The 115,343-nt window shown below is 42.8% G+C and carries 104 protein-coding genes and 1 tRNA gene (2 of these 105 cut by a window edge); 57 read left to right on the forward strand and 48 right to left on the reverse strand.

Going from position 1 to position 115,343, the window contains the following annotated elements:
• From HYN49_RS11185 to HYN49_RS11200, 4 genes are all read left to right on the forward strand, one after another.
• Positions 1-510: the 3' portion of a translocation/assembly module TamB domain-containing protein gene (locus HYN49_RS11185; RefSeq protein WP_245892167.1), read on the forward strand. Its footprint begins 4,668 nt before the window's first position; the window shows 510 of its 5,178 coding nt (coding positions 4,669-5,178); its start codon lies beyond the left edge, outside the window; it ends in the stop codon at positions 508-510.
• 182 nt (positions 511-692) lie between these two features.
• On the forward strand, positions 693-1,679 hold the full coding sequence (gene pfkA, locus HYN49_RS11190; RefSeq protein ID WP_108904196.1) for a 6-phosphofructokinase: 987 nt from the start codon (positions 693-695) through the stop codon (positions 1,677-1,679).
• An 82-nt stretch (positions 1,680-1,761) separates the two neighbouring features.
• Positions 1,762-2,766 carry a type I glyceraldehyde-3-phosphate dehydrogenase gene (gene gap / locus HYN49_RS11195; protein ID WP_108904197.1) on the forward strand — a complete coding sequence of 335 codons (1,005 nt, stop codon included), beginning with the start codon at positions 1,762-1,764 and terminating at the stop codon, positions 2,764-2,766.
• 186 nt (positions 2,767-2,952) lie between these two features.
• Positions 2,953-3,804: a BadF/BadG/BcrA/BcrD ATPase family protein gene (locus tag HYN49_RS11200; protein WP_108904198.1), complete on the forward strand. Its 852-nt coding sequence runs from the start codon at positions 2,953-2,955 to the stop codon at positions 3,802-3,804.
• Positions 3,805-3,870: 66 nt separating this feature from the next.
• Here HYN49_RS11200 and HYN49_RS11205 read toward each other — a convergent pair whose 3' ends face one another.
• Positions 3,871-4,251: a Rid family detoxifying hydrolase gene (locus tag HYN49_RS11205; protein WP_108904199.1), complete on the reverse strand. Its 381-nt coding sequence runs from the start codon at positions 4,249-4,251 to the stop codon at positions 3,871-3,873.
• Positions 4,252-4,393: 142 nt separating this feature from the next.
• Complete coding sequence (locus HYN49_RS11210; protein WP_394336396.1) at positions 4,394-7,057, reverse strand: putative LPS assembly protein LptD; 2,664 nt, start codon at positions 7,055-7,057, stop codon at positions 4,394-4,396.
• Positions 7,058-7,190: 133 nt separating this feature from the next.
• On the opposite strand from HYN49_RS11210, the gene HYN49_RS11215 reads away from it, so the two are divergent.
• From HYN49_RS11215 to HYN49_RS11260, 10 genes are all read left to right on the forward strand, one after another.
• Positions 7,191-8,366, forward strand: coding sequence for an N-acetylmuramoyl-L-alanine amidase family protein (locus HYN49_RS11215; RefSeq protein ID WP_108904201.1), 1,176 nt, complete (start codon positions 7,191-7,193; stop codon positions 8,364-8,366).
• A 40-nt stretch (positions 8,367-8,406) separates the two neighbouring features.
• Positions 8,407-9,372, forward strand: coding sequence for an MlaD family protein (locus HYN49_RS11220; protein ID WP_108904202.1), 966 nt, complete (start codon positions 8,407-8,409; stop codon positions 9,370-9,372).
• A 5-nt stretch (positions 9,373-9,377) separates the two neighbouring features.
• Entirely contained in the window at positions 9,378-10,712 is a 1,335-nt protein-coding gene (locus HYN49_RS11225) for a (Fe-S)-binding protein (protein ID WP_108904203.1), read from the forward strand.
• A gap of 89 nt (positions 10,713-10,801) precedes the next feature.
• Positions 10,802-11,245 (forward strand): LNS2 domain-containing protein, encoded by a 444-nt coding sequence (locus HYN49_RS11230; RefSeq protein ID WP_108904204.1) that lies wholly within the window; start codon positions 10,802-10,804, stop codon positions 11,243-11,245.
• Between the two features lie 95 nt (positions 11,246-11,340).
• Complete coding sequence (locus HYN49_RS11235; protein WP_108904205.1) at positions 11,341-12,132, forward strand: (Fe-S)-binding protein; 792 nt, start codon at positions 11,341-11,343, stop codon at positions 12,130-12,132.
• Positions 12,133-12,154: 22 nt separating this feature from the next.
• On the forward strand, positions 12,155-12,637 hold the full coding sequence (locus HYN49_RS11240; protein ID WP_108904206.1) for an ABC transporter ATPase: 483 nt from the start codon (positions 12,155-12,157) through the stop codon (positions 12,635-12,637).
• Between the two features lie 10 nt (positions 12,638-12,647).
• Entirely contained in the window at positions 12,648-15,665 is a 3,018-nt protein-coding gene (locus tag HYN49_RS11245) for a glycoside hydrolase family 3 N-terminal domain-containing protein (protein WP_108905043.1), read from the forward strand.
• Between the two features lie 126 nt (positions 15,666-15,791).
• Positions 15,792-16,934, forward strand: a complete 1,143-nt coding sequence (locus HYN49_RS11250; RefSeq protein ID WP_108904207.1) for a hypothetical protein — start codon at positions 15,792-15,794, stop codon at positions 16,932-16,934.
• A gap of 67 nt (positions 16,935-17,001) precedes the next feature.
• Positions 17,002-18,138: an N-acetyl-alpha-D-glucosaminyl L-malate synthase BshA gene (bshA, locus tag HYN49_RS11255; RefSeq protein ID WP_108904208.1), complete on the forward strand. Its 1,137-nt coding sequence runs from the start codon at positions 17,002-17,004 to the stop codon at positions 18,136-18,138.
• Complete coding sequence (locus HYN49_RS11260; RefSeq protein ID WP_108904209.1) at positions 18,135-18,560, forward strand: protease complex subunit PrcB family protein; 426 nt, start codon at positions 18,135-18,137, stop codon at positions 18,558-18,560. The genes bshA and HYN49_RS11260 overlap by 4 nt, the downstream gene beginning before the upstream one ends.
• A gap of 52 nt (positions 18,561-18,612) precedes the next feature.
• Here HYN49_RS11260 and HYN49_RS11265 read toward each other — a convergent pair whose 3' ends face one another.
• From HYN49_RS11265 to HYN49_RS11275, 3 genes are all read right to left on the reverse strand, one after another.
• Positions 18,613-19,104, reverse strand: coding sequence for a porin family protein (locus HYN49_RS11265; protein ID WP_108904210.1), 492 nt, complete (start codon positions 19,102-19,104; stop codon positions 18,613-18,615).
• Positions 19,105-19,277: 173 nt separating this feature from the next.
• Positions 19,278-20,081 carry a hypothetical protein gene (locus HYN49_RS11270; protein ID WP_108904211.1) on the reverse strand — a complete coding sequence of 268 codons (804 nt, stop codon included), beginning with the start codon at positions 20,079-20,081 and terminating at the stop codon, positions 19,278-19,280.
• 40 nt (positions 20,082-20,121) lie between these two features.
• On the reverse strand, positions 20,122-20,949 hold the full coding sequence (locus HYN49_RS11275; protein ID WP_108904212.1) for a UDP-2,3-diacylglucosamine diphosphatase: 828 nt from the start codon (positions 20,947-20,949) through the stop codon (positions 20,122-20,124).
• Between the two features lie 197 nt (positions 20,950-21,146).
• Between HYN49_RS11275 and aroC the strand changes: the two genes are divergently transcribed.
• Together aroC and HYN49_RS11285 are read left to right on the forward strand one after the other, a co-directional pair.
• Positions 21,147-22,205: a chorismate synthase gene (gene aroC, locus HYN49_RS11280; protein ID WP_108904213.1), complete on the forward strand. Its 1,059-nt coding sequence runs from the start codon at positions 21,147-21,149 to the stop codon at positions 22,203-22,205.
• A gap of 105 nt (positions 22,206-22,310) precedes the next feature.
• On the forward strand, positions 22,311-23,891 hold the full coding sequence (locus HYN49_RS11285; RefSeq protein ID WP_108904214.1) for a dicarboxylate/amino acid:cation symporter: 1,581 nt from the start codon (positions 22,311-22,313) through the stop codon (positions 23,889-23,891).
• A gap of 93 nt (positions 23,892-23,984) precedes the next feature.
• Here HYN49_RS11285 and HYN49_RS11290 read toward each other — a convergent pair whose 3' ends face one another.
• Both HYN49_RS11290 and HYN49_RS11295 read right to left on the reverse strand, forming a co-directional pair.
• Positions 23,985-24,395, reverse strand: a complete 411-nt coding sequence (locus HYN49_RS11290; RefSeq protein WP_108904215.1) for a thiol-disulfide oxidoreductase DCC family protein — start codon at positions 24,393-24,395, stop codon at positions 23,985-23,987.
• 6 nt (positions 24,396-24,401) lie between these two features.
• A complete protein-coding gene (locus tag HYN49_RS11295; RefSeq protein ID WP_108904216.1) occupies positions 24,402-26,570 on the reverse strand; it encodes an endonuclease MutS2 in 2,169 nt (722 codons plus the stop codon).
• 110 nt (positions 26,571-26,680) lie between these two features.
• On the opposite strand from HYN49_RS11295, the gene ung reads away from it, so the two are divergent.
• The gene (gene ung, locus HYN49_RS11300) at positions 26,681-27,346 is read left to right on the forward strand and encodes a uracil-DNA glycosylase (protein ID WP_108904217.1); all 666 of its coding nucleotides are present in this window, start codon (positions 26,681-26,683) and stop codon (positions 27,344-27,346) included.
• A 70-nt stretch (positions 27,347-27,416) separates the two neighbouring features.
• Here the strand turns inward: ung and HYN49_RS11305 are convergent, their stop codons facing one another.
• The 5 genes from HYN49_RS11305 to HYN49_RS11325 form a co-directional block, all read right to left on the reverse strand.
• Positions 27,417-28,343 (reverse strand): transglutaminase domain-containing protein, encoded by a 927-nt coding sequence (locus HYN49_RS11305; RefSeq protein ID WP_108904218.1) that lies wholly within the window; start codon positions 28,341-28,343, stop codon positions 27,417-27,419.
• Between the two features lie 15 nt (positions 28,344-28,358).
• Positions 28,359-29,210, reverse strand: coding sequence for a substrate-binding domain-containing protein (locus HYN49_RS11310; protein ID WP_108904219.1), 852 nt, complete (start codon positions 29,208-29,210; stop codon positions 28,359-28,361).
• Positions 29,211-29,455: 245 nt separating this feature from the next.
• Positions 29,456-30,328, reverse strand: coding sequence for a nucleoside phosphorylase (locus tag HYN49_RS11315; RefSeq protein ID WP_108904220.1), 873 nt, complete (start codon positions 30,326-30,328; stop codon positions 29,456-29,458).
• A gap of 69 nt (positions 30,329-30,397) precedes the next feature.
• Complete coding sequence (locus HYN49_RS11320; RefSeq protein WP_108904221.1) at positions 30,398-30,727, reverse strand: translation initiation factor; 330 nt, start codon at positions 30,725-30,727, stop codon at positions 30,398-30,400.
• Between the two features lie 81 nt (positions 30,728-30,808).
• The gene (locus tag HYN49_RS11325) at positions 30,809-31,762 is read right to left on the reverse strand and encodes an isopenicillin N synthase family dioxygenase (RefSeq protein ID WP_108904222.1); all 954 of its coding nucleotides are present in this window, start codon (positions 31,760-31,762) and stop codon (positions 30,809-30,811) included.
• A 165-nt stretch (positions 31,763-31,927) separates the two neighbouring features.
• On the opposite strand from HYN49_RS11325, the gene HYN49_RS11330 reads away from it, so the two are divergent.
• Together HYN49_RS11330 and HYN49_RS11335 are read left to right on the forward strand one after the other, a co-directional pair.
• Positions 31,928-32,677 (forward strand): hypothetical protein, encoded by a 750-nt coding sequence (locus tag HYN49_RS11330; protein ID WP_108904223.1) that lies wholly within the window; start codon positions 31,928-31,930, stop codon positions 32,675-32,677.
• 135 nt (positions 32,678-32,812) lie between these two features.
• Positions 32,813-34,789 carry an alpha-ketoacid dehydrogenase subunit alpha/beta gene (locus HYN49_RS11335; protein WP_108904224.1) on the forward strand — a complete coding sequence of 659 codons (1,977 nt, stop codon included), beginning with the start codon at positions 32,813-32,815 and terminating at the stop codon, positions 34,787-34,789.
• Positions 34,790-34,797: 8 nt separating this feature from the next.
• Here the strand turns inward: HYN49_RS11335 and HYN49_RS11340 are convergent, their stop codons facing one another.
• Positions 34,798-35,262 (reverse strand): hypothetical protein, encoded by a 465-nt coding sequence (locus HYN49_RS11340; RefSeq protein ID WP_108904225.1) that lies wholly within the window; start codon positions 35,260-35,262, stop codon positions 34,798-34,800.
• Positions 35,263-35,348: 86 nt separating this feature from the next.
• Between HYN49_RS11340 and HYN49_RS11345 the strand changes: the two genes are divergently transcribed.
• Positions 35,349-36,317, forward strand: a complete 969-nt coding sequence (locus HYN49_RS11345; RefSeq protein ID WP_108904226.1) for an endo alpha-1,4 polygalactosaminidase — start codon at positions 35,349-35,351, stop codon at positions 36,315-36,317.
• Here HYN49_RS11345 and HYN49_RS11350 read toward each other — a convergent pair.
• The 17 genes from HYN49_RS11350 to HYN49_RS11425 form a co-directional block, all read right to left on the reverse strand.
• Positions 36,314-36,619: a hypothetical protein gene (locus HYN49_RS11350; protein ID WP_181368949.1), complete on the reverse strand. Its 306-nt coding sequence runs from the start codon at positions 36,617-36,619 to the stop codon at positions 36,314-36,316. The two genes, HYN49_RS11345 and HYN49_RS11350, sit on opposite strands and share 4 nt — an antisense overlap.
• The gene (locus HYN49_RS11355; protein WP_108904228.1) at positions 36,579-36,782 is read right to left on the reverse strand and encodes a hypothetical protein; all 204 of its coding nucleotides are present in this window, start codon (positions 36,780-36,782) and stop codon (positions 36,579-36,581) included. Before HYN49_RS11355 ends, HYN49_RS11350 begins: the two co-directional genes overlap by 41 nt.
• Before the next feature lie 158 nt (positions 36,783-36,940).
• Positions 36,941-37,180 (reverse strand): hypothetical protein, encoded by a 240-nt coding sequence (locus HYN49_RS11360; RefSeq protein ID WP_108904229.1) that lies wholly within the window; start codon positions 37,178-37,180, stop codon positions 36,941-36,943.
• 146 nt (positions 37,181-37,326) lie between these two features.
• A complete protein-coding gene (locus tag HYN49_RS15170) occupies positions 37,327-37,479 on the reverse strand; it encodes a hypothetical protein (protein WP_181368950.1) in 153 nt (50 codons plus the stop codon).
• Between the two features lie 178 nt (positions 37,480-37,657).
• Positions 37,658-38,407 carry a maleate cis-trans isomerase family protein gene (locus HYN49_RS11365; protein WP_108904230.1) on the reverse strand — a complete coding sequence of 250 codons (750 nt, stop codon included), beginning with the start codon at positions 38,405-38,407 and terminating at the stop codon, positions 37,658-37,660.
• A gap of 90 nt (positions 38,408-38,497) precedes the next feature.
• A complete protein-coding gene (locus tag HYN49_RS11370) occupies positions 38,498-39,409 on the reverse strand; it encodes a fumarylacetoacetate hydrolase family protein (RefSeq protein WP_108904231.1) in 912 nt (303 codons plus the stop codon).
• Positions 39,406-39,609 (reverse strand): hypothetical protein, encoded by a 204-nt coding sequence (locus tag HYN49_RS11375; RefSeq protein ID WP_108904232.1) that lies wholly within the window; start codon positions 39,607-39,609, stop codon positions 39,406-39,408. Before HYN49_RS11375 ends, HYN49_RS11370 begins: the two co-directional genes overlap by 4 nt.
• Position 39,610: 1 nt before the next feature.
• The gene (locus HYN49_RS11380) at positions 39,611-40,723 is read right to left on the reverse strand and encodes a cupin domain-containing protein (protein ID WP_108904233.1); all 1,113 of its coding nucleotides are present in this window, start codon (positions 40,721-40,723) and stop codon (positions 39,611-39,613) included.
• 37 nt (positions 40,724-40,760) lie between these two features.
• Positions 40,761-41,741 carry a carbon-nitrogen hydrolase family protein gene (locus tag HYN49_RS11385; RefSeq protein WP_219928747.1) on the reverse strand — a complete coding sequence of 327 codons (981 nt, stop codon included), beginning with the start codon at positions 41,739-41,741 and terminating at the stop codon, positions 40,761-40,763.
• Between the two features lie 73 nt (positions 41,742-41,814).
• On the reverse strand, positions 41,815-42,237 hold the full coding sequence (locus tag HYN49_RS11390; RefSeq protein WP_108904235.1) for an acyl-CoA thioesterase: 423 nt from the start codon (positions 42,235-42,237) through the stop codon (positions 41,815-41,817).
• A gap of 11 nt (positions 42,238-42,248) precedes the next feature.
• On the reverse strand, positions 42,249-43,832 hold the full coding sequence (locus HYN49_RS11395) for an FMN-binding glutamate synthase family protein (protein WP_108904236.1): 1,584 nt from the start codon (positions 43,830-43,832) through the stop codon (positions 42,249-42,251).
• A gap of 9 nt (positions 43,833-43,841) precedes the next feature.
• The gene (locus HYN49_RS11400) at positions 43,842-45,455 is read right to left on the reverse strand and encodes an AMP-binding protein (RefSeq protein WP_108904237.1); all 1,614 of its coding nucleotides are present in this window, start codon (positions 45,453-45,455) and stop codon (positions 43,842-43,844) included.
• 15 nt (positions 45,456-45,470) lie between these two features.
• Positions 45,471-47,771 carry an oxidoreductase gene (locus tag HYN49_RS11405; RefSeq protein ID WP_108904238.1) on the reverse strand — a complete coding sequence of 767 codons (2,301 nt, stop codon included), beginning with the start codon at positions 47,769-47,771 and terminating at the stop codon, positions 45,471-45,473.
• Position 47,772: 1 nt separating this feature from the next.
• A complete protein-coding gene (locus HYN49_RS11410; RefSeq protein ID WP_108904239.1) occupies positions 47,773-48,378 on the reverse strand; it encodes a flavin reductase family protein in 606 nt (201 codons plus the stop codon).
• A 114-nt stretch (positions 48,379-48,492) separates the two neighbouring features.
• On the reverse strand, positions 48,493-49,089 hold the full coding sequence (locus HYN49_RS11415; RefSeq protein ID WP_108904240.1) for a hypothetical protein: 597 nt from the start codon (positions 49,087-49,089) through the stop codon (positions 48,493-48,495).
• Positions 49,090-49,196: 107 nt separating this feature from the next.
• Positions 49,197-49,673 (reverse strand): DinB family protein, encoded by a 477-nt coding sequence (locus tag HYN49_RS11420; RefSeq protein ID WP_108904241.1) that lies wholly within the window; start codon positions 49,671-49,673, stop codon positions 49,197-49,199.
• Positions 49,674-49,682: 9 nt separating this feature from the next.
• Positions 49,683-53,246: an FG-GAP-like repeat-containing protein gene (locus HYN49_RS11425; protein WP_108904242.1), complete on the reverse strand. Its 3,564-nt coding sequence runs from the start codon at positions 53,244-53,246 to the stop codon at positions 49,683-49,685.
• A gap of 538 nt (positions 53,247-53,784) precedes the next feature.
• Here HYN49_RS11425 and acs point away from each other — a divergent pair.
• Positions 53,785-55,692: an acetate--CoA ligase gene (acs, locus tag HYN49_RS11435; RefSeq protein ID WP_108904244.1), complete on the forward strand. Its 1,908-nt coding sequence runs from the start codon at positions 53,785-53,787 to the stop codon at positions 55,690-55,692.
• Between the two features lie 26 nt (positions 55,693-55,718).
• Positions 55,719-56,990 (forward strand): hypothetical protein, encoded by a 1,272-nt coding sequence (locus tag HYN49_RS11440; protein ID WP_108904245.1) that lies wholly within the window; start codon positions 55,719-55,721, stop codon positions 56,988-56,990.
• 60 nt (positions 56,991-57,050) lie between these two features.
• On the opposite strand, the gene HYN49_RS11445 is transcribed toward HYN49_RS11440, so the two are convergent.
• On the reverse strand, positions 57,051-57,956 hold the full coding sequence (locus HYN49_RS11445) for an SIMPL domain-containing protein (protein ID WP_108904246.1): 906 nt from the start codon (positions 57,954-57,956) through the stop codon (positions 57,051-57,053).
• 153 nt (positions 57,957-58,109) lie between these two features.
• Between HYN49_RS11445 and HYN49_RS11450 the strand changes: the two genes are divergently transcribed.
• From HYN49_RS11450 to HYN49_RS11490, 9 genes are read left to right on the forward strand one after another with little or no spacing between them, the layout of a single operon-like run.
• The gene (locus HYN49_RS11450) at positions 58,110-59,027 is read left to right on the forward strand and encodes a hypothetical protein (protein WP_108904247.1); all 918 of its coding nucleotides are present in this window, start codon (positions 58,110-58,112) and stop codon (positions 59,025-59,027) included.
• Between the two features lies 1 nt (position 59,028).
• Positions 59,029-59,574, forward strand: coding sequence for a hypothetical protein (locus HYN49_RS11455; RefSeq protein ID WP_108904248.1), 546 nt, complete (start codon positions 59,029-59,031; stop codon positions 59,572-59,574).
• A 33-nt stretch (positions 59,575-59,607) separates the two neighbouring features.
• Positions 59,608-60,741 (forward strand): NAD(P)/FAD-dependent oxidoreductase, encoded by a 1,134-nt coding sequence (locus HYN49_RS11460; RefSeq protein WP_108904249.1) that lies wholly within the window; start codon positions 59,608-59,610, stop codon positions 60,739-60,741.
• Positions 60,732-61,439: a methyltransferase domain-containing protein gene (locus tag HYN49_RS11465; protein ID WP_108904250.1), complete on the forward strand. Its 708-nt coding sequence runs from the start codon at positions 60,732-60,734 to the stop codon at positions 61,437-61,439. The genes HYN49_RS11460 and HYN49_RS11465 overlap by 10 nt, the downstream gene beginning before the upstream one ends.
• Positions 61,436-62,488: a type III polyketide synthase gene (locus tag HYN49_RS11470; RefSeq protein WP_108905044.1), complete on the forward strand. Its 1,053-nt coding sequence runs from the start codon at positions 61,436-61,438 to the stop codon at positions 62,486-62,488. Before HYN49_RS11465 ends, HYN49_RS11470 begins: the two co-directional genes overlap by 4 nt.
• A 2-nt stretch (positions 62,489-62,490) precedes the next feature.
• Entirely contained in the window at positions 62,491-62,928 is a 438-nt protein-coding gene (locus HYN49_RS11475; protein ID WP_108905045.1) for a 3-hydroxyacyl-ACP dehydratase FabZ family protein, read from the forward strand.
• Complete coding sequence (locus HYN49_RS11480) at positions 62,925-64,199, forward strand: beta-ketoacyl-[acyl-carrier-protein] synthase family protein (protein WP_108904251.1); 1,275 nt, start codon at positions 62,925-62,927, stop codon at positions 64,197-64,199. Before HYN49_RS11475 ends, HYN49_RS11480 begins: the two co-directional genes overlap by 4 nt.
• A 7-nt stretch (positions 64,200-64,206) precedes the next feature.
• Complete coding sequence (locus HYN49_RS11485) at positions 64,207-64,449, forward strand: acyl carrier protein (RefSeq protein ID WP_108904252.1); 243 nt, start codon at positions 64,207-64,209, stop codon at positions 64,447-64,449.
• On the forward strand, positions 64,433-64,978 hold the full coding sequence (locus HYN49_RS11490; protein WP_245892169.1) for a 4'-phosphopantetheinyl transferase family protein: 546 nt from the start codon (positions 64,433-64,435) through the stop codon (positions 64,976-64,978). The genes HYN49_RS11485 and HYN49_RS11490 overlap by 17 nt, the downstream gene beginning before the upstream one ends.
• Before the next feature lie 154 nt (positions 64,979-65,132).
• Here the strand turns inward: HYN49_RS11490 and HYN49_RS11495 are convergent, their stop codons facing one another.
• Together HYN49_RS11495 and HYN49_RS11500 are read right to left on the reverse strand one after the other, a co-directional pair.
• Complete coding sequence (locus tag HYN49_RS11495) at positions 65,133-65,732, reverse strand: 3'-5' exonuclease (RefSeq protein WP_108904253.1); 600 nt, start codon at positions 65,730-65,732, stop codon at positions 65,133-65,135.
• Between the two features lie 2 nt (positions 65,733-65,734).
• Positions 65,735-67,651, reverse strand: coding sequence for a DUF294 nucleotidyltransferase-like domain-containing protein (locus HYN49_RS11500; RefSeq protein ID WP_108904254.1), 1,917 nt, complete (start codon positions 67,649-67,651; stop codon positions 65,735-65,737).
• Positions 67,652-67,996: 345 nt separating this feature from the next.
• Between HYN49_RS11500 and HYN49_RS11505 the strand changes: the two genes are divergently transcribed.
• Positions 67,997-69,628 carry an NADP-dependent glyceraldehyde-3-phosphate dehydrogenase gene (locus HYN49_RS11505; RefSeq protein WP_108904255.1) on the forward strand — a complete coding sequence of 544 codons (1,632 nt, stop codon included), beginning with the start codon at positions 67,997-67,999 and terminating at the stop codon, positions 69,626-69,628.
• Positions 69,629-69,764: 136 nt separating this feature from the next.
• Here the strand turns inward: HYN49_RS11505 and HYN49_RS11510 are convergent, their stop codons facing one another.
• From HYN49_RS11510 to HYN49_RS11530, 5 genes are all read right to left on the reverse strand, one after another.
• A complete protein-coding gene (locus tag HYN49_RS11510; RefSeq protein ID WP_146185096.1) occupies positions 69,765-70,154 on the reverse strand; it encodes a hypothetical protein in 390 nt (129 codons plus the stop codon).
• Between the two features lie 38 nt (positions 70,155-70,192).
• Positions 70,193-71,596 (reverse strand): sensor histidine kinase, encoded by a 1,404-nt coding sequence (locus HYN49_RS11515; RefSeq protein ID WP_108904257.1) that lies wholly within the window; start codon positions 71,594-71,596, stop codon positions 70,193-70,195.
• A gap of 12 nt (positions 71,597-71,608) precedes the next feature.
• Positions 71,609-72,040, reverse strand: coding sequence for a response regulator (locus HYN49_RS11520; RefSeq protein WP_108905047.1), 432 nt, complete (start codon positions 72,038-72,040; stop codon positions 71,609-71,611).
• A gap of 53 nt (positions 72,041-72,093) precedes the next feature.
• Entirely contained in the window at positions 72,094-72,648 is a 555-nt protein-coding gene (locus HYN49_RS11525; protein ID WP_108371742.1) for a helix-turn-helix domain-containing protein, read from the reverse strand.
• A gap of 296 nt (positions 72,649-72,944) precedes the next feature.
• On the reverse strand, positions 72,945-74,201 hold the full coding sequence (locus HYN49_RS11530; protein ID WP_108904258.1) for an NAD(P)/FAD-dependent oxidoreductase: 1,257 nt from the start codon (positions 74,199-74,201) through the stop codon (positions 72,945-72,947).
• Positions 74,202-74,427: 226 nt separating this feature from the next.
• On the opposite strand from HYN49_RS11530, the gene HYN49_RS11535 reads away from it, so the two are divergent.
• Positions 74,428-78,831 (forward strand): T9SS sorting signal type C domain-containing protein, encoded by a 4,404-nt coding sequence (locus HYN49_RS11535; RefSeq protein WP_108904259.1) that lies wholly within the window; start codon positions 74,428-74,430, stop codon positions 78,829-78,831.
• Between the two features lie 189 nt (positions 78,832-79,020).
• Here the strand turns inward: HYN49_RS11535 and HYN49_RS11540 are convergent, their stop codons facing one another.
• Positions 79,021-80,559 carry a DEAD/DEAH box helicase gene (locus HYN49_RS11540; RefSeq protein WP_108904260.1) on the reverse strand — a complete coding sequence of 513 codons (1,539 nt, stop codon included), beginning with the start codon at positions 80,557-80,559 and terminating at the stop codon, positions 79,021-79,023.
• A gap of 258 nt (positions 80,560-80,817) precedes the next feature.
• Here HYN49_RS11540 and nfi point away from each other — a divergent pair, with 258 nt between their 5' ends.
• Complete coding sequence (nfi, locus tag HYN49_RS11550; protein WP_245892170.1) at positions 80,818-81,543, forward strand: deoxyribonuclease V; 726 nt, start codon at positions 80,818-80,820, stop codon at positions 81,541-81,543.
• 42 nt (positions 81,544-81,585) lie between these two features.
• Here the strand turns inward: nfi and HYN49_RS11555 are convergent, their stop codons facing one another.
• Complete coding sequence (locus HYN49_RS11555) at positions 81,586-82,110, reverse strand: DUF6155 family protein (protein ID WP_108904262.1); 525 nt, start codon at positions 82,108-82,110, stop codon at positions 81,586-81,588.
• A gap of 99 nt (positions 82,111-82,209) precedes the next feature.
• Here HYN49_RS11555 and HYN49_RS11560 point away from each other — a divergent pair, with 99 nt between their 5' ends.
• The 3 genes from HYN49_RS11560 to HYN49_RS11570 all read left to right on the forward strand — a co-directional run bounded on the left by HYN49_RS11560 (position 82,210) and on the right by HYN49_RS11570 (position 86,044).
• The gene (locus HYN49_RS11560) at positions 82,210-82,485 is read left to right on the forward strand and encodes a DUF3817 domain-containing protein (RefSeq protein ID WP_108904263.1); all 276 of its coding nucleotides are present in this window, start codon (positions 82,210-82,212) and stop codon (positions 82,483-82,485) included.
• A gap of 3 nt (positions 82,486-82,488) precedes the next feature.
• On the forward strand, positions 82,489-83,742 hold the full coding sequence (locus HYN49_RS11565) for a mechanosensitive ion channel family protein (RefSeq protein ID WP_108905049.1): 1,254 nt from the start codon (positions 82,489-82,491) through the stop codon (positions 83,740-83,742).
• 133 nt (positions 83,743-83,875) lie between these two features.
• The gene (locus HYN49_RS11570; protein WP_181368951.1) at positions 83,876-86,044 is read left to right on the forward strand and encodes a M12 family metallo-peptidase; all 2,169 of its coding nucleotides are present in this window, start codon (positions 83,876-83,878) and stop codon (positions 86,042-86,044) included.
• A gap of 61 nt (positions 86,045-86,105) precedes the next feature.
• On the opposite strand, the gene HYN49_RS15175 is transcribed toward HYN49_RS11570, so the two are convergent.
• Entirely contained in the window at positions 86,106-86,273 is a 168-nt protein-coding gene (locus HYN49_RS15175) for a hypothetical protein (protein WP_181368952.1), read from the reverse strand.
• Positions 86,274-86,558: 285 nt separating this feature from the next.
• Between HYN49_RS15175 and fumC the strand changes: the two genes are divergently transcribed.
• On the forward strand, positions 86,559-87,956 hold the full coding sequence (gene fumC, locus HYN49_RS11575; protein ID WP_108905050.1) for a class II fumarate hydratase: 1,398 nt from the start codon (positions 86,559-86,561) through the stop codon (positions 87,954-87,956).
• A 99-nt stretch (positions 87,957-88,055) separates the two neighbouring features.
• Here the strand turns inward: fumC and HYN49_RS11580 are convergent, their stop codons facing one another.
• Together HYN49_RS11580 and corA are read right to left on the reverse strand one after the other, a co-directional pair.
• A complete protein-coding gene (locus HYN49_RS11580; RefSeq protein ID WP_108904265.1) occupies positions 88,056-88,550 on the reverse strand; it encodes a hypothetical protein in 495 nt (164 codons plus the stop codon).
• A gap of 70 nt (positions 88,551-88,620) precedes the next feature.
• The gene (gene corA / locus HYN49_RS11585) at positions 88,621-89,703 is read right to left on the reverse strand and encodes a magnesium/cobalt transporter CorA (protein ID WP_108905051.1); all 1,083 of its coding nucleotides are present in this window, start codon (positions 89,701-89,703) and stop codon (positions 88,621-88,623) included.
• 69 nt (positions 89,704-89,772) lie between these two features.
• Between corA and hutI the strand changes: the two genes are divergently transcribed.
• The gene (hutI, locus tag HYN49_RS11590) at positions 89,773-91,011 is read left to right on the forward strand and encodes an imidazolonepropionase (protein WP_108905052.1); all 1,239 of its coding nucleotides are present in this window, start codon (positions 89,773-89,775) and stop codon (positions 91,009-91,011) included.
• 52 nt (positions 91,012-91,063) lie between these two features.
• On the opposite strand, the gene HYN49_RS11595 is transcribed toward hutI, so the two are convergent.
• The gene (locus HYN49_RS11595) at positions 91,064-91,954 is read right to left on the reverse strand and encodes a hypothetical protein (RefSeq protein ID WP_108904266.1); all 891 of its coding nucleotides are present in this window, start codon (positions 91,952-91,954) and stop codon (positions 91,064-91,066) included.
• A 132-nt stretch (positions 91,955-92,086) separates the two neighbouring features.
• Between HYN49_RS11595 and HYN49_RS11600 the strand changes: the two genes are divergently transcribed.
• A complete protein-coding gene (locus HYN49_RS11600) occupies positions 92,087-93,130 on the forward strand; it encodes a formimidoylglutamase (protein WP_108904267.1) in 1,044 nt (347 codons plus the stop codon).
• Here HYN49_RS11600 and HYN49_RS11605 read toward each other — a convergent pair whose 3' ends face one another.
• Positions 93,131-94,861 (reverse strand): DUF885 domain-containing protein, encoded by a 1,731-nt coding sequence (locus HYN49_RS11605; RefSeq protein WP_108904268.1) that lies wholly within the window; start codon positions 94,859-94,861, stop codon positions 93,131-93,133. It abuts the gene before it with no gap.
• 144 nt (positions 94,862-95,005) lie between these two features.
• Between HYN49_RS11605 and porX the strand changes: the two genes are divergently transcribed.
• The 5 genes from porX (at position 95,006) to HYN49_RS11630 (ending at position 98,904) form a co-directional block, all read left to right on the forward strand.
• The gene (gene porX, locus HYN49_RS11610) at positions 95,006-96,556 is read left to right on the forward strand and encodes a T9SS response regulator signal transducer PorX (protein WP_108904269.1); all 1,551 of its coding nucleotides are present in this window, start codon (positions 95,006-95,008) and stop codon (positions 96,554-96,556) included.
• 17 nt (positions 96,557-96,573) lie between these two features.
• Entirely contained in the window at positions 96,574-96,981 is a 408-nt protein-coding gene (gene tsaE / locus HYN49_RS11615) for a tRNA (adenosine(37)-N6)-threonylcarbamoyltransferase complex ATPase subunit type 1 TsaE (RefSeq protein ID WP_108904270.1), read from the forward strand.
• A gap of 185 nt (positions 96,982-97,166) precedes the next feature.
• Positions 97,167-98,360 (forward strand): alanine dehydrogenase, encoded by a 1,194-nt coding sequence (locus tag HYN49_RS11620; RefSeq protein WP_108904271.1) that lies wholly within the window; start codon positions 97,167-97,169, stop codon positions 98,358-98,360.
• A gap of 36 nt (positions 98,361-98,396) precedes the next feature.
• Positions 98,397-98,771 (forward strand): DUF4258 domain-containing protein, encoded by a 375-nt coding sequence (locus HYN49_RS11625; RefSeq protein ID WP_108904272.1) that lies wholly within the window; start codon positions 98,397-98,399, stop codon positions 98,769-98,771.
• 58 nt (positions 98,772-98,829) lie between these two features.
• A tRNA-Val gene (locus HYN49_RS11630) sits at positions 98,830-98,904 on the forward strand.
• 195 nt (positions 98,905-99,099) lie between these two features.
• On the opposite strand, the gene HYN49_RS11635 is transcribed toward HYN49_RS11630, so the two are convergent.
• A complete protein-coding gene (locus HYN49_RS11635; RefSeq protein ID WP_108904273.1) occupies positions 99,100-99,546 on the reverse strand; it encodes a response regulator in 447 nt (148 codons plus the stop codon).
• Positions 99,547-99,853: 307 nt separating this feature from the next.
• Between HYN49_RS11635 and HYN49_RS11640 the strand changes: the two genes are divergently transcribed.
• From HYN49_RS11640 to lpxD, 4 genes are all read left to right on the forward strand, one after another.
• The gene (locus HYN49_RS11640) at positions 99,854-100,570 is read left to right on the forward strand and encodes an energy transducer TonB (RefSeq protein WP_108904274.1); all 717 of its coding nucleotides are present in this window, start codon (positions 99,854-99,856) and stop codon (positions 100,568-100,570) included.
• A gap of 12 nt (positions 100,571-100,582) precedes the next feature.
• Complete coding sequence (locus HYN49_RS11645; RefSeq protein WP_108904275.1) at positions 100,583-101,422, forward strand: endonuclease/exonuclease/phosphatase family protein; 840 nt, start codon at positions 100,583-100,585, stop codon at positions 101,420-101,422.
• Positions 101,422-101,970: a DUF1697 domain-containing protein gene (locus HYN49_RS11650; RefSeq protein WP_108904276.1), complete on the forward strand. Its 549-nt coding sequence runs from the start codon at positions 101,422-101,424 to the stop codon at positions 101,968-101,970. The genes HYN49_RS11645 and HYN49_RS11650 overlap by 1 nt, the downstream gene beginning before the upstream one ends.
• Before the next feature lie 105 nt (positions 101,971-102,075).
• Positions 102,076-103,074: a UDP-3-O-(3-hydroxymyristoyl)glucosamine N-acyltransferase gene (gene lpxD / locus HYN49_RS11655; protein ID WP_108904277.1), complete on the forward strand. Its 999-nt coding sequence runs from the start codon at positions 102,076-102,078 to the stop codon at positions 103,072-103,074.
• 133 nt (positions 103,075-103,207) lie between these two features.
• On the opposite strand, the gene HYN49_RS11660 is transcribed toward lpxD, so the two are convergent.
• Both HYN49_RS11660 and HYN49_RS11665 read right to left on the reverse strand, forming a co-directional pair.
• Positions 103,208-104,482 carry an inorganic phosphate transporter gene (locus HYN49_RS11660; RefSeq protein ID WP_108904278.1) on the reverse strand — a complete coding sequence of 425 codons (1,275 nt, stop codon included), beginning with the start codon at positions 104,480-104,482 and terminating at the stop codon, positions 103,208-103,210.
• A gap of 19 nt (positions 104,483-104,501) precedes the next feature.
• The gene (locus HYN49_RS11665) at positions 104,502-105,146 is read right to left on the reverse strand and encodes a DUF47 domain-containing protein (protein ID WP_108904279.1); all 645 of its coding nucleotides are present in this window, start codon (positions 105,144-105,146) and stop codon (positions 104,502-104,504) included.
• A gap of 173 nt (positions 105,147-105,319) precedes the next feature.
• Here HYN49_RS11665 and HYN49_RS11670 point away from each other — a divergent pair, with 173 nt between their 5' ends.
• The 8 genes from HYN49_RS11670 to HYN49_RS11705 all read left to right on the forward strand — a co-directional run.
• Positions 105,320-106,948: an acyl-CoA carboxylase subunit beta gene (locus tag HYN49_RS11670; protein WP_108904280.1), complete on the forward strand. Its 1,629-nt coding sequence runs from the start codon at positions 105,320-105,322 to the stop codon at positions 106,946-106,948.
• Between the two features lie 6 nt (positions 106,949-106,954).
• On the forward strand, positions 106,955-108,580 hold the full coding sequence (locus HYN49_RS11675; RefSeq protein ID WP_108904281.1) for a M1 family metallopeptidase: 1,626 nt from the start codon (positions 106,955-106,957) through the stop codon (positions 108,578-108,580).
• A 76-nt stretch (positions 108,581-108,656) separates the two neighbouring features.
• Positions 108,657-109,055: a glyoxalase gene (locus tag HYN49_RS11680; protein WP_108904282.1), complete on the forward strand. Its 399-nt coding sequence runs from the start codon at positions 108,657-108,659 to the stop codon at positions 109,053-109,055.
• Positions 109,056-109,256: 201 nt separating this feature from the next.
• Positions 109,257-109,970 (forward strand): esterase family protein, encoded by a 714-nt coding sequence (locus HYN49_RS11685; RefSeq protein WP_108904283.1) that lies wholly within the window; start codon positions 109,257-109,259, stop codon positions 109,968-109,970.
• 18 nt (positions 109,971-109,988) lie between these two features.
• Positions 109,989-110,939 (forward strand): ATP-grasp domain-containing protein, encoded by a 951-nt coding sequence (locus tag HYN49_RS11690; protein ID WP_108904284.1) that lies wholly within the window; start codon positions 109,989-109,991, stop codon positions 110,937-110,939.
• Positions 110,940-111,020: 81 nt separating this feature from the next.
• Entirely contained in the window at positions 111,021-112,133 is a 1,113-nt protein-coding gene (locus tag HYN49_RS11695; RefSeq protein WP_108904285.1) for a carboxylate-amine ligase, read from the forward strand.
• 49 nt (positions 112,134-112,182) lie between these two features.
• On the forward strand, positions 112,183-113,013 hold the full coding sequence (locus HYN49_RS11700) for a type 1 glutamine amidotransferase (protein ID WP_108904286.1): 831 nt from the start codon (positions 112,183-112,185) through the stop codon (positions 113,011-113,013).
• 134 nt (positions 113,014-113,147) lie between these two features.
• Positions 113,148-115,343 carry the 5' portion of a CUB domain-containing protein gene (locus HYN49_RS11705; RefSeq protein ID WP_108904287.1) on the forward strand. It continues 1,110 nt past the right edge of the window, so 2,196 of the gene's 3,306 nt are visible here — the first part of the coding sequence; it begins with the start codon at positions 113,148-113,150; the stop codon falls past the right edge of the window.

Below are 115,343 nucleotides of genomic sequence, written 5' to 3' on the forward strand. Positions count from 1 at the left end.
ATTTTCCAGAACGCTGATGATAAGGTCAATGTGGACCTGCTTGTGGTTTCCCCGGACAGGACCCCGACTATGGAAACTACAGGACAGGTAGGTTTTAAAGTCTCTACCAAAGTAAACGACAGGGTTTCCGTAAACGGACAGGTGGGCGTTCCGGTGGGCGGTGTCAATGAATCCACAATCATAGGCAATGTTGAAGTACAATACCGGATTAATGAAGACGGGACGGCAAACCTGAGATTTTTCAACCGTGAAAATGACATTAATTATATAGGAGAAGGAATCGGTTATACTCAGGGTGTCGGTATCACTTATGAAGTTGATTTTGATACATTCCAGCAATTGGTCAACAAGATATTCAAGGCGAAGAAAATCGAAACCCCGAAAAAAAATTCAGAGGAAATACCTGATTCTGAAGTGCTTCCTTCGTACATCCACATCAATGATAAAAAGAAGCACGATGAGCCCGCTCCAAAAGCCAATACAGAAGGCGTTCCGCCAAAAGAAGATTAAGGCCTGATTTTTACGCTTTTGCCAAAATTCTCTTTTTTTGGCGAATTATTTTCTCATTTACATCCGAAAAATAAAAACTTATTAACGAAAACGTTTGAAATCCGTACTTTTATTAAATTAATAAAAACACGGGTTTTGAAGTTCCGTAACTTTGCTACATTAGCATTATAATAATGTAAAAAATGTCAAAAGAGATAAAAAAGATAGGTGTGCTAACATCGGGAGGCGACGCTCCAGGAATGAATGCAGCCATACGTTCTGTTGTCAGGACATGCGCTTATCATCATATCGAATGTGTCGGGATTTACCGCGGTTACCAGGGAATGATCGAGGGTGACTTCAAAGAAATGGGCCCCCGCAGTGTAAATAATATTGTAAATAAAGGCGGAACAATCCTTAAATCTGCCCGTTCCAAAGAATTCATGACCCCTGAAGGCCGTAAAAAAGCGTATGATAACCTTGTGGCTGCCGGCGTGAATGCTTTGGTCATTATCGGTGGTGACGGCAGTTTTACCGGTGCGGAAGTTTTCAACGAAGAATACGGTTTCCCTGTAATGGGAATTCCGGGTACGATTGACAATGATATTTTTGGCACCAGCCATACCTTGGGTTACGACACCGCTTTAAATACCGTTGTGGAAGTAATCGATAAAATCCGTGATACGGCGAGTTCACATAACAGGCTTTTCTTCGTAGAAGTCATGGGACGAGATGCCGGACATATTGCTTTAAACGCCGGCATTGGCGCGGGGGCGGAAGAAATCCTGATTCCCGAAGAAGATCTAGGCTTGGACCGTTTACTGGAATCGCTTAAGAAAAGTAAGGCTTCCGGAAAATCTTCAAGTATTGTCGTCATTGCCGAGGGGGATAAAATCGGAAAAAATGTATTCGAATTAAAGGATTATGTCGAAGAAAACCTGCCTGAATATGACGTGCGTGTTTCGGTTTTAGGACATATGCAGCGCGGTGGTGCACCAACATGTTATGACCGCGTACTGGCAAGCCGTCTTGGTGTAAAAGCCGTAGAATCGATATTGGAAGGAAAATCCAATTTTATGGTAGGCGTATTGCAGGATAAGATTGCGTTAACACCTTTGGAACAAGCCATTAAAGGGAAAAGTGAGATTGATAGGGAACTGCTTCGCGTTTCCGATATCATGTCAACATAAAAAAGTTTGAAGCGCAAGGTTCAAAGTTAAGTGAGCGACCCAGGACCTGAAGCTTTTAAACCATTAACTAAATTTAAAAAAAATGTCAAAAGTAAAATTAGGAATTAACGGTTTTGGTCGCATCGGAAGGATTGTTTTCAGGGAAACTTTTAACCGTGATAATGTAGAAGTTGTCGCCATCAATGATTTGCTCGATGTGGATCACCTGGCTTATTTATTGAAATACGATTCTGTCCACGGTCGTTTCAACGGGAAAGTGGAAGTGAATGATGGAAAATTATATGTTAACGACAGGCACATCCGTGTGACTGCCGAAAAAGACCCGTCCGTTTTGAAATGGGACGAAGTAGGAGTAGATGTTGTTGCTGAATCCACCGGAATATTCACCACCATCGAAACGGCTCAGGCACACATTCGGGGAGGCGCTAAAAAAGTGGTTATTTCCGCACCATCAGCGGATGCCCCGATGTTTGTTATGGGTGTCAACCACACTGAAGCCAAAGCGACCGATACCGTAGTGTCCAACGCATCCTGTACCACCAATTGCCTTGCCCCTTTGGCAAAAGTGATCCATGACAATTTCGGGATTGTTGAAGGTTTGATGACAACTGTTCATGCTACTACGTCTACCCAAATGGTGGCCGACGGACCTTCTAAAAAAGACTGGAGAGGCGGGCGCGCAGCAAGCGTGAACATCATCCCGTCATCAACAGGTGCTGCAAAAGCGGTAGGAAAAGTGATTCCGTCATTAAACGGAAAACTGACAGGAATGTCATTCCGCGTGCCTACTATCGATGTTTCTGTTGTCGATTTGACTGTAAAACTCGAAAAAGAAACGACTTACGAACAAATCATGTCCGTTTTGAAAAACGCCTCTGAAACCGATTACAAAGGCATCATCGGTTATACTGAAGATGACGTCGTATCTCAGGATTTTGTCTCTGATACACGCACGTCCATCATCGATGCCAAAGCCGGAATCGGATTGAATTCAACGTTTTTCAAAATCGTGTCCTGGTATGACAACGAGTACGGCTATTCAAGTAAACTGATTGACCTGTCTGTACACGTTGCAGGCTTAAAATAATGGATATATTTACGACTCCCGTTAATTCATTTTTGGCGGGAGTTATTTTTTTAGGAGCTATTCCCGCTTTCGCCTTTATCTTGCCTACGCAAGCTCCGGCAAGGATATCGGTTCTATCGGGGCTAGGGCAGAGGACTAACCAACTCCGTTCCTTCAAAAACAAAACAAACTAATGCCAACCTGCATATGAAATTATTAGTAGACAGTGGATCCACAAAAGCCGACTGGATTTCGATTGACGAGTCAGGAAAAGTGCTGTTCACCACACAAACCCTCGGACTCAACCCCGAAGTATTGTCAAAGGAGGAAGTCATCACCAGGCTTGAGGACAAATTCGACATTTCGCATAACCGCAGCAATGTCTCGCACCTGTATTTTTACGGCGCAGGCTGTGGTACGGACCGTATGAAGAATTTCCTCGCCGAAGTATTTCGTGAGTATTTCCCAAATGCCGTGGTTTCGGTCCATGAAGATACTTACGCAGCGGTCTATGCGACCACTCCAAAAAACGAAAAAGCGGTAGTTTGCATCCTCGGGACAGGATCAAACTGCAGTTATTTTGATGGTGTCGTCCTGCACCAGAAAGTACAGTCTTTGGGTTATATCGCGATGGACGATTGCTCCGGGAACCGTTTCGGACGTCATCTGTTGCGCGGCTATTATTTCAACAAAATGCCGGATGACCTTGCCGCCGAATTCAGTACAGAATATGACGTGGAACCGGACACCGTAAAACATCATTTGTATAAAGAACCCAATCCGAATGCTTACCTGGCCACGTTTGCAAAGTTCCTGATTAAGCATAAGGATACTGAATTCTGCCAGAAATTCATTTTTGAGGAAATGGAAAAATTCGTCGAGAACTATATCCTTCAATATGAAGAAGCGCGCAAATATCCAATCCACTTTATTGGGTCAATTGCATTTTACCTTAAGGATGAACTGGAGCAGGTTTTAAACAAGCACGGACTTAAGATTGGGAATGTGCTGCGCCGCCCGATTGATGGCCTGATACAATACCATGCACTCAACAAATAATAAAAACCCGATGCGAAAACATCGGGTTTTTATTTACAAAGCCAAAAAGCCTTAAATCTATTCTTATCATCTCGACGCAATCATCGAGATCTCCACGTTCACCCCTTTCGGTAATCCGGCTACCTGAACTGTTTCGCGTGCCGGAGCGGTATCTTCATTTAAATAACTGCCGTACACTTTATTGATATTGGCAAAATCAGCCATATCCATGATAAAAATGGTAGTTTTTACCACATTTTCAAAAGTCATATCGTTTGCTGCAAGCACCGCTTTGAGGTTTTCCATGACTTGTTTTGTCTCGGTTTCGATATTATCCAGAACGAGTTCCATCGTTACCGGATTCAGTGCGATCTGCCCTGAAGTAAAAAGCAGATTCCCAATGGCAACCGCCTGATTGTATGGCCCTATAGGAGCAGGGGCCTGGTCTGTAATGATGATGTTTTTCATGGTATATTGATATTTTTGAATTGATAATTTTGACCGTTGCGCTTTATGACCGCTACGCTTTAAGACCGCTGCGCTTTAGGATTAAAAGACTTATGCCCATATCTTATAATCTTATAATCTTACAGTCTTAAAATCCTAAAATCTACCTGATGATCCTATCCGGTGCCTTTCTTTTCTCCCATTTCAGATCGCTTAGCAATCCGGATTTCACGCCGATGAAGAATCCCCAGGAAGTGTAATCCCCGATAGGAATCCAGCTGAAATCCATCCGCCAGCTCAACAAATCCCTTTCAAAACGCAATTGGGTGTATGTAATGCCTTTTTGTACAAAATCATACCCTGTGGAAATTCCGACTTTCCATTTCGGTGCCAAATCGATATTTCCTGAAACCATCAATGAATTCCCGACAATGTCATTCTGCTTTGATGTATTGTTATAGGTAATGGAGTATGCAAAATTCAGGTCCCACGGAAGCTCCGTATGATAAAATGCTGCGGGAGCATCCTTATCCTGTGTTTCATCTTCATCAAACTGACTCTGTCGCCTGTCGCTTAAATCGGTACTTCGCCCAAATAAATCATCGTCACGGCCTCCATTCCGTTCGCCCTGATCATTTGTATTTCCTGTGGTCTTTTCGCCACCTTTGCTGTCAATCCTGTAGCCTATGCTCATAAAGGCATTCGTGAGCCGGAATATACTTCCCCCATTGTCAATATTGAATTTATTGATGACCTTACCAGCATTATCAATTGCATAAGGATTCAGCGTGGCTCCGAAATTGACATTCATTTTTTCCTTAAACAGATTCGTCCCTCCTGATACACGCAATGGCGACCATTTCAGGGAATCGGCTGAAATGTCATACGACGTCTGGAAATTCAGGCTGTTCAGCAACACGATTTTCTTAAGTTCTGTTTTGGTGGTGTCGCGGTCAACTACTTTTGCCTCGAGGGTATTGTTCAGGGAAAAGTTTAAGAGATTGGAATAATTCAATCCTGGTGCGCCATAGATCCCTTTTTCAAATCGGGTATACTGCTTACGGATGGTGCCTGACGGGTCAGTATCATAATAATCATAATAACGCTGAAAACTCGGCGTATACGAATAACTGATTGTAGGTTTTACAACATGCCTGATGGCCCGGATTTTTGATTTTTCACCAAATTCAAATGTTCCGTAAACCGTAGTTCCGATACCGGTTGAGAAGTTGTAGGTACGGTAGGCATCAAAACCGTTTTCGTCCTTCGTTTCGATTCGGTTCGTTTCTTTATCGAAATATTTGTTGATGGTTTTCAGGTACCAGACTTCATTATAGTTTACCGATATCGGTACGCTGAAATATTTTGCAATCTTAAAATTGGTACTGATAGGGATGCTGTGCTTCATACCGTTCATCGCATTCTTAAACATTTCCGGCTTGAAGAATAACGAGTCTACGGTATTAAAACGATTTTCAGCAATCACGCTATATTGCAGGTTGATGTTTTTAATGACGCCCTTTTTTACCCCGTCTTTTGGAGCAAAAGGGAAAATCCTGTCCACACTTCCGGTAAACGTTGGCAAAGTCATGCTGATTTGTTTCGAGCCCGTATTCTGCGTATGTGTAGCGGCAAGCGCAATATTGACCAATGGCAGAGTATTGAAAGTCTTTGAATAAGAGACCGTCGAACTCAGCGTATTGTTAAGCCTGGCACCGATATTGCTTTGGTTAAGCGAATTCGTAAAATAAGTACTCGAACCCAAATTCACCGATGCGGCAAATTTGGAATTCGGGTTGGATTTAGAATCCTGCCTGTGGCTCCACTGGATATTGTATTCCCGCCTGTTGCCGTAATTGGGCAATCCTCGCTCCCCAATGATGATCCTTTCAAACCTCAGGTTCACATTTCCGCTGTATTGGTAGCGCTTGGCATAGGATGATTCGAAACGCATCGCATAACTGGCATTGGTATAATAATCTCCAAGAAAAGTCAGGTCATAATTGTCGCTTAAAGCAAAATAATAACCGCCATTTTGTAAGGAATATCCCTGCTGGCTGGTTTCGGTAAATGTGGGGATAATCACGCCGGACTGCGCTTTTTCAGACATCGGGAAAAAGGCAAATGGCAACGCAATAGGGGTGGGCACATCAGCAATCCAGAGGTTTGACAATCCGACGACGATTTTTTTCTTGGGCACGAACTTAGCGCGCTGGGTAAGGATAAAATATTCAGGATTGTCGATATCTTCAGCCGTAGTAAACTTGGTTTTATACAAGAAATAAACCGAATCGTTTTCTTTTTTTGCAATCTGCGACTTGATGTTGAAATCCATCTGCTTTGAGCGCGAATTCCAGATCAGCGCTTTCTTGGTATCGGTATTGATCCGGATGGAGTCGGGCTCAATCACATTGCTGCCCTGCTTGAAGACAGGCCGTTGCACCAAAGCGCCGGTGGAATCCTTGATGCGCCCGGCATAAATTTCGTTCTTTTCGTAATTGAACTGAATGATCCCGGCTTTAAGCTCAATGTCTTCATAAAACAATTCGGCTTCATTATATAAAGTACCGATTTTAGTTTTCATGTTCATCCGCTCATAATCCTTCGCTTTGCGCTTCACGATATTGGAAAGGAACGGTTTCTTTACGGAATCCTGGGCTTTCACCGGCAATTTTACGGCCTGTGGTGCGTTAGGATTTAGAGTGTCAGGAGGTTGCAGCACAGGGGTCTCCGTTTTAGCCTTCGGTTGCGCCTGGGCATACGTTTTAGCAGTTGCCAATGTTAAGAAAGTTGCTGATAAAACGATATGAAATAAGTTTGTCCGCAAATGTTTAAATACTATTTTTGTAAAAATCAGGCTTACTTTTTCCGGTGTCAAACTTACAGTAATTTTTTGCAAAAATAGTCAGTTTTAAAAATTATAAGCTAACGTTTCACTAAAATTAACTTTTAACCAAAATATGAATTTTTCCCATAAAATTAAACCTTTTTTACTGATCATAATGTGTTTTACGGCCTTTGGCGTTTCTGCACAGAAAGCGGCCAAATTTAAGGTGACGCTCGACGCGGGACACGGGGGAAAGGATTTCGGTGCCGTTTATAACGGGCATGTAGAAAAAAATATCGCATTGGCCGTGGTGCTGAAAGTGGGCAAAATCCTCGAAGGCATGTCTTCGATCGAAGTCAACTACACCCGGAAAAGCGATGTTTTCATTGAATTGGTGGAAAGGGCCAATATAGCAAACCGTGCGGATGCCAATGTTTTCGTATCCATACATTGCAACGCCAACGCCAATAAAGAGGCTTACGGAACCGAAACCCACGTGATGGGTATGTCCAAAAACGCTTCAGCGCTTGCTGTCGCAAAAAGGGAAAACGAGGTAATTGTGATGGAGAAGGATTATAAGGAAACGTATAAAGGCTTTGACCCGAATTCCCCTGAATCGATTTTCGGAACCACGCTAATGGTGGAAGAAAACCAGGACAACAGCATCGCTTTGGCCAGTAAGGTCCAGCACCGTTTTACCGATGACCTCAAAAAGAAAAACCGTGGCGTAAAACAGGCCCCATATATGGTACTTCACAAAGCGTATATGCCAAGGGTTTTGATTGAGATGGGATTTATTTCAAATCCGAAAGAAGGCGCAGAGCTCGACTCGGAAGAAGGGCAGATGGAAATTGCGCAGTCTATTGCCAACGCCATTGTGAGCTACAAGAAAGATTATTTCGGAAGTGGCGAAAACGAAAATGAGATCAAGCCTTCGCAACGCATCCCGGATTCAGAAAAGACACCCAGACAGGAGGATAAACCTGTACAGAATACTACTGTGGTTGCTCCCGTGGAAAAAGAGGAAAATAAACCGGCTTCAAACGGAGAAGTGGTATTTAAGGTACAGATTTCAGCGAGTGGCAAAAAACTGGACCTCACACCTTCAAATTTCAAAGGGCTTAAGAATATTTCGGTTACAACTGACAACGGGACACTGTATAAATATATGTACGGAGAGACCTCAAGTTATGATACAGCAAAAGAAAACCTGGCAGAAGCCAAAGCGAAAGGTTTTGAATCGGCATATCTGGTTGCTTTCCGGGATGGCAAAAAAATTACAATCCAGGATGCTTTAAATAAAAGGTGATTCCAATTATTTGTGCTATTTTTGTTAAAAAAAATAAACTTTGAGAATTTCAAGAGAGATTAAAACCGCCATATTAGTTATTGCCTCAATATTATTGTTCATTTGGGGATATTATTTTTTAAAAGGAAGGGATTTATTTACTGACTATAAACTGGTTTATGTGCAGTACGATAATATCGAAGGGTTAACACTTTCTGCTCCTGTAACCATAAACGGCTTTGTTGTCGGGAAAGTAAATGCTTTCGATATCGACAAGAAAACCGGAAAACTTACGGTGGAGCTCCAGCTTAAATCCGATTTCCCGATTGCAAAATCCAGCGTTGCAGAATTGTATTCTCCAAGCCCTTTCCTGGGTGGCAAGCAAATAGCAATACTCCCGAACCTGCAGGACAATGCACTTATCGATGACGGTGATTTCCTTCGCGCAGGTAATAAAGCAGGCCTTACCGATCAATTGGCAGACCAAATCAAACCGATAAAGGAAAAAGTTGAGAAGCTCCTCGACAGTACAGATAAGCTGATGCAGAACCTCAATCAGGTCCTGGATGAAAAAACCAAGGCAAACCTTAAAAGCAGTATTGCCAACCTGAATGAAACCCTGGCAGAGTTTAAAGGCGCTTCCGCAAAAGTGAATGACATGCTTTCGGAAAACAAGCAGAAATTAGAAAATACAATAACAAACTTCGAAAAGACTTCTTCGAATTTTTCAAAAATTTCCGACACCATTGCCAAAGCAGATATCGGTAAAACCATCCGCAAGATGGAAACGGCGATGGCTTCTGTCGACAAGATTATGGGCGACCTGAATTCCGGTAAGGGCTCAATGGGTAAATTGCTGAAGGATGAAACACTCTACAATAATTTCACAAAAACTTCCAAGGAACTCGAACTGTTGTTACAGGACCTGAGGCTGAACCCGACGCGTTATATCAATGTTTCGCTTTTTGGAAAAAAGAACAAACCGTATAAAGCACCTACAGAGGACCCCGCTGCTGCTAAACAATAACGCCTATGCAATATCTTGACAATATATTATTTGCTGTTATACTGGGACTTGGAGCCGGTTATTTTACACTAAACGTTAAGAAACTAATCCGTAACATCAAGCTCGGACGCGACATTGACCGGTCTGATAATCCGCAGCTGCGTTGGAAAAACATGGCGATGATTGCACTCGGTCAATCCAAAATGGTGCGCCGACCGGTAGCCGGTTTCCTTCATATTATTGTCTACGCCGGATTTGTAATTATCAATATAGAAGTACTTGAAATCATCATTGACGGACTTCTGGGGACGCATCGCATATTTTCTTTCCTGGGCGTATTCTACAATATCCTGATCGGGTCATTTGAAGTGCTGGCTCTGCTGGTGCTTGTTGCTGTGATAGTGTTTTTAATCAGAAGGAATATTGTAAAACTGAAACGCTTTATCCATTCCGATTTGAAAGGCTGGCCTAAAAGCGACGCGAATTACATCCTTTATTTTGAAGTAGTATTAATGAGCCTGTTCCTGATTATGAACGCGGCAGACTACCACCTGCAGCATATCAATGGAGGTTTTATGGATTTCCATGAAGCAGGTTCGTTTCCGGTAAGCCAATATATTTCAACCATTTTTGACGGCGTTTCGAACAATTTCGTTTATATCATAGAAAGAGGTGCCTGGTGGTTGCACATCACAGGGATCCTGATTTTCCTGAATTATCTTTATTTTTCAAAACACCTGCATATTTTACTGGCTTTCCCGAATACTTATTATGCAGATTTGAATCCAAAAGGAAAATTCGACAACCTGGAATCGGTTACCAACGAAGTAAAGCTGATGCTCGACCCGAATGCAGATCCTTTTGCTGCACCTGCTCCTGATGCAAGCGTTGTTCCGGCAAAATTCGGAGCCAGTGATGTCCAGGATTTAAATTGGGTACAACTATTGAATGCGTATACCTGCACCGAATGCGGAAGGTGTACTTCTTCCTGTCCGGCCAATATTACAGGCAAAAAACTTTCCCCGCGAAAAATCATGATGGATACGCGGGACAGGCTGGAGGAAGTCGGTAAAAATATCGATGCGAATAAAGGCGTATTCGTTGATGATGGCAAAATGCTACTGAACGACTACATCACCCCTGAAGAGCTTTGGGCATGTACATCATGCAATGCGTGCGTCGAGGAATGCCCGGTCAATATCAGCCCGCTTTCCATAATCATGGATATGAGGAGGTATCTTGTGATGGAGCAAAGTGCGGCACCGATGTCATTGAACGCCATGATGACTAATGTCGAGAATAACGGAGCACCTTGGCAATACAGCCAGCAGGACAGGCTAAATTGGAAAAACGAAAATTAATATCAAGAACAAATAAAAATTCTCTTATAGGTGAGGTTAAGGGTGTTTTTAATCAAATTTTTTAAAATTAAATTAGAAACAAGACGAAAATGAAAGCAGAAGAAATCGAACAAAATCTACAGGAGACGACTGAAAACGGGCATAAAATAAGCCCGATATTACCGGAAGGAATAAAAAATTACCTTATTGATATTGATGGAACGGTTTGTGATGATATCCCGAATGAAGAGCCGGAAAGGATGCTTACCGCTGAACTGTACCCGGACGCATTAGTGACTCTGAATAAATGGTACGATGAGGGGCATGTGATTTTCTTCTTCACTTCAAGGACTGAAGCGCACAGGGAATATACCGAAATCTGGCTTAAAAAGCATGGTTTTAAATACCACGGAATCGTATTCGGGAAACCACGTGGCGGAAATTACCACTGGATTGACAACCATTTGGTGAAAGCCACACGTTATCGTGGAAAATTCACCGACCTGATTGAAAAGGAAGTGACGATCCAGGTTTTCGATGATGGAAAACATTAAGAAGGCCTTAGTGTCTGAGTTTTTTTGGGCGCTTAAAAATATAAAATGGTTAGTGGGTATTCCGATACTCAGCAAATCAGTAACTTAAAAAGATTATGTCAGAAAGTTTAATCGTACCGACAATGGCAGAAATGCTCGCCCGTGGTGAACAGCCTGAAGTGTTGTTCTGGGTGGGTTGTGCCGGAAGTTTTGATGACAGGGCAAAGAAAATTACGAAGGCATTTGTAAAATTGCTAAATAAATCAGGGGTTTCTTTTGCCGTATTGGGAACAGAAGAAAGCTGCACCGGCGATCCGGCGAAAAGGGCAGGGAATGAATTCCTGTTCCAGATGCAGGCCATGATGAATATTGAGGTGCTGAACGCTTACGAAGCAAAGAAAATCGTGACTGCCTGTCCGCATTGTTTTAATACACTGAAAAATGAATATCCGGAATTGGGTGGGCATTATGAAGTGATCCACCATACACAGTTCCTGAAATCATTGTTGGATGAAGGCAGATTGTCTGTTGAAGGCGGACAGTTTAAAGGCAAACGCATCACTTTCCATGATCCATGCTATCTCGGGCGGGCCAATAATATTTATGAAGCGCCGCGTGACCTGATCACAAAACTTGATGCCGAATTGGTCGAAATGAAACGTTCGCGTTCCAACGGCTTATGTTGCGGTGCCGGTGGTGCACAGATGTTCAAAGATGCCGAGCCCGGAAACAAGGAAGTGAACGTGGAACGCACAGAAGATGCATTGGAAACCGCTCCGCAGATTATAGCCGCGGGTTGTCCTTTCTGCAATACCATGTTGACTGACGGTGTAAAGAATAAAGAAAAAGAAAGCGAGGTCAAAGTCATGGACATCGCCGAACTGATTGCCAATGCGCAGGATTTGTAATTCATAATTAATAATTCCCAACATGTACGTTCCTTTTGAAAATTTACCGGATGAATCCCGAATCTGGATTTACCAGTCCAACCGCAAATTCACCGATGAAGAAGTGGCTGAAATGGAAGTCTCACTTAAAGACTTTATCGAAAACTGGAGCGCACATGGCCACGGACTTGAAGCTTCTTATGAAATAAAGTACAATCGCTTTATTGTGATTGCTGTAAACCAGGAAAATCAGGGCGCTACGGGTTGCTCGATTGATGCTTCCGTGCAGTTCATACAATCGCTTGAAAAAAAGTATGAAGTGGATTTGCTCGATAAAATGAACGTCACTTTTAAACTTGGCCAGCATTTTGCCCATAAATCACTTATCGATTTCAAGAAGATGGCCAAAGAGAAAGCCGTTTCAGGAAATACGATCGTATTCAATAATCTGGTTAATAATATTGCGGAATATAAGGATTCCTGGGAAGTTCCTGCAGATGAAAGCTGGCATAGCCGCTTTTTTTAAAATTTCAAAAATGCACCATTCTTTTTTACGGATTTTCATTTTCTTTTCGCTGGCTATTGGAGTGTGCAATTGTGCGTCGAAAAAGGAGGTGAATGCCAAGCCTGTTGTCAATACTATAGATACGATTCACGAATTTAAGCAAAATGAAATCGGTAAGTCAACCGTCAGCCGGAAGGAGAAATTTCCATTCCTGAAAGACTCTGATGGGGAAAGTAAATGGGTTGACAGTATCTATGGAAAAATGACTCTCGACGAAAAACTGGGCCAGCTTTTTATGATTTCGGCTTATTCCAATAAGGATTCTGTGCATTTCAATATGATTGACAGGATGATCCGCAACTACAAAATCGGCGGATTGATTTTCTTCCAGGGCGGTCCGGGAAGACAGGCCAGGCTGACGAACCGCTTTCAGTCAAAATCCAAAATCCCGTTATTTATAGCCATTGATGCCGAATGGGGTGTAAGCATGCGTCTTGATTCTACGTACCGGTTTCCATGGAATATGACACTCGGAGCGATTAAAGACAAGGAATTGATCCGTAAAGTCGGCACCCAAATGGGTAAGGAAAGCAAGCGTTTGGGCATCAATTTCAACTTTGCACCGGTACTCGACATCAATACGAATCCAAAGAACCCGATCATCGGCTTTCGTTCGTTTGGTGAGGATAAAGTCAATGTCACTTCCTCTGCCATCGCGTTAATGAAAGGTGTTCAGGGCGAAAATGTATTTTCTACCGGGAAGCATTTCCCAGGTCATGGCGACACCGAAACAGATTCGCATTATTCGCTGCCTTTGGTGAATTTTACAAAAGAAAGATTGGAGCAGGTCGAACTTTATCCATACAGGCAAATGTTTGACGAAGGGTTGGTTTCAGTGATGGTGGCACATCTCAATGTGCCGAGTTTAGAGCCGCGCGACAGTTATCCATCATCCATTTCATATAATGTCGTAACCGGTTTATTGCAGAAAGAAATGGGTTTCGACGGATTGATTTTTACCGATGCATTGAACATGAAAGCCGCATCAAATTACAGAAAGCCCGGAGAGATTGATCTTGAAGCGTTTTTAGCCGGAAACGATATGCTGCTTTGCGCGGAAGATGTTCCGACAGCCATGGAGAAATTATGTGTAGCTTATCAGGATTCCCTTTTTTCGGAGGAAAGACTGGCCTATTCGGTTAAAAAAATCCTTAAATTCAAATACAAGGCGGGATTAAACCATTACAAACCGATTAACACTGCCAACATTTCAGCGGACATCAATCCATCGGAAAATACGGCATTGCAATATCAATTGTATGAAAATGCGATAACCGTGTTAAAAAATAAAGAAACGCTGCTTCCGATAAAAAGCATTGAAAAAACACGCATCGCGTACGTGAAATTGGGTGACGACAATAACACGTCATTCGTTTCTACCTTAAAAAAATATACGGAAGTAACCGAAATTGCGGATGCCAATATTGATTCGCTGAACGTGAAGCTTAAGAATTTCGACTTGGTCATCGTCGGTTTCCACAAATCGGACAAGGCCTGGAAAAATCATGCTTTTTCAGAGACCGAAATCCAATGGGTAAACCAATTGGCGTTGCAAAACAAAGTCATACTTGATGTTTTTACCAAACCATACTCCCTTTCGGCAATTCCTGATTTCTCTGAAATTGAAGGGCTTATCGTTTCTTACCAAAACTCGGATATTGCGCAGGAAGTTTCTGCCGAACTGATTTTTGGGGCTATCGATGCCAAGGGAAAACTGCCCGTTTCAATCAGCAATGATTTTAAGGTCAATTTTGGATTACCCACTGAAAAACTGGACCGACTTGGATTCACTGCGCCGGAAAACGTCGGGATGAACCCTAAAATACTCGCAAAAATAGACAGTATTGCACAAAAAGCAATCGATGGCAAAATGACTCCAGGAGCTCAGGTGCTGGTCGCACGGAAAGGCAAAGTGATCTATCAGAAATCCTTTGGATATCACAGTTATGACAACGTCAGGAAAGTGCAGAATTCAGATGTTTATGACCTGGCTTCACTTACGAAGATCCTTGCCACTTTGCCCAATGTCATGCAGGCTTATGACAAAGGGAAAGTGACGCTGGATACGAAATTGGGAGTAATGCTTCCGGTTTTTGCAAATACCGATAAAAAAGATATTGCGTTTAAGGAATTGCTTTCGCATTATGCGCGTTTTGAAGCGTGGATCCCGTTTTATAAGTCGACATTGGATTCCAATAAAATCCCGATGGAGAAATACTACAGGAAAGTCCCTGACGAGGTATTCTCAAAACAAGTTGCCGACAGCCTTTACATCCTGAAAGATTATAATGACACGATCATGAAAGCCATTGCGAATAGCAGGCTGCTTCCTAAAAAGGAATACAAATACAGTGATTTTACATTCCTTATCCTGAAAGAATATTTGGAAAAAATTAATCATAAAACGCTTGATGTGCAGGCGTACGAGAATTTCTACAGGTTTTTAGGCGCTAATAATACATTGTTCAATCCTTTGCAGAAATTCGTAAAAACGGACATTCCCCCTACGGAAGTTGATAAATATTTCCGCCATCAGGTACTGCAGGGCTATGTACATGATATGGCTGCTGCGATGGAAGGTGGTGTGGCAGGCCATGCCGGACTTTTTTCAAATGCGATGGATGTGGCAAAAATAATGCAGATGTATTTGCAAAAAGGGCATTATGGCGGACATACTTACTTCAGCGAAAAGACGTTCAATGAATTCAATACCTGCTACTTTTGTGCCGAAGGAAACCGTCGCGCTTTAGGTTTTGATAAGCAACAATTGCCCGGAACACAAGGCCCGACTTGTGGCTGCGTATCTGCTTCAAGTTTTGGGCACACAGGATTTACAGGAACTTATGCATGGGCAGATCCTGAAACCGAGATTGTCTACATTTTCCTCTCAAACCGAACTTACCCTGATGCCTCAGCGCCTAATGCGCTTTCTAAAAATAATATAAGGGAAGACATTCAGAAAGTGATACAGGAGGCCATCATAAAATAAACCGTATTTACCAGCATAATTGAAAACCAATCTCAACGATTGGTTTTTTTGTTTATTAAAATAACTATTTGTGATTTTATTTTATAATTTTGTTCGTATTTAGAGAATTAATTTAATCTTTATAAAATGAAAAAAATAAAATCTGTAGTATGGCTTGCATTCATTTGTGTGCCAGCATTGGGACAAGTTGGGATTAATACGACAAATCCTAAAGCCACATTAGACGTTCAGGTTGAAAATCCGGCTTCTCCTACAAATGAAGACGGTTTCCTGATCCCTAAGGTTTCAAATTTCGCGGTGTCATCACCAGTATCTAAAGGCCTGATGGTTTATCTTGAGGATACTGAGAACAACAACACACAGCCTGACGGCTTTTACTTTTGGACGGGCTCGAAATGGGATTCCTTTTCAGGATGGAAGCTCGATGGCAATACCGGAACAACAGCACCTACTGTGCCTATAGGCGTTTCCGCGGATAAACATTTCATCGGAACTACTGATGCGGTAGATTTTGCTTTTGCAACAAATGGCCTGGAAAGAATGCGGATCAGCAGTTCCGGAAATATTGGTATAGGAAAAAACAATCCGACCAAAAGATTGGATATAGATGCCAATAATGATTTTATCCGTATTGAAAAGCTGGCTTCCAAAAATACCAGTTTAAAGACTTACTATGCAGTTGTCGACGCTGGTACGGGTGAAATCGGAATGTCGCAAGTTGAGAATGTTGCAGGGCAAATCATGCGCATAGGAATAGACGACGGCATTACCTACAGTTCAACAGAAAAAGCATTGCGATTTAAAGACAACAATGACGCTACAGAAATGGGTTCCGTAAACTTCATCAATTCCATCACAGGCAGCAGTTTTACTGAAGGAGGATCCGCCTCAACTGACAAAGACCTGATTAACCTTCCTGCCGGAACGTATCGTGTGACACTTAAAGTGAACTACATTTCGGATGCGGGATCTATTTTGCAGATAGGGACCTCAAACAGCCTGTCATTTAAAATAATCTTAAACAATGCAGAGTATTCCAAGCATTATACCTCATTCATTACTACAGGTATTTTGGGCATTGGATTGCTGTCGGGTGGCAGTGTCAATGAATTCGTCATCACTGATTACATCCAATTGTCCTCGGCATCATCATTATATTTTGCCACAAAGAGGGAAGCCGGTACGCAAAATTATTCGATTTATGAAAAGGAAACCATCAGTGGCACAAATTCTTACCGTTCGATAATTATGGTGGAGCGGCTCAGATAGTTTTTTAACGCAAAACTTCCGAAGGCAACCGGCTTTTTTCTTACATTCGTTACACTAAAACCAAAAAATGAAAATTGCTATTGTCTGTTACCCAACATTTGGCGGAAGTGGCGTTGTTGCTACAGAACTTGGCCTTGAGCTTGCCCGTCGGGGGCATGAAATCCACTTTATCACCTATCGTCAGCCTGTGCGCCTGGCATTGCTGAACTCGAACATCCATTACCACGAAGTCAACGTTCCGGAATATCCATTATTCCATTATCAGCCCTATGAGCTGGCGCTTTCGAGCAAACTCGTCGATATGGTAAAACTGTATAACATTGAATTATTGCACGTGCATTATGCTATTCCACATGCCTATGCAGGCTACATGGCCAAGCAAATGCTTAAAAGCGAAGGCATCAAAATCCCGATGGTCACTACGTTGCATGGTACGGACATCACGTTGGTCGGGAACCATCCGTTTTACAAGCCGGCGGTGACTTTCAGCATCAATAAATCAGATATCGTGACTTCGGTTTCACAAAGCCTGAAGGACGATACGTATAATTTATTCAATATAAAAAAGGAAATTCACGTGATTCCGAATTTCATCGAGCTTGATAAAAACCTTGACGATTCGAGCATTCCCTGTCATAGGTCTGTTATGGCAAAGCCTGAAGAACGCATCATCACGCACATCAGCAATTTCAGGAAAGTAAAAAGGATTCCGGATGTAATCCATATTTTTTACAAAATCCAGCAAAAAATTCCCGCCAGGCTCATGATGGTAGGAGATGGTCCGGAAAAAATAAAAGCAGAACAGCTGTGCGCCAAACTCGGTATCAGTGATAGGGTGATTTTTTTCGGCAACAGCAACGAAATTGATCGGATCCTGAGCTATACCGATTTGTTCCTGCTGCCATCCGAGACCGAAAGTTTCGGGCTTGCCGCATTGGAAGCGATGGCTTGGAGCGTACCAGTAATTTCGAGTAATTCGGGTGGATTGCCCGAAGTAAATTTCGATGGAATTTCAGGGTTTTTAAGCGATGTAGGCGATACGGATGCCATGGCTGAAAATGCTATCAAAATATTATCGGATGACGCTGCGTTATCATCGTTTAAAAAGAATGCGCTTGAGGTGGCAAAGCAATTCGATATCAAGAATATCCTTCCGTTGTATGAAGCGCTTTACCATCAGGCATTATCTAAAATTACATTATGAAAAAAATTGGATTACTTTTGATGGCCTTGGTGCTTTTTTCGTGCAAAACGACTAAAACTAGCGGAACGTCGCCATTATATGAAGTGCTTGCGGAAAGGAGTACGGGTGGTGCACAGATTAAGTTTTATGAAATCATTTCAGAGCCGAATGAATTCAAAATGATTAAAAATGATCCGGCATTAAAGAAAAAAATAAAACCGACAGATATCGATACGTCAAATTTTGTGATTCTAAGTGCAGGGGAGAAAAATACAGGCGGCTACAGTATCGGTATCGAGAAGATTGAAGAAACGGCAAACAACATCATCGTTACGATCAAGGAAGAAGGACCGAAGCCGGGTGAAATGGTGACAGAATCACTGACGACGCCATTTACAATCATAAAAATAAATTCAAAAAAGGAAATCATTTTCAACGATTAAATAAAACCATTAAATAAAAAATCCCGCCTGTTGAGCGGGATTTTTCTGTTATTTAGAACCTGTATCTCAGGCCAAGTGCAATATCCGGACCGAAATCATCATCCCTGAATTCGTCACCAAAATATAATTCTGGTCGGATGTCAAGGGAAATCTGCAAAGGAATATCAAAATTGTACTCAATTCCAATGTCTCCGGCAGCCAGAAGGAACGTTCCGCTGTCGTCGTATCCCGGAGGCGCTTTGTCAATGCTGTAGCTTCCGATACCTCCACCAACTCCTGCAAACCAATAAAATCCGGCATCGATATTCCAAAACCACTGGTAAACACCTACAAGTTTGTAAGCATCATAGTTTTTGTTATCACGCCATCCTAAATCCAGCTCCAGGCGGTTGTTCCCTGAAAAACGATGCTGATAAGAAAGTTCCCCACCAAAACCGTCATTGTCTCCCAAACGCAATCCCAGGGCATTTTTTGAAACCTCCTGAGCTTCAGCGCTGAATGCCAAACCGAGTAGCATTACAGCAGATAAAATCAATTTTTTCATCATAATTGTTTTTAAAGGTTAGTTTTTTGAATTACTGATATTTATAGTATCAATTAATTTATTCCAAAAGTAGACCTTAACTGCCTTACGTTTGTTATGAAATTTCCTCTTAAATTTTATAAATAAAAAAGGCTGCCTAAATTGACAGCCTTAATGGAATCGATATTTTATCCTTAATTTGTCGTATTCTGCATTACGTGATAATCATCCAATACTTCTGTCTGGCTTTGGCTTCCTGAAGATGGGAAAGGGAATTGGATATTGAGCAGGGACAAATCCACCAGGTGATAACTGATATTGGTATTTGCATGCACCATCCCGATGCCTTCTGCATAATATTGTGTAGAAGTCACCACATCCTGTGCTTCAAGTAAAGTAAACGGAAATCCTTGATAAGTTCCCGTTACAGCAACATTTAAAATCGTCTTTACAGGTTTTAAATTGTTATAAACGGTATTGTCCGGAGCGGTGTAAGTGGCTTCTTCCGCTTGTGCAATAGACTTCAAGGTATAGTTTATGGTCAACGGGAATCCCTGCAGCGTCTGCTGTAAGGTTCCTGAAACCGAACTCAATTGCTGGTTTTCGGTGGCGTTTTTATCAAAAACAACGAAATCCGTCAGTTCTAAATCAATAGGCAATGCATTGGCAACATTTAGGCCTGCACCACCTGTGAGCAACAGTTTACCATTCACTTCGCGCACGCTGTTCCCCCTTAAAGTATTCGAGAAAAAGCCAGTAGGGATGGACTCGGTTTTGAACTTTTTATAAGTATTGGTATTAATCACGGTGTCATTGGCTATATACAACGAATCCCTACCAATTGAATTATCGCTTCCTGTGACATTATAAACCCAGTAATTCCCGATGGTCACAGGCATAAAATTAGTTTCCACGGCCGGCCCGGAAGAATCATCACTATTGGAGCATGAGACGAGGAAGCCAAATGCCACGGCGATCAATAACAACTTGTTTTTCATAAAATTGAGTTTAGTTTGCCGCTAATGTAAGCAAAACATCCTAATCTCTCAAAAAAATTGAATACTGTGCCAATTCTTTGCCAAGTTTATCCTCAAATTCAAAATAATCCACCTCTTTCAATAATGGATCATCATTATAGTTGTATAACTTCCAACGCTTTTTATTGTATTCCAAAGCCGTCAGGTTTTCAATCCAGTCACCGGAATTCAGGTAGATCGTTTCGCCTCTTTTATCCGATTTCCGCAAAATCTTCGGCTCGTGGATGTGCCCGCAGATTACGAAATCATAGCCGTTTTCCAAAGCAATATCTGTAGCGGTTTCTTCAAAATCAGAAATGAATTTCACCGCTTTTTTTACACTGGCCTTAATCTTTTTGGAAAATGAATAGGGCTCTTTTCCCATGCGCTTTAAGCACCAGTTCACAAACCGGTTTATCAATATAAGGTAATCATATCCGATCCCGCCCAGTTTTGCAATCCATTTTGCATGATTTACCGAAGCGTCGAAAACATCGCCGTGAAAAATCCATGCTTGCTGCCCATCCAGATCCAAAACCAGCTTGTCTGCAATCGAAAAGTTCCCGATGTGCGCCTCGCTGAATTTACGCAGCATCTCATCATGGTTACCTGTTAAATAATATACCTTGGTACCTTTCGTGGCAAAATCAAGGATTTTCTTGACTACCTTTAAATGCGACTTTGGAAAATACGATTTCCGGAATTGCCAGATATCGACAATGTCGCCATTCAGGATAAGCGTTTTCGGCTTGATTGTGGAAAGATAACGATGCAGTTCCTTCGCGTGGCAGCCGTAAGTGCCCAGATGCACATCTGAAATCACTACCAGTTCAACAGCTCTCTTTTTCATAAATTGAAGTTTTACAAATGAAAGGAGGTAATGTAAACTGAAGGTCAGGAGAATATTATCAATTGGATAACATGATGGATTGTCAGATTACCGGATTTTCAGAAATTTTTGCTGAATATTTAATGGCAATTATCCGATAATCTGAAGATCTGAAAATCTAACAATCTAAATTATCTATATTTGTAAAAAACCAAACCATGGCCGGAAATTCTTACGGTACAATTTTCAAAATAACCACATTTGGCGAGTCACACGGCGAAGCCCTAGGCGGGATCATCGATGGCTGCCCTCCGGGCATTATACTCGATTTCGATACCATAAAACTAGACATGCAACGTCGTAAACCCGGCCAGTCCAATATAGTTACACAACGTCATGAAGAAGATGAAGTGCAATTCCTGTCCGGTATTTTTGAAGGCAAGACCACGGGCACACCTATCGGTTTTATCATCCCAAACACCAACCAGAAATCCGACGATTATTCCCATATTAAGGACGCATACCGCCCGAGCCACGCCGATTATGTTTACGAAAAAAAATATGGTATCCGTGATTACCGCGGCGGCGGACGCAGTTCGGCGCGCGAAACGGCAAGCAGGGTAGTGGCAGGCGCAGTTGCAAAACAGGTCATTGCTGATATAAAGATCAACGCTTTCGTGTCATCTGTAGGGGATATTTTCATCGACAAACCCTACCAGGTATTGGATTTTTCCAAAACTGAATCCAATCCTGTACGTTGCCCGGATGGAGCTACGGCTGCCAAAATGGAAGAATACATCCGCCAGATCCGCAAAGAAGGCAATACCGTGGGCGGCACCATAACCTGTGTATTGCAAAATGTGCCCGTCGGACTTGGAGAACCCGTATTCGACAAACTTCACGCTGAACTCGGTAAAGCCATGCTCTCCATCAATGCCGTACACGGTTTCGAATACGGCAGCGGTTTCTGCGGTGCCAGGATGAAAGGCAGTGACCATAACGATTTATTCAACGCTGATGGCACGACCAAATCAAACCTGTCCGGCGGCATCCAGGGCGGCATTTCAAACGGCATGGATATTTATTTCCGTGTAGCGTTTAAGCCTGTAGCGACCATTATGCAAACGCAGCAAACCATCGATAAAGATGGAAATATAATAGAAATGCAGGGCAAAGGCCGCCATGATCCTTGTGTCGTGCCGCGCGCCGTGCCGATTGTCGAGGCGATGGCAGCGATCGTCCTGGCCGATTTTTATCTGATGAATAAAATGTATTAGGAGCTATTCCGGCTGTACGCTGTATCTTTTATTTTTTAAAGAAAAAAATAAAAGGATGCCGCTTCCATCCGGGCTAGTTCTTGTCAAAATAACGAAACAAGACTTATGGAACATCCCGAAAACAAGAAATCAAAGCTGACCCGCAACATTTTCATCGCGCTTGTCGTCGGTATCGCGCTGGGATTTGCGTTAAACAAGTATTACGTCTCCGACGAAAACGGCAAGATTGAATTTTATTCCAAAAAAACGGAGACCATCAATAATGAGATTAAAACCTATCTTCCTGATTCATCGGCTGTAGATTATAAAAAAGCTGCCGCTTCATTAAAAAAATATGAAAAGCTTAATGCAGATTTACTTGCGGAAATTAACAAAAGCAATGAAAAGTTCGGCGACAGCTATTTACTGATTCAGGCAACAAAGGACTCTATTTCAAAATTTGGGAATCTGCTTAAAATACCTAAGAAAGATACACTTACAGCTGTTTTTACAAATTTGAAAAGCCAGAAAGATTTCGCGTCGGAAAAGCTCACAGACCTTACAAAAGCACGTGATAAGAAACTCGAGTGGTTCGCGCTGATCGCCGATATTTTCCTGAGATTAATCAAGATGATCGTCGCACCGCTGGTGTTTACGACATTAGTTGTAGGTATTGCCAAACTCGGCGATATTAAAACTGTAGGCCGCGTAGGAGGGAAGACGATGCTGTGGTTCGTATCGGCTTCATTGATGAGCTTAATATTAGGAATGATCCTGGTAAACATCTTCAAGCCCGGCGAAGCCATGCACCTTGCACTGCCGCTGGACAACCAGGTTACCGGGATTGACAAAGCCGCATTATCGGTAAAAGATTTCGTCACGCACGTCTTCCCGAAAAGTTTCATCGAATCGATGGCCAATAATGAAATCCTGCAGATTGTCGTGTTTTCGATTTTCTTCGGGGTGGCTGCCGCCGCATTGGGAGAAAAAAGCGAGCGGATCATCAAGGCATTGGATTCGATATCACATATTATATTAAAGATTACCGGTTTCATCATGAATTTCGCACCTTATGCTGTTTTCGGCGCGATGACGGTGGTGATCGGGAAGCAGGGCATCGGGATTTTGACCACTTATGCCATTTTCATCAGTGAATTCTATTTCGGGTTATTGGTGCTTTGGGGGATCCTGATTTTAGCCGGTTCCGTTTTTATCAGGAAAAGGGTTTTGGTTTTGGTAAAAAGGATTAAAGACCCGATTTTGCTGGCGTTCAGTACCAGCAGCTCGGAAGCGGCATTCCCGAAAACCATGCTGGAACTCGAACGTTTTGGCTGCAGCCCGAAAATCACAAGTTTCGTGTTGCCGCTAGGTTATTCGTTCAATCTTGACGGCAGTATGATGTACATGACTTTTGCTTCGATTTTCATTGCGCAATCCTATGGCATTCACCTGCCTTTGGAAACACAAATCTCGATGCTTCTTGTGCTGATGCTTACCAGCAAAGGCATTGCGGGTGTACCAAGAGCTTCTTTGGTGGTGATTGCCGGAACGTTGGCCAGTTTCAATATTCCGGAAGTCGGGATTGCCTTGTTGCTCGGCATTGACCCGATCCTTGATATGGGGCGCAGTGCCACGAATGTTGTGGGGAACAGCATCGCGACGGCTGTTGTCAGCAAAATGGAGGGAGAACTTTCGGATAGTCAGTAAATGCGACAGGGATAGCAGCGGCATCCTTTTCCTGAATCCTGAAAGGTTCAGGAAAAGATAGAGCGGATAGCCCGGCCGTTCGCCCAAATAAAATTAAAGAAATTTCGCTCTCAATTCTTCAGTCGGAATCATACACGCATCTTTTTTGCCAAACCATTTGTAACGGTTCTTGGCGATATAATCATAAACGATATTACGCAGTGTACCAGGGATGATTTTAAAAATGGTACCTAAATGGAACAGTCCGCCGAATTCCTTAACGATTTCAATGGCAGCTGATGACTTGTAATAATAGGCTTTCCCGGGTTCGTATAACACGACGCTGTCGATATGCTTTGTGTCAATCCCGATGTGTGCCAGGATTTCCTTCCCCAGATCTGATTGTAGCGCCACAAACCGGAAAATATCCCTCTTATCATGCCTGATGACATATTGCACCATGCTGTCGCAGAGGTTGCAGATGCCGTCGAAGAGGATGATTTTTTTTTCTTCAGGTAGATTCATGGGATACTATTTCTTCGCTTCGACAAATTCCAATGATTCCAGGCTTACCGTTGAAGTAAATAGCCCATAATTTACCACCGCTTTATTCTTCTCAATCTTATCGATGGACCCGACGGAGCGCCCGTCGAGCATGCGGACGCGGTCTCCGACTTTGAGTACCGGTTTGGGTTTTTCAACAACCTGCGCCGCCTTGATTTTTTTTTCTTTCTTTTCCTTGCGGATTTCCTCGACTTTGACTTCGACTTCTTTTATGATCTGTTTTTGCTGGACTTCTTTGGCTTTTTGCTCTTTTACAGTAGCTTTTTTTCGTTTGGAACTTTCAATTTCAATTAATTTCAGAAATTCTCCTATAATGGCTTTCTTATCTTTGTTGTTCACGTACTTATCGGCCATTTCATCCACCTTTTGCCCCATATAAATCAGCTTTTGGTTGCTGTCATACAATTCCTGGTAGCTTTCGAGTTTTTGCTGGATGCGGCTATTGATATGCTGCATTTTCTGGCTTTCCTCCCGCGCTCTGGTTTCTTCTTCTTTAAGTGTATTCGAGGTTTTTTCCAGTTTTGAACGTTCCTTTTGCAAGGTAGCAATGGTTTTATCGAAGCGTACTTTGCCAACTTCAATTTTCTTCTTCGCACGGTTGATCAGCCCGAAAGGGATGCCGTTTTTCTGCGCCACTTCAAATGTAAACGAACTTCCTGCCTGGCCCAAAACCAGTTTGTACATCGGTTCCAGGGACTTTTCATCAAAGAGCATGTTCGCATTCATGGCATAAGGCAGCTCGTTTGCCAATATCTTCAGGTTCGAATAATGTGTCGTAATGATACCAAACGCCTCCCGATGGTAAAATTCTTCAAGGAAAATTTCTGCCAATGCACCGCCCAGTTCAGGATCGGATCCCGTCCCGAATTCATCGATCAGGAACAATGTTTTCTTATTGCACTTTTTTAGGAAATAATTCATGTTCTTGAGCCTGTAACTATAAGTACTCAGATGATTTTCAATCGATTGGTTGTCGCCGATATCAGTCAAAATCCGGTCAAACAAGAAGGTTTCGCTCCGCTCATGTACCGGTATCAGCATTCCGGATTGCAGCATCAGTTGCAGTAGCCCCACGGTTTTTAAAGAAATGGTCTTTCCCCCGGCATTGGGTCCTGAGATGACAATAATGCGTTTGTCCTGCTTCAGTTCAATGGTCTGCGGGAACGTTGGTTCGTTTTTTTGTTTATTCGTAAGATATAAAATCGGATGGTAAGCATCGCGGAAGTACAAACGCTTTTCATCAGTAATTTGAGGCAAAATACCATTGATCCGTACAGCATATTTCGCTTTGGCAGCAATCACATCAATGTCGCCCAGGAAATCCTGGTATTGTATGATCAAGGGCAAATGGATACGGATTTCATTGCTCAGTTGCTTTAAAATGCGCATGATTTCCTCTTTTTCTTCGTATTCGAGGTTGCTGAGCTCACGCGAATATTTCAAGGTGGCTTCGGGTTCGATGTAAGCGATGCTTCCGGTTTTGGAACTGCCCAGGATGGAACCTTTGACTTTCCTGCGGTACATCGCCAAAACTGCCAACACACGCCTGTTCTGTACAAAACTTTCCTTGATATCATCCAGATATCCCAAGCCGGAATATTGTGTGAGTGCGATGCCGAAACTTTGGTTGACTTTTCCGCGAACGGTATTCATTTCACGACGGATATTTTGCAATTCAGGGGACGCATTGTCTTTGATTTCACCATATTTGTCTACAATGGTATCAATCTTACTGACGATTTCCTTTGTCAGTTCAATCCCGGCTGCCTTGATATTTAAATTGGGATAATAATCGTCAAACTTCCTGAAGTATTGCAGCAAAATGTTCACAGTTTCAGACAATGATGCAATCTTGCGGAAACTTCCGGCCTCGAGCACACTATTTTCAATAGCGAGGAATTTTATTTCATGGCCCACCGCATCGAATCCATGGTTGGGAATGGCATTATTGTTTTGGAAAGAAGAAACATATTCTGATGCCTGCAACAAAGCTTCCATCAGTGTTTCCTTATCTTTAAAAGGGGTGATACCAAGCGCTTTCTCCTTACCGATATCGGTATTGCACATCGCGGAAATGGTTTCGAGTATGGTGGTGAACTGCAAATCCTGCAGCGTTTTTTCTGTAATAGAGATCATGTATTCAAAGCGAATTTTGTATTGCAAATTTACTCAAATATTATGCCATTTTATAAACCAGGCAGTAAGGTTTTACATGTGGGAATCGTTATTTTTGTATAAAAAAGCGCATGAATATTAAAATTGAACCTTCGTGGAAAGCAGTATTGTCGGCAGAATTCGACAAGCCTTATTTTAAAGCGTTAACTGACTTCGTAAGTGCAGAATATAAGGCAAACACCTGTTATCCTCCCGGACCCGAAATATTCAATGCGTTTAACAATTGTGCATTTAATGAAGTTAAAGTAGTGATTATCGGGCAGGATCCGTACCACGGCCCGAAACAGGCGAACGGTTTGTGTTTTTCTGTTCATGACGGGATTCCGTTTCCGCCTTCACTGATCAATATTTTTCGCGAAATTAATACTGATTTGGGTTTGCCTATTCCACCATCGGGCAATCTTGAGCGTTGGGCGAAACAAGGCGTACTGCTTTTAAATGCTACCCTGACCGTCAGAATGGGAGAAGCTGCCAGCCATCAGGGACATGGATGGGAAACGTTTACTGATGCAGTGATCCAGGAACTTTCTGACAGGAAGGAGCATGTGGTTTTTTTGCTTTGGGGCGGTTTCGCTAAAAAGAAAGGGGCTAAAATCGACAGGAGCAAACACTATGTCTTGGAATCCGGGCATCCATCGCCATTAAGCGCCAATAAAGGACATTGGTTTGGGAACAGGCACTTCAGCAAAACAAATTTATTTTTGGAATCAAAACAACTTCCTGAAATTAAGTGGTAAATAGTGAATTTCAAATTAAGAATTACGGGATGCGCATCATCATTCGTAATTTGTTATTCCTAATTCATAATTAATACAGCGTCAGCGCTCCAAGTATTTCCTCCGACATGAACGGCCCACCCGGATAGGTAGCCGTATAATCAAGGTTTAGCCAGATCTGCCCGTGTTCATCGATGTGATAATGAACGGTTTTACCCTTGCTTTCTTCCTTAAACAGCACTTCTTTGATTATGTAATTAATGGCTTCAAAGTCTTTTTGCGTGCCAATCAGCATTTCCGGATACAAATGCGCATCGGTACTGATAATCCTCGGCACACCACCGATGGCGCGGATGCAGGCTGCCATCAAAATCGAATGGTCGTCACAATCCCCTGAAAAATGCTGTACGGTTTCACTGGCCCGCGCGATGTATTCCCTGCCGCGCGGATCATTTACATAGTTCCACCGCTTTTTAATTTCCTTAAATACGGCGAAGCACTGCACGGTGGTGCGGTATTCCTTATATTTATTGATGTTGCGGAAATGCTTTGTAGTAGCCATCAATGCAAAATTACGCACATCGGGATTGTCATAATCGATCGCGTCCAGGATTTTGGATTTGTTGGGGAACGGCAACAGCTTGGCAATGATAATGTCCTGCGGGTTGGGATCTTCGGACATATTATAAAGCATGGCGTTATAATCTTCTGCAACCGACCAAAAACCAAAATTCCCAAAAATGCTGTTGAACAATAAAAAAAACAAATAAGCAGCAATACAGATGATGATCACCCTGCGCAACAGCCGTAACAGTAATTGCAGTAAAACGACTATGGCAATAAAAAGCAGGATGCGGTCAATTTCAAACGGCCATTCCGGATCGACAAGGTTTTGATGAATGATTATAAAAACCGGAATTGCAATCAGGATGTTCAATATAAAAATGATTATATCGTCCCAGGGCTTTTTGACCCGGAGCTTCTGGATAATCGCTTTAATATTGGAAAGTTTCCACATTTGGATTTGTTGCTGTTACAGGGCTTTGACTATTTCAGCAAAAGTACTTTTTTTCTCGATAAGAGACAGGCGCAACAGTTGATTTTGGACTTTGTTTAACATATCTTCAGTTGGATTTTTTTGCGACCATTCCGTAAGCGAAAGCCAGGAAATAATGTCTTCTTCCTTTTGATTAAAATCATTTGCCAAACGGATTTCAATATGTTTTATCGCTTTGAATAAACGTGTTTTAGCATTTATTATTTCAAGTATTTTTTTTATAGAACCTGATTCTCTTTCAAGCACTTCATTACGAACTGCAATTACAAAACAGGGCCATGGCGTGGGGCAGTCGGCAATGCGGCGGAAGAGGCCTTTATCAACCAGGGGTTTTGTCATGAAACGCTCCCACATGAAATAATCGGCAGTACCGTTAGTGAGTGAATCTACTGCGCCATCAATGGTATTCACGATTTCAAACTGCAATTTTTGAGTGTTCCAGTTTTGGTTTTCGGCATTCACATAAGCCATTAATTGCGAACCGGAACCCACTCTGGAAATGGCCGCCTTTGTATTTTCAAGGTCAGATAATTGCTGATAATCAGAATTTGATGCAACATGAATCCCCCAGATTAATGGCGTTTCAACATAAACCTGCACAATTTTGGAGGGATTGCCAGCTACGATATCCTTAACAATACCTTCAGTGAGGATGACGGCGATGTCGGTTTCGCCGTGGCGAAGCATCTGGCACATTTTTCCGGTGCCTTCAGGAACGTTTGTCCATTGCAGATCAATATTGGCAGCTTCAAATTCTTTATTTTCAAGGCAAAGTTGCCACGGTAAATTGAAATGTTCCGGTACACCGGCTATTTTTATGGTAGTCATGATTTTATTTTTAAAGGAGAAATGATGATGTTGAATCTCTGGGCTTAAAAATTACTGTTTTCATTCTAATGCGCTCGGCTGTTAACGTCGGAGCGCAAATAACTTTCGCCATGAGACGATAGTACTTCAAGTTCGGTAATGGTTTCTTTCATGGTTTGTGCGCCTAGCCCCGATTGTAGAGGAAATCCTTTGCGGAGTTTACGAAGCAAAGATTGCATCGGAAAGCGGGAAATAGCTCCTGAAAATTATTTTGCTAAAGCGATTTTATCCAATGTATAGGCAATAAGTTCATCGACGGCTTTATACGGATCGTCACTGAAAGTCCCCGAAGCGCGGTTTGCGATAATGGCGTTGAGTGATAAAGCATTGTGGCCGAGCAGCGCTGAAAGCCCGTAAATCGCGGCAGTCTCCATTTCCAGATTGGTAATTCGGTTTTCATTGAAATTGAAATTGTCCATTTTGGAATTGAGTTCGTTGTCCTGGATGTCAAGGCGTAAAATCCTCCCTTGCGGTCCGTAAAATCCTCCTGCGGTGGCTGTGATTCCTTTATGCATGCGGTCGCTTTCAATCATTTTTTCGAGTTTTTCGGAACACGGAATGACATATGGGCGGCCTTTTTTGATGTCCCAATTCGTGTGCAGCATGAATGCATCTTCGAGTGCGGGATTTGAAACCTTGTCAATTAAGTAGGAGCGGAGCATGTTGTCGAGTCCGAGGCCGTATTTGGACATTACAAAACTGTCGACAGGAATGTCGGCCTGCAATGATCCGGAAGTGCCGATGCGGATGATATTTAATGACGTAAGTGATTCTTTAGGTTTGCGGGTTTCAAGGTCGATATTGACTAACGCGTCGAGTTCATTCAGGACGATATCGATATTATCGGGCCCGATTCCGGTGGACATTACGGTAATTCTTTTCCCTTTGAAAAGTCCGGTCTGGGTCTTGAATTCACGTTTTTGCTGCGAAAATTCGATATGGCTGAAAAACTGCGTGATTTTTTCGACACGGTTTTGATCGCCTACAAAAATGATGTCGTTGGCAATCTGTTCCGGCTTCAGGTTTAAGTGATAGACACTGCCGTCCGGATTAAGTATAAGTTCTGAAGATTTTATCATTTTGTTGAAAGTTGAAAGTCGAAAGTCAAAAGACTCATAGCTTCCCATTAATTATTAATTATCAATTGATTACCCGCCGACACGTTTTACCTTAAAGCCTTTCATTTTTAGGACATCCATAATCTTATCGCGGTAATCGCCCTGTATAATAATGGCATTGTCTTTAAATGTGCCACCGACGCTGAGTTTGGTCTTAAGTTCTTTTGCAAGAATTTTAAAATCTTCTTCAGAACCGGAGTAGCCTTCTATGATCGTCGTTGGTTTTCCCTTTCGCTTTTCATATTTGCAAATCATGGGTTCCTGCTGGATGTGAAGTTCGTGTGGAAGCTCCGGAAGTTTTTCTTCAGGTAGCGGCTCGTGGTCCGGGAATAATTTTTTAAGTTGTTCGTGTAAATCCATTCTTTTTAATACTAAAAAAAACAAATCCCAAATTCCATATGTATTCTGGAATTTGGAATTTGTATTTTGGAATTTGATTTTTTACTTTTTGATTAATCCCAAATCAACAAGTCGCTCATACAGGAATTCGCCTGCAGTGATATCATCGTATAATTTCGGGTGGTCTGCGTCGATGGTTTTGTCCAGTACATCGAGTTTCATCTCACTGATCGGATGCATGAAAAACGGAATAGAGAAGCGTGACGTTCCCCACAATTCCCTTGGCGGATTTACCACCTGGTGTATGGTCGACTTCAACCTGTTATTGGTATGGCGTGAAAGCATGTCGCCTACGTTGATGACCAGTTCGTCCGGTTCGGCAATCGCATCGATCCATTCCCCATCGTGGTTTTGCACCTGAAGGCCTTTGCCCTGTGCACCCATCAGGAGTGTAATCAGGTTGATATCGCCATGTGCTGCGGCACGTACGGCACCATCTGCAGGTTCATCAGTAATGGGTGGATAGTGGATTGGGCGCAGGATGCTGTTGCCGTTCTTGATGTAATTGTCGAAGTAGAACTCGTCAAGGCCGAGGTATAATGCCAGAGCGCGAAGTACATAAATACCTGTTTTTTCAAGCATCTGGTATGCTTCTTTGCCTACTTCGTTAAACTTGGGAAGCTCCGCCACTTCCACATTTTCCGGATATTCCTGGGCATATTTGGAATCTTTATCTACATATTGTCCGAAATGCCAGAATTCCTTTAAATCTCCTGCAGAACGGCCTTTAGCATGCTCTTTTCCAAAAGAGACATAACCTCTCTGGCCGCCGATTCCGGGAATTTCATATTTTTCTTTGGTTTCTACAGGCAGGCTGAAAAAATTACGGACTTCGCCATACAATTCGCTTACCAGTTTGTCATCTAAAAAATGACCTTTAAGTGCTACGAAGCCAATATCTTCGTAGGCTTTTCCGATTTCATTTACAAATTTTTGTTTGCGTTCCGGGTCGCCCGAAAGGAAATCACGCAAGTCCACACTAGGGATGTTTTGCATAAAGAAAAAATGTTTGTTAATAACTTTGTAAACCCTGAAGCCTTACAAACACAAATGTAAAGAATATTTCATAAAAAATATTTTAATTTTTATTAACAATCCGCAATCTCAATATTTCTTTCCATCAAAAAAATTAGATTTGTAAGTATCCAAAAACATTATGATATGAAGAACATTATCCTGGTCTCAATTTTCCTTTTGAGTTGTTTCATAGTTACGGCACAAGATTCAAAAATCCCGAAAGGAAATATTACATTAATTACCGGACAAAATATGGAATTCACAGATTTGAAATTTATCGATGACAAGGTGAAATTCACTAATCTGGACACCAAAAGTGACTTTGAATATTTCTTAACTGCGGTGAAAACCATTATCGATGAAAATGGCGTAATTATTTATCAAAAAGCACAAGCTAAAGAGGAACCGAAATTCACACCGCAAATTTCGGTTGCACCAGAGCATACCCCATCGCCACCGTTGGTCGAGGCGTTACAATTTAAGAACATCGAAAACATCCGGAAAAATGGCAAAAAGCTTACACCTGAAGAAATCAGGACACTTTTGGCACAAAACGCCTATGCATTAGATGCGTATAATCGAGGAAAGAAAACGGCATGGTGGGGCAATTTTACTCTTGGTTTCGGAATCGGGATGTTTGTAGGCGGTGCCATCATTAACCTCAGTAGTTCAGATGAAGTCGATCAGGACGGGAATGTCAAAGCCAAGGGATCGCCTGCACCACTCGTTATTGGGATTGCTTCCGCATTGATTTCAATCCCATTGAAAGTCAGTGGCAGGAAAAATGTAAAAGAGGCCATCTCTGCTTACAGTGAAAACCGCACTTACGCTTTCAAACCGGAGTGGCGTGTAGTGGCAGGCATGTCGCAGGCCGGTATTGCACTCCGGTTTTAAACATGATTAAAAATTCAAAAGCAGGTATTTTATTGTCGGATCCCTGCATTTGCTTCTGATTATAATTTATAACAAACAATCGTAAAGCTGTTATTTTTTTCTACTTTTGGGGCATCAAAAAAATGACTTTTCAAAATGAATTTCGACAGAAAAAGCCTCACCGACGATACGTTAATCGATCTTTATAAAAGAATCCTCAAGCCCCGCCTAATTGAAGAAAAAATGCTGATCCTGATCCGTCAGGGGAAAGTATCGAAATGGTTTTCCGGAATCGGGCAGGAAGCGATCGCCTGCGGCATAACGGCAGTGCTGGATAAAGACGAATACATCCTGCCGATGCACAGGAATCTTGGTGTTTTTACAGGACGCGATATTCCGTTGCACCGATTGTTTTCCCAATGGCAAGGCAAGGCGAATGGCTTTACGAAAGGCCGCGACCGTAGTTTTCATTTCGGTACGCAGGAGTTTAATATCGTTGGGATGATTTCGCATTTGGGTCCGCAGTTGGGTGTGGCCGATGGTATTGCTTTGGCCAATAAATTAAAGAAAAACGGCAAGATTACCGCAGTATTCACCGGGGAAGGTGCTACAAGTGAAGGTGATTTCCATGAAGCACTGAACATCGCATCAGTTTGGGAATTGCCGGTAATGTTTGTGATTGAGAATAACGGCTACGGACTTTCAACACCTACGAACGAGCAGTATCGTTGTGAAAACCTGGCTGACAAAGGCATAGGTTACGGAATGGAAAGCCATATTATTGATGGTAATAACATCCTCGAGGTTTATAATAAATTATCCGAACTGAAAGCGGAAATGGTTGCGAATCCGAAACCGGTTTTACTCGAATTCAAGACGTTCAGGATGCGCGGGCATGAAGAGGCAAGTGGCACGAAATATGTCCCTCAGGAACTGATGGATATGTGGGCTATTAAAGATCCGGTCGACAATTACAAAAAATTCCTTACTGATTCAGGAGTCCTTTCTGCTGAAAAAGACGAAGAAATCAGAGCAGCCATTAAAGCTGAAATTGATGAAAACTGGACGTTGGTACAGCAGGAGCCTGAGATTATCGCTTCATACGAAGAAGAGTTAAATGATGTTTACAAACCTTTTCAATATGAAGAAGTTACGCCTTCTGATAAAATTGAAAATATTCGTTTGATTGATGCCATTTCCCAAGGTTTAAAGCAATCGATGGAGCGCCATCCAAATTCCGTAATCATGGGGCAGGATATTGCAGAATATGGCGGTGCATTCAAGATTACGGACGGATTTGTGTCCCAGTTCGGGAAAGAGCGCGTGATCAATACACCGATCTGCGAAAGCGCAGTCGTTTCGGCAGGGATGGGATTGTCGATCAATGGTTACAAGGCGATTGTGGAAATGCAATTCGCTGATTTCGTATCAACAGGCTTTAATCCAATTGTAAATCTTTTGGCAAAATCACACTACCGCTGGCTTGAGAATGCCGATGTAGTCGTTCGTATGCCTTGTGGCGGCGGAACTCAGGCTGGGCCATTCCATTCTCAGACCAATGAAGCATGGTTTACAAAAACACCTGGATTAAAAGTCGTTTATCCAGCGTTTCCCTATGATGCAAAAGGATTGTTGAATACGGCCATCAACGATCCAAACCCGGTGATGTTTTTTGAGCACAAGCAATTGTACAGAAGCGTTTACCAGGATGTTCCTTCGGATTATTACACTTTGCCTTTTGGGAAAGCGGCATTGCTGAATGAGGGAAAAGACGTAACCATCATTTCGTTCGGGGCCGGAGTGCACTGGGCTTTGGAAACATTGAAAAATAATCCTGAAATTTCTGCCGACCTGCTCGACTTAAGGACATTACAGCCATTGGATACCGAAGCGATATTTGCCTCAGCGAAGAAAACAGGAAAAGTCATCCTCCTCCAGGAAGATTCCATGTTTGGTGGTGTTGCCAGCGATATTTCGGCGATGATTATGGAAAACTGTTTTGAATACCTTGACGGTCCGGTAAAACGCGTGTCCAGCCTTGACAGCCCGATTCCGTTTACAAAGGCTTTGGAAGATCAATATCTTTCGAAAGGAAGATTTGAAGCGTCGTTAAAGGAATTACTGGCTTATTAAATCGAAAATTATTCCTTTTCGCTATACTGCGTCAGCATTTCATCTGAAAAGAAAAGTGCCAGCAAAGCTTTGTTTTTAGCATCTTCAGGATTTTGAGCCGCTTCAACGAAACGGTTTTTGTATGCCTCAAGCTGCTTTTCTGTCAATAACCTCCGGAAATAGAATTCCTGCTTTACCGTGACATCGATAAGCGTTGCCAACTTTACAGGAGAACGGTCTTCGGCATAAGCTTTATAAGCTACGGCGATATCAATATATTGCGAATTGAATAATTTATCCATAATGCCTGCCTGTGTGTCATTAAAATCCAGGAAATCAGTAACCCAGTTTTTTGTCTGGCGGTAAACAAGCTGTCCATTCGGGTTGTCCACGATAAACTGGATCATGGTAATCCGGTCTACGATATCATTCGGGTTTTGTGCCTTGCCGGCGAGAGGAAGCGCCAGCAATATAAGAAGTATCAATTTTTTCATTTTGTAGATTTATTTTTGGCTAATGTAATAAAAATGTATCATTATGTGTTTATTTTAGCATGGCCACCATTTTGTAAATAACTAAAATGAAAAAAATACTTTTCTTCGCCGCAATCCTTTTGATTTCCTGTGACGATTCACACACAGATTCTGTTCCCGAATATGATTACAAACAGGAAATGCGGGACTTCGTTATCGGCATCAGCCAATATGCGAAAGCGGAAAACCCCAATTTTGCCATTATTCCCCAAAACGGTATCGAACTTGTCACTGAAGACGGCGAAGCGACGGGAAATCCTGCAGCGGCTTATTTAAATGCGATTGATGGCAACGGCCAGGAAGATTTTCTTTATGGTTATGATGCCGATAATATCGAAACGCCTTCGGCTGCAACAATTTACTTTAAATCGTATCTTGACGTTTCGAAAGCTGCGGGAAATACCGTTTTAGCGATCGATTATTGCTCGACACCATCTAAAATGGGGAATTCCTATACAAAGAATAATACGAATGGTTACATCTCATTTGCTGCCATTGAAAGGAATTTAAATGTAATTCCCGGCTATCCGGTATTCCATGAAAATGCGGCTGATGTGGGGCAGTTGTCACAAGCGAAAAATTTTCTGTATTTAATCAACGCTGAAAACTTTAATTCAAAAGGGGATTTCATCAATGCTGTGAAGGCTACAAATTATGATGCTGTGATCATGGATCTGTATTTCAATGATGGTACAGCTTTCACCGCAGCTGAAATTCAGCAATTAAAGGAAAAGGCGAATGGCGGGAAACGAATCGTAATCTGCTACATGTCGATCGGAGAAGCGGAAGACTACCGTTATTACTGGCAAAATAGCTGGCTTTCAGATAAACCGGATTGGCTTACAGCAGAAAACCCGGACTGGCCGGGTAATTATAAAGTAAAATATTGGAATGCGGATTGGCAGCAGATCATTTATGGGAATGATAATTCTTATTTAAAAAAGATCCTAGATGCCAGTTTTGATGGTGTTTACCTTGATATTATTGATGCTTTCGAATATTTTGAAAGCCGTTAAATACCGATATTTCCGTCATATTTACCTGAATTGGAAACTTCATCATCCGTTTCAGAAGCATCTTCATCAGTATCATCATATTTGTGGAAATCATCGGAATCATCAAATTCCTGCTGACTTTTACGCGATGCATCATCCTGATTTAATCCGGGATCATCAATTTGCCGTTCAATATCCTTATCAAAGAGATATCCTTCACAATCGATATCGTCCCAGTTTTTGAAAGTGTTGTATGTCGATTCCATAATAGTAGAATTAAATTTATTCGTCACGCCTGAAAGGTGCCTTATCAGGTATTTCATTGGGATCTGTATCGGGATCCTCATCATCCGTCTGTGATTTCATATGCCCTTTGCTTTTGAAATCAGTATTTACTTTAGAATCCAGATCGTCATTGCCTTTGTGATTTTGCAATTGAGGATCTTTTTCGGGATTCGCGTTGTGGTACTTAAAATCCTTTTCCATAGCTTATTTATTTTAAAAATATCCGAGCAGGTAATACACAATGATGAAAACAATAATCATCCCGAAACAGCCGCCACCTAATTTCTTGGCGCTGTAACCTGCTATTAATCCTTTGAAAAGTCCGTTCATAATGTTTTGGTTTTAGGTTATTGATTTTTTTATTCCTCGTGCTTGTCTACATTTTCATTTTTATCCCGAAAATCCATTTCTGCACTATTTCCGGGTTCGAAATTCGCATCATTGGTCAGCTCTTCATTATCGCGATATTCATGGTCACGCGTGGCATTCCGGACGTTGTCAGGATTTTTTTGATTTGAATGGGCATAATTTTTCTGTCCGTCGTGGTTAGGCCTGTGGTTGCCTTTTCCGTAATTGTTGTTGTTATTTAAAGATGGCATGATATTGAAATTTTAAGTTTACCTAAAATTACATTTCATCTGTAATGAATTGTTACGCAGTTTTTTATAAATGTTACAGGATTTTACGAAACAAAAAAGCCTGCCCATAAAATGAGCAGGCTCCTGTATTTTGAACATCAGGTCGGTTACCTCCCTGACAATTCGTAATACATATCGTTAGGATCGTAATCGAAATCGTAATCTTCGGCATCATCATCAGAATCGATTGAATTCATCAGGATAATGTTATTCACGTGGTCATCTTCGTGATTGTCAATTGAGGTGTAAATTGCTTCCATGGTTTCAAGATTTAGTTGGTTTATCTGGAATACAAAGTTCACTAAATCGTTGTAACTAACGTTTACAGGGTTTTAAGAAAAGATTATGTTTAAACAAACTGTGCAGGAAATTCAAATAAAAAATTCCAAATCCCGACGTGAAAACCGTTGGAATTTGGAATTTTAAGGAATTGAAATTTTAGTAGTTTCCACTCAATAACCTGCCGCCAATAGGGGCTACAGCATCAATGCCCAATTTCTTCATCATTTCGTAAGTAGTGCACACCGCCGCAGAGGTAACCGGAATTCCCGTTGCCTGTTCAATAAGGTCAATGGCTTCCAGAGATGGCATCTGCACGCATGCTGAAGCAACGATGACATCAACACCTTCAATATTCAGCCTTTTGTAAATCTCCAGTAAATTCATTGGATCCTGGGCTGCAACCTCCAGATTATCCGGAATTTCAAGCGCGATCGAATCCACGACTTCAAACCCCTGGTGCTCGATGTAATCTACGACCATATCCGTCAACGGACGCATATAGGGCGTTATGATCGACACTTTCTTAGCACCTAAAGCTTTTAAACCGTTGATTAAAGCGCCGGCACTCGTCACAATCGGGGTAGGGAAATCGTTCGCCACCGTTTCCTGATGCAGGTTCACTTCAGAAACGCAATGGTAACCGCGCCCCATGCTCATAATCGCCACAAGGCAGGCATATCCCATGACATCAACATGCGCGTCAGACAGTTCCTGAGCGCATTTCAGACTCATCGCATCCATTGCCTCGAGTTCTTCCTTGGTGACTTTTTTCATCCGCATCCGACTCGAATGAAAAGTAAAGCGTTCCGGTAATATCGTTTCACGCGCCCTGAAAATCGCCGGGATTTCAGTCTCCATCGTCACATTCGATGACGGTACGATTTGTCCTATTCTGTATTTTTTCATTTGATTTTATATTTGGGCGCGCCCCTGCGGGTCGGGCTCTACGCGCTACACGGTAGCTTGCTTCGATCCCTCGCGCGGTCCACTGTCCATTTAAAGTTTGACCTCCTTAATCGTGTTTGAAATCGTCCCGATCCCTTCCACCGTAGCTTCGACCACATCACCATCCCACATCCATTCCTGCGGATTTCTTCCTGCGCCTACACCGGCCGGAGTTCCCGTAGCGATAATGTCTCCAGGCTCCAATGTAAACACCGTACTCAAATCGGCAATGAGGTCATTGATATTGAAAAGCATGAATTTCGTATTCGAACTTTGCTTTTCAATACCATTCAATGTCAACGACAGATTCAGGTTGTGCGGATCTTCAATTTCATCCTTGGTTACTAAAACCGGGCCCATCGGTGCAAAAGTATCCTGCCCTTTGGAAACGATCCATTGCCCGGCACGACGGCAGTCACGCGCACTGATATCGTTGATCACCGTATATCCGAATACATAATCCATCGCTTCGGATTTCGGTACGTATTTTCCTTTCTTTCCGATAATTACGGCCAATTCCACTTCCCAATCCAATTGCTGTGTCAATTTGGTATTGTGCAGGATTTCTGTATTTGTAGCCGTTACGGAAGTAGGTGGTTTTGAAAAAATAACCGGCTGTTGCGGCAATTCGTTTGACGTATCTAGTGTTCTTGCGCTTTCCGCAACATGTTCCGTATAATTTAACCCAATCCCGATGATGTTTTTTCTCGGCTTCGGAATTGGAGCAAGCAACGTCACTTTTGATAAAGGCAGCGAGCAGGCGGCAATCACATTTTCATTGGCGTTGTCCAGCGTGTGTTGCAGCTTGGAAACCATCTCCGTGCCTGCGTCTATCAGTTCAAGCATAGTGGCGGGAAATGTTTCGTTAGACTTAAATCCGAGTGTTTCCACATCGACAACAGTATCATTGATTTGTATTCCGAGTTTTTGCCCCTCGTTATGAAGGTAGGTCAGTAGTTTCATGCAGCGTTTTTGTTTTTTTTATAATTGTCGTAAATAAGTTTGCCAAAGGCCAACAGCAATAATCCGCTCCAGAAGATGATATTCGCATAACCGATAATCTTTGCGAGCCGGTCTTCTTTCTGTATCAGGTAAAATCCCATCACAATAAAAATGATTGCCAATCCGAAAGCCTTAATCAGGTTGAATAAAGTTTTATCCATATTAGTCGTTTAAGAGTTGATGGCCATCATTTTCCTGATAAGCTTTTTCCTGATACAATCCGAGTTTTTCAATTACAGGCAAATCATGAAATGAAAACAGGCACGCATCTTCGGTTTCAGAAGCATTCACATGCTCATGATACACCCATGAAGGCACGCAGAAAATATCGCGTTCCTTCCAGTCATACCTTTTACCGCCAATGATGGAATATCCTTTACCTTTGGCGCATTGGTATACAAAAGAACCCGTGTGTTTGTGGGCTTTGGTATGCTCGCCAGCACGCAACAATTGCATTGAAGCGCCCATGGTCTGCATCACATGGCCACCGTTAAGCGGATTGGTGTAATGCATCAGGATGCCATCAAAAGGGCTGCCGTCATTCACTTTAGCGGCTTCAAGCAGGGCAGGGTAGACCTGCTTCCATGAATATTTGAATAGCGGGGAATACGGCTTATCCCAAACCTTATCGGCAGGAATAAATCCCGGAGCGTTATAAGACAAAGGCGATTGGTTTACCGGGAAATCCAAAGGTTGCTTGCCGTCAAAAACAGCGTAATCATTGGCTTCCAAAGCATTTACCAGCGGAATATCCAGACCATCCTGCCAAACACAGGTCTTTCCATCAGCGGCTACACCGTGTTCGTGCCAGGTAGAATTGGGCGTGATGACAAAATCATTGACTTCAAATGTAATTTTGTTTCCGTCAACGACCGTATAACCGCCTTCGCCTTCCATGATGAAACGCAATGCTGAGGCTTTGTGGCGGTGCGCCGAAGTGCTTTCGCCGGGGCGTGTCACCTGGATTCCTGTATACAACCAACCGACAGCCGCGGAAACGTCACGGCGTTTATCATTAACCAAATAAACTACACGTCTTCCCGCTTGCTCTGGCGTAACCAATTCTGAAGATTTGAGTACGAGTTCGCGCAAGTCGTCATATTTCCAAAGCATCGGGACCGAGGAAGGACGCGGTTCCCATGGCTCGATGTCATTGGCTACGGTCCAGAGTGCGCCTGCACCGAGGTTCTTAAGTTCGTCATAATACGCTTCAAGCTCGGGTGTGTCCCGTACCCGCGCGCGGCCTATGACGTCATCGTTGTGTTTTTCTTCCATTTATTTCAGTCTAAAGTTGAAAGCTTAAAGTCGAAAGTTATCTTCCGAAAAAATCTTCGTTGTTGTCTATAAAAGTAATATTTTTTCTCGGCGTCACATTAACGCGCAAATCGAAAATATCAAAGCGGTTGTAATGGCCTAGTATATCGTGCATTTGCTTTGGCTGAATACATTTTGCCAAATCAATTTCTGCGTAAACGATACCTTCTTCATCAATCAGCGGTTCCCCGATAACGGCACCGTTTGGACCGATGAATCCTGAGAACGCGGAGTTTTTACGTGTCAATAATTCCTCAGCATCCGGAACGTCGGCTTTCATCGCATCCATAATTTCCTGTGAAATCGTGGAGCAGGAAACAATCGTAAATAATTTCCCTTCAAATGAATGGGCCGCGGCACGGATTTTAATCGCTTCGGCCATATTATAATCCGGCGGTGCTACCGGCAATGAAATGTAATTGGCAATGTGAATCAGCTCGCCTTGTGACAAAAGTGTGAAACGCGCTAAAGTATTGGTGTTTTCGCCACAGGCCAATGTCCCGATCGGGCCGATTTCAGTCTTATATACTTTTAAGGACGAACCGTCGCCGGATGTCCACGTCAGTTTTTCGGCCCAGGTGGGAACCAGTTTCCGGTGTTTCCCGATTAAGTTCCCGTTGCTGTCGATAATGAGGTTGGTATTGTAAATTTCGCCATAACTGTCGCCGCGCTCATTCATTCCGATAACGATCTGAATGTTGTATTCCCTGGCGGCATTGAAAATCCTTGTCATTTCAGGACCATCAGCGGCAACGGAATTGCGGTATAGTTTTTCATACCAGGCACTGCCGTGTACAGGTGTCATGATCCAGTTCCAATAGGGATAACCGGCCACAAACACTTCAGGGAAAGCAATCAGTTTTGCACCATTGGCAGCAGCTTCACTAATCAATGAGATGGCTTTGTCTATCGTTTTCTCTACGTTTAAGAAAACAGGAGATGTTTGTACCGTTGCGGCTTTAAATTTTGGGAAATCCATTATAATGAGGAATTATGAATTATGAATCATGAATCATGAATTTCGGGCGTAATCCATAATTCGCAATTTGAAATTAGTGTTGAATAAAATTAAAGATTTTAGCTTTGGTTTCTTCTGAAAAAGTTTCGGCTTTAATGTTGTTGCTTTCTTTGTTTAAACCCACATTTACCAACGTTACTTCGCCTTCAAGGCAGGTTTTTCCGCCTTCATCCTCGAATTTAAAACCGCATTGTATCGAAGCGCCGCCGAGATTGACGACCCAAAGCGACTTGGTCAAAACATCCCCAATGCGTGCCGGTTTTTTAAATTGTACTTTCAGGCCCACCGTCGGGATGCCTTTTCCATGTTCGTGCATTGCTGAAAATGGCCTGTGAAGTGCTTCTTCAAACCAATCTTCAACCAAATCATTCAGCATTTCCAGAAATCTTGGATAAAAAACGATTCCGGCATAATCGACGTGTTTAAAGCGTATGGTTTCTTTTTTGGTAAATTTCATGGTAAAGTATTTTAAAAACTTTGTGGGCTTGCCTTTTTCCAGGCATAAAATAATTTGTCCGGCACGGTTTCGGATTGCAATAATGAGCCCTTTTTTGGTTCCGGAAACAACTCGGCGAAGGTCTGGATGTTAATTTTATCAATCCGCATGCTTACCAGGTCACGTCCTACATCGTCGGGGTGCTCAATTCCGGCAGAGGCCATCAGTTCCATAGCCGCTTTGACGGTTTCATGCTGGTATCTTGCCACGCGGATGCTTTTTTGCTCAGGGACCAAACCTTTTGTCAGTGCCGGATCCTGCGTGGCTACGCCGGTAGGGCAGGTGTTAGCATGGCATTCCAATGCCTGGATGCAACCGAGTGCAAACATCATCCCGCGTGCCGAGTTGCACAAGTCGGCTCCCATCGAAAGTGCCCTGATAATGTCAAAGCCGCTGACCACTTTTCCGCTGGCTATGATTTTTATCTCATGTTTAAGATCAAACCCGACGAGGCAATCGTATACAAAGGCCAATGCGTCCCGCAAAGGCATGCCTACGTGGTCCGAATATTCAATCGGGGCAGCGCCTGTACCGCCTTCACCGCCATCGACTGTGATGAAATCAAAATAGGTTTTAGTTTCGACCATGGCTTTACAAATGGAAATGAATTCAGATTTATTTCCGATACACAATTTCATCCCGATCGGTTTCCCACCGGAAGCTTCCCTGAGGACTTTAATAAAATCCATGAGTTCCAAAGGCGTTTTAAAAGCGGAATGTTTTGGAGGTGAGATAATATCGCCACCTTTTTTGACGAGGCGTATCGCTGCAATTTCGTCGGTGACTTTTTCCTTAGGAAGAATGCCCCCGTGACCGGGCTTGGCACCTTGTGAGAACTTAATCTCAATCATTTTGACATGCTCATATTGTGCGCGTTCGGTGAAATGTTCCCGGGAGAAATTCCCGTATTCGTCACGGCAACTGAAATAGCCCGTGCCGATATTCCAAACGACATCACCGCCTTCCTGAAGATGGTAAGGTGACAGTCCGCCTTCTCCGGTATTGTGGTAAAAACCACCTTGCCTGGCGCCGGAATTCAAGGCCAGGATGGCGTTTTTGCTCAAAGAGCCATAACTCATCGCGCTGATATTGAACAGGCTTGCCATATAAGGCTTACTGCACTGTGAAGAGCCGATACGCACTTTTGGATTTTGGTCTATATTGGAAAAAGCAATGGCCTTGATGCTGTGGTTGATCCATTGGTAGCCTTCATCATACACGTTGAGTTGGGTCCCGAAAGGATGCGAATCCGTTTCTTTTTTGCTTCGTTGGTACACCAGGCTGCGCTGCAAACGCGTAAACGGCCGCCCTTCAGTATCTGTTTCAACGAAATACTGCCGCAGTTCGGGTCCGATAGATTCGAGCAGGTACCGCAAGCGTCCAACCAATGGAAAATTCCTCCTGATGGTTCTTTTGGACTGGAACATATCGAAAACGCCCAACGCAATTAATGGGAGAATGATGAACAGGCCGAAAGCAAATTTCCAGTTGACATAAATTAAAATGCCGGAAAGTGCAAGGACGGTAATGCTGGTAATTACGAATACTCTTCTCATGCCATTCAGTTATCTAGCGGTGGTTTTCAATTTGAACCGCTGGATTTTTCCGGTTTCGGTTTTTGGTAAAGCGTCGACAAAATGGATTTCACGCGGATATTTATATGGTGCGGCAGCTTTCTTAAACCATTCCTGAATTTCTTTCACCTTATCATCATTGGCATCAGCCTGACTTTTCAGGACAATATAAGCGCAAACCAGCATGCCGCGTTCTTCATTTGGTAAACCGACAACAGCACATTCTGCAATATCATCATGGCATAAGAGCACACTTTCGACTTCTATGGCAGCGATGTTGTAGCCTGATGAGATGATCATATCATCGCCACGCGCCACAAACCAGAAGTAGCCGTCCTCATCCTGACGGAAAATGTCACCCGTAATATTCCATTTGTTTTCGACGTATTCCTGCTGCTTATCGGGCGAATTCAAATATTTGCATCCGGTAATGCCGCGTACGGCCAATCTTCCGGGTTCATTGACGGGCATTTCGTTTCCTTTGCCGTCAATGATTTTAGCTTCGTAACCACGAACAGGAAGCCCTGTTGCGCCTTTCCGCATGTTCTCCTCATTTGAGGAAATGAAAATATGCAGGATTTCGGTTGAACCGATGCCATCGATAATTTTAAGCCCGGTCGCGTCATACCAATCTTCCCAGACCTTCAATGGCAAGGTTTCCCCGGCTGAAACACATTTTCGGAGCGATGCAATATTATAATCTTTAACCAGTGTCGTAATCACTCGCCAGGCCGTAGGTGCTGTAAAACAAATACTGACTTTATGATCCGAAATGGCTTTCAGCAACAATTCAGGTGTCGGTTTTTCAATCAAAAATGTTGAGGCACCGAAATAAAACGGGAATAATACCAATCCACCCAAACCGAAAGTAAAGCCTAAAGGCGGGCTTCCGGTGAAGATGTCTTCCGGTTTTGGCTGTAATGAATATTTTGGGAAAGCTTCACAAATCAGTAAGATATCGCGGTGGAAATGCGAGGTCATTTTCGGCTTTCCTGTTGTTCCGGAAGTAAACCCGATCAATGCCAAAGAATCCGCCATGGTATGGTAATTCTGGAACGTTTTAGGCTTGTTGTGCATCAGCGTTTCCAGTTTTGACATGTGGGTTTCGGAACCGTCAAACGTGATCATTTGTTTGAGGAACGATGATTTGACCAAAGCCATTTCCTCTTCCAGTCGGTAATCACAGAAAGCATGCGAAATCTCTGCGCTGTCAATCATTACTGTCAATTCTTTTTCGCGAAGCAGTGGCATCGTGGCGACGACAATGCCGCCTGCTTTTAAGACAGCAAACCAAACCGCAACAAACATCGGATTGTTTGCAGCACGGATCAGTACGCGATTGCCTGAAACAAAACCAAGTTCGTCGGTCAGTACATGCGCAATCTGATTCGATTTATCATATAAATCCTGATAGGTCCAGGTGGTTTCAAAAGTGCGGATGGCAACGGTATTTCCACGGCCTTCCCTGATGTGGTCGTCAAGTAATTTGTCTACACAATTTAAGCTTCCATTAAATTGAAAGTCCGGATGACCCAGAATAATATCCGGGCGAAGTGATTCATCCGGTAAATGTTCATGTGCAAAATTATCCTGATAGTGCTTCATTTTTAATTGTTAGTTTCAATTTTTAATTCTCTTATGGCTTTCCGGTTTCAGGGCTTTTCTCATACCTTCCTTTTCTTTCCTTTCCGAAGCATGCAAAGGATAAAGGTGGGAAGTTCCAGCGATGTATTGCTTCGGGATGTCATCCGGGCGGAAATTTTCATAAGCTTGTGCATGGCGTACGAAATTAGGATCCAGCAACAATGGCCTTCCCAAAGCCACCAAATCGGCACGGCCGTTTAACAATATCGTATTGATCTGGTCGATGTCCTGGATGAATCCGGTGGTGATCGTTGGGATATGAACCGTATTGCGGACCGTATCTGAAAATGGTGTCTGCCACATACGTCCTACCTGCGGCTTTTGGTCGCTGACCGTATTTCCTGTGGAAACATTGATGACATCGGCGCCGGCTTCCTTAAATGCCATACTGATGGAAATAATCTCTTCGATAGTAATCCCGTTGCCTGCCCAATCTGAAGCAGAAATACGCACTGACATTGGTTTGTCTTCATTAAACGCCTTCCGCATGGAATGAAATACCTGCAAAGGAAAGCGCAGCCTGTTTTCAAGGCTTCCGCCAAAGTGGTCTTTCCGTGTATTTGTCAACGGGGAAAGGAATGATGCCAACAGGAATCCATGGTGTGCCTGTAATTCAATCATATCAAAACCGGCTTTGTCAGCGTTGATGGCGGCGCGGGTGAATTCTGAAATCACAATTTCCATATCTGAGGCATCGATTTCCTTCGGAACAGCCATATGTTCAGCAAAAGCGATTGGTGAAGCAGATATTAATTCCCAGCCATTTTCCAACGGAATATTATTCCCTATTGAAGGAACATTGACACTGCCTTTGCGTCCTGAATGTCCAATCTGCATACCAATCTTAGTACTGCTGTTATCGTGAACAAAATCAGTAACTTTCTTCCATGCAACCATTTGTTCTTCAGACCATATGCCTGTGCAACCTGGAGTAATACGTCCGGTTGTTGAAACGGCGGTCATTTCGGTCAGGATTAATCCGATGCCACCAATCGCACGTGCGCCATAATGCACGAGATGCCAATCGGAAACCAAACCGTCTTTTGCGCTGTATTGCCCCATTGGCGACATCACAATGCGGTTCGAAAGCTCCATATTGCGCAATTGGAAAGGGGTAAAGGCAGCAGGGATATTGTCGTTTTCCTTATTGGAATGAAAGCCTTGTAGGACTTTTTTCGTAAAGGAATTATCGCGTATGGCCAGGTTCTCGAACGTGACTTTCTTTGCGCGTGTCATCACGCCAAAAGCAAACTGCATGAAATCGTGTTTCATGTGGCGGTCCATGTTTTCGAACCAATCCAGCGATACGTTTGCGGCGTGCTGGATCATCTCCACACGGTTGCGGCGCAGCTGCTCATATCTGGCGAAGGCCTGTTGCTTATCGGTGCCAAATTCAACAATAGCATCCGAAAGCGAAATGGCACATTCCATCGCCAGTTTTGTTCCGGAACCGATGGAATAATGCGCTGTGGCCTTAGCATCACCTAATAGCACAATATTATCTTTGGACCAATGCTTATTGGTGACTGCAGGAAATTGCCGCCAGAAAGATTTATTCGAAATCAATCCGTGGCCTTGTAATTCTTCCTTGAAAATTTCAGAGATTTTGCTGATGGTAGAGGCTTCATCAAACGTATCGAAGCCGGCTTTCTCCCAGGTTTCAGGCGTACACTCGAAAATCCATGTACTCATGCCTTGTTCGTATTGATAAGTATGCGCAACGAAACTACCGTAAGGGGTGGAGCGGAAGAAGTACGTGAACGCATCAAGTGGGCGTGTAGAACCCAGCCATACGAATTTGTTTTTCTTCATCTCAATTTCGGTGCCGAAATCTGCCGCATACTGATCGCGGACCTGACTGTTGATGCCATCTGCGGCCACGATATAATCAGAATCTGCAAAAGCGGAAAGATCATCGACATTGGCCTCGAAATGCAGGTTAATGCCTTCTTCAAGGCAACGCTGCTGCAGTAATTGCAATAAGGTTTTACGGGAGCAGCCGCAGAAACCGTTGCCTGTAATGCGCACGACTTCACCATTACGGGCTACGTCGAGGTCATCCCAGTAAGCAAACTTGCTTCGGATTAAATCGTATGATTTTGGGTCACGGGTCAGGAATTCACTCAGCGTTTCATCAGAAAAAACCACACCAAAACCGAAACTGTCGTCAGATTTGTTCCGTTCATACACATCAATCTGTGCGTCAGGCAATGCTTTTTTGGTTAAGATCGAAAAGTACAATCCGCCGGGGCCACCGCCAATCACTGTTATCTTCATGTTAAGCTCTTTTGACTGTAAAGATTTCGCCCATACGGGAATAATTTGCGCCTGCCAGCCTTGAAACCGGTTTATAGTGGTCCATGTCGATTTTGAAATCTTCCAAAAGTACGTCGTCATCAATATGGAACATGACTATTTTCCCGATGATCACTACTGCGCCGCCATATTGATGGTTTTCGAGTTCATAATGGTGTACGAGTTCGCATTCCATCGTAATAGGGCTTTCCTTGACGCGGAATGGTTTTATCTTGACGGATTCCAAAGCGGTGAGGCCGGCGAGTTCAAATTCATTGACATCGGCTGCAACCATTTCAGAAGTCTTGTTCATCTGTTCGACGATATCTTCAGTGACCATATTGACGACGAACTGCCCGGTCGACAAAACATTGTTCAGCGTATCCTTATTCGAGCCGCTGGAGCGCGCCGCAGAAAACATCACATGTGGCGGATCATCGCCAACGACGTTGAAGAAAGAAAAAGGTGCAAGGTTTGGGATGTTGTCTTCGCTTAAGGTCGAAATCCATCCGATAGGACGGGGAATGACGGCGCCGGTAAGCAGTTTATAGACCGATCGCCGGTCATTGAGTGCAGGATCGAATTGCATTAGTGGGTTTGTTTTTACAAACTTAAATGAAAAAAACGGAAATTGATTAGCGGATTAGCAAATTAGATAGCTTGATCTGATACATTGGCTAATTTGCCAATCCGCTTCATTTGTTTAAACAATGTCTTTCGATTCAATCAATGTATACGTAAAGGAATTGCCATGAATATTTTTCGCTTTGTTGCAAATGACCATAAATTCATTAAAATCCTTGACTTTTTTAAAAACCTGACAGCCTTCGCTCCAGTTTTCCACATACTGGGATTCGGTCGTAGGGTTGCTCTTGTGAATGTTGATGTAGAATATGCCTTCTTCAACGACCGTTTCGTCAAATGTCATGTTCTTGTTCTTATCGCGCCATACTTTTACCGGCTTTTGCTGACGCAGCGCTTCATAAGTCTGCTTATGGAGGCCGATAGCATGCGAGTTCCTATATTGATTTGGGATCAGCCTGGCAACACCATTTGGGTTGGAGAATTGCTTCACGGCTTTGGTCCCCGGATCTGTCGTAATGGGCCAGACCTTAAATTGCCACACGCCGGCAATCTTGTAGGAAATGGTCAAAAAATCATCAAACACGTTTGTGACGCTTTTACCCGTTGCTGAATTCCGGATGCCTACGATGTTTACGTCATAATCCTTGGGGCCTTCGAACCAGGCATATTTTTTTGATTTCAACGCCGCTTCAATCTGTTCTCTTGTGTAGCTCATGATTTATAGTTTAATTGGTTTATTATCAGCCAAATCTACAATTACCGGATCAAAAAAAAAATACCCTCTAGGGGGTATTTTTGTGCGAAAACCTGAAACGAAGGAAATTACTTTTGCAACAGTTTATTGATCAAAGTAATCTGGCCCAAATGATAGTAACTGTGCTCGATGACACCTTCAATATTGCGCTGGTAGGTACCGTATTTTTCATCGATGAATGGCTTTTGGAGCATATCGTCAGTCATCATGGCAATGCATTTGCAAAACTGTTCCGCATTGCTTAAAAATTTGAAAACGAGCAAATCCCAATCTGCTGCATCATTTACAGGCGGAAGGTCGAAACTGTATTTGTCACTGATTTTAAGTTCGCCGCTATCAAACGCATCGAGCAGTCCCGCAAGGTAATAGTTGATATGGTAAGTCAGGGCGGCAATAGAATTGAGGTTTTCAATTTTTTGGATGGCCTGCTCCCAATTCACTTTTTGGATCTGGTCTTTATAATTGGTATTGGCAATCCATGTACCGTCAAGGAAAACTTCCTGCAGCCTTGAAGCCATTGCGGTGGTGTGCTGATTTGTTTGCATGATATGGTCTTATTTCCTGATGATTTTCCTGGTATAAGTATTTCCTGAAACGTCTTTTAAAGTCATTACATAAATGCCCTGGCTTAGCGATGAGATATCAATCTTCAGGGGGTCTTTGGCTGAAAACACCAACTGCCCCAAATGATTGTAGAGGTCTGCATTTGTTATTTTAGTCGTCGCAGCAATGTTCAGGATGCCATCAGTAGGGTTTGGAGAAAGCGTTATGTTAGCGGCTTCAGATCCGTCGACAGACAAAACATCTACAAATTCGGTCGTTGCGGTATTGGTCACCACAGGCGGATTGAAATCAAAATAGATGCCTGCCGCTGCATTAACGGTATCGCCTGTAGCCACATTTGATTTTGGCTTAATTTTATATGCGATAAATCCATGCGAATGGGCCTCATCGCTCGTGCTGTCCGGCAGGTTGATGTCGTCGAATACAAAACTTACTTCGCTGCCATTATGGATATCCACGCGGCCAGGATGGCTAAGGCTTTCGAGTTGCATCGTGGTCCAGTCGAGCTTGTCGTCAAGAGTTTGCGCTACGCGTACATTTATGGCACTTGCCGTTCCGGTATTTTGAAAACGGACCAGGTAATGCAGGTATTTTCCGGCATCAGCGATCAATACCTCGTTGCCTTCAAGACAGCTGATGTCGTTGGGGTCGTAGGAGCCGACAACGGTCTGGGTGCAGGAAAACACATTATCGCCTGCTGTATTGTCTCCCGCAACAGGACTGATGGTAGCCGTTGTGGTCAAAACATCGCCGATGTTGGTAACAGGAGGAGCAGACACATTAAAGTACAATTCGATGGTTTTTGTTTCGAAAGGATTCAGGTCTGTAAAATCAAATACCAACGTATTGCTGGTTTGGGAAGTGACCGCTTCACTCGCGTTCAGGAAGTTTAATTTTGAGCCATCATATCCAAAGGTGACAGCCCCGTTCAGTTGCGTTGTGCCCGTATTTTTATAAACGATCCTGTAAGCAGTGTTAAAACCTGGTCTTGGAGCGTTCGCCGTTGGATAAAAGCTTACATTCAAATCGTTGATGACCACAGTGGGAACGATACAAAAATTCACGTCATCATGGTTTCCCAACCCGGTAAAGTTCGATTCAAACGTTGCCGGATTAGGTTCGTAATAGTCTGGCAATTGTGATGTGATTTTTGTCGTAACCATACCTTCTTCAGTCGTGTAAAGCTGGAAGTGCCCGTTCTCCTGGGAGAATGTAGCGTTAGTACCCGCATCATCGGAAGCCACAACTAAAATGCCGCTTAAAACCGCATCGGTATCGTTGCAGCCATCAGCCTGAAAGTCGAAACGCACCATACCGCCGATACTGTTAGAGGTTGGGAGCGGTATATTTTTGTGCCATACCACTTTGTCATCATATTCAGATGTGGATACGATGTCTAAAGTGTCATTGCCGTCAATATCTGCTGCGAACAAATAGTTGGGGCTGTTTAAACCCTGTGAGATGATCTGTTGCGTATTTTCAAAATTTCCCTGGCCATCGGTATTGCTGTACCACGCCAGCACGCCACCGTTTCCGGCATCTGCGGAAGCGACATCTGTATCTCCGTCATTATCGATATCAGCGGCAATAATATTTTTGGGTGTTGCAATGAGGGTTGTAATCAGGTGATTTCCACCAAATGTCCCGGAACCGTTGTTTTCTGACCAACGCAAGTAAGGCGCGTCACTGACATTTGTATTCTGACCGGTAAAGACGATATCATTATCTCCGTCATTATTAAAATCGGCGATTTTTACCGAGTACGTAGCATATTGATAGCCTGCAATAGGTTGCCTTGCGCTGTACGTGCCCTGCCCGTCGAGGTTCCGGTAATAGAAAACCCCGTAACTGAATCCCGCAGCCATGTCCAGATCACCATCACCGTCAAGGTCGCCAAAATCAATATCGTAGGTATTGCTGTTGCCCATTGCGTCTATGACTATGGGCGTACCGAAGCTGCCCAGGCCATCGACGTTCTTATACAGCTTGATTTTTCCGTGGCCTGAAGCGATTACATCCAGGTCGCCATCATCATCGATATCAGCAGTGAAGACATTTAATGCTGTATACAGATCATTGTCTATAATTTGCGGGCTCGCGAAAGTGCCCAATCCGTCAGTGTTCTTAAACCACATCACACTATTGTCAAGGTAAGACGTAGCAAGGATATCGGTAAACCCATCGCCATTCAGGTCTCCGGTGCAGACTGCAGATGCACCGTGCATGGTATCGGATACGACGCGTTGGGTATTATGAAAATCACCCTGACCGTCCTTATTCTCAAACCATGAAATTTTGCTGTCCCAATAAGAAGCGCCGATGATATCCTTATCGCCGTCCCCATCTATATCGTCAGCACGTACGACCCGGCCGCCATCTATAAATTTTGTAATGATAGACGGTGTATAAGTACCAGTCCCAAACGTATTTTTATATAATTTGATGTTGTTATCGATGTTCGTAGCGGTAAGGAAATCCAGATCCCCGTCGGCATCCATATCAGAAAAACAGATGTCGCGGATGTCGCCGGAATGTGATGCTATTAAGGTTTCACTGCTGAAATTACCCTGACCATCCGTATTTTGGAACCAACCAATTTTCTTATCCTCATTTGACCCGAAGATAATATCGAGATCGCCGTCACCGTCCATATCAGCCAGCCTCACCACCGAAGCACTAACGGCAGTTACCGATAAAACCTGTTGAGTACCGAAAGTGCCCAATCCGTCCGTATTTTCATACCACGCAATCTTATCGTCGCTTCCGGACGCAGACACTACATCCACATCACCATCGCCATCGATATCGCCCGCGTACACTGAAGTAACATAGCTCACAGCATTCGATATCAACGTCCTGTTTCCAAAACTGCTTGTCCCGGTTTTTGGGTACCACACTACACCCTGTGAGCCACCACCGTCTATGGAATAAGCAGAAACGATGTCTACAGCTCCGTCACCATTTATATCTGCCGGGTAAAAACCAGGAATACTCGTCACATTGTTTTCGATATTCAGGGAGCCGTTAAAATCCCCCAGGCCATCGGTATTTTTGAACCATCCCATCTCACCTTCTGACCGGGAAGACCATATCAAATCCAGATCATTGTCATTATCAACATCGGCGGCCATTACAAAGTTGGCTTTGTAGGCATACCTGGCCTGCTTTAGTACAAATGTGCCATGACCATCCGTGTTTTCATACCAGGCGACATTATTACCGGATAAGGAAGCAGACACAGCATCCATATCCCCGTCACCATCAAGGTCGGCAGCATAAACCGCCCATGGCGTAGGAATCGCATCTGTGATGGTATGCAGCGTAAAATCACCACCCGTACCATCCAGGTTCTCGAACCATACCAGCCTGTTGCCGAAGTAGGACGAGGTGAGTACATCCTTATCACCATCACCGTCAAAATCGGCTGAATAAACACCATTCGGCGATTGTACGTACAATGCATTATCGATCACTGTGTGGTCCTCAAATTCTACCTGTGCGTTAGCGTAGAGGAAAGAATACAATATGGCCAGGAAAGTAATTTTTGATTTCATAACGTATTATTTTACAGGCGCAAATGTAACTAATTAATAAGTTGCAGTTTAGAAAAAAATTACCACTCGGAATGGCGCATTTAAATTGCCAAAAAAATGATGCGCATGGCCTGGGATATTTGTAAGAAAAAAATTCACCGAAGGGCCGTAAACATTTTAAACGGAATGATTAATATTATCAGAAAAATACTTAAAAAAGTCGTTTGCGTCCTTGCAGTTTTGTTCGGGTTTTGTTCGAGTTTGCTTCGAGTCATCTTCTGGAGTAACAAAGCGTACTTTTTAGCAGCATTCTGATGTTGGTTTTTTATCCCGTTTTTTTGAGACCAACTGAACATACTTTTAGTAAGAATTTCTAAGCCTTTCGGATCCTTACCTTTTACTGGGAATTCGCGGCGGTTCCTAACATACCCGAACGAGACAAGAAGCAAATTCGGAAAAAACCACGTCAAGGCGCTCTTATGACTTAATAATTAGATAAAATAATCCGACTACAATAAACAACGAATCCTTATTTTTGCTTTTACCAATACAATTAAAGATGAGCTATTACAAGATCGACAGTTTAGAGCAATACTTCAAGCATTATAATAAATCGATACGTGAGCCGCGGAAATTCTGGGGCAAAATCGCAGAAGAAAATTTCACATGGTACCAGCAATGGGAAAAGGTCGTCGATTTCAATATGGCTGAAGCCGATGTAAAATGGTTTGTCGATGCAAAAGTCAATATCGTAAAAAATGCCATCGACAGGCACCTGGCGCGTCGCGGAAACAAAACCGCCATCATCTTTGAACCGAACAACCCCGACGAACCTGCGTTGCATATTACCTACAACGAACTGCACCAGCGCGTGTGCAAAATGGCCAACGTATTGCGCGCTCAGGGGATTGCCAAAGGCGACCGGGTGTGCATTTACCTTCCCATGATTCCGGAACTGGCGGTAGCTGTGCTGGCATGCGCGCGGATTGGCGCGATACATTCTGTAGTGTTTGCAGGTTTTTCTGCGGCAGCGCTGGCCACAAGGATCAACGATTCGGATTGCAAAATGGTAGTCACATCTGACGGTGGTTTCCGCGGGAACAAAACCATCGGCCTGAAAAGCATCGTGGATGAAGCGTTGCAAAGCTGTCCCTCTGTAAAAAGCGTATTGGTGGCGAAAAGGACAAACGATGAAATCAGTATGCACGCGGACCGCGACATCTGGCTGCAGCCGTTGCTGGACGAAGCTTCAGATAATAATGTAGCCGAAATCATGGATGCAGAAGACCCGTTGTTCATTTTATATACTTCCGGCTCGACCGGGAAACCGAAAGGGATGGTGCATACGACGGCGGGATATATGGTGTATACAGCGTATACTTTCAAGAACGTGTTTAATTACGAGGAGAATGATATTTTCTGGTGCACGGCGGATATTGGATGGATTACCGGGCATTCCTATATTTTATACGGCCCGTTGCTGAATGGCGCTACGACGGTGATGTTTGAAGGCGTACCATCACATCCTGATTTCAGCAGGTTTTGGGAAGTGATTGAAAAGCACCGCGTCACGCATTTTTATACAGCGCCTACCGCGATAAGGGCTCTGGCGAAAGAGAACATCGATTACATTCAGCCTTATCCCCTCAAGTCGCTCAAAGTTATCGGGTCGGTGGGGGAACCTATCAATGAAGAAGCCTGGCATTGGTATAACGACCACGTAGGAGGGAAGCGCTGCCCATTGGTCGATACCTGGTGGCAAACCGAAACGGGTGGCATCATGATCTCTCCATTGGCATTTATCACGCCTACCAAACCTACCTATGCATCGCTGCCTTTACCGGGAATCCAGCCTGTTTTGATGGATGAGAAGCGCAACGAAATCGAAGGTAACCAGGTGACCGGAAGTTTGTGCATCAAATTCCCATGGCCGGCGATTGCAAGGACGATATGGGGAAATCATCAACGATATAAGGATACTTATTTTTCCACATTTCCAGGCAAATATTTCACCGGAGACGGCGCTTTGCGAGATGAAGTAGGGTATTACAGGATTACGGGCAGGGTGGATGATGTGGTGATCGTTTCGGGGCATAATTTAGGCACAGCACCTATTGAAGATGCGATTAACGAACATCCGGCGGTGGCTGAAAGTGCGATTGTAGGCTTCCCGCATGACATCAAAGGCAATGCCCTTTACGGGTATATCATCCTGAAGGAAACAGGGGAGAGCAGGGACCGTAACAATCTCGCGAATGAAATCAATATGATGATTTCGCACCAGATCGGCCCGATTGCCAAACTCGATAAGATACAGTTTGTAAACGGATTGCCGAAGACACGCAGCGGAAAAATCATGCGACGCATCCTGAGAAAGATTGCGGAAGGTGATTTTTCAAATTTCGGGGACATATCGACGTTGCTTAATCCTGAAATTGTAGAAGAGATCAAGGACGGTAGGATTTAAGGATGCCGAATCAGAAATTTTGAATGATGATGAGATTAAAAAAAATAATCAGCACGCTCCTTATTTTCTTCATTTGCTATAATGCCTTTTCCTTTGTAAGACCGAGCCATTGCCTTGCCTTATTTGACATTCACCGTGGGTATAATGCGTTTAAGAATATTGCGTTATACAGCGTTGGATATCGTCCGGACCTTGCCGCTGCAGCCATAATTTTTGATCGGTTTCCGGAAGGTAATGAATCGATGAAAGCGGCGTCACAATTCCTGATGGATTATGCCGTACGCACCAATCATCCGGAAAAAGACATTATCCTTACTACTGAAAGCGATGCCAACGGGCATTTTCTGTCTTACCTGAGCCTTGCCGAGGCTGTTGCCGAAAGTGGAAAAGATTGGCAATACAATTCAAAATTAAAGGAAACGCCCTCATACAACAGCCTGTACCATCAGACGATTATCTGGGAATATGCATTTCAATGGGATTCCCGGAAACAAGGCGATGCATTTGCAAACCCCGGCAATGATTTTATCATATCATACGATGCTGTTTTGGCAAATTGCAAGCCACTCGCCGAAAGCGAATCCTTGTTATATGAGTTGTTTAAACTGCAAATCCGTTTGAATGCTGATAAGGATGTCACTGCGTTTTTATCTCAATTGGAGAGCCTTATCGCAAAACATCAAAAGCATTTTTCAATCATTAATTACAGGAAGTTCCTGGCGGAATATTATCCGGATTACAAGCCGGTTACTCAATTCGGAAATATATCAAATGATAGTTTTGAAACGGACAAAGAACATCCTAACCCCATTTTTGCAGGCATTAATAAGCCTGCTGACACTTTAGACGAAGCCATTGTTTTGTTAAAGCGAAATCCGTTCCGTACGGATTTGTTTGGCTACAGCCAGATTGAGAGGATGATGAACGGCGAAACATTTGAGCATATCATGAAGTGCCTTTCCGAACTGGAAACCATGGAAGCATCTTATCCCAAAGTCTGTTCCGTATCTGCAAATACTTTTGACTTGATCAAAAACATCATCGATAGTGAAAGCATTAAGTTTACAGAAGCACAACGCCTTGCATTAAAAAGCAAACTGCTTAAAAAATGGGCCGATTTCCATATTGCATGCCATATCACATTGATTTTCTATATCGACGAAATGATGATCGATTACTGGGATGAACTCCCCGCAACAGCACAGGCGGGCCTGAATGCTTATTTCGAAAAGGAATTTGACAGGACCGACAACCACAGTTACCTGCTGCAGTTGCAAAAATCATTGAAATTAAAGTAACATATACTAAAAAAGCAGCCATTAAAGCTGCTTTTTATGTTTCAGGATCCCGACGCGGTATTAATATTTTGTATAAGTTACCACCACTTCCATCACATATTGCAACCCGACCATGGGCGTATCGGCATTCAGGACGCTATCATATAAATCCGGCTGCCGGCCGTCGTAATAAAACGTGTTGCTTTTGCGCTCTTCCTGTTTTACATAGCTTTTATCCGAATAATAGTCACTTTTGAAAACCACGTCAGCACTTTCATAAGCGGTGTATTTTTTATACTGGTTTGCGGGTTGTATGCTGTAAAAGTTAATGCTGATCTTAGGTTTGCCGTATAAATCAGGATTATTGATGTCCTTATTGGATGCTGTTTTCCGTATTTCCAGGATTTTATTGGCTTCGGAAAGCATGCTGTCATATACTTTCTGCTGGTCTTTACAGAAGTAATCGACTTTTGCGATGTTATAGATGTCAAATTCGGATGCCGATTCCACCAATTCATCAAAGAGGGTCATTTTATGCAATCTTATGATGATATTTTTCTTGATTTCAAACCCCTTTTCCTGTTCTTCAAAACTGGTTTGTGCGCCATTTACGGCCGCTTTGAAATCGTATATTTTTGTCTGCGAAATAAAATCAACAGCGATATCATCATCATCAATGCCCCATTTTTTAAGCGCTGATTTAAAGCCGTCAATTCTTTTATTGATTTTCGCATTGCACTCTTTCGGACTCGTCGCTTCCTGGTTCAACCCTAATGTTACGACGTAAGAATCTGCTTTAATATTGTCGAGAATATTCATGCGGTAAATCAATTGCGCCCCATTATCAGTAATCTTTTCAGCATAAGCATTGTGGATGACTTCTGCATAGCCGGAATTGCCGTCTGGGTTGGCATACAGCTGGTTTCCGGTGTGTTGTGCGCTGGACAGGTTCAGGAATAAAAATCCCGCGATAAATGTTGTTTTCATAATAATATATTTAAAATTGATGGGGCAACATTACAATCGCTGGCTGAAAATCCTTTGGTAAAGCCACTTTCCAGTCACTGTAAAATATTTCAAAAGTTTTACAGTACATTTACAGCAGCTTTTCCAAAGACAAAAACTACTTTTGATCAACCGATGACCCAAACCGATCCGTTTCAGGAACTGAAAAAGGAAGTGCTCCTCGAATACATGAGGCATTATCCGTATTTCCAGGGTTCGTGGAAGAATTTCAGCAGCCAGGACATTCAAAACCTGATACTGCTTATCGAGCAGCATCTTAAGGAGCGCATCAGCGAGAAATGGATTTACACGCACCTGAAACCGGAAACCAACGAAAAGCTTCCGCGCAAGGATATGCTCGATATCTTAAGCCGTTTTGTAGGGTATTCAGGCTGGGATGAATTCCGGCTGAAGGATTTGTCGGCAGTGGAATTGAAGGCAGACAGAAGTCAGATCTGGAAAAAAAGAAGGCTTATCATCTACGCCATTTTGATGTTGATTATGGTATCCGGGCTGGCGGTCTATTTTTATCCTTCGGATCAAAAAAAGCATACGATTGAACTCAAAGACGAATTCACCAAGAAAAACCTCAGGCCCGAAGATGTAAAGATTTACCAGATTGAGGATAATAAGAAAATTCCACTTGAAATAAGAGATGAGAAAGTCGAAGTCACGGTCAATAAAGGCAAAAGCACGAAAATCGTAATCGAAAGCCCATATTATCAAAACAAGACGGTTGAAATCAAACAGCCCGAGCAAAAACAAACCGAAGTATTGATGAAGCCCGATGATTATGCGATGATGCTCAAGGCGTTCATGCTATCGGATGTGAAGGACTGGCAGACGCGCAAGCAGCAACTCGACAAAATACTCGCCGATGACGTGGAAGTACTACTGATGCTTCGCGATAATCTCGGCACGGAATATATGAACAAACAGGAATTTTCCGGAAAGATCGTCATCCCGACCGATGCCGTCAGGAAAATGAAAATAGTCGAAATCAATAACAACAAGGATAACCGCATCAATTTTATCCGGATTACACAGGAATAATATGCTCAGGAGATTATGCATTACCGGCTTATTGTTTTTTTCATTGTCTTTTTTCGGGCAGGCCTCAACTGCAGAAGTGAAAAAAGATATGAAATCCAATTTTTCACGCGCCGCTTTGGGCGCATGGCAGCAACATTCGCTGGATAAGGTGCGTGATTATTTCCAATACCTTGAAATGCTGGCCAATGAGACTTCCTCTGATGCATTGAAAGCGCAGCTGAAGGAAAACATCTATGCCTTATTCGCGTCAAAGAATACGATGGTCATAGACATCACCACTGCGGATAAAGTGCCTGTCGCACTGGACGCTTTGCTCGCTAAGATGGACAAGTTCAACCGGCCGTTAAAAATCAGCCTTAAAAGGAAACGCCTTTCCAGTTATTTCTCCGAAGATTCCTGGATGAATATCTATACCCTGGAAATCGCCGTCAACAACAGCATTATGGTGAATGATGTGTCGCAGAAAATCTATTTTGTGCCGCAGGTCAAGGATTTCGGTGGCAGGAAAAAGGAAATCTGGTCGATCCTGCTGGGTGAAATGGAGTGATATTGCAGCGATTTTGCGTATATTTACTTTGCTATGAAAAAGGTACTCATTATTGGTGGCGGCCTCGCTGGGTTAACGGCAGCGATACATCTTTCGAAATCCGGTATTCCCGTAACGCTTGTAGAAAAAAATGGATATCCGAAGCACAAGGTTTGCGGCGAGTATATCTCCAATGAGATCCTTCCTTATTTTGAATGGCTCGGCATTGATATCGATTCGCTGCATCCGGCGGGAATCAATACACTTCAGTTTACATCGGTAAGAGGCAGGATGATTGGCTGTAAACTTCCGTTGGGCGGCTTTGGCATAAGCCGTTATACGCTGGATGATTATCTACACCAAAAAGCAAAAGGAGCCGGTTGTAAAATCATTACGGCCACGGTCGAAAATGTGGTTTTCAAAGATGATATTTTCCAGATTGTATTGGATAACGGAAATGAAATGACAGCAGATATTGTGATTGGTGCGTACGGAAAGCGGTCGTCATTTGATATTAAGTTACAGCGTAAATTCATAGGCCAAAAATCACCCTGGCTTGCCGTAAAATCACATTATAAAGGAAATTTCCCTGATGATGTTGTGGGATTATACAATTTCGAGGGTGGTTATTGCGGCATTTCAAAAGTAGAAAACGGCAACCTGAATGTGTGTTACCTCGCAGATTATGACACCTTTAAAAAGCATAAAAATATTCTAGAATATGAAAAAAAGGTGCTTTACAAAAATCCATCGTTAAAACATATTTTCGAAAACGCGGCCCCTGTTTTTGAGAAACCACTATCGATCAGCCAGATATCATTCGAATCCAAAAATTGTGTTGAAAACCACATCTTAATGACCGGAGATTCTGCAGGATTAATACATCCGATGTGTGGCAATGGCATGGCGATGGCAATTCACAGCGCGAAAATGGCTTCGGAAGGCATTCTTAAATTCTGCCATGATCCAAAATACTCACGTTCTGATTTAGAGTCAGAATATACTGCGGAATGGCGTAAAAATTTCAGCAAAAGATTAAAAACCGGTAAAGCATTAGCAAAAGTCCTTCAAAATAGGTACCTTTCAGGGATGTTGATGCAACTTGCGTTTTGGTTTCCAGTGGTGCTTCCCTTCATCATCCGCAAAACCCATGGAAAAGTTTTAACAATTAAAAACCCATGTCCCTAAATACCAAATACCGATCTGATGCTGCAGAAATCATGGATGATTTCAGTCTTGAAGGTGACACGCTGCGTGATGCGCTGGATAAGATTGAAAGCATTAACCAATGGCTCGGCGGCAATAAGGCGATCCTGGGCGGCATCGACAAACTCATCGGCAATCATGATGCCTCACAAACGATCAGCATTTGTGACGTGGGCTGCGGCAATGGTGCCATGCTGAGATGCATTGCAGATTACGGACTGATAAATGACCTGAAACTGGAGCTTACCGGCATTGATGCCAATAATTATACAATCAGGCATGCAAGGCAACTTTCGAATCATTACCCAAATATCATTTACCGATGCGAAGATGTGTTTAAAGAATCACTCGGAAAGCATGATATCATTGTGTGTACGCTGACGATGCATCATTTCAAAGACGGCGAGATCTTGAGCCTGATGCAGCGGTTTTCTGACAGCGCCCGCATAGGCATTATCATCAATGATCTGCAAAGAAGTGCCCTGGCGTACCGTTTGTTTCAGGTGGTTTGCTTTGTTTTCAGGCTCAATAAAATGTCAAAAGAAGATGGCCTGGTTTCCATATTGCGTGGATTCAAAAAAAGGGAACTGATCGGTTATTCAAAAAAACTAAACTTTCAAAATTACAGTGTCCGTTGGCGGTGGGCCTTCCGCTACCAATGGATTATTTCAAAAATATGAGTGTACGAATCAAAACGGTCGCCAAACAGTTGCCGCAATACCATAAAAATACTGAAGAGATCCTTCCATTCCTTGATGCCTGGCTCTCAGGCCAGGACGAGCGTTTCATCAAAAAAGTCAAAAAGATATTTGAAGGTGCCGGCGTTGACAGGCGTTATTCGATTATGGAACCTTCCGAAGTTTTCACAGCGACATCCTTTGAGCAGAAAAATGACATTTATATCAGGGAAGTCATTGATCTTGGTGAAAAGGTTTTGACTAAAGCGTTGCAGAAAGCGGATTGGCAACCCGGACAGCTTGATTACATCATCACCGTCAGTTGCACCGGCATTATGATTCCGTCATTAGACGCGTATCTGATCAATAAATTGAAATTAAGGCAGGACATCGTGCGTTTGCCGGTCACTGAAATGGGCTGTGTAGCTGGGATTTCCGGCATCATTTATGCCAAAAACTTCCTGGCTTCCAATCCGGGGAAACGCGCTGCGGTAATTGCTGTTGAAAGTCCGACGGCAACGTTTCAGCTGGACGATTTCTCAATGGCCAATATTGTCAGTGCGGCGATTTTCGGCGATGGTGCGGCCTGTGTCTTACTTTCGTCCGACAAAAGCGATGAAGGTCCGGAAATCATTGACGAGGAAATGTATCATTTTTATGATAATGACCATATGATGGGCTTTCAACTCACCAACCACGGACTTAAAATGGTGCTTGACATTGAAGTTCCTGAAACGATTGCGTCACATTTCCCGAACATCATCAATCCTTTCCTGGCTAAAAACAACTTGCGGATCGAAGATATCAATCACCTGATTTTTCATCCGGGCGGAAAAAAAATCGTGCAGACTGTGGAGGAATTATTCTCTGGCTTAGGTAAAAATATTGACGACACGAAGGAAGTTTTGAAGTCATACGGAAACATGTCCAGCGCCACAGTCTTATATGTATTGGAAAGATGTATGGAACGCCATCCTGAAAAAGGAAACACTGGGGTGATGCTCAGTTTCGGGCCAGGTTTTACAGCCCAGAGGGTCTTATTAAAATGGTAATGATGGATATAGAAACGATTCCCGCCTTGTTGCCGTATGCAAAGCCGTTCCTTTTTGTGGATGGCTTATCACACATTGATGAAAACAGCGTGGAAGGCCATTATACATTCACTGAAGACCACGACTTTTTTAAAGGCCATTTTAAAGGGAATCCTGTCGTTCCGGGTGTAATACTTACAGAAACCATGGCACAGATAGGGCTCGTTTGCATGGGCATTTACCTTTCAAATGATACATTGGATAAAACTACTGTAATCGCCTTGACATCAACAGAAATAGAATTTATAATCCCTGTTTACCCAAAAGAAAAAATAGTGGTGGTTTCTGAAAAAATATATTTCCGTTTCGGGAAATTAAAATGCCGCGTAAAAATGCTTAATGCACACGATAAAGTGGTGTGTGAAGGCACGATTGCAGGAATGATAACAAGCAAATCATGAATAAAAGGGTTGTCATTACAGGCTTGGGTGTCGTATCTCCGAATGGGATCGGGATTCAGGATTTTACACATGCCATAAAAAATGGCGTTTCGGGGATCCGTTTTGACCCGGAGCTGGAGCGGCTACAGTTTTCCTGTAAAATTTCGGCGAAACCGGATTTGGATGTGGGCAATATTTCTAAATATTTCACTGAACTGGAGCTCCGCAATTTCAATTCCACCGGGATATTATATGGTGTCATTGCCGGCATGCAGGCGTGGAATGATGCCAGTTTACCCGTTGATGGCATGGACAATCCTGATTGGGACAGCGGTACGATATTCGGGACCGGCACATCAGGGATCGATAAATTCCGTGAAAGCATTTACAAGATAGACGACCTGCAAACAAGGAAACTGGGCAGTACTGCAGTCGCACAAACCATGAACAGTGGTGTGAGCGCTTATCTGGGCGGGAAACTGGGTCTGGGAAACCAGGTCACCACGAATTCATCGGCCTGCACTACCGGAACTGAAAGCATTTTAATGGCTTACGAAAGGATTGTTTCCGGAAAGGCAAAACGAATGCTGGCAGGAAGCACCAGTGATTCGGGTCCATATATCTGGGGAGGGTTCGATGCCATGAAAGTATGTACTTTCAAACATAACGAAGAACCTGAAAAAGGCTCGCGCCCGATGTCAGCCACTGCATCAGGCTTCGTTCCCGGAAGTGGGGCAGGTGCTTTATTGCTTGAAGATCTGGACAGTGCGCTTGAACGAAATGCAAAAATTTACGCAGAGGTTTTAGGCGGGAATGTCAATTCTGGCGGACAACGTGGCGGCGGGACCATGACTGCGCCAAATCCTGAAGCGGTAAAAAAGTGCATTAGAGCCGCTTTGGCAAATGCCGGAATCAATGCGTCGGAAATTGATGCTGTTAATGGGCACCTCACTGCCACTTCGAAAGACAGCCTGGAGATAGAGAATTGGGTGGAGGCGTTGGGTAGGAGCGGAGCTGATTTCCCCTATATCAACTCGCTGAAATCAACCGTCGGTCATTGCCTCTCTGCTGCGGGCAGCATAGAATCTGTGGCAGCCGTTTTACAAATCCACCATGGTTTTGTCTTCCCAAATACCAATTGTGATGATCTGCATCCTGACATAGCGGAACGGATCGACAAGCAGAAAATACCCACACAACTTATCCATAAAAACATCAATATGGTTGCCAAAGCAAGTTTTGGCTTTGGCGATGTCAACGGCTGTGTTATTTTTAAAAAATATAAGAAATAAATATACTATGAACGATACGATTGCTAAGTTAAAAGAAATTATCAGGCCTTATGTAAAAGAACAGCAGGCGCTGGAAAACCTGACTGAAGACACCGACTTCATCAATGACCTCAAAATCAATTCTGCCAATCTGGTGGATATTGTCCTTGATATTGAAGAAGCATTCGGAATTGAAATCGACAATCAGTCGATGGAAAAAATGCTGTCGGTAAAAGCTGCTTTGGAGATTATCAATGAAAAACTGGACTAAAGCCATGATAGGTAACGATTTGGTGGATTTGGCGGCAGCCGCAAAAGAAAGCAACTGGAGAAGAAAAGGTTATCTCCAGAAAATATTCACGGAAACGGAACAATCATACATTATAAATTCACCAAAACCGGAAATTGTAGTCTGGATATTATGGAGCATGAAAGAAGCGGCTTATAAGATCTGGAACCGGGAAAGTGGTATGCGCAGCTTTAATCCAAAGGCGTTTGAATGTCAAATTTGCCAGATTTGTGAAAATACAGCGACAGGGAAAGTCTATTTCGGGAGTGCCGAATACCTTTCTGAAACGATCATCAATACGGCGTTCCTCCACACGACCTGTCGAAACCATGACTATATAAAACCACTTTTTACGAGCATTGCCTGTCATGGAAGCGATATTGAAATGAGGAACCACATTATCCGTGATAAAGCGGGAATCCCCATAGCCGCAAAGCAGCCTGAAGCATTCATTTCAAAAAGTCATCACGGCATGTTTTGTAGTTATTTATCTACATTTAAATTAAAATAGCTATAATAATTTAGTCTAAATTTGGCTAACCTTAACCAAAAAAATCATAGGAATGTCTGCAGACGATATGTTTGGAATATTGCTTATTGCCGCAGGCGTAGCATTGATAGCAATCTTCATTTATGTATATAATCGAAGCAGGAAAAAGTAAATTCTACTTTAATCCAAGCTTAGATTTCAGTTTCAGGAACATCAATGCGATGGAGTAAGCATCTTCGGAAGCAGAAACTTTTTCGATAGCAGGCATCTTAAGCAGTGCGCTTAATTCAGCAAGCGTAAAATGCTTGTCATCATTAAGGTCTTTCCATTTCTGATACATAATTTCAATATCTAGCGCCTCATTTTTGAGTCGGCCGCAATGGATTTTTTCCAATGCCGCATTAATCATCTCTACATCAAAGTTTACGCGATGCCCAATGATTGCCGCGTTTCCGAGATAATCTACGAAAGCCTTTATTCCGTCAGGTTCCAATGCTTTGGGTTGCTTGCTTTCGACAATAAATTCATTGGATAAATGATGGTCATGGTTGTAAACGTACTGGAGTAAAACCACTTCATAGCTGTCGCCAATAATGATTTCATCGTTCATGACCCCGAATGCACTGATGGAAAGGATCACATCCTTTTTATAATCATGCCCGGTCGTAGTAACACTTAACGCAACAGATCGCGGTGAGCGCTTGTCAAATTTAGACAGGTACACTTTCCAGAAATCCGGATACTCTTTGTTGATATTTTTTAGCCAGTCAAGCATATTTATGAGAAAAAAGTAAGCTGGTATTTGTTTTTAATGATTTCTTCAAGATCCTTGAGCGGCAGGAAACAGTTCTTGAGTTTTTCGCGATCCGGTTTCGTCAGTTCCTCGATTGAAATGTACTGTCCGGTATTGCCGTTTTTAATCCCGCTGATGGTGCGGAATTTAAGCAGCATCAGGAATGCTTCGGCACAATTCATATAGATATCAGCGTATTTCGGTTCATTGGCCGCCAATTGCTTAAAACGCGAAAAAGTATTGTTGATGCCTTTGATGTGGTTGCTTAAAGTCAGCACTCTCGCCGCATCAACATAAGGCATAATGGCGCGGTTCTTGATATCGAAAAGTTCTTTATGCTCTCCTTCTTCTTCAAGGTTGAATTGCTTGAAGAAACTTAAAGGCGGCGGTTTTCGTATCGCTTCGTTACCGAGGAATGCAAAGAATTTCTTGTTTTTCCTGGCGCTTAAATTACTGAAAATACTATCTGACAACGCTTCCTCCAGTTGGATTTCCCCAAATGCAATCTCAAAATCGAAGAAAATACTGTAGCTGTCTTCTGGCTTCGCGGCAGGATTCGTCATCCATTCGTCGTATTGGTTGGTCCAGTCGGTCAGGGATTTACACCAAACCATATTGCTGGCCATATGCCCGTATTTGCATAATGGATACCCGATGGTTTCGAGCATCCCGGTGACGCGTTTGGCCAGTTTCAGGAAATAATCCTTTACATCTTTGTATTTATCGGCGGCGACATCTTCAAACACCAGCATGCTGTCCTGGTCAGTGAGCAGCAGTTGTTCTTTGCGGCCCTGGCTTCCAATACTGAGCCATGCAAACCGGGCAGGGGCAGAGCCAATTTCAAGGATAACAAGGTCTACAGCGCGCTTGATAATCGCCATATTCACTTCCCCAGCGATATTATTGATGTGGGAAATCGGGATTTTGTTGTCTATGGAAATCCGGATGAAATCAGCGAGTTTCTCACGAAGGTGCTTGAGTTCCTCTGCATCGGGCGCTTTTTTGATTTCCTTGACCAAAATTCCCGGATTGTTGGATTGTGCCGAAATGATGTCGTGCTGTGAAATCACACCCCGGATTTGTGTTTTGTCGGTGCCGTCGATTGTTACACATAAATATTGTACATTTTGCCGAAGCATAAAAAGTTGTGCCTCAGCCAGGGAAAGGTTTTCAGGAACGGTGATTACCGGCGACATGATGCTGTTGATCAGCGTGGTGATGTAAAATCTCCCGGTAGCCACTTTGGAACGGAATTCCGCATCTGTTACAATCCCTAGCGGAATGTTATTTTCATGGACGATCACGCATCCCAAAAGATTGTCCGTCATTAATTGCGCAACCTGCTGTACAATTGCAGTAGGGCTCACAGTCAGCGGTTTTTTATTATAATCCAAAGACTGGAAATACTGTATTTCCGTCTGGCTATCAATATATTGCACCGTGTCGTTGATGAGTTTGTTCTTGTTTTTGTCCAAAGAACTTCTTGAAGTACTGGCAAAACTCTGCAATAAGAAATCAAGTACAGCAGTATTATTGGCAACAAATGGCCTGAAAGTAGCGATGGGAATAGCATAAAGAATACTGTCCTCGCGCGCCTTTGCTGTCATCTGATAATTGTTCTTTGCAAAAAAAGGACGAAGCCCCATAATGTCACCAGGTTCGCAGCGGTTCAGTAAAGTTTCCTCTGCATCCGAAATTACTGACAAGTTGATGATTCCCGCACCTACAACATAAAAACAATCGTGCAGCGGGTCGTCAATCTTGAAGATGGCTTTGTTCTTTTCAAGCGTAATCACCCTGATGTCCATAGCTACATGGGTGAGTTCATCAAAGGTCATGTTTGTAAACGGCGGATAGGCTGACAGGAAGTCGGCAATCCGTTCGGCAATACTATTTTTCATATGCAGGATAAAGTGATTAAAAATAAGGATTTTTTGCGGTGTTTAAAAGCACCTTCCCTCAAGATATCAATAAGTCTTCAACAATTTCGGTTAAAAAATGATACTCTTAAGTTTTAAGTTGTCCTGAGATCAAAAAAAAAATACTTACAATCAGCTGATTGCAAATGTTAAGTTTTCTTAAAACTATTATAAAATTGACTTTTCTTTAAAAAGATGTACTATATTTACTATTCAAATTTTAAACTTCGTAAATAAACATCTGACGCATAATACTACTTATTAATTCACTAAAAGACATTGTTCCAAAAGACAATGTCTTTTTTGTAACCAATAAATCCTGCCAAAATGGACCAAAATCAATTTGAACAAGCTTTAGATCATTTATTTGTGGCCGAAGAAGCCATACCTGAGCCATTCAGGATTTCGGAAATGCACCAGCGCGAATACTTGTGCGACGGCGAAATGAAACCCTGGAACGGTGCGGTGCATGACGTATTTTCGCCAGTTTATATTGAAACCGCGGAGGGTTTAAAGCAAAAATTAATCGGAAGTTACCCTTTGGCAACTGAAAAAGAAGCGGCAGAAGCGCTGGAAGCCGCAGTAAACGCATATCACGATGGGAGGGGAGCATGGCCAGTGATGAGTGTCAGCGAAAGGATTCACTGTGTCGAGCAATTCACCGGTAAAATGATTGCCCAAAAGGACATCATTGTCAAGCTGATTATGTGGGAAATCGGTAAATCACATGCCGATTCGGTAAAAGAATTTGACCGGACGGTAGAATATATTTACGCTACAATCGATTCACTGAAAAATCTCGACAGGGATTCCTCCCGATTCGAAATCGTTGAAGGAATTGCAGCGCAGGTAAGGCGCTCACCACTTGGAGTAGTGCTTTGTATGGGTCCTTACAATTACCCTTTAAATGAGACTTTTACGACATTGATTCCTGCGCTTATTATGGGAAATACGATTCTCTTTAAACCACCCAAATTCGGAACCTTATTGCATTATCCTTTGCAACGTGCTTTCCAGGAAAGTTTCCCGAAAGGCGTAGTCAATCTGCTATATGGAAGGGGAAATGTAATTATTCCTGGATTGATGAAATCTGGAAAAATCAACGTGCTGACATTGATCGGCTCAAGCAAAGTAGCCAATGAATTGAAAAAACTGCACCCTAAAGTCAACCAACTTCGCGCAGTTTTGGGATTGGATGCCAAGAATGCGGCCATTATTACTTCAAAAGCCGATATTCCACTGACTGTCAAGGAAGTGCTTACAGGCTCCTTATCGTTTAACGGCCAGCGTTGTACCGCACTGAAGATTGTTTGGGTACACCGAAGTATTGCCGAGGAATTCATTGCGCAATTCAGTGAAGCTGTGTCAAACCTCAAATTCGGATTGCCATGGGAAAGCGGCGTTTCATTAACGCCGTTGCCGGAGCCTGATAAAGTCGATTACCTGAATTCCTGCATTCAAGATGCCGAAGTTAAGGGGGCGAAAATCAGGAATGAAAACGGGGGAAAATCAAAAGCATCTTTCTTTTTTCCGGCAGTAGTTTATCCTGTGAACAAGGATATGCGGCTGTATCATGAAGAGCAGTTCGGGCCAATCGTTCCCATAGTGCCGTTTGATGATGCCGAGGAAGTGATCCAATACCTTATTGATACCAAATATGGCCAGCAGGTCAGCATTTTCACCAATGATGCTGATGAACTTTCAGAATTGATCGATCCGCTCGTAAACCAGGTCAGCAGGCTCAACGTCAATACACAATCGCAACGCGGGCCTGATGTTTTTCCATTTACAGGAAGAAAGGACAGCGCGGAAGGTACATTATCGGTAACAGATGCAATACGTTCATTTTCAATAAGGTCATTAGTAGCATTTAAAATGAATGAAAACAATACGCGACTCATTAATGAGGTCATTAACGAGGATAAATCAAATTTCCTGAGCACCAAGTTTATTTTCTAAACCAGTATTATAAAAAAAGCCATTTCAATAGAAGTGGCTTTTTTTTTATAAATCATACTTATATAAGGAGTATGCACAAAAATTCTATTTTACATAATATAAATTATAGTTCAATAATCTAAATATAATGTTTTCGTCATTTACTGGCTAACGTGGCTTTTTTAGGCAAAATATCGCTATTGCCATTCATTAAAAATGTTAGGATATCATTTTCCAAAGTCAATACCGCTGAGCCAACCCGTGTAGCATCGCTTGACAATTGTATGTGCACCTTTTCGTTTTGAACATAACCTGTGAATTTTAATTCCGAATTTACCTTATCTGTATTTTGGTAATTTAAGGTTCCTGTGACAACTGTCTTTGCCTGGCGGATTTCAATTGTCATACGACCCTCATTTTCAGCAACTTTTTTACTATCATAGCTTCCGGTAAAAACTTTCAACTTTGCCTTACGGATTGTAGTTACATTTTGAGCGTAGCTTAATCCTGATATAAACATAAGAACAATCAATAATAAATTTTTCATATTCAGCAATTTAACAGGATTTCTATTTGACAATAAATTTATTTCGGCAAATAAATATGGAATGCTGCTCCGTGATTTTCACTACCGAAAGCCCGAATGAAACCATTGTGGTTTTCTACTATTTTTTTGCAAATGGCCAAACCGATTCCTGTACCTGTGTAATTGGATTCGGTATCGAGGCGCCTGAATAATACAAAAATATTTTCAGCATATTCCTGCCGGAAACCAATACCATTATCTGAAACAACAATTTTATTGAATTTTTCTGGATTAATTGATTTGCCGTCTTTAAAAGTATCGCCTGAAATAATTTCATTTGAAATCTTAATCTGTGGAGCAATATTGTCCTTCGCGTACTTGAGGGAATTGGATAATAAATTCAGGAATAATTGCTGCATTTGGAATGGTACAGCATGCATAACTGGCAATTCAGCCCACTCAATGACAGCCTTCTTGTCCTCAATATCAACAGCCAGTTCCTCAACGACAGCCTTAAGCAGCAAATTCATATCGATTTCAACAAAAGACCTGTCCCCTTTGGCGGCTCTCGAATAACTCACCAGATCAACCATAAGGTTTTGCATGCGATTTGCTGATACCCTGATCCTACTGAAATAATCTTTTCCCTGATCGGATAAATGCCGGGTTTCATTTTCATCAAGCCTTGAGATAAACATCTGGATTTTCCGGAGCGGCTCCTGCATGTCATGGCTTACGATACTGTTGAACGACTCTAACTCTGCATTGATTTCAATAAGTTTCCGGTTTTGGATCTTGAGCTTTTTGGTATTCTTAAGTTGCTCAGCAATGTCACGGTTCATTTTAAGGTAAGCCAGTAAAAAGACGGTTAATGAAAGTATGCCCAGAATGCCTGCGTTCCAACTTGATTCTTCGATTTTCTTACTGTGAAATTGCTCCTGCTTCCCTATTTTGTACTGCTGGGTATTGATTAATTTGTTGATGTATTCCTGTAAATTATCAGTATAGATAAAACTCTTTAATAAGTTATTTTTCAGGTAATTATCGTTGTAATCTTTTTCAGAAAGAGTCTTTAGGGTATTGTCGAAAACCAAATGCCTTTTGTTCACGAACCATTTAAGGCTGTCCAAACCGGACTTAAACTCGGGATTGGTTAAACTGAGCCGGTGAAGCCTTGAAATACGCAGGTCAAATGCATCGTTGTCCAAATCCTGGTTCCTCAGGTAAAGGCTGTCTCTGGTGATGATAAAACTCCGTAATGCAGATTCATTTTTGTTGATTGCTGAAGCTATTTGCTCCAGTTCATAGCGGACTGCATTCGAATTTTCTATGGATTTTACAGATGTGCTCAGCTCACGGATCTGAAAATAAAACTTTGTCGTCAGGTAGCCTACAACAATAATCGATAGCCCTAAGGCCAGCTTCAGCAGTATCGAAAACCTTAGCAAACCTGAGAATTTCATTGATATTCATTATTAAACGCTGTAGAAAAACGTTTCCTTATTAAGTCCTGAAGTATGGAATTGCCAGTTCATATTGACAACGTCCTTAATGACTTTTTTCAGTTTTGAAAAATCATTGGGTTTTTTGATGTACACGTTGGCACCTCCTATAAAAGTATCTTCAATATCCTTTTCTGAAGAAGAAGTTGAATAAATAGCAATAGAGACATCTTTCAGCTTCGGATTTTCGCGAATTTCCTTAAGGCAGTCGAAACCGGTTTTGCAGGGCATATTCAAATCCAGGAAAATGATGTGGGGCAGCACCGTATCTGGCGCTTCGAGATAGTCAATCAGTTCCTTTCCATCCTTGAAAGTGATCAGGGTACTGTTCATTTTCAACTCCTGGATCGCGTCGTTAAAGAAATTCCTGTCATCTTCATCATCATCCGCAAGGATAATGTTCATTGGTGCTTTGTTGTCAATATACATAAGACTGGGGTATTATGTTATCAGTAAAATTAACTGTTCATGCTGCGGCGGCGGTCAACAATCCTTTTAAACATGGAAGGCGTGAGGCCTGTCACTTTTTTAAATTGTGCCGAAAGGTACGCAACACTGCTGTAATTCAGCTTATATGAAATTTCCGTTAATGTCAATCCGTCTTCAATAATGAGTTTTTTGGCTCTTTCTATTTTCTGGATGATGATGAAATTTTCGATTGATGTATAAGTGTATTCCGAAAAAATATTGGCAATATAACCATAACTCAGGTTCAATTGGTCTGAAAGGTAATTTGAAATCGTTGAAAGTGGCAATTTATCTTTTTCATAAATCATTTCGATGATGGTATCCTTGATACGCTGCACCAGCTGGCTTTTTTGATTGTTTATGATTTCTATCCCATAATGCGCCAGCGACTGTTGCAGTTCTGCAAGATCCTCATCTGAAATATTATCAATAAGCTCTATTTCCCCGAATTCCAGCAGGTTATATTTGAGTCCGAGTTTCCCGATCTGTTCCTGCATGATGACGCGGCACGCCATATTGATATCATATTTGATGTATAGTTTCATTAAAGGCAAGTTTTTGGTTAAATTGACGGATAAATATAGACAAAATTTATAAAAACAATAATGAATATTTGAACAAAATTAACATAGGACATTACATTCATTACAGATGAAACCTATCTAAAAAACATAAAAAAAGGAGCCGATATCAGATATAAACTCCTTTTAGTGTCGATGACCGTTACGATTAACGATCTAGTATAAAAGATAAATAGTTTCGTTTTTACGATTCAAAAATAAGACGAATCCAGTCAATCCCCGTTTATACAATTTCAATTAAATATTACAGGATTCCCACATTATTTCTTCTCAGGCCGGATGATCATGCGCAGCGATTGGTCTTTTGAAAAATAAGCCACCATCCAGTTATAAAATGTCTGTAATCTGTTCCTGTAACTAATCAGTGAAATAAGGTGGATGAATAACCAGGCCAACCACGCAATCACACCGTTAAGATGGATTTTTGGTTTGGGAATGTCGACGACGGCTTTGTTCTTACCGATAATTGCCATCGATCCCTTATCATTGTATTTAAAAGGTTTTAATGGATGTGACTTAAGCGTGTTCTTAAAATTCCTCGCAAGGTTCTTCCCTTGCTGTATTGCGACCTGGGCCACCTGCGGATGTCCTTCAGGAAACCCTTCGTCGCTGGTTTGCAGACAGGTATCCCCTATCGCATAAATATTTTCGGTGCCATTGACTTTATTATATTGATCGACCAGCATCCTTTTGGCACGGCCATAACTTTCCTGGGGTATACCATCGAATTGCTTTGCGCTGACACCCGCAGCCCATATCAGATTTTTGGTCTGAATGGTTTCCCCATTGCCGAAAAAAACGGTATCGTTGTCATAATCTGCGACACGGGTATGCAATTTTATCACTACGCCCAGCTTCGTAAGCGCTTCCAGGGTGTCCTTTTGAGATTTTTCACTCATAGGAGACAGCAGCGCATCGCCACCATCAACCAGGTAAACGTTGCTTGCAGTAGTGGATAATTCCGGATATTCTTTAACCAGGATGCTTTTGCGCATTTCAGCAAACATACCCGAAACCTCTACCCCTGTCGGGCCGCCACCGGCGACAACAATAGTCAATAACTTCCTGCGTTCTCTGATGTCCTTGCAAATGGCAGCTTTTTCAATATTCTTTAGTAAGGTATTGCGCATTTCGATGGCATCGTTCAGTGTTTTCATCGGGATGGCATTCTTCTTGACATTTTCCATACCAAAATAATTCGTTTCGGCACCCGTAGCAAAAACCAATATATCATAATGCAGTTCACCGTTGTTGAGGACAATCTTATTCTCAGCAGGAACAACGCTTTGAAGTTCGCCAAACCGGAACTGCAGGTTTTTTTTGCCTGCGAAAAATTTACGAAACGGATAGCTGATGCTCGAAGGTTCCAGGAAAGCCGTAGCAACCTGATATATGAGCGGTGGAAAGAAATTATAATTGTTTTTGTCTACCAAAGTAACCTTTATATCCTTGTGGTTTGCAAGTTCTTTACAGAGGTTGATTCCAGCAAACCCTCCTCCTATCACGACAATTTCCATATTGTTTATGCTCTTTTTTTAGCACCTTAAATTTACGAATATTTATTGGTCCGGATTGGCTTTTGCAAACCGGAAAAACCATTTTATGAAAACTTTAGCGTATGCTGCCCTGATTCAAAATACGTCATCTGCCCTATTTCAGGAGCAGTCATTGCGGGTTAATTTTGTCACATGATGCAATATATGCTATCGTATACTGTACATAAAACAATCAAAAGGGGAAATCATGAAAAAAAATCTACAACACTTTCGCTTCGCGATATTGACACTCGCAATCTGTTGTTTGCAGCAGGTACGGGCGCAGTCCGCGGGGTTTGACTCGTCCTTTATCGTATTGAGCATCAATAACGGCTCCAATATCTATTATGATCTTCAGGCATCGTCAGGAAATCCTGATTTTAATGGGGCCAATCTTGGGACTTTCTGCGAAGGCAGTTCCAATTTAGTTTTCAGGGGAGCCGAGCACAACGTATATAAATGTGGTGGCTGTGATTTAAGCAGTACCCGTTTATATTACAGGGTTTACCCTGCAGGATTGCCGTCCGGTAGTTTTACGTCCAATAACATCGGCTATGCCGCAGGGGGCAGCAATGGTTGTGGCGGTGCGAACCAGCAATGGGCCGACACCGGATATTCGACCAACCTGCTTTCCGGATTGGCACCAGGAAATTATACTATTGAAGTGTATTCTGATGCCACGGTAACCTGTTCCGGGGGCAGTGTTTATGCAGGAAATGATGGGAACAATTACAAGGCCAATTTCACTGTAAGCGGCTACGTTACTTATTATGCAGATAGTGATAACGACGGTTTCGGGAATTATTACAGTCAGCAATCTTCCTGCATGGGTATGCCTGTAGGGTATGCTTCGAATGCCGCTGACTGCAATGACAATCAAAAACAATATACGGATGCTGATGGTGATGGTTTCGGGTCGACCACTTTTGCAGCTTGCGGCGTAACCAATAATGCGGATTGCAATGACAACCAAATCCAGTATCTCGACGGCGACGCTGATGGATTCGGAGCCAATGTATGGGTGGCATGCGGTGTAACCAATAATTCAGATTGCAACGACAATCAATTCCAATATCTTGATGCCGATGGAGACGGATACGGATCGACAACAAAAGTAGCTTGTGGTGTTACCAACAGTGTCGATTGCAATGACAACCAGTGGCAATATCTGGATGCCGATGGTGATACATTCGGGGCAAATATATTGGTTGCCTGCGGCGTAACGAACAATTCGGATTGCAACGACAACCAAATTCAATACCTAGATGCCGATGGTGACGGTTTCGGATCAACAATCCAGGTTGCCTGTGGATTGACTAACAATTACGATTGCAATGACAATCAACTGCAATATCTTGATTCCGATGGTGACGGTTTCGGAGCCAATGTGCTTGTAGCCTGCGGCTTGACCAACAATTCGGATTGCAATGATAACCAAATCCAATACCTCGATGCCGATGGTGACGGTTTCGGATCAACAATCCAGGTTGCCTGTGGATTGACTAACAATTACGATTGCAATGACAATCAACTGCAATATCTTGATTCCGATGGTGACGGTTTCGGAGCCAATGTGCTTGTAGCCTGCGGTTTGACCAATAACTCGGATTGCAATGACAACCAAATCCAATACCTTGATGCCGATGGTGACGGTTTCGGATCAACAATCCAGGTTGCGTGTGGACTTTCAAATCATCTTGACTGCAACGACAATCAACTCCAATATCTTGATGCTGACGGCGACGGTTTCGGAGCCAATGTAATTGTAGCCTGCGGCTTGACCAATAATTCGGATTGCAATGACAACCAAATCCAATACCTTGATGCCGATGGTGACGGTTTCGGATCAACAATCCAGGTTGCCTGTGGATTGACTAACAATTACGATTGCAATGACAATCAACTCCAATATCTTGATGCTGACGGCGACGGTTTTGGTGCCAATGTTCTTGTAGCCTGCGGCTTGACCAATAACTCGGATTGCAATGACAACCAAATCCAATACCTTGATGCCGATGGTGACGGTTTCGGATCAACAATCCAGGTTGCGTGTGGACTTTCAAATCATCTTGACTGCAACGACAATCAACTCCAATATCTTGATTCGGACGGTGACGGTTTCGGAGCCAATGTAATTGTAGCCTGCGGCTTGACCAATAATTCGGATTGCAATGACAACCAAATCCAATATTCAGATGCTGATGGCGATGGTTTCGGATCTGATATACAAGTGGCATGCGGACTCTCGAACAGCCTCGACTGTGATGACAATCAACTCCAATATCTTGATGCTGACGGCGACGGTTTCGGTGCCAATATTTTAGTGGCCTGCGGCGTATTCAATAATTCTGATTGCAACGACAACCAAATCCAATACCTTGATGCCGATGGCGACGGTTTCGGATCTGATATACAAGTGGCATGCGGACTCTCGAACAGCCTCGACTGTGATGACAATCAACTCCAATATCTTGATGCTGACGGCGACGGTTTCGGTGCCAATGTAATTGTAGCCTGCGGCGTATTCAATAATTCCGATTGCAACGACAACCAAATCCAATACCTTGATGCCGATGGCGACGGTTTCGGATCTACTACGCAGGTGGCTTGCGGTTTGACAAACAATATTGATTGCAATGACAACCAAAATCAATACCTGGATGCTGACGGCGATGGCTTCGGAGCAAATGTTTTAGTGGCCTGTGGTGTAACAAATAACAGCGATTGCAATGACAACCAGCTTCGTTATGCTGACAGCGACGGCGACGGTTATGGCTCTATGCTAAAAGTGAGCTGCGGCGGCGTGCCTGACAATACCGATTGCAATGACGGCGATATGCTCGTATGGCAAAGCAATCCATTATACATTGATATTGACGGCGATGGCTATGACGGCGGTACTGAAATCGTATGCTACGGCGCAATCGTCCCAGCTTCTTATATGGAAACGACCAGTGGTGCTGACTGTGATGACAATAACAGCAATGTAAATCCGGGTGAATTCGAGATCCTCGACAACGGCATCGACGACGATTGCAACGGCATGACCGATGCCGTTCCTTATTGCACCGTAGCGACAATCTGGAACGGGTCAGCATGGACTAACAATTATCCTGTTGCCGACCAACCTGCCATCATTTCCGGGAATTTTGCCGCTTCCGCAGATTTACAGGCGTGTTCACTCACGATAACAAACAATGCTCAGGTAATAGTTGCCGGTGGATCCGACTTTAAGATTACAGGCGCAGTCCATGTGGACTCAGGTTCATCACTCACATTTGAAAGCAATGCCAATCTGGTGCAGGTAGACAATGCTGCCAATACCGGAAATATCCTTATCAAGAGAAATACGACCATGCGCCGCCTCGATTATACGTATTGGTCATCACCTGTGGCCGGGCAAAACCTGCTTGCATTTTCGCCACAAACCGTGACAAACCGTTTTATGACGATTGATGAAACGACGAATGCCTTTGTAACCCAAAATCCGTCGATTGCTTCTTTTACAGCTGCAAAAGGTTATGTCATTCGTGCCCCCAATAATTTCACGACAGCACCATCTCCATTCGTTGGAAAATTTACTGGTGTGCCGAATAATGGCGATTTTACAATTCCTGTTACCAAAAACGGACAGGGCTACAATCTCATCGGAAACCCATATCCTTCCACACTTGATGCCAACGCATTCCTTGCTGAAAATCCCGGGACCTTGTACTTCTGGACGCACAGGAACCAGGATGCCGGTTCTGGTGAAAATTATTCGACTTATACCGTCATCGGCGGGACAGCCTCGGCATCAGGCAGTATTGAGCCTAATGGCACCATACAGGTGGGACAAGGTTTTATCCTGCTTCCGACTGCCGCTGGAAATGTCAGTTTTTCAAATGATATGCGTGCCGGAAACAATCAAAACCAGTTCTTCAGGTCGGCTGATATAGAAAAGCACCGCATCTGGTTCAACCTTTTCCACGGCGAAACCCCGTCAAACCAGATCATGGTGGCCTATGCTACCGATGCTACCCAGGATGTCGATGCCGGTATGGATGCATTAATGGTTCCATCAAATGACAGCTTTATTTCCAATCTTATCAACGGAGGGGATTATGTTATACAGGCGCGTGCATTACCATTCGAAAATACTGATGAAGTGCCTTTGTCTTTCAACGCATCCGAAGCGGGAACGTACACTTTGTCCTTAGATCACTTCGACGGATTGTTCAGCAGCAATCAGGAAATTTACATTAAGGATAACCTGAACGGAATAGTGCATGATATGAGGCAATCGGCTTACAGTTTCGCTTCTGCTGCAGGAAATTTTACAAACCGCTTCTCCATTGTGTATCAGAATGCACCTTTAACAACCCAAAATCAAATCCTTAACGTAAATAGTATTGTGGTCTTCAAAAACAATGAAATGTTGACTATCAATTCAGGAAACGCCCAAATGCTGAATGTAAAGATATTTGACATCCGTGGCAGGCTGATCGCTGAAAAAAACAACATCAACAGCAACAGCACCATCATAGATGAACTCAAAGCAGAAAAGCAGATATTGTTGGTCCAGATTACCGACACCAATAACAATTCGGTTACCAAAAAAGTAGTGTACTAAATCTGAATAAATCTAAAATCGCTGAAAGCGCCTTCCGTATTGGAGGGCGTTTTTGCTTTCAGGGGATGTTGCGATTGAAATGGATTTTAAGATTTTAAGATTGTAGGATTATGACTATTTCTGAATCAAGTATAAAAATTTAGAGTCCTATAAGTCTTATAATCTTAAAGTCTTACGGCGAAGCGGTCCTTAATCGGCTTCCCTGAAAATCTTCTCCCGGTATTTCTTTCCGATAAGCAGCAAAAGTTTCTGCTTGTAATCCTCAGTCAGCCATTCGCGGTAATTCTTACTGCAATGGCTTAAGCAATTGGAATATTTACGGATTCGGAATTCCACATCTTCATCCAGCTCGCGGCTGAGTTGGCGCGCTTCCGTAAGTGTTTCCGTATTGTCAACACACATTGCCGCATGTTGCTCCAAAGATTTTTCCAACACGGTCTTCGAACGCAGGTTTTGCTTCAATGCCAGCTTATGTTCTTCCTCCACATCAAAATCGATGTTGGCGGTATTCGCAAATTTGGCACGCAAAGCGAGCGGCATCGTATACCTGAAGTTCAGCTCAATATCCGCATCATCACGCAGGTTTTCCAAATAAAATTCAGGGGCCTTGAAAATGTGCTGCCAGTTTACCGGATCACTCCACAACCCAAAACGCGCTGCATTATTACCCAGGTCGATTACGGTAAATTCATCTTTATTATGCAATTTGCGCGACCCGCGCCCAATCATCTGGAAATATAACGTCAGCGATTTCGTGGCACGGTTTAGAATAATCGACTCCACCGTCGGTTCATCAAAACCGGTAGTCAGGATTCCCACCGAGGTTAAAATCGCATCCGGCGTTTCATTAAACCATTTCAAAATATCTTTACGTTCCTCGGCGCTGCTCGTATTGTCAAGGTGCCTGATTCCGAAACCGGCATTGCGGAACGTTTCATAGACATACAATGAAGTGTGGATCCCATTGTTGAAGATGAGCGTTTTCTTGCCCAGGGATTTTTCGGTATAAGCATGCAAAAGTTTCTCCTGCATCACCATATTCGAATACAGTTCATCCGAAGATTTCACGGTATAATCACCATTAATCCCGACTTTGAGTGAAGTCAGCCCAACATCATAGGTATAGGTGGTCGCTTTAGCCAGAAAACCTTTTTCAATCAATGACGAAATCGTATCGCCCACAATCAGCTCGTCATAATTCTCATTCATCGGCAGCCTGATATTCGAGCTCAAAGGCGTGGCGGTCACACCCAGGATAAACGATTTTTTAAACGAGCTCAGCAATTTCCGGAACGAATTGTAATGCGCTTCATCGATAATCACCAGCCCCACATTGTCAATGTGCAGCAGCTCGTCGTTAAGGCGGTTTTTCAGTGTTTCCACCATCGCCACAAAGCACGAATACTCGCCCTGGTCTGGCAATTCCTTGATTTTGCTGTTGATGACTTTATTCTTCACCCCGAAACCGTTCAGCATTTTGGAAGTCTGCCTGCAAAGTTCAATCCGGTGTGTGAGCACCACCACTTTCTTATCGTGCTGGGCAAGGTAACGCCTTACGATTTCAGAAAAAATCACCGTTTTCCCGCCGCCCGTGGGCAATTGGTATAGCAAATGATAGTCCGGCGGGGTATTGTCCATACGGTCAAAAATGAGGTCAATATCGCCTTTTTGGTAGCCGTACAGCTCCTTTTTCTCAGTAATTTCGTAACCGGTTTCGTTGTGTTTCATAGTTTCCTTAACGGAAATTTTTTCAATTTTTGCAAAAGTACACCTAAAAACAGGTTTATCGGCAATCTTAAAAGTTAATTTAATTTTTTATTACCAATCGCCACTGATTACTGCCAACTTTTTTATGGCGCCCCCTGCGGACCGGGCTATCCGCTTCAATATGCCTTTGCTGCGCACTGTCAGGATTTCCGCTGATATCCCTGGCGCGGTGGCGGGTTCGCTTGAAATTTATTTTTCCAAAATGAAATCCGTAACTTTATGATAAAACGCTCCATGCTCACCTACGACCATTTTTCCATTACAGATGCCACGAAACTCCAACTCGAAATGCAGCAGCATATCAACCTAAAACCTTTGGAGAAACCAATCCATACCATCGGTGGTGCGGATATTTCATTTAATAAAAACAGTACAACGGTTTATGCGGGCATTGTCATCCTAGATTACCCTGCAATGACACTCCGCTCCTACTCGCTCATTGTCGCAGAAACGACTTTTCCGTATCAATCCGGTTACCTCGCTTTTCGTGAAGTTCCCGCATTGCTGCAAGCCTGGCAACAATCAGATGAAAAACCAGATCTAATGATTCTTGATGGCCAGGGTATCACGCATCCCAGGAAAATGGGCATTGCGACGCATTTCGGCCAATTGGCAAACATTCCTGCAATCGGGTGTGCGAAAAGCATGCTGTTTGGGAAATTCGATGCATTAGGCCAGGAGAAATTCAGCAGTGAACCCATTTATGGCAAAGGTGAATTGCTAGGCTATGCGTTACGTACGAAAGCCAAAGTACAACCTGTATATATTTCTCCCGGGCATTTGGTCACGGGCGAACAAAGCCTGGACATCATGAAAAGCTGCATCGGGAAATACCGTATTCCTGAACCTACGCGTTTGGCACATGAAAAAGTAAATGAATTCAGGGTTGGAAAACTTAAGTCAGGGTTTCACGTTGCGCCGCCGCTGCCTCCTACCTTATTTTAATTGTGTAATGGGAAATCGCAATACCTGCAGGGCCGCTTTTTTTTAATTGTCCATAAACTCCAATGCCTCACCCAACCGCTGTATTTCATAACGGTTTTCCCATCTCTGCCTGTTCGCTTCCGCAGCAACTGACAGCAATCGTTCCCTGAAATCGGGCAAAATACCGTTTGCAATCACATATTTCACTGCCTGTTCGTACGCGGTTTGGATGCTTTTATAAAATGACGCGTATTTCATTTCCCGTTTCGCTGAATATTTCTGCGCTGTTTCAATCGTAAACAGCATCACATCTGCAACAGCAAAAGCGTCGACGCCAAGGTTCAGGAAATGCTTGATGTATTTTTGCGCTACAGAACGCCGAAGTTTGGCACGTTTTGATTTTACCGGAAAATATTCATTCGCAATTTTGGCTTTTGCCGCAGCGGTCAGCTTTTCCTCATTTGGGTTGAAGACAAAATCGTAATACGTTTTTACTTCAGGGAATTTTTCGTAAAGCGTTGTAAACTGTGCTTCAAGCTGTTCTTTTGTCAGGCTGTTCAGGTATTTCTTAAGGTCGCGTTTGCTCATGGTCTTATGTTGAAACTTAAACGGATTTGTCTTTATTAATGTAAGTTTAATACTTAATTTTGCGTTGGCCAATGGCCTTCAATCTAAATATACAAATTAATGCTTAAATTATTCAAAGCCATCGCAATTCTCGAAGGGATTTCATACCTCGCCCTGTTTGGCAACATGCTTTTCATCAAACACAACAACCCTGAATTGTACCACACCTTGCTATTCCCGATCGGGATGGCGCATGGCGTGTTGTTCATTTCATACATCATCCTGGCCATCATGCTGAAATTCGAGCTGGAATGGCCTGCAAAAAAGTTTGCCATTATCGGTGTGGCTTCCGTATTGCCTTTCGGGACCTTTTACGTAGAAAAAAAATACCTGTAGATGATGCATAAAGTCATGGAGAACATCTTCGGCTGGTCGTTTAAACTGTTGAAATCCTGGCATGTCAACGAGACATTTGCTTCGTATTTCAGCCTGTTTTTCGATCTCGTGCTGCTGTATTTCCTGGCTTATGGAATTTATTTCGGATTCCGTTTCATTCTGGTCCGGCTTATGATCATTGTCGCAAGGCGCACCAAAACACGCTTTGACGATTTACTCGTAACAAATAAAACTGCGAAATACATCGCTTATCTGATTCCGCTGCTGTTTGTTTATAAATCGGTGCCAATCATTTTCCGGAATTTCGATTATTGGGAACCCATTTTCGGGAAACTCGTGAAAATGTACATCGTATTGCTTGTGCTGTGGATTATCCGGAGCATCTTCAATGCTTTGCGCGATTACCTGAAACTGATCCCGCGTTACAGTGACAAACCGATCGACAGTTATATACAGGTCATTATGATCGTGCTGTGGACTTTTGGGATTACGGCCATTTTCCTGTCGCTTTTTAATTTGTCATTTAAGACATTACTGGGGACTTTCGGGGCAATTTCAGCCATTGTGATCTTGATTTTCCGTGATACCATTCTCGGTTTTGTGGCCAGCATCCAGGTTTCAGTAAATGATATGGTGCGCATCGGCGACTGGATTACCATGGATAAATTCGGTGCCGACGGCGACGTGATCGAAATCAACCTTGCTACTGTAAAAGTGCGCAACTTCGACAATACGACCACCACGATACCAACATACAGCCTGATTTCAGATTCCTTCCGAAACTGGCGCGGCATGCTAGGCTCAGATGGACGGCGCATCAAGCGGCATATCCTGATAAAACCTTCGAGCATCCGCTTTTTGAAGCCTGAAGAACTTTTCGAATTAAAGAAAATTCAGCTTGTTTCCTCGTATATCGACCAACGCCAGAGTGACATCAATAAATACAATGCCAATCGGAATATTGATAAATCATTGCTGATTAACGGACGGAACATGACCAATTTCGGGCTGTTCCGAAAGTATATTACGCAGTATTTGCAAAATTATCCGGGACTCAACAAAGACATGCTTTTGCTGTGCCGTCAACTGCAACCCACGCCACATGGCATTCCGCTGGAAATTTACACGTTTTCCAGTGACAAGCGCTTTGAGAATTATGAATACATCATGGCCGATATTTTTGATCATATTTTTGCTTCGGTTGGGTATTTCGGGTTGGAAATCTATGAAATGCATGCGGATGCAATCGACAATTAAAAGCAACTTATTTGCCTTTTGTCAATCTTAATACCGATGCATCACGTAATTATCTCATAATCCGGCTTTGAACTTTTGCCGTAAAAGAATTCCTGGCTATTTTTTTAATACATTTGACACGTAAATCATGGATATGAAAAAAACAATACTTCTGCTTTTGATGGGCTTTTCTGTTTTTTCCCAAACCGGAAAAGTCGCTGAAGATATACTGAAACTGCAAAAAGAACACGTCGTATTTGCACATTACGCTCCATTTTCGATAAATCCAAATCCTGCTTCGGCTGAGTTTACCAAAACAGTAGATAACGCTACAATAGCAACTTTGGATGCCTCAGTGACCATGCAGATCATGGCTGAAAACAAGGAATATATTGAGCTTGATGTTCCTTATAATAATACCGTAATTACAATATCCTTATACAAAACGGATGTATTTGCAGAAGGTTTCGAATTGCGCACGAGCGATGCGCCTGATGCAAAAAAGACTATTGAAAAAGGGCATTTTTACCGAGGCATCATCAAAGGCGATGTGCATTCCCTGGTATCTTTTAACTTTTTCAAGGACCAGATGAATGGTATTATTTCAGGGCATCAATTCCGGAATATCGTAGTGAATAAGCTCAATATCAAAGGCAATACCACAGATTACATTGTCTATTCGGATGCCAAATTAAAACTTGACAACTCCTTTAAATGTGCCGTAACGGAAAAGGATTTAAAGGAAATTCCTGCGAATACACAAAATAGGAATACGCTCTCAAACCGTTGTGTGACCGTTTATTTTGAAATCGACTACGACATGTATCTTGCCAATGGAAGCGATGTTGTACAAACCAACGTCTGGATGACTTCCGCATTCAATAATGTACAGACACTTTACAACAATGACGGCATCAGCGTTGCGATTAAATCCATTTATGTCTGGACCACGCCTGATCCTTACCTCGGTGATGCTTCCTGGCAATACCTGCAGCAATTTCATGCGCAACGACCGGTTTTTAACGGAGATGTCGGACAGCTTGTAGGGATCGACAGCGGGCTTGGCGGTGTAGCTGCCGTAGTAGATGGTTTATGCTCTGGTAACAATTACAGTTATTCTGATGTTTATTTTGATTTCAATACCGTCCCTGTAATGTCATGGACGATCGAAGTGATTACACATGAATTGGGCCATCTTTTGGGATCCCCGCATACACACGGCTGTTACTGGAATGGAGATGGTACTGCCATTGATGGTTGTGCCACAACTGCAAATCCGGCCTATGCGGAAGGCAATTGCCCCATCGGCGATGTCCCACTGCCTGAAGTTGGCGGGACGATTATGAGCTATTGCCATTTACTGGAAGGCGTCGGGATTAACTTTGCCAATGGTTTCGGGCCGCAGCCTGCTGCAAGGATCCTTCAGAATGTAAATGCTTCCACTTGTCTCAGCAGTAATTGCATCAATACATGTATTTCACAAATCAACAACCTGAATGTCACCAACGTCACCTATACATCAGCCGAGCTTACATGGACCGATGCGGACACGACGAATACGTCATGGGAAGTGTCAGTATCAACCTATCCTTACCAGCCCGTTACATGGATTCCTGTGGGCACCAACGATTACATTGTCACAGGGCTTTCTCCGAACACCTCATACGATATCTGTGTGCGCAGCGCCTGTTCGGCAGGGCTTGAGGCGGTATCGAAATGCTATTATTTAACTACTGCGGCCGATTTCTGTGCAGGACAGCCATTTGTAGATTCTGGCGGACTGGATCATAATTATTCCGATTATGAGGATTGGACCAGGACTGTTTTTCCTACAGACCCGAATGATAAGGTTAAAGTAACATTTAACAGCATTGCCATAGAAGACGGCTGGGATTACCTGTATATTTTTAACGGACCGAATATAGAATCGGATATGTTGGCTGCCATTACCGGATTCGATGTCGTAGGCCCTTTTGAATCGACAGATGCGTCCGGAGCACTCACATTCCAGTTTGATGCCGACACCAATACAAATCTTGCAGGCTGGGATGGTGCTTTCAGTTGCCTTGATCTCGGAACTTCAGGAAATAGCCTGATCGATTATTCGTACTACCCGAACCCAACGACCGGAATCCTCAATATCAAATCCAAAAATGAAATCCAGTCCATCGCTATTTACAGCCTCGACGGAAAACTCCTTGACCAGTTCAACGAAAAGCAATTTGATGCTAAGGTCGATTTGTCCTCCTACGCAACCGGAACATATGTCTGCTCACTGCAGTTCGAACAAACTTCCACCTCATTCAAAGTGGTCAGGAAATAATTAGATAAATCACAAAAAAAGGTCCGCAATGCGGACCTTTTTTATTGAAACAACTTAAATATTAAGCGCGTTCCAATCTCTTTGCGGCTCTTTTTTCCTTGAACATTTCGAACAACGCCCCTCCTACCCAGTACATTACGAAACTGATCAGGAACATCATCAGCCAAAAGCCGATCGTCAGGACTGTAAGGAATGCCAAAAAGCCTAAATACTGTTGAAATTCAAACATGTTTTCCGGAATTTATGAATTCACGCCAAAGGTAAATGAATAATGTTTATCCGCCAATAAAACAATCCAAATATTTTTTTAAAAGGGCTTTAATCGCTAAATTTGGCGCAGCTTTTTCAGGAGCTGTTTCCTGCTGTCCGCTGTATCTTTTTTAGCGGTAAATGGGCAAACCTCCGAATGGCGTATTGGGAACCGCTAAAAAAGGATGCCGCTTCCATCAGGGCTACGGCGCTGACGAAACCGGAAACTTTGGCCACTGCTTTACAAATTTGTAACTTATATAAAATGGAATTCAGGATAGAAAAAGACACTATGGGCGAGGTAAAAGTACCCGCTGACAAATATTGGGGCGCCCAGACAGAGCGTTCAAGGAATAACTTTAAGATTGGCGCTTCGGCTTCGATGCCTCTGGAAATCGTACGCGGTTTTGCTTACCTGAAGAAAGCTGCTGCGTATGCGAACCACGATCTTGGCGTATTGTCAAAAGAAAAACGCGATGCCATCGGTCAGGTTTGCGACGAAATCCTGGAAGGAAAACTCGACGACGAATTCCCTTTGGTCATCTGGCAAACCGGTTCAGGAACGCAAAGCAACATGAACGTAAACGAAGTGATTGCAAACCGCGCGCAGGTTTTGGCAGGATTCAAGATCGGCGAAGGCGAAGCGGTCGTAAAAGCAAACGACGACGTGAACAAGTCGCAATCGTCAAACGATACCTTCCCAACAGGAATGCACATCGCCGCTTACAAAGCAGCTGTTGAAATTACCATTCCGGGTGTAGAGAAACTGAAAAATACTTTAGACGCAAAAGCGGCAGCATACATGAACGTCGTTAAAATCGGACGTACGCACCTCATGGATGCCACACCCTTAACGTTAGGCCAGGAAATCTCAGGTTATGCGGCACAACTTGGCTACGGACTGAAGGCTTTAAAAAATACGCTTTCTCATTTATCTGAACTTGCCCTGGGCGGAACTGCAGTAGGAACCGGATTGAATACTCCGGAAGGATATGATGTGAAAGTGGCGCAATATATCGCTGAATTTACAGGGCATCCTTTCGTCACCGCACCAAATAAATTTGAAGCATTGGCATCTCATGACGCCATTGTTGAAGCGCATGGTGCTTTAAAACAACTGGCTGTTTCGCTGAACAAGATTGCAAATGATGTACGCATGCTTGCTTCAGGCCCGCGTTCAGGCATCGGGGAAATCATAATCCCTGAAAACGAACCGGGTTCGTCCATCATGCCGGGTAAAGTAAACCCAACGCAATGCGAAGCCCTGACTATGGTTTGCGCACAGGTTATGGGTAATGATGTTGCCATTTCAGTGGGTGGCATGCAGGGTCATTATGAACTGAATGTGTTCAAGCCGGTGATGGCTGCCAACTTCCTGCAATCGGCAAGGTTGCTGGGTGATGCGTGCGTATCATTCGACGAGCACTGTGCACAGGGAATTGAACCAAATTATACAAGAATAAAGGAATTGGTCGACAATTCACTGATGCTGGTTACGGCATTAAACACCAAAATCGGATATTATAAAGCTGCTGAAATTGCACAGACAGCGCATAAAAACGGTACCACTTTAAAGGATGAAGCGGTGCGTTTGGGTTACGTTTCTGCGGAAGATTTTGATGCCTGGGTAAAACCGGAAGATATGGTGGGAAGCCTGAAATAATTTACAACCTAGATTAAAACCGGCAGTTTAAAAATAAAAAATCCGTTGCGATGGCAGCGGATTTTTATGTTTAACTATAGTGATACTATCTATACAATCCTACCAAAATTCGGCTACGCAACTGCCGTTAATCGTTCTGGTCATCCCCGATCCATCATCAGCAGCAAATGTCGCATTGTTGAATATAATCTTGTATTTATTGGTACCTATAGTCGTAATGGAAATCGTGCCTGAGGCTTCTGCATTTCCAAAATACAGCGCTGGCGTGTTGTAATCACCAACCACATAATCTGCGGGCAACGTTCCTGCAAAACCTATACTATACACCTGGTATGCCCCGTCCACCGTTGCTCCGGAGTAATTGAAATCGAGCTCGATGACTTCTGGATCAGTGCCTGCTGTTGTCTTTTCAATAATTTTCATGACTTTCCGTCCGTCTTCCTCATAAACGATGCTGTTGTAATTTTTTTGTTGGGAATTGGCACCTATGTTAAATTCTCTGCCATTTACCTGCAACGAACCATTGTTATCAGAATCACTGCTGCAGCCTAATGCCATCAGGCCGATAATTAAAGTGAAAAAAATAAGTTTCATATTTAATTTATTTAAAGGTATTTTTTAGAAAAACCACAAACGACAATTTTCAAATGGGAATCTACAGGTGTCAGAACCACTTTTTACGCCGGAAATAATAAACCATAAAAACCACTGTGACAAACATCACACCCAGGACAATGAAATACCCATTCTTTGTCTTAAGTTCGGGCATGTTTTCAAAATTCATTCCGTAAACGCCTACGATAAAAGTCAGCGGCATAAAAATCACCGAAAAAATGGTCAGCGTCTTCATAATCTGGTTCATTTTTTGCGCCTGCGACGAGTAAAAGATATTCGAGGCGCTTTCCAGGGTATTACTGTCATATTCTATCTGCTCAAGGATTTCGAGTGATTTTTGGTGAAGGCGGGCGAAAAACGTGTAGTTGGCTTTTTCGATACCATCAAATTCGTCATCATCTTTAATACTTTTCAGCGTATACAATGCGTCGCGCAAAGGTAAAATAGCACGCTTCAGGTAATTCAGGTTTTCACGCTGAGACTCGATCAGGCTTAAGAATTCTGAACGGTGTGCTTTCTGCGCTTCAATGAGTAATTTCTCGATATCAATCTCGTAATTTTCAATCGTAATAAAGAAGTTTTCTATAATCGCATCAAGCATCAGGTACAATAAATAATCGTTTTTCTTTTTCCTGACAATCCCGCCACCGGTACGGATGCGTTCGCGGATATGGGCAAAGAAATCACTTTTCCTTTCTTGGAATGACACTATCAAATTATCATTAAGGAAAAAACTAATCTGTTCAATACGAATAGCTTTAGCGCCTTTTTCCTCAAGTATCGATTTAATGCTAAAAAACAGCATATCGTCATATTCATCAATCCTTGCGCGGCGCAAAACATTCAGCACGTCACTGATCATGAATGGCTCAATACCCAATACCTCACCAATCTCCCGGATCAAATCCGTATTGTGCAATCCATGGATATTAAGCCATTTGACATCCTGCTGCTGCTCCGGATCCAGGCATTCCTTGCGTAACCGGTCGAGCGTAACATTTTTATATTCCTCAAAACCTTCCTCATCATAAACGAAGAGTTGCATTTCTACCGGATCTGTTTTGTAACTGCCGGTATATTCGTAAAAGCTTTGCTGGACTTTGCGAACCTTGCTGTATTTGATTCTTTTCAAACGAAGATAATTTTTACATAAAGATAGGAGTTTTTGAATTTCCATTCTACATTTACTGAAAATACGCTTATGCAAACTTTATTGACAAATATCAGCCAGTTGCTGCAGGTTCGTGAAGCCAATATTGACAAAGTTTCAGGTGCTGAAATGGCCCATTTGCCTTTGCTGGAAAATGCCTGGCTATGGATTGAAGATGGCCTTATAAAAGATTTCGGGACGATGGAAACGCTTCCCATACATACTTCCATCCGAAAAATCGATTGCACGGGCCGCGTCGTTCTTCCTGCCTGGTGCGACAGCCATACGCATTTGGTCTATGCCGGAAACCGCATCCAGGAATTTGTTGACCGGATTAATGGTTTAAGTTATGAGGAAATTGCGAATCGCGGTGGCGGCATCCTGAATTCTGCCAAAAAACTCCATGAGACTGCTGAAGATGAGATTTATGAACAGTCAGTTTTAAGGCTTAAAGAAGTCATGCAGCAGGGAACCGGCGCCATTGAAATCAAATCCGGTTACGGCCTTAGTTTGGAAGGTGAATTAAAAATGCTGCGGATTATTAAACGTTTGAAGGAAAATTTTCCTGTCGCGATTAAAGCCACTTTCCTTGGCGCACATGCTTTCCCAATAGCATTTAAAGAAAATCATGCGGGTTATATTGACTTAATTATCCATGAAATGCTACCCGCCATTGCCAGAGAAAACCTGGCGGATTACATCGACGCATTTTTGGAAACAGGTTATTTTTCTGTTGAAGAAACCGAAAGCATTATGCTGGCCGGGAAGCAATACGGACTTACAGCCAAAATCCATGTGAATCAATTTACAGCTATTAACGGGATTGCTGCCTGCGTTAAGCATGATGCCCTTTCCGTCGATCATCTTGAAATCCTCACCGATGAGGATATTGAATCCCTCAAAGGATCTGGAACGATGCCGGTAGCGCTTCCCTCCTGCTCTTTCTTCATCAGTATTCCTTATACACCGGCAAGAAAAATGTTGTCAGCAGGTTTGCCTTTAGCACTTGCAACCGATTTTAACCCCGGAACCACACCATCAGGAAACATGAACCTGGTCGTGGCGACGGCCTGTATCAAGATGAAAATGACACCTGAAGAAGCTATTAATGCCGCTACAATAAACGGGGCTTACGCTATGGGGATTTCTGAAACGCACGGAAGCATTACGAAAGGGAAGGCCGCCAATCTTATCATCACCAAACCGGTTCAGTCTTATTACCAATTGCCATACGCCTTTGGCAGCAACCTTATTGAAGATGTGATCATCAGCGGTGAAATCATATCATAAAAAAAAAAGAGCCCTCAAAGGCTCTTTTATTGAATCAATAATTAACGGGGGTTTATTTTAAAGTAAATGACGTTTTAGAAACCAATTCGCTTTTATCGAATATGTTTACGAAATAACTCCCTTTGGCAAAATCCTTGCCGTTTCCATCAAGATATTCACAAACATCAACCGCCTGGTTGTTGTATGGGACCACTGTCGTAAAGCTGTATGTAAGGGTCATGTCACCGAAAGTCTCCGTTTTCTTATCGCCGATGACGTTATTCTTGCTGTCAATAATCTGGACATAGTAGGTCTTATCTCCGGATTTTGCAATGGCATTGGCGGCAACTGCAAAACAAACTTTCAATTTATCCGCGCGGCTGGCTTTTTCGGTTTCGATCTGTTTCCCGGAACTTCTTTGCTTGATGGCTTGCGTACGGAGATTCATTACGACAAGTTTTGACCCTTTTTCGACCGTTTTGGCGAGGTTTTCATTCTGGACGACTAATGTGTCGTTATACTTTTTCGATTGCCCAAGTGCTACAACAGTACTGTCGCGTTGCACGGTCAGCGTTTCATTTTGCTTCTTAAGCTCTTCATTTTCAGCGACGAGTTTCTTCATGTTCACCTGAAGCGCATTGTATTGTTCGCGGTATTTACGAAGTGAGGCTGCATCACCTTTTGATTTTTGCAGGTCGGCAATCAGGTTCACGACCTTCTCACGTTCAGCAATCAATTCGTCCGAGACTTCCGTTTTATCTTTAATCGCCTGCTCGTAAGTATTCTTTACGATGGCAAGCGAATCCAGTAAATTATCCTTCTCTGATTTCACTGTTGTCACTTCGGTTTCCAGTTTCTTGGCATCGGTTGTCATTTTAAAAATATAGGCAAGGCTACCCAACAATAAAAGCGCCAAAACGACGACGACTGCTTTTAAGCTTGAATTACTTCTTTGATTTTCCATAAGAGCATTTTTTGGTTTTTATAATAGTTTTCTGCTTTTTAAGCCTAACAAATTTAAAATATTATCATTCCTTTCCATCTAAATTAACGTAAGTTTATAGTTTTATGTTACTTTTGGAGCTAAAATTTTGTGATGGAAAAACTGATTCCTTTTACCATTTCTGACCTTGCCAAAGTGACCAATTTCAGGAGCGGTGAAATCAAATTCGGAGAAAAGATGCATACCATTCCGCTGGGTGCCGACCCTGAAAAGTTCATGAAAGGCTGCGAGGCGAAATATGTGCTTTTCGGTATTCCGGAAGACATTGGTATCCGCGCGAATTACGGCAGGCCCGGAGCGGCTTCAGCCTGGAAAAGCGCCATTAGCAGTATCGCAAACATACAGCACAACCGTTTCTGCAAAGGCGGCCGCATCCTCGTTTTGGGCGCTTTGGATGTAAAGTCAGAAATGGAAGAAGTCGAAAACCTTGATTTCAATATCCTTGAAGACCGCGTGAAACTTAGCGCTGTCGTGGGCAAAATCGATAAAGAAGTCGCGCACATCATTTTCACGATTATTAAAGCCGGCAAAACCCCGATTGTTATTGGTGGTGGGCACAATAATGCTTACGGGAATATTAAAGGCGCTGCATTGGCTTTCGGAAGACCGGTTAACGCCGTGAATTTTGATGCCCATTCCGACTTCCGGATTCTTGAAGGCCGGCACAGCGGAAACGGCTTTTCGTATGCCTATGAGGAAGGTTTCCTTAAGAAATATTTCATCTTCGGGCTACACGAAAGTTATACGTCAAAAAATGTACTGGACATCATCAAAAAGATTGAAGACCGGGTACGCTACAATACTTATGATGAAGTAAAAATACGCAAGCAGAAAGACTTTGACCAGGAAATGTTCAATGCTTTAAGTTTTATAAAAAACGATCCATACGGCATCGAAATTGACCTTGATGCGTTGCCGAATATCGCCAGCAGCGCCATGACCATGAGTGGTTATTCTATTGAAGAAACAAGGCTTTTTGTAAGTTATTTTGGGAAATGCACCAACGCAGCCTACCTCCACATCTGCGAAGGAGCTCCTGACCTGGGCGAAGACAAGAACAGGCACCTGATCGGGAAACTGATTGGTTACCTGGTCACCGACTTCATTAAGGCGAATTATATAAGTGAGTCCGTGTAGCTATTGTTTTTCCAGCATTAATTCCCTGATGTATTTTACCGGTGCGCTTCCGTAACTCAGGAGTTTTGAATGAAAATCTTTCAACCTGAATTTTTCGCCTTGCTGTTTTTTGTATGCTTCACGCAATTCACAAATTTCAGTAAATCCGGTAAAATATGAACAAAGCTGTACCTGCGTCAGGCACACGCGGCGCCATTTGCCCTCCGCTTCGGCCTGTTGCTGGAACGCTTCATTTATTAGTAAATCCATAGCATCATCCTTGCTCAGGTTTTTTGTATGCACGCCAATATCAAGGATGGTGTTGCAAGTGCTGCGGAGATTCCATTTATAATACATCAGCCACATTTCGTCTGAATTGGCGTAGCCGTTTTCGAGCATCATCAACTCTGAATACACTGCCCAGCCTTCGACCATCGCACCATTTCCGGCAATAGATTTGATAAGGCTTGGCGACTGGTTGCTGTACACCAATTGGGTGTAATGCCCAGGAATCGCTTCGTGTATATTCAGGATTTGCAAAATATAATCGTTGTATTCCCGCAGGTAACTTTCGGATTCTGCTGCGCTCCAACCTGATAAACTGCCTACATTATAATACGTTTTCGCATTTTTGTCATAAGGGCCGGGCGCCGAAATGGATGCGCCTGCAACGCCAGCCATATAATCTGGCTCTTTACGCACTTCAAGCGGCTTTGACGGATCGATGTATATGAGGTCTTTCTGTTTGATGAAAGCCAGAAGTTCCGGCAATTGTTTTTCAATCGCCTGCTGGAACAATTCCGGTTTGGCATGTTGCAGCGAAATCTTATCGATCACCTGGCGGATGAGTTGGTTTTTATCCGATGGTTTTGGTGCAGTTCCTAAATATTTTGACCAAAGCCTGTCTGCAATCACAAACATCTTTTCGTGCAGTTCTTTTTTGTGCGCCACTGCTTTTTCTAACACCTGCGATGACGTATACGCTGACTGTATGTCAAATTCAAACTTCTTGTCATATAATTTTTTTCCAAGCCTGAAATCACGCGGCGTCGGATTGTCCAGTTTCTGTAGCCAGGAAACATAATCTTTTATGGCGTTGACTGCAGAAGCCGTTTTTGCTTTCATCGCATCTTTCTCTGCAGCAGACAAATCAGATTTTTCAAGCATGGCGGGCAAATCCTTTTCAAAAACTGATAAGCCGCCGGTATTTTGCGAAATGGCGAGTTCAGTGTGTTCCCGTGTCGGGTTCCTGATATTTTGCTTTGCAGCAGCATAATAAGCCGGGACTTCATCCAGTTTAAGGCTGATATTTTTCAACCTTACGGAAAGGAAGTCGTAAGAACCGTTCAGTATTTCTGCAAAAGGGCCGCTTACATTATATTCTGCCGGATTCCATTCCCACGATTTCATTTCTTCCATCCCGAACGCATAACTTTTCAACATATTCCCCATCATCTTATAATCGGTGAAATTGCCGGGATTAAGTGATTTTTCATCATAATTGCCGAGAGAATCCAGGTTGCTTTTTATAAATGCCAATTGTTTTGCGCGTGTTGTGGCATCATTGACAACCAATACATTATCATATTTATGAAATCCGGAAGCGGCAGCATAATCAGGAAAATTAATCCAAAGTGCCTCAATAAAGCTTTTCCTGTAATGTTCAAAAGCCTTGTTCCGGTCAGCAGCTTTTTCTTTTGAACAGCAAATAAAAAACACGATTGAAAAGGCAGCAAGATAAATTTTTCTCATAATAAAAAACGCAATAGGTTGACGCTGTAAAGATAGTTTTTTCAATATACTTGTAAGAATTAACGGCATTCAACTTTACAATACTTTTAAGAAAACATCGTTCAATAAATGTTAAATTGCGGAAAATTTTAGAAAAAAACAAGCATGGATCAGATCAAAATTTTATGGGTTGACGACGAAATAGATTTGCTAAAACCACACATCCTTTTCCTTGAAAAAAAGAATTATAATGTAACGACCTGCAACAATGGGCGCGATGCCGTAGACATCTTTGAAGATGGTAATTTCGATATTGTTTTCCTGGATGAGAATATGCCAGGAATGAGCGGACTCGAAACGCTCCAGGAAATTAAGGAGAAAAAATCGTCAACGCCGGTGATCATGATTACCAAAAGCGAGGAAGAATTGATCATGGAGGAAGCGATCGGTTCGAAAATTGCTGATTACCTGATCAAGCCCGTAAATCCGAATCAGATTTTGCTGAGCTTAAAGAAAAACCTGGACCATTCCAGGCTTATATCTGAAAAAACCACTTTGGATTACCAAAAGGAATTCCGCAAAATTGCCATGGAACTCGCCATGGTAAACAATTATGAGGACTGGATTGAAATGTACAAGAAGTTGCTGTTCTGGGAAATCGAACTCGAAGACATACAGGACCAGGCGATGATCCAGATTTTGGAATCGCAGAAAACGGAAGCCAACAGCCAGTTTGGGAAATTCATCGAACGCAACTATGAAGATTGGTTCCTGCCAAAAGCGGAACGCCCCGTGATGTCGCATACCTTGTTTAAGGAATTGGTCGTTCCCGAATTAAAAAAGAAGGAAAAAATATTATTTGTGGTCGTAGATAATCTGCGTTACGACCAATGGAAGGCATTTGAAAGCGTCGTTGCGAATTACTACAAATTAGAGAAAGAAACACCGTATTACGCCATACTGCCAACGGCTACACAATATGCCAGGAATGCTATTTTCTCAGGGCTTTTGCCATCAGAAATGGAAAAACAATATCCGCAATATTGGAAAAATGACGTGGAAGATGGAGGCAAAAACCTTTACGAAGCCGAATTTTTAACCGAACAATTGCGCAAACTGGGATTGGACCTCAAACAGGATTATTTCAAAATCACCAATCTTGCCGGTGGAAAAAAACTGGTGGAGAACTTCAAGTCGCTGAAGTCAAATGATCTGGTCACAGTCGTTTATAATTTCGTAGACATGCTTTCCCATGCAAAAACCGAGATGGATGTCGTAAAGGAATTGGCCTCAGACGACAAGGCTTATCGCTCCTTAACGCTGAGCTGGTTCCGGAATTCCCCTTTACTTGAAATCATACAGCAGGCACAAAAGCTTGGTTTCAAACTGATCATCACCACAGACCACGGAACCATCAATGTAAAAAACCCATCTAAAGTAATCGGTGATAAGAATACCAGCCTGAATCTACGTTATAAAACCGGCCGCAGCCTCACTTATGAAGACCGCGACGTTTATGCTGTAAAAGATCCCAAAAAAATTGGTTTGCCTTCCATCAATATGAGCAGTTCTTATATCTTTGCGAAGAATGATCTGTTCCTGGCCTATGTCAATAATTACAACCATTACGTAAGTTATTACAGGAACAGTTACCAGCATGGCGGTATTTCACTCGAAGAGATGATCATACCGTTTTTAGTTTTCAACCCGAAGTAAACTGTAAACTCAAACCATTGGAAATCATCTTTTCCCTCGAAGAAATTGGCCAGGCTGCACAGCAGGTCCTGATGCAGAATCCACATAAAGTAATCCTTTTCAATGGCCATATGGGCGCAGGCAAAACCACGTTGATCAAGTCGCTCGCAAAGCAATTGGGCGTTACCGATGCGACGAGCAGCCCGACATTTTCGCTTGTCAATGAATATGAAGCCGCGCATGGCCACAAGGTTTTTCATTTCGATGTGTACCGATTAAAAACGGAATCCGAAGCTTATGATATGGGCATGGACGACTACCTCTATTCCGGGGAATGGTGTTTTATTGAGTGGGCTGAGAAAATCCCGACGCTGATTCCACAACAGCATTCCGTAATCACCATTAGTGTGCTTGCGGATGGAAACAGGAAGTTGGTTTTAAGTTAATTAATTGGGGCGCGTCGGCTACGCAAGCTCCGCCGTCGGGCGCTCCGCGGTGCACGGCACCTTGCTGCGATCCCTCGCGCGGTCCAGGTACGATCAAGCATCAACTTAAATCAATTCCAGATAACAAATGATGGTTGCCAAATGACAACTTTTTTATAAATTAGGCAAAAAATATCCAAGTCCCTATGTCACTCACGCCGTTTACCAAGCAGCAACTGCTGCCACAGGAAGAGAAACTGGAAATCGCCAGGCATAAAAGCGAACTTTTTATCGGCATCCCGAAAGAAACGAGTTTTCAGGAACGACGGATTTGCCTGACACCTGATGGCGTGAATTCCCTGACATCGCATGGACATCGCGTGATGATTGAAGCCGGAGCCGGACAAAGTTCAGGATATTCAGATAAGGAATACAGCGATGCCGGTGCCGAGGTGACGCAGGATACCAAAAAAGTGTTCGGCTGCCCTATGGTTTTAAAAGTGGAACCACCGACAACGGCCGAAATTGAAATGATGTCACCACAATCGACATTAATTTCTGCAATACAATTAAAGACGAGGAAATCAAATTATTTTGAGGCTTTAGGCAAAAAGAAAATTACCGCTTTGGCTTTCGAATTTATAAAAGACGATGACGGTTCTTACCCTGCGGTAAAATCATTGAGCGAAATTGCAGGAACGGCATCAGTATTGGTGGCGGCAGAAATAATGATCAATCCTGAAATCGGGAAAGGGTTGCTGTTTGGGAATATCACCGGGGTCCCTCCTACTGATGTGGTCATTTTAGGTGCCGGGACTGTGGGAGAATTTGCTGCAAAAACCGCCATTGGACTTGGTGCAAGCGTAAAGGTTTTCGACAATTCGATTACGAAATTACGAAGGCTTCAAAACAGTCTGAACTGCAGGATATTTACGTCTACGATTCAGCAGAAAGCACTTTTAAAAGCCTTGAGGCGATGCGATGTCGCCATTGGCGCGATGCGCGGAAAAGACCGTTGTCCCGTTGTAGTTACCGAAGATACGGTTTCGCACATGAAAAAAGGTGCCGTGATTGTGGATGTGAGCATCGATACCGGCGGCTGCTTTGAAACTTCGGAGATTACGACACATGAAAACCCTACATTTATAAAACATGACGTAATCCATTATTGCGTGCCGAACATCCCTTCAAGATATTCAAAGACAGCCTCATTGTCCATCAGCAATATCATTACGCCTTACCTTATACAAATTGCTGAAGACGGGGGTGCTGAGAGTGCTATCCGATGCAACAACGGACTGAAGCACGGCGTTTATTTCTATCACGGAATCCTGACGAACAAAGCCATTGGCGAATGGTTTGGAATCCCGCATAGTGACATCAATTTAATTGTGTTTTAAAGGAAATCCGTTTACCTTTGCCGAAATTATCCCATTATGAAATTTTATGTCCGCCTCGCCTATTACCTTAGCGGTTTCGCTATTGGAATGGTGTTCCTTTTTTTTATCCTTAATGGAAAGGAAACAAGATGCAGTTATTTCCCAAATGCACGTGTGTTGAAGCACCTACGCGAAGTACCGTTTAAATATTCGGATCTTGCAAACCAGAAACTCATGGAAAAATGGGTTGACACTGCCGACGTCCGAAAAATACTCACCTATGGCGATGTCGATTTTGACCGCAGCAACATCAAACTGAAAAGAGGAAAATTATACACCATACATGGCAGGAATACCAAAGGGGAACCTATTACACTGGAAGTCATTAATTTCGATACAAGAGCGGAATTGCGCGACATTAAAAAACAATAATATTTCCAAAATTCGCTTGCAGGTATAAATTCTAAGCTTATATTTGCAATCCCTATTAGGGCGATTAGCTCAGTTGGTTCAGAGCATCTGGTTTACACCCAGAGGGTCGGGGGTTCGAATCCCTCATCGCCCACAAAAGCAGAAACGGAAGTTTCTGCTTTTTTATTTATGTTTTGCGTTGAAAAGTTTTTTACTTTAATAAACAAAATGGAAATAAAAAAGAAAGCCGTGCCAAACGGCTTCTGCTTTTGTAAAGGCTCCCACGAAAAGGATAAGCGACGCTAATCCCGTCAAAGCTTTGCTTTCGTAAGCGGATGGAAATAAACAATCAAATAAGCCTGAAACTTCTTTCACACACTGGCCCACGCCAATCGATTGCAAGGACCATAGTGACGAGTGATCTCAGGTTTTCCAATGAATTGGGTTTAACTGCATAAAATGTAGCGCCAAGATTTTTTGCTTTCTTGATAGTATCAGGATGGTCCGAAGTCGTATAAACCACAATGTTCAGTTCTTTCAGGTTTCTTTCATTCCTGATCTGTTGCAGGCATTCAAAACCATTTTGCACAGGCATATTCAGGTCAAGCAATATTACATGCGGATGTGGGATAACGGGCCCGTTGAGAAAGTCCATCAGCTGCTTTCCATTCTCGGCCTGTGTAATAATTACAGAATCGTCGATTTCCAACAGGATTTCAGAGAAAATCATGCGATCTTCCTCATCATCATCAGCCATAACAATATGTCGTCTTGTGTTGGGGTCTGGAATTGTCATTGCTATATATTTTATACTGAGAAAACATAAGACCACAATTTAGAAATCTGCAAATGTTTATAAAATATAAGCGTTTGTAAATCGATAAACAATCGAATTATATCGTGTAAAAGTTGATATTTTTCAAAGATAGTGTTAATATTTAATATGAAGCTGATTATTCTTTAATTTAACTGTTTCTTTTTCAGAAATTTACATTGATAAGCAACATATGTGCTGCAATCGTGATTGAGAAGTAGTAAAACATTATCTTTAGTTTTTTGGCATTAAAGTTATAAATGTTAATTTTGGACACCTATCCCACTATATGAAAACAAAGTTCGCGATGATCTTAATGGGGCTCGTTACCCTCTGCGGAAGCGCTCAGGACAAAATCTACAAGGATAAAAAAAACAAGCCCACAACTCCTGATCTGGCAGAAAGTTACGAAATCAGCACTTTCTCCGATGACAAAATCCACCAAACGATAAGGACTTACCGTATGGATGGCTCCCCAATCAGTGAATCTGGCTTTATGATGCTTGAAAACGGAGCGATGCCTGAAGGAAAGTCGACACTTTATAATCCCGATGGCAGCGTGGCATGGTTCGCCAGCTATAACAAAGGCGGGCTTGAAGGCGAGTCAAAGGCATTCTGGCCTGGCGGTGCATTAAAGCGGGAGGAGGTTTTTTCTGAAAACAAGCTTGTCACAGGGAAATGTTATGATAAAGATGGTAAAGAAATTCCATATTTTCCAAGGGAAAAACGTCCTGAGTACCCTGGTGGCATGAGGGAAGCCTATAAATTTATAGGAGATAATTTTCATGTCAAAGGCAATAAATCGGGGACAATTTTCCTGACCTTTGTAATCGCCAGTGACGGTTCGGTAACGGAAGTTGAAGTAAAAAAGGGAATAAGCAAGCGGCTTGACAATGAAGCCATACGCGTGCTGGAAAGCATGCCTAAATGGATTCCCGGAACACAGGAAGGGATCGCAGTAAAAGTTTCATATTCGTTACCTATTAAAGTCGCAGCACAAGAATAACCTAATCAAACCATGAATAATTTACACAAAACGATTCTTTTACTACTGTTTTCAATTTCGGCTTTGGGCCAAAACCTCAAAGTGATGACCTATAACCTGCGTTTTGACAATCCCGCCGATGGAGAAAACCGTTGGGACCTAAGAAAGGATTTCCTATGCAGGCAGATCCAATTTTACAATCCTGACTTCTTTGGTACACAGGAAGGTAAGCTTCATCAGCTAAAGTATATTGACAGCACAATGATTCATTACAGTTACATTGGGATTGGGCGTGACAGCTCTCCTACAGGAGGGGAATTCAGTGCTATTTTCTACAACTCCACAAAATTCAAGGTGCTGAAGCAATCTACTTTCTGGCTTTCGGAAACCCCGAATGTTGTATCTAAAGGCTGGGATGCGATGTTTGAAAGGATATGCACCTACGGGCTGTTCGAAAATATGAAGACAAAGCAACGGTTTTACGTTTTTAATACACATTTTGACCATGTAGGCGAATTGGCACGGACAAACAGTGCAAAATTGATTGTCAGTAAAATCAATGCCATTAATACCGAAAATGTCCCGGTGATCCTTACCGGCGATTTCAACAGCGAAATTAAGAGCACGGCATACAAATTTATGTCCTCGTGGATGAACGATTCGAAGGTAATCAGTGAGGAATTGCCTTTCGGGCCGTCGGGAACTTTCAATAATTTTGAATTCAACAAGCCGGTGACGCTTCTGATCGATTATATTTTTACGAGTAAAGACAATATTTCGGTTACAAAATATGCCGTGCTGAGCGACTCCAGGGACTGTAAATATCCATCAGACCACTTGCCGGTTTACGTAGAACTTTTCCTTAAGAAATAATGAAAACGTTCATTGCCTTGTTACGCGGCATCAACGTCAGCGGCCAAAAACTCATTAAAATGGAATTGCTTCGCAAAGTGCTGATAGAGCTTGATTTTAAAAACATCAAAACCTACATCCAAAGTGGCAATGTTATTTTCCAAAGCAATGAAACCGAACCGGTTGACCTTGAAAAGAAAATTTCAGCGTTAATACTGAAGCATTTCAGCTTTGAAGTTCCTGTAGTTGTTGTGACATTAAGCGATCTGGAATTCGTTGCAGACAATAATCCTTTCGCAACCCAAACCATGCCCGGCGACACTCAGCCTTATGTCACTTTCCTTTCTGAAAAACCGGCGGCATTTAATATGGAAGTCCTTAAATCCATTGACTTTGGCGCAGACAGGCTCATTGACATTGACCGCTATATTTTCCTTTGGTATGCCCATGGCGCAGGAACCACAAAACTGACCAATACCATCATTGAAAATAAACTCAAAGTGAAAGCTACATCCAGGAATTGGAAAACGGTGCACAAGCTTATTGAAATGGCAAAAGCCAGCACTTAAACTAAATAATTCCCGATTAATCCATTAAAAAGGTAAAATACTGCGTCAATGTTTGGAAAAATGCCCTGAAAAGGCTTTATTTGGTTTTACTAAAATCCAAAGTCCATGAAAACTTTCAGCATCCAGGAAATCAACGCTATTTTAAAAGGGGAAGTCATAGGCGATACTTCCTGCCGGATTACTGCGCCGGAACAGCTTGAAGCGGCTTCGGACTCGGAGATTTCATTTATCGGCAATAAGAAATATGAGAAATTCTGGGCTGGTTCCAAAGCCTGTGCCGCCGTAGTAAACCAGGACATTTCTATCGAACCCGGCGAAAATAAAGCTTTTATTAAAGTCAGCAATGCCGATCTGGCCATGTCGCAGGTATTGGAACTTTTTGCGCCTCCCATGCCCGAATTCGAACAGGACATACATCCTTCTGCAGTAATTCACGCTTCCGCAAAAGTGGGTAACGGATCCCGAATCGGGGCTGGCTGCTACATCGGAAAAAATGCCATCATTGGTGACAACACGACAATTTATCCTAATGTGACGATCCTCGATGAATGTCATATCGGAAATCATACGACAATCTGGTCCGGAAGTGTCATCCGTGAAAGATGCCATATCGGACACCACTGCATCATCCATCCGAACGCCACTATTGGTGCGGACGGATTTGGTTTCAGGCCCTGTTCCGAAAGGGGATTGGTCAAGATTCCGCAAATCGGCAATGTAATTATAGGAAATGGTGTTGAAATTGGTGCCAATTCCTGCGTTGACAGGGGCAAATTCAGTTCCACGGTATTGGGTGATGGATGCAAGATCGACAACCTCGTGCAAATCGGGCATAACAGTAAGCTCGGACGTTTCTGCATTATGGCCGGAAACAGTGGGTTAGCGGGTTCCGTAACTTTAGGTGATGGTGTGATCATCGGTGGAAGCGCTTCAATAAAAGATCACGTTACCATTGGAAACGGTGCCACCGTCGGTGCAGGCTCGGGCGTCACCTGCGATATCGAACCCGGAAAGGTGATGCTCGGTTATCCTGCTGTTGAAGCGCGTGAAGCACTGAAACAATGGGCAATTTTGAAACGACTGGTAAAAGAATCTTCGAAGTGAGCTACTGAGTTACTGAGCAGCTGAGTACAATACAAAATATAAAAAAGTCCCGGATTACCGGGACTTTTTTATATTTTGAACTTAAGTTATATAGAAAGGCTCAGCAACTCAGCTGCTCAGTAACTCAATATCTTTAAATAAATATATTCAGCAAATAATACACTATTGCTGCCAATACCGCTGAAATCGGAATGGTGAGTACCCAGGCCCAAACCAGGCTTACGGTGACACCCCATCTTACGGCAGAAATCCTTTTTGTCAATCCTACCCCTATAATGGAGCCTGTAATCGTATGGGTTGTGCTTACCGGAATTTTAAGGTGTTCCGTGAAATATAAGGTTAATGCTCCGGCGGTTTCTGCGGCAACACCTTCAAACGATGTTACTTTGGTAATTTTAGAACCCATGGTTTTCACGATTTTCCACCCCCCGCTTAACGTTCCTGCGGCAATCGCCGTGTAACACGCTAATGGGATCCATTGGGGCATATTGGAGCCATTGCCATCTTCGTCAGGCAGGATCACATTCAGCCAGTCGGGCATCGTTTGTCCGGTATGCGTATGAACGTAAACGGCTACCGCTGCAGCAATGATCCCCATAACTTTCTGCGAATCATTTCCGCCATGGCCAAGGCTAAACGCCGCTGAAGAAAGCAATTGCATTTTCTTTAGCCAAAACTCTGACCGTGTATGATTCAAACTGCTGAAAAACAAGCAGAAAATACTGATCGTAAAAATAATGAATGCGACAAGGAACCATTTGATATTGTGCTGCTCCAAAGCGACACTCCAAAAATGGGAATCAAATCTTGGCTTTTCAATCTTGTCATAATATTTTACCTGGCCTTCAACAAACCAAACGGTAAGTGCCATCAGGCCTAATGTAAATAACTTTGGCAACACCTTTTTCTTATAGGAATGTAGCAACCAAAGCGAAATAAGATATGATACCAAAGCACCCAATAAAGGCGCAAGTACAATAAAAGAAATAATGATTAAAACCCCTGAAGGCAGCCCTCCGTCTTTCCCTTCCTTATACCAGGAGACTACGCCGATACCGGCATGAGCAATCGCCGCACCGGCAAAACCTCCGATAAGCGTGTGTGAGGAACTTGAAGGGATTCCCTGCCACCATGTGAATAAATTCCAGATGATTGCAGCAATAACACCGGCAAGGATTACCGTAAGGTTGATTTCCATGGTGTTCGCCGTTTTAGCCACCGTATCGGCAACGCCAAAACCAAAAACCCAATAGGCTAAAAAGTTAAAGAAAGCTGCCCAAAGCACCGCCTGGAAAGGTGTCAGTACTTTTGTGGCGACTACTGTAGCTATCGCATTTGCGGCATCATGAAAACCATTGATGTAGTCAAAAATAAGCGCAAGAACGATAATGATGATTAATAACGTCATATTTGTCCGGGGTCAGTCCTTATGAATGTTTTACAGCAATCGATTCCAGTACGTTAGAGGCACTTTTACACCTGTCGGCAGCCGACTCCAGTACGGAAAGCACTTCTTTATATTTGATGATGTTCTTAGCGTCAGTCTCATTTTCAAAAAGATCAGCTACGGCTTTATCATACACCATATCCGATTTATTTTCAAGCTTATTAATGCGCGCACAGGCATCGGTAATTCTTTTGATTTTCTTAAGATCACGCAATTCCTTCACGGCCATATCAATATTCTGGCAGGCTTCCAGGTTGATTTCGGTGAGTTTACGGATTGATTTCGTAATTTTTTCGATATGGTATAAACGCATCCTGCTTGAGGCACCATAAATATTCCCGGAAATATTGTCGATGGCTTTTGTCAAAGCATAAATGTCCTCACGGTCAAAAGGCGTAATAAAATTCTTGCTGAGCTCCAGGTTAATTTTACGGGTAATATCCTCCCCTGTCTGCTCCATTTCCTCAATTTTCATGAAGTGCTCATGTCTGGCTGATGGCTCCATGTTTACGACTTCGTGCAGCGTGCTCGCCATCAGAATCATGTTTGCGGTGGCTCTTTCGAATAATGGAAAGAATTTTTTATCTTTCGGGACCAAAAACTGGAAGAAATTATTTACAGTCATAAGATGTTAAATTAACGTTGCAAATGTATCTGCCTAATGTTAAGTTAATGTTAACTTAATATTAACCATTTAACAGATTGGAATTTTCAATATTGATTATTGAAAACTTTGCGGTTTCAATCGATTTCGTAATTTAGCATTCCTATAAATACCTCATAAACCAATATTTCCTGATGGATATCAATTTCAATAAGAACGAAGACCACAACAGGCTTCTGTTATCTGATTTAAAGCAAAAATTCGCAAAAGTAAGACTCGGTGGCGGCGAAAAAAGGATTGAAAAACTTCATTCTGAAGGCAAGATGACCGCCCGCGAACGCATCGATTATTTATTGGATGACAAAGCCAAAAGTATTGAAATTGCTGCTTTTGCAGGTGACGGCATGTATACAGAACATGGTGGCTGCCCTTCAGGAGGTGTGGTGGTTAAAATCGGTTATATTAAAGGAAAGCAATGCATTGTAGTCGCCAATGATGCCACGGTTAAAGCGGGTGCCTGGTTTCCTATAACCGGAAAGAAAAACCTGCGCGCACAGGAAATTGCGATTGAAAACCGTTTACCTATTATATATCTCGTAGACAGCGCCGGAGTATACCTCCCGATGCAGGATGAGATTTTTCCCGACAAAGAGCATTTCGGGCGCATATTCAGGAATAATGCCGTGATGAGCAGCATGGGGATTACGCAGATTGCAGCCGTTATGGGAAGTTGCGTCGCAGGAGGTGCTTATCTTCCGATTATGAGCGATGAAGCCTTAATCGTGGATAAGACCGGAAGTATTTTCCTTGCAGGGAGTTATCTCGTAAAAGCGGCTATCGGCGAAAGTATTGACAATGAGACGCTTGGAGGTGCTACAACCCATTGTGAGATTTCGGGCGTGACCGATTATAAAGCCAAAGACGATAAGGATGCTTTGGACAAAATCAAAAATATCGTTTCTAAAATCGGTGATTTTGATAAAGCGGGTTTTAACCGTGAAAAACCGGCGAAACCGGCAAAAGATGAAAACGAGATTTATGGCATCTTGCCAAAAGCCCGTAATGAACAATATGACATGATGGAAATCATCGAGCGTTTGGTTGACCATTCCGAGTTTGAAGCTTATAAAGATGGTTACGGACAAACGATCATTACAGGTTATGCCCGCATTGATGGCTGGGCAGTCGGGATTGTGGCAAACCAACGTAAAGTCGTGAAGTCCAAAAAAGGCGAAATGCAGTTCGGCGGGGTCATTTATTCGGATTCTGCAGACAAGGCCACACGTTTTATAGCCAACTGCAACCAAAAGAAGATACCGCTTGTATTTATTCAGGACGTGACCGGTTTTATGGTCGGTTCAAAATCCGAGCATGGCGGGATTATTAAAGACGGTGCGAAAATGGTAAATGCTGTTTCGAATTCGGTTGTGCCTAAGTTTACAGTGATTGTCGGAAATTCTTATGGTGCCGGAAATTATGCGATGTGCGGAAAAGCTTACGACCCGAGATTGATTTTTGCTTGGCCCAGCGCAGAACTGGCCGTTATGGGCGGCACGCAGGCAGCTAAAGTCCTGATGCAGATCGAAGCCTCCTCATTAAAATCAAAAGGTGAAATTGTCGACGAGAAAAAAGAACAGGAATTGTTCGATAAAATCAAGGCTCGCTATGATGCCCAGGTATCCCCTTATTACGCAGCTTCAAGGATCTGGACCGACGGCATCGTTGATCCAATCGACACGCGGACCTGGATTTCGATGGGGATTGAAGCGGCAAACCACGCTCCTATCCAAAAACCTTTTAACCTTGGCGTAATCCAGGTTTAAGTGCAAATGAAAAAAACGGTTGTCATATTATTCTTGATTTTCAGCATCGGCAAAAGCTTCCCGCAACAGGCTTTTACACGTAAAGATTCCCTTCGTGGCGGATTGCGCTTTGAAAGGACCTGTTTTGATGTACAGCGTTACGACATCAGTATCCGCATCAACCCAACCGAAGGATCATTGACCGGATTTAATGATATTAGCTTTAAAACCATTGATAATACTTCCAAAATACAACTCGACCTTTTTGATAATATGGCTGTCGATAGTATCGTATGGAACAAGCAAAAACTGCATTATAAAAGGGAATTCAACGCTGTTTTTATTGATTTTCCAACACAAATTTTAAGAAATTCCTTCCAAAAAATCAGTTTTTGTTATTCGGGAAAGCCGACCGTAGCAGTACATGCCCCATGGGATGGCGGATTTGTATTCACAAAAGATGGTGGTGGGAAAGACTGGATTGCGAGCGCCGTCCAGGGAACAGGTGCGAGCCTTTGGTATCCGTGCAAGGATTCGCAATCAGACGAACCAGACAACGGCGCAACCATAAAAGTGGCGGTCCCAAATGGTTTGATGAATGTTTCAAACGGAAGGCTTATCGGTTCAGAAGACCTCAATGATGGTTATACGCGCTGGGACTGGGAAGTGAAAAATCCGATCAACAGTTATGACATTTCAATAAATATTGGTGATTACGTTCATTTTGGCGAAAATTACAAAGGTCTCGATTTAGATTACTATGTCCTTCGGGAAAATGAGCAGATGGCCAGGAAGCATTTCGAACAGGTAAAGCCGATGATGGATTGCTTCCAGAGTAAATTCGGTACGTATCCTTTCGTTGAAGACGGCTATAAATTGGTCGATACGCCGTATCTCGGAATGGAGCACCAAAGTGCCGTCGCTTACGGGAATAAATATAAGATGGGTTATCTTGGCAACGATTTATCCGGAACAGGAATCGGGCTGACGTTTGATTTCATTATCATCCATGAAAGTGGGCATGAGTGGTTTGGCAACAGCATCACTTCTTCAGATATTGCAGATATGTGGATCCATGAAGGTTTTACAAATTATAGCGAATCCGTTTATATAGAATGTACACAAGGCTATGACAAAGCGGTAAAATACCTGAACGGAATAAAAAATAAGATTAAAAATACGGAGCCTGTAATCGGGCATTTCGATGTCAATAATGAAGGTTCCGTTGACATGTACCCAAAGGGCGCCTGGCTTGTAAATACCATACGAAGCATAATCAATGATGATAAAAAATGGTGGAAAATATTGCTTGATTATTCCCTTGCCTTCCGGCATAAAATTATCGATACTGAAACTGTCGAAAAATTCTTCAGTGAAAAAAGCGGTTTTAACCTGAAGCCTGTTTTTGATCAATATTTACGTCATACGAAATATCCCGTTTTAGAACTCCGCAAAAACAAACGAAAACTTGAATATCGCTGGAAAACTGATGTGGCTGGCTTTGAAATGCCTTTTGAGATGGATTTAAATGGCAAAACCATCAGGCTCAAAGCAACGAATGAATGGGCGATGTCAAAATTCAGGATAAAGTCCACAAGAGATTTTAAAATCCTCACAGATCGGTTCCTTATTTCTGTTGAGCGCTCAAACTGACGGTTAATAAGTTATTCATAACTCCGCTTTCCAGGATTTCAAATCCGTTTCATTAATCTTTAACTTTAAAAGAAAAATGAGCGCAAGAGACCAATTCCTGACCGCATTCCGGGGTGAAATGCAGGGAACCGTGAACGCACAATCGTCGGCCGATGAGCTTTTCCAGAACGAAACCTTAAGGCCCATACTGAAACTCCAGAACGATCTTTTTTTGGAAGTTTTCCGGAATTACATCACCAAAAGCAAAACCGATTTCTATCATTTCAGCGTCGAAAAGAAACTTCATTTTATCGAGCACAGCATACAGCGTGACATCAAGTTCAGGAATTCGCTTAAAGGCATCGTCATCGCGCTTTTCACTGCAGAGGAATACATCCGCTATATTCAGAACTCTTCAGACTTAAATAAACGTATGATGTCAATGCTCATCGAAAGGCTGAAAAACCAGGTACAGTTATTTGAACTGCAGGTTTAAATGACAAGTCCCCAATAGCAATTGTAACCTACCGACATTGGAATTTGAAATTTAAAATTTTTATCCATTTTCAGATCATAAATTATCGTTTTATTAATCTTTCATAAATATTAATTCCATTCTGATAATAATGCGAGTTAGTTGGTGAAAAACTTATGATTCTTATTTATTTTCACTATAATTGTTAAACAAAACACTTATATGAAAGAAGAATATTTTAAATGGTATTCCCCAAACCTGAGCCGTGAAATTGAAATGCTTGTTTTCGGGCATGCCGGATATCCCGTAATCCTCTTTCCGACCTCCATGGGAAGCTATCATGAAAACCGCGACCAGGGATTGATTGAATCTGCCCAATGGTATATCGAGCAGGGGCTGATCCAGATTTTCTGCCCGGGAAGCATCGATAAGGACAGTTTTTACAACAAGAAGATTCATCCCGTACACCGGATCCAGAACCATGGCTGGTATGACAAAATGATCTGCCATGAAATCGTGGAGCGCGTCAGGAACAATACTCCAGCGGGCAAGGTGGCTATGGCAGGTTGCAGTTTCGGCGGGTTCCATGCGGCCAATTTTGCTTTCCGCCACCCGGGTTATGTAAGCCACATGTTTTCGATGAGCGGCGCTTTCAGTATCAAAAGCTTCATGGATGGTTTTCACAATGATGACGTATTTTTTAACAGCCCTGAAGATTACCTGTACGGATTAAATGACCATGAACTCTGGAACATGGACATCGTATTGGGAACGTCCAACCTGGATGTCTGCCTGGATTCCAACCTGAAGTTGAGTAAAGTCCTGAGCAGCCGTGATGTTGATCACTGGCTCGATATCCGCAGGGACCGCATGCACGACTGGCCGGTCTGGCGCGAAATGTTTCCGCACTATTTATCAAGAATCAAATTCAAATAACACAAATATCATAGGTCCATGAAAAAAATCGGAATACTATTTGGGATGGAAGACACTTTCCCGCAGGCTTTTATAGACAAAGTGAATTCAAAAGGTGAAAAAGGCATTGTTGCCGAAGCCGTTTCGATTGACAAGGTCGTACAGAACAAAGGTGGCGAATATGCCGTAATCATCGACAGGATTTCACAGGATGTGCCTTTTTACAGGGCATACCTTAAAAATGCCGCACTGACAGGAACCAACGTCATCAACAATCCATTCTGGTGGAGCGCCGATGATAAATTCTTCAACAATTGCCTTGCAGATACGTTGGGTGTGCCCTTACCAAATACCGTGATCCTGCCTTCTGCGGAACATCCAACCGATACTACGGGGAAATCATTCCGCAACCTTGCCTACCCTATGGATTGGGAATCAATCTTCAATTATATTGGATTCCCGGCGTATATGAAACCGTATGCGGGTGGCGGGTGGAAAAATGTGTATCGCCTGGAAAATAAGGAAGAGTTTTGGGAAAAGCATCGTGAAACCGGTCAATTGGTGATGTTGTTACAGGAAGAAATTGTTTTCGAATCGTATTTCCGGGTGTATTGCCTTGGCGGAAAAGCCGTAAGGATTATGCCGTATGAACCAAGGAATCCGCACCATTTGAGATATGTTGTGGAAAACCCGGTGACTGATAAAAAGTTACTGGCTACTATTAAGGATTATACGCTCAGGCTGTGCAAAGGTTTGGGTTATGATTTCAACACGGTGGAATTTGCCGTACGCGATGGCATTCCGTACGCGATTGATTTCGGGAATCCGGCGCCGGATGCGGAATACACTTCTGTTGGGCAGGAAAATTTCGACTGGGTTGTTGAAGAAGCCGCAAAGATGGCGATTGCAGCCGCCAAAAAGCACAAAGACGGGCAAATGAACCTGACGTGGGGTACTTTCATCAAGGATTCCGCGGCCGCAGCGAAATAAGAATAGATTATCGGATTTTTAGATTTTTAGATGTCTGAAAATCCGGCAATCTGAAAATCTTAAGATCCAAAAACAAGACCAATGAAAAGAAAATTACCCGTTTTTACACTCGGAGTTGAAGAAGAATACCAGATTATCGATCCGGAATCAAGGGATTTACGATCGCACCTGTCGAAAATTGTAGATGGTGCCAAGATTTTCCTGAACGAGCAGGTCAAGGCCGAAATGCACCAGTCTGTCGTCGAAGTGGGTACGAATATCTGTAAAAGCGTCAAGGAAGCGAAAGATGAAATCCAGCATCTGCGCGGGAAAATCGTAGAATTGGCCGACAAGCAAAACCTCGTCGTCGGTGGTGCCGGAACACATCCATTTTCGCGTTGGCAGGACCAGCCAATTACCGATGATCCGCGTTATCACAATATCGTAAATGAATTACAGGATGCCGCTCGCTCGAACCTTATTTTCGGGATGCATTGCCACGTCGGGATTGAAAACCGCGAAATCGGATTGCAACTGATGAACCAGGCGTGTTATTTCCTGCCGCATATTTTTGCGCTTTCGACGAATTCTCCGTTTTGGGAAGGCAGGAAAACCGGTTATAAATCGTTCCGGACAAAGGTTTTTGACAAATTTCCAAGGACAGGGCTTCCGGAATATTTTGATTCGGTTTCTGCTTATGACAATTATCTGGAGACTTTAGTCAAGACCAATTGCATCGACAATCCGAAGAAAATCTGGTGGGATTTAAGGCTGCATCCGTTTTACGATACCATCGAATTCCGCATTTGCGACATGAGCCTGACCGTCGAGGAAACAATGTGTATTGTCGCATTAATCCAGGCTATTGTTGCCAAATTGTATAAGCTGACGATGCAGAATACGAGTTTCAACATTTACAGGCTGGCGTTGATTAAGGAAAATAAATTCCGTGCCGCACGTTATGGTATCGACAACCACATGATTGATTTCGGTTTGCAGAAAGAAGTCGAAACCAAGATGCTGATCCTGGAACTGCTCGAATTTGTTGATGATGTAGTAGATGAATTGGGATCACGCGACGACATCAATTATGTACACGAAATCATGAAAAATGGTACCGGTGCCGACAAACAATTGGCTGTTTATGAACAAAATAACGGTGATTTTACCAAAGTTGTTGATTTTATCACGTCTGAATTTACAAAAGGATTGTAGCGATATTCATATCTTTGCAATTATTTGACAATTTCTTAAAGAGGATAGCATGACGGACCAAACGATTAAAATTGCCATTTTAGACATGTATAACGGCGAACCGAACCAGGGAATGCGCTGTATCATTGACATCATCAACCGTTTCAGCAATATTGTTACCTTTAAGGTTTTTGACGTAAGGGGAAAAGCCGAGTTTCCTGATATTAAGAAATTTGACATTTACATTTCTACCGGAGGACCGGGAAATCCCCTGGAAGGCGATGGCATTTGGGATAAGAAATATTTTGAATTGATCGATTCGCTGACGCTTTGGAACAAGGAAAACGAAATCAGGAAACACGTTTTATTCGTTTGCCATTCCTTCCAGATGGCTTGTAAACATTTCAGGCTAGCCGAAATTACGAAAAGAAAATCGACATCATTCGGTATCATGTCCGTGCACAAAACCGCTGATGGTATTGACGACCCGCTTTTTGACGGTTTGCCAAACCCATATTATGCAGTCGATTCCCGCGATTATCAGGTGGTACAGCCAAAGCTTGAAGTATTTTCTGAAAACGGCGCACAAATCCTTTCCCTTGAAAAAATCCGGGACCATGTAGATTATGAAAGGGCGATTATGGCTGTACGTTTTACGCCGTATTTTGTAGGGACACAATTTCATCCTGAAGCCGATCCAATCAGTTATATTGCCAACCTTAAGAACAAGGAACGACGCGATAAGATCATTGCATTGAAAGGAAAATCCAAATTCCGCGACATGCTTGAAGATTTGCTCGATGAAGACAAGATTTACAAAACCAATGAAACGGTAATTCCAAATTTCCTTCGGATTGCCATCAACGACCTCATGCGGAGCAAACGAATGCTTTCGAATTAAATCCTGATAATCATCATAAAAATTCAGTACATCACTTCAGATAAGGGTTTGTACTGAATTTTTTATTTAAGGGAAAACCCTGAGTTTTGAAAGGTTGCAATCACTTAGTTTTGAAGAAATAAAACTACAGCATCATGAAAGCAACGTTACCTTTTCTTTTCGCACTGTTTACAGCGATTTCATACGGTCAGCATAAACCACAAAATACAAATAATGCCGGAACGGTTCCTGCAATTAGTAAATCAGGTCCAAAAATCCGGATTAACGGCGGTTCGTTTTTTGCCAGCCTTGAATCCCAAAATGTAAGTGTCGTCTCCATCCAAAACGACTTAAACAACTGGCTGGGGCTTTCCCAGGACCATACTTTTAAGGAAGTTTCAAATAAGAAAGACAATCTGGGGATTTCACACCAGAATTTTCAACAGTTTTACAAAAACATCCCTGTTGACGGAAGCAGTGTGATGCTGCATTCAAAAAATGGTATTGCCACATCAATGAATGGTAAAATAATTGCTGTGGAAGGTTTTGAAATCAATCCGGTAATCACAAAACCGGAGGCAAAAACTATCGCACTGAAAAACTTAAATGCCACAAAATTGCTACACGAGTATCCGGTTGACCTGGTGCTTATGAAAATAACAAAAGACCAGAAACAGCAGACAAAGCTCGCGTTCAAAGTACGTATCGATGCCAGTGACCCAATACAAATGACCCATGTTTTTGTTGACGCCATATCCGGCGAAGTCCTACAAAAAATCAACCTGATTGCGCAGATCGATGAGCCCGGAACGGGACAAACACTGTATCGTGGACAAAAAAGCATCACGGTCGACAGTCATCAGGGGGCCTTCCGCCTGCGCGAATCGGCAAGGAACATTGAAACATATGATGCCGCAAGCGCCACATTTTCAGATGTTGATGGTTTTCAGAATTTTTCCGATTTTACCAGTCCAACTTCCGATTGGCTTACCATAAATCCGGCGCTCGATGTACATTGGGGAATGGAAAAAACCTACGATTTCTTCCTTAATAATTTCAACAGACACAGCTATGATGATTTAGGAAGCCCGATTAAAAATTTCGTAGATGGAACAATGGCAATAGCAAATACACAAAACAATGCCTATGCCCTGCCACCACCTTATAACGTGATGGTTTATGGATTGGGTGACGGAATTCAATTCACGCCATTGGTTGGGCTCGATGTGGAGGGTCATGAATTTACGCATATGGTGGTACAGTTTAATGGAAATGGCGGGCTCACTTACTTCGGGGAATCGGGTGCTTTGAATGAATCATTTGCAGACATCTTTGGTACAGCCATAGAATTTTCGGCAGATGCGAACGGCAACTGGACAATAGGCGAAGATATGGTCGTCCAATCACCTTTTTACCTGCGCTCCATGTCGGATCCGAATTCCGGATCGACGCAACAACCCGATAGCTACAATGGCACTTTCTGGAAAAGTACTTCCTCAAATTTCGACAGTGGCGGCGTGCATTATAACAGTGGCGTGCAGAATTATTGGTTTTATCTCTTGACCGAAGGTGGAACCGGTACTAATGATTTTGGCTATAATTTTAATGTTCCTGCCATCGGCATTACCACAGCGCTTGAAATTGCATACAGGAACCTTACAACGTATCTTCCAAATGACGCAACTTACGCTGACGCAAGGGATGGTTCATTGCTTGCAGCGGCAGACTTATTCGGAGCGAGCTCCCCTGAATATCTCGCTGTTGCCGAAGCCTGGCTGGCCGTAAATGTGGAAGGGAATCCAACTCCGCTTTGCGATGTCATTACTTTTCTGACCGATGCGTCGGGTACCTTTTCTGACAATAGTGGCAATTCGGATTATCTCGTTTATACGGAATGCAAGTGGCTGATCGCTCCTGAAGGCGCACAGCAAATCACATTGGATTTTACGACTTTCCAGACCGAGGAAGATTACGATTTTGTAAAGATATATGACGGGCCAAATCAAAACGCGCCTCTTTTAGGTAGTTTCTCGGGCCATAATTTACCACCAACGATTTCCACATCAATGGGCGTTGGTGCCATGTTTATAAAATTCACCAGCGATGATTCGATAAACGATACGGGATGGACTGCCGATTATACAACACTTGGCATCCCAACCTGTACGGGAACAACCACATTTACAGCAGTTTCAGCAACATTTGACGATGGTTCCGGAAACGGTCTTTACGGGAACAATCAACATTGCGACTGGGTTATTGCACCACCATGCGCCACCTTTATTTCCCTGTCTTTTTCTGAATTTGAAACTGAATCGCAAAATGATTTTGTTTTGGTTTTTGATGATATT

This window comes from Flavobacterium pallidum (assembly GCF_003097535.1).
In the GTDB taxonomy this organism is placed as follows: Bacteria; Bacteroidota; Bacteroidia; order Flavobacteriales; family Flavobacteriaceae; genus Flavobacterium; species Flavobacterium pallidum.

What these genes read in the sequence shown, in the direction of transcription:
- HYN49_RS11495 (WP_108904253.1), bottom strand. Translation starts at nt 65,732, where the DNA reads ATGCTTGACTGGCTAAAAAATATCAACAAAGAGTATCCGGATTTCTGG.
- HYN49_RS11635 (WP_108904273.1), bottom strand. Translation starts at nt 99,546, where the DNA reads ATGACAATTCCAGACCCCAACACAAGACGACATATTGTTATGGCTGAT.
- HYN49_RS11335 (WP_108904224.1), top strand. Translation starts at nt 32,813, where the DNA reads ATGAATTTCGACAGAAAAAGCCTCACCGACGATACGTTAATCGATCTT.
- HYN49_RS11540 (WP_108904260.1), bottom strand. Translation starts at nt 80,559, where the DNA reads ATGAAACACAACGAAACCGGTTACGAAATTACTGAGAAAAAGGAGCTG.
- HYN49_RS11525 (WP_108371742.1), bottom strand. Translation starts at nt 72,648, where the DNA reads ATGAAACTATACATCAAATATGATATCAATATGGCGTGCCGCGTCATC.
- HYN49_RS11265 (WP_108904210.1), bottom strand. Translation starts at nt 19,104, where the DNA reads ATGAAAAAATTGATTTTATCTGCTGTAATGCTACTCGGTTTGGCATTC.
- HYN49_RS11560 (WP_108904263.1), top strand. Translation starts at nt 82,210, where the DNA reads ATGCTTAAATTATTCAAAGCCATCGCAATTCTCGAAGGGATTTCATAC.
- HYN49_RS11680 (WP_108904282.1), top strand. Translation starts at nt 108,657, where the DNA reads ATGAGCGCAAGAGACCAATTCCTGACCGCATTCCGGGGTGAAATGCAG.
- HYN49_RS11245 (WP_108905043.1), top strand. Translation starts at nt 12,648, where the DNA reads ATGCACCATTCTTTTTTACGGATTTTCATTTTCTTTTCGCTGGCTATT.
- HYN49_RS11665 (WP_108904279.1), bottom strand. Translation starts at nt 105,146, where the DNA reads ATGACTGTAAATAATTTCTTCCAGTTTTTGGTCCCGAAAGATAAAAAA.
- HYN49_RS11375 (WP_108904232.1), bottom strand. Translation starts at nt 39,609, where the DNA reads ATGGATAAAACTTTATTCAACCTGATTAAGGCTTTCGGATTGGCAATC.
- HYN49_RS11580 (WP_108904265.1), bottom strand. Translation starts at nt 88,550, where the DNA reads ATGAAACTTATTTTTTTCACTTTAATTATCGGCCTGATGGCATTAGGC.
- HYN49_RS11565 (WP_108905049.1), top strand. Translation starts at nt 82,489, where the DNA reads ATGCATAAAGTCATGGAGAACATCTTCGGCTGGTCGTTTAAACTGTTG.
- HYN49_RS11595 (WP_108904266.1), bottom strand. Translation starts at nt 91,954, where the DNA reads ATGGAAAATCAAAGAAGTAATTCAAGCTTAAAAGCAGTCGTCGTCGTT.
- HYN49_RS11325 (WP_108904222.1), bottom strand. Translation starts at nt 31,762, where the DNA reads ATGCAAAACATCCCTAGTGTGGACTTGCGTGATTTCCTTTCGGGCGAC.
- HYN49_RS11225 (WP_108904203.1), top strand. Translation starts at nt 9,378, where the DNA reads ATGCAATATCTTGACAATATATTATTTGCTGTTATACTGGGACTTGGA.
- HYN49_RS11345 (WP_108904226.1), top strand. Translation starts at nt 35,349, where the DNA reads ATGAAAAAAATACTTTTCTTCGCCGCAATCCTTTTGATTTCCTGTGAC.
- HYN49_RS11535 (WP_108904259.1), top strand. Translation starts at nt 74,428, where the DNA reads ATGAAAAAAAATCTACAACACTTTCGCTTCGCGATATTGACACTCGCA.
- HYN49_RS11205 (WP_108904199.1), bottom strand. Translation starts at nt 4,251, where the DNA reads ATGAAAAACATCATCATTACAGACCAGGCCCCTGCTCCTATAGGGCCA.
- HYN49_RS11365 (WP_108904230.1), bottom strand. Translation starts at nt 38,407, where the DNA reads ATGAAAAAATACAGAATAGGACAAATCGTACCGTCATCGAATGTGACG.
- HYN49_RS11555 (WP_108904262.1), bottom strand. Translation starts at nt 82,110, where the DNA reads ATGAGCAAACGCGACCTTAAGAAATACCTGAACAGCCTGACAAAAGAA.
- bshA (WP_108904208.1), top strand. Translation starts at nt 17,002, where the DNA reads ATGAAAATTGCTATTGTCTGTTACCCAACATTTGGCGGAAGTGGCGTT.
- HYN49_RS11670 (WP_108904280.1), top strand. Translation starts at nt 105,320, where the DNA reads ATGGATATCAATTTCAATAAGAACGAAGACCACAACAGGCTTCTGTTA.
- HYN49_RS11415 (WP_108904240.1), bottom strand. Translation starts at nt 49,089, where the DNA reads ATGAGCTACACAAGAGAACAGATTGAAGCGGCGTTGAAATCAAAAAAA.
- HYN49_RS11410 (WP_108904239.1), bottom strand. Translation starts at nt 48,378, where the DNA reads ATGCAATTCGATCCTGCACTCAATGACCGGCGATCGGTCTATAAACTG.
- HYN49_RS11310 (WP_108904219.1), bottom strand. Translation starts at nt 29,210, where the DNA reads ATGACTACCATAAAAATAGCCGGTGTACCGGAACATTTCAATTTACCG.
- HYN49_RS11350 (WP_181368949.1), bottom strand. Translation starts at nt 36,619, where the DNA reads ATGAAATACCTGATAAGGCACCTTTCAGGCGTGACGAATAAATTTAAT.
- HYN49_RS11405 (WP_108904238.1), bottom strand. Translation starts at nt 47,771, where the DNA reads ATGAAGATAACAGTGATTGGCGGTGGCCCCGGCGGATTGTACTTTTCG.
- HYN49_RS11425 (WP_108904242.1), bottom strand. Translation starts at nt 53,246, where the DNA reads ATGAAATCAAAAATTACTTTCCTGGCCATATTGTATTCTTTCCTCTAC.
- HYN49_RS11320 (WP_108904221.1), bottom strand. Translation starts at nt 30,727, where the DNA reads ATGGATTTACACGAACAACTTAAAAAATTATTCCCGGACCACGAGCCG.
- HYN49_RS11305 (WP_108904218.1), bottom strand. Translation starts at nt 28,343, where the DNA reads ATGTGGAAACTTTCCAATATTAAAGCGATTATCCAGAAGCTCCGGGTC.
- pfkA (WP_108904196.1), top strand. Translation starts at nt 693, where the DNA reads ATGTCAAAAGAGATAAAAAAGATAGGTGTGCTAACATCGGGAGGCGAC.
- HYN49_RS15170 (WP_181368950.1), bottom strand. Translation starts at nt 37,479, where the DNA reads ATGGAAGCAATTTACACCTCAATTGACAATCACGAAGATGACCACGTG.
- HYN49_RS11340 (WP_108904225.1), bottom strand. Translation starts at nt 35,262, where the DNA reads ATGAAAAAATTGATACTTCTTATATTGCTGGCGCTTCCTCTCGCCGGC.
- HYN49_RS11380 (WP_108904233.1), bottom strand. Translation starts at nt 40,723, where the DNA reads ATGGAAGAAAAACACAACGATGACGTCATAGGCCGCGCGCGGGTACGG.
- HYN49_RS11520 (WP_108905047.1), bottom strand. Translation starts at nt 72,040, where the DNA reads ATGAACATTATCCTTGCGGATGATGATGAAGATGACAGGAATTTCTTT.
- HYN49_RS11450 (WP_108904247.1), top strand. Translation starts at nt 58,110, where the DNA reads ATGACCCAAACCGATCCGTTTCAGGAACTGAAAAAGGAAGTGCTCCTC.
- HYN49_RS11490 (WP_245892169.1), top strand. Translation starts at nt 64,433, where the DNA reads ATGAAAAACTGGACTAAAGCCATGATAGGTAACGATTTGGTGGATTTG.
- HYN49_RS11650 (WP_108904276.1), top strand. Translation starts at nt 101,422, where the DNA reads ATGAAAACGTTCATTGCCTTGTTACGCGGCATCAACGTCAGCGGCCAA.
- lpxD (WP_108904277.1), top strand. Translation starts at nt 102,076, where the DNA reads ATGAAAACTTTCAGCATCCAGGAAATCAACGCTATTTTAAAAGGGGAA.
- HYN49_RS11640 (WP_108904274.1), top strand. Translation starts at nt 99,854, where the DNA reads ATGAAAACAAAGTTCGCGATGATCTTAATGGGGCTCGTTACCCTCTGC.
- HYN49_RS11475 (WP_108905045.1), top strand. Translation starts at nt 62,491, where the DNA reads ATGGATATAGAAACGATTCCCGCCTTGTTGCCGTATGCAAAGCCGTTC.
- HYN49_RS11600 (WP_108904267.1), top strand. Translation starts at nt 92,087, where the DNA reads ATGGAAAAACTGATTCCTTTTACCATTTCTGACCTTGCCAAAGTGACC.
- HYN49_RS11275 (WP_108904212.1), bottom strand. Translation starts at nt 20,949, where the DNA reads ATGAAAAAGAGAGCTGTTGAACTGGTAGTGATTTCAGATGTGCATCTG.
- HYN49_RS11250 (WP_108904207.1), top strand. Translation starts at nt 15,792, where the DNA reads ATGAAAAAAATAAAATCTGTAGTATGGCTTGCATTCATTTGTGTGCCA.
- HYN49_RS11620 (WP_108904271.1), top strand. Translation starts at nt 97,167, where the DNA reads ATGTCACTCACGCCGTTTACCAAGCAGCAACTGCTGCCACAGGAAGAG.
- HYN49_RS11445 (WP_108904246.1), bottom strand. Translation starts at nt 57,956, where the DNA reads ATGAAAACAACATTTATCGCGGGATTTTTATTCCTGAACCTGTCCAGC.
- HYN49_RS11215 (WP_108904201.1), top strand. Translation starts at nt 7,191, where the DNA reads ATGAATTTTTCCCATAAAATTAAACCTTTTTTACTGATCATAATGTGT.
- HYN49_RS11660 (WP_108904278.1), bottom strand. Translation starts at nt 104,482, where the DNA reads ATGACGTTATTAATCATCATTATCGTTCTTGCGCTTATTTTTGACTAC.
- HYN49_RS11230 (WP_108904204.1), top strand. Translation starts at nt 10,802, where the DNA reads ATGAAAGCAGAAGAAATCGAACAAAATCTACAGGAGACGACTGAAAAC.
- HYN49_RS11295 (WP_108904216.1), bottom strand. Translation starts at nt 26,570, where the DNA reads ATGATCTCTATTACAGAAAAAACGCTGCAGGATTTGCAGTTCACCACC.
- HYN49_RS11700 (WP_108904286.1), top strand. Translation starts at nt 112,183, where the DNA reads ATGACGGACCAAACGATTAAAATTGCCATTTTAGACATGTATAACGGC.
- HYN49_RS11330 (WP_108904223.1), top strand. Translation starts at nt 31,928, where the DNA reads ATGAAGAACATTATCCTGGTCTCAATTTTCCTTTTGAGTTGTTTCATA.
- HYN49_RS11455 (WP_108904248.1), top strand. Translation starts at nt 59,029, where the DNA reads ATGCTCAGGAGATTATGCATTACCGGCTTATTGTTTTTTTCATTGTCT.
- HYN49_RS11360 (WP_108904229.1), bottom strand. Translation starts at nt 37,180, where the DNA reads ATGCCATCTTTAAATAACAACAACAATTACGGAAAAGGCAACCACAGG.
- HYN49_RS11690 (WP_108904284.1), top strand. Translation starts at nt 109,989, where the DNA reads ATGAAAAAAATCGGAATACTATTTGGGATGGAAGACACTTTCCCGCAG.
- fumC (WP_108905050.1), top strand. Translation starts at nt 86,559, where the DNA reads ATGGAATTCAGGATAGAAAAAGACACTATGGGCGAGGTAAAAGTACCC.
- HYN49_RS11530 (WP_108904258.1), bottom strand. Translation starts at nt 74,201, where the DNA reads ATGGAAATTGTCGTGATAGGAGGAGGGTTTGCTGGAATCAACCTCTGT.
- HYN49_RS11315 (WP_108904220.1), bottom strand. Translation starts at nt 30,328, where the DNA reads ATGATAAAATCTTCAGAACTTATACTTAATCCGGACGGCAGTGTCTAT.
- HYN49_RS11605 (WP_108904268.1), bottom strand. Translation starts at nt 94,861, where the DNA reads ATGAGAAAAATTTATCTTGCTGCCTTTTCAATCGTGTTTTTTATTTGC.
- HYN49_RS11400 (WP_108904237.1), bottom strand. Translation starts at nt 45,455, where the DNA reads ATGAAGCACTATCAGGATAATTTTGCACATGAACATTTACCGGATGAA.
- HYN49_RS11500 (WP_108904254.1), bottom strand. Translation starts at nt 67,651, where the DNA reads ATGAAAAATAGTATTGCCGAACGGATTGCCGACTTCCTGTCAGCCTAT.
- ung (WP_108904217.1), top strand. Translation starts at nt 26,681, where the DNA reads ATGAATATTAAAATTGAACCTTCGTGGAAAGCAGTATTGTCGGCAGAA.
- HYN49_RS11420 (WP_108904241.1), bottom strand. Translation starts at nt 49,673, where the DNA reads ATGCAAACAAATCAGCACACCACCGCAATGGCTTCAAGGCTGCAGGAA.
- hutI (WP_108905052.1), top strand. Translation starts at nt 89,773, where the DNA reads ATGCAAACTTTATTGACAAATATCAGCCAGTTGCTGCAGGTTCGTGAA.
- HYN49_RS11515 (WP_108904257.1), bottom strand. Translation starts at nt 71,596, where the DNA reads ATGAAATTCTCAGGTTTGCTAAGGTTTTCGATACTGCTGAAGCTGGCC.
- aroC (WP_108904213.1), top strand. Translation starts at nt 21,147, where the DNA reads ATGGCCGGAAATTCTTACGGTACAATTTTCAAAATAACCACATTTGGC.
- HYN49_RS11465 (WP_108904250.1), top strand. Translation starts at nt 60,732, where the DNA reads ATGTCCCTAAATACCAAATACCGATCTGATGCTGCAGAAATCATGGAT.
- HYN49_RS11235 (WP_108904205.1), top strand. Translation starts at nt 11,341, where the DNA reads ATGTCAGAAAGTTTAATCGTACCGACAATGGCAGAAATGCTCGCCCGT.
- HYN49_RS11270 (WP_108904211.1), bottom strand. Translation starts at nt 20,081, where the DNA reads ATGAAAAACAAGTTGTTATTGATCGCCGTGGCATTTGGCTTCCTCGTC.
- HYN49_RS11385 (WP_219928747.1), bottom strand. Translation starts at nt 41,741, where the DNA reads ATGGATTTCCCAAAATTTAAAGCCGCAACGGTACAAACATCTCCTGTT.
- HYN49_RS11200 (WP_108904198.1), top strand. Translation starts at nt 2,953, where the DNA reads ATGAAATTATTAGTAGACAGTGGATCCACAAAAGCCGACTGGATTTCG.
- HYN49_RS11395 (WP_108904236.1), bottom strand. Translation starts at nt 43,832, where the DNA reads ATGAGAAGAGTATTCGTAATTACCAGCATTACCGTCCTTGCACTTTCC.
- HYN49_RS11505 (WP_108904255.1), top strand. Translation starts at nt 67,997, where the DNA reads ATGGACCAAAATCAATTTGAACAAGCTTTAGATCATTTATTTGTGGCC.
- HYN49_RS11470 (WP_108905044.1), top strand. Translation starts at nt 61,436, where the DNA reads ATGAGTGTACGAATCAAAACGGTCGCCAAACAGTTGCCGCAATACCAT.
- nfi (WP_245892170.1), top strand. Translation starts at nt 80,818, where the DNA reads ATGATAAAACGCTCCATGCTCACCTACGACCATTTTTCCATTACAGAT.
- HYN49_RS11510 (WP_146185096.1), bottom strand. Translation starts at nt 70,154, where the DNA reads ATGAAAAATTTATTATTGATTGTTCTTATGTTTATATCAGGATTAAGC.
- porX (WP_108904269.1), top strand. Translation starts at nt 95,006, where the DNA reads ATGGATCAGATCAAAATTTTATGGGTTGACGACGAAATAGATTTGCTA.
- HYN49_RS11290 (WP_108904215.1), bottom strand. Translation starts at nt 24,395, where the DNA reads ATGAATCTACCTGAAGAAAAAAAAATCATCCTCTTCGACGGCATCTGC.
- HYN49_RS11285 (WP_108904214.1), top strand. Translation starts at nt 22,311, where the DNA reads ATGGAACATCCCGAAAACAAGAAATCAAAGCTGACCCGCAACATTTTC.
- HYN49_RS11370 (WP_108904231.1), bottom strand. Translation starts at nt 39,409, where the DNA reads ATGAAACTACTGACCTACCTTCATAACGAGGGGCAAAAACTCGGAATA.
- HYN49_RS11695 (WP_108904285.1), top strand. Translation starts at nt 111,021, where the DNA reads ATGAAAAGAAAATTACCCGTTTTTACACTCGGAGTTGAAGAAGAATAC.
- HYN49_RS11480 (WP_108904251.1), top strand. Translation starts at nt 62,925, where the DNA reads ATGAATAAAAGGGTTGTCATTACAGGCTTGGGTGTCGTATCTCCGAAT.
- HYN49_RS11685 (WP_108904283.1), top strand. Translation starts at nt 109,257, where the DNA reads ATGAAAGAAGAATATTTTAAATGGTATTCCCCAAACCTGAGCCGTGAA.
- HYN49_RS15175 (WP_181368952.1), bottom strand. Translation starts at nt 86,273, where the DNA reads ATGTTTGAATTTCAACAGTATTTAGGCTTTTTGGCATTCCTTACAGTC.
- gap (WP_108904197.1), top strand. Translation starts at nt 1,762, where the DNA reads ATGTCAAAAGTAAAATTAGGAATTAACGGTTTTGGTCGCATCGGAAGG.
- HYN49_RS11485 (WP_108904252.1), top strand. Translation starts at nt 64,207, where the DNA reads ATGAACGATACGATTGCTAAGTTAAAAGAAATTATCAGGCCTTATGTA.
- HYN49_RS11355 (WP_108904228.1), bottom strand. Translation starts at nt 36,782, where the DNA reads ATGGAAAAGGATTTTAAGTACCACAACGCGAATCCCGAAAAAGATCCT.
- HYN49_RS11260 (WP_108904209.1), top strand. Translation starts at nt 18,135, where the DNA reads ATGAAAAAAATTGGATTACTTTTGATGGCCTTGGTGCTTTTTTCGTGC.
- HYN49_RS11440 (WP_108904245.1), top strand. Translation starts at nt 55,719, where the DNA reads ATGATGAGATTAAAAAAAATAATCAGCACGCTCCTTATTTTCTTCATT.
- HYN49_RS11240 (WP_108904206.1), top strand. Translation starts at nt 12,155, where the DNA reads ATGTACGTTCCTTTTGAAAATTTACCGGATGAATCCCGAATCTGGATT.
- HYN49_RS11570 (WP_181368951.1), top strand. Translation starts at nt 83,876, where the DNA reads ATGAAAAAAACAATACTTCTGCTTTTGATGGGCTTTTCTGTTTTTTCC.
- HYN49_RS11390 (WP_108904235.1), bottom strand. Translation starts at nt 42,237, where the DNA reads ATGAAATTTACCAAAAAAGAAACCATACGCTTTAAACACGTCGATTAT.
- acs (WP_108904244.1), top strand. Translation starts at nt 53,785, where the DNA reads ATGAGCTATTACAAGATCGACAGTTTAGAGCAATACTTCAAGCATTAT.
- HYN49_RS11625 (WP_108904272.1), top strand. Translation starts at nt 98,397, where the DNA reads ATGAAATTTTATGTCCGCCTCGCCTATTACCTTAGCGGTTTCGCTATT.
- HYN49_RS11645 (WP_108904275.1), top strand. Translation starts at nt 100,583, where the DNA reads ATGAATAATTTACACAAAACGATTCTTTTACTACTGTTTTCAATTTCG.
- HYN49_RS11675 (WP_108904281.1), top strand. Translation starts at nt 106,955, where the DNA reads ATGAAAAAAACGGTTGTCATATTATTCTTGATTTTCAGCATCGGCAAA.
- HYN49_RS11460 (WP_108904249.1), top strand. Translation starts at nt 59,608, where the DNA reads ATGAAAAAGGTACTCATTATTGGTGGCGGCCTCGCTGGGTTAACGGCA.